Source organism: Actinoallomurus acanthiterrae, assembly GCF_054775715.1.
Map to the genome: position 1 here is coordinate 10,818,111 of NZ_BAAHCO010000001.1, position 115,343 is coordinate 10,933,453.

The following is a 115,343-nucleotide window of genomic DNA, read 5'->3' on the forward strand; positions in this document are numbered from 1 at the left end:
GCCAGCAGCGCGTCCGGGTCACGTGGCAGGGCCGACAAGGAGGTATAGCCGACAGGAGGCAACCCACCGCCCGACGGGCCGATCAGCAGCCTGCCGTCGTGGTAGAAGGCCGACCTCTTGCCGTCGGCCCGGTACCAGGTCCGACGGATCTGTGTCTTCAGCGGCGTCTTGGACGTCTGGACCTTGCCGATCGGCGGGTTCCCGGGAGAGGTGTACCGCGTCTCGGTATAGACCCACTGGTCGGCGCGGGGAGGTTGGTGCGGGCGGGCCTGTGCGTGCTCGGCCGCCTGGGCCAGCACCGTCTGGGCGCTGGCCACCGGGCCGCCGGGCAGACCGGGCACGACGGGGCGGGGGTGGCCGTTCTTGTCCGTGCCGCCGAGGTTCTGGGCCACGGTCACCCCGGCCGCGATCGTGACCGCAAGCGCCCCGACGGCGGCGATCCGCAGGCCCATCCGGGGCAGCCGGAACCTGCGGGCACGCCGGGGCGCCGTTCCGGCCGTACGGGCGGAGGCCCGCTCCAGGAGGGCCGCGCGGGCCGCCGCGTACGCGGCCGCCGACGGGGGCGCCGGGCGGTCCCAGGCGTCGCGCAGGGTGGTCAGGTCGTCCATCGTCATCGGCCCTCTCGGGTGGTCGTCGGGTCGGTCCGGCCCAGGGCCGCGCGGATCCGCTTGCGGGCGCGGTGCAGCCGCGACCGTGCCGTTCCGGCGGGGATGCCGAGGGCCTCCCCCGCCTTCTCCGAGGTCAGGTCGGCCCAGGCGACCAGGAGGAGCACGTCCCGGTCGCCGTCGGCGATCTCGGCCAGTGCCGCCGCCAGCCGCCCCCGGTGGGCCTGCGCGTCGAGCCGGACCACGACGCGGTCCGCGTGGCCCTCGCTGACCTCGTCGACGCCCGTACGGGCCAGCGCGCGGTACTGGCGGACCTCCGCGCGGTGATGCCGGGCGATCAGGTTGGAGGCGATCCCGTACAACCACGGCCGGGCGTCCGCGCGGGACAGGTCGTACTTCGTCCGGTTGTCGAACGCGATCAGGAACGTCTCGGCGGCCACGTCGTCGGCCAGGCTCCCGCCGAGTCGGCGGGCGGCGTACCCGTGGATCAGCGCGTAATAGCGGTCGAAGATCGCCGCGAAGGTCTCCGGCTCACGCAAGGACTGCTCGATGATCGCGGCGTCGGTGGCCTCCTCCGTGGGGAGCGCTCGCATCACCGCGGCCATGCCCAGGTCCTTCGTCTCATCGTCTGCCTTCCACAGGGGGGGATGGTCACCTCTCTTTCACCGATCGCCCGGGTAGTGTTCGGTCACCTCGGCCCGGCCGCTCCGCCGGATCGCCTCCGGGTCTATTGACCTGCCGAGATCCAATACCTACGCTGACGCGAACGTATTTCACGTTCCGGAGGACAGCGTGGCGGCGGACATCGATCAACGGACTCGGCGAGGTCGGCGCGCGGCGTACGCGGCGTTCGGGGTCCAAGGGCTCTCCTTCGCCGCTCTCGTGACCCGTATCCCGGAGATCCAGAAGGCGCACAACCTCAGCGACGGCACCCTCGCGCTGGTGCTCCTGGCCGTGCCCGTGGTCGCCGGGCTGGGCAGCGTGCTCGCCGGCTCGCTCATGCCGCGGCACGGCAGCGGCCCGGTGCTGCGCGCCGCCCAGCCGCTCGTCCTCCTGTCGATCGTCGCGATCGGGATCGCGCCCGGGGACCTCGCGCTGTACGGCGCGACGGCGCTGTTCGGCCTGTTCGTCGGCGCGGTGGACGCGTCGATGAACGCCCAGGCGGTGACCGCCGAGACGCGGTACGGCAAGAGCCTGCTCACCGGGTTCCACGCGGTGTGGAGCGCGGCGGGCATCCTCGCGGGCCTGTGGAGCGCACTCGCCAACAAGGTCGACATGGGGTTGGGGACCGGCTTCGCCATCCCGGCGGCGCTCGGCCTCGTGGTGTCCGTGTCGGCCGGCCGCCGCCTGTACCCGAAGGCGATGGAGGCCACCGGGCCCAGCGACGAACAGCTGAAGGCCGCGGCCAAGAGGGTGCCCTGGAAGCCGATCGTCATCATCGGCGCGGCCGTGACCTGCATGTACATCGCGGACTCGGCGACCTCGAGCTACAGCGCGAAGTACCTCAAGGACGACCTGCACGCCTCCGGCTTCGTCGCCCCGCTCGGCTACGTCGCGTACCAGATCTTCATGATGCTGAGCCGGACCGGCGCGGACCTGCTCGTCCGCGCGCGCGGCGCGGCGAAGGTCGTCGCGGCGGGTGGCCTGGTCGGCGGCGTCGGGCTGGCCACCGCGGCCGCCGCTCCGAACCCCGCCGTCGCCATCGCCGGGTTCGCCGTCGCGGGGCTCGGCCTGTCCGTCGTGGTGCCCACGTCGTTCTCGGCGGCCGGCCGCCTCGATCCGACGGGGCTGGGCATCGCCGTGTCCCGGGTCAACGTCTTCAACTACGCGGGCTTCGTGCTCGGGGCGGTGGTCGCGGGCGCGGCCGCCTCCGACCTGTGGCTCGCGTACGCCATCGGCGCCGCGCTCTGCCTCGTCGTCCTCGTGACGGCCCGGGGGTTCGAGCCGACACCGGTCGCCGGTGCGGCGCCCAACCCGGCGGTCGCCGAACGCCCCGTCGCCTGAGTGCGCGGCACGCCCTGACGGAGGGTCGAGTTCCGGTCGTCAGGACGGCCGCGCGTCCGTCTCGACGACCGCGACCTCGACGCGGTAACGCCCCGTCGCCTGGAGCCGGGGCGGGCGCTACCGGTCGCTCAGCCGGGCACCGGCCCGAGGATCCTGCCGTACCAGGTCGCCGGGTCGGTGTCGCGGACATGGCTGGTCAGGGCCCAACGCTGCCCCTCCGGGTCCGCGACCACCGCCTGACGAACTCCCCAGGGCCGGTCCTCCGGCGGTTCCAGGATCACGCCTCCTCCGGCGACCGCCTGTTCGCACGCCCGGTCGAGGTCGTCGACGAAGACCTGAGTGAGGCTCGACGTGCCGGCGAACTGCCCACCACGACGCCCGAGGAGGATGATCAGGCCGTCGCGTTCCACCTCCACGTGACCCACCCAGCCATCCGGCAGCGACGCCCGGACCACCTCGCGGACCCCGGTGACGGCCGAGAGCCACCGGGCCGCCGCCGGCGGATCGTCGTACAGGACGCAGGGGACGATGATCGGATAGCCGCGTCGCGGGTCGTACATGATCGATTCCTTTCTTCCGGACCGACGCGACGACCGTAGGAGGAGTCCGATGTCCGCGTCTTGAAGGAAATCGACCGCTTACGCGGCCCACCGGCGGACGACGGCCGGGGTCGTGGCCGCGAACCGGGTGAACTCCCGCGTCAGGTGGGCCTGGTCGGCGTACCCGCACACCACCGCGACGTGGGCCGGAGTTAGATCGCCGCGTGCCAACAGTCGCGCCGCGCGCTCGTAGCGCAGTACGCGCGCGGCGTTCTTGGGCGTCGTGCCGATCTGCTGCCGGAAGCGGGCGGCGAGGTACCGGTCGCTGCGCCCGGTCCGGGTGGCCAGGTCCGCGATCCGCACCGCGCCGTGGACGCGGCGCATCGCCTGCCACGCCGACGCGACCTCCGGCGACGGCACCGGGCCCGCCGCGATCCTCTCGGCGAGAAGCGCGTCGAGGAGCGCGAAGCGTGCCCGCCAGGATCGCCGATCCGCCAGGCGCTCCGTCCAGTGCTCGGCGGCCGCGCCGAACAGGTCCGACAAGGCCACGATCCGGTTGCTCAGCTCATGGGCGGGCACGCCGAACAGGGCGAAGGCGCCGAGAGGGTCGAGCCGGACCTGGAGGCCGAACTGACCTCCGTCGTGACCGGTCAGAGTCGGCCGGTCGTGGAACCCGGCGACGAACGAGGTGAACGGGCGCAGGTCGTGGGCGTCCGGTGCCGGCTGCGCGTGGTGCGCTCTTCCGAACCCGAGGATGAGGATCAGCTCGCCGGCGGGTGTCTCCGCCGGCGGACCGGTGTCGGGGTCGTCTCCCGGTAGCCCGTGTAGGCGAGGACGCGGCCACGCAGAGCCGGGGCGGGACGGCCGTCGACCGAGGCGCGGCGTCCGCCGGAGCCTTCCACGGGCTGTGGTCCCACACGCACAAGGCGATCGTAGGCGTAGCCGGAAAACCGCGTTCCCCATCAAGGCGGGGAACGCGGCCGACGGCGGACTCTAGGGCGGGGAAGACGCGTGCGGGCTCATCTCCCGCTGGAGGCGCTGGATGGCCTCCTCACCGGCGCGTTCGGCCTCCTCGGGGGTCTTCAACTGGGTGAGGGCTATCCGCAGTGCGGCCTCGGCCGCGTCGGCCGCCGCGCGGGCGGTGATCGTATGGGTGTGGGCGCGTTCGATGTCACCGAGGCCGATGCAGTCAAAGGCGACCTGGGTGTCGTGGGCGGCGAGTTCGAGCTGGCGGGCGGCTTCGTCAAGACTCATTGTCGTCCTCCTCATCGCAGCACGTCGTACCCGCGGATGAGCGATCGACACAGCCGATTCCTCGGTGCCGTAAGGGACCGGAGGGGGTGCTGCGGCACCCGGTACGACGAGCGTCCCCCTCGCCCCGTTACGGTGTGCGCCGTTCGCCCCGGAATGAGCGCCGCCTTCGGCCCCGGGACGGCACGCACCGCCCTCGCCCCCGGAACGACGAGCGTCGCCCTCGGCCCGGGAACGACGAGCGTCGCTCTCAGCCCGGGAACGACGAGCGTCGCTCTCAGCCCGGGAACGACGAGCGTCGCTCTCAGCCCGGGAACGACGAGCGTCGCTCTCAGCCCGGGAACGACGAGCGTCGCTCTCAGCCCGGGAACGACGAGCGTCGCTCTCAGCCCGGGAACGGCGAGCGCCGTCCTGGCCTCGGGGGCGGTGGCGGTCTCCTCGATCGGGGAGGAGCCCTCACCGGGGGGCAGTCCGCCCGGCGTCTCTCAGGTCGCGGGTTCGGGGCCGCCGGTGCCGGATACGGCGCGTGCGAGGAGGTTCACCGCCTCGGCGAGCCTGCGTTCCGGCACGCGGGCGTAGCCGACGACGATCGCGGGCGGCCTCGCGTGCCCCAGACGCATCGGGGCGACGCCTTCTACGGCGACGCCGAGCGCCGCGGCCCGGGCGACGACCTCGGCCTCGTCGATGCCGGTGGGAAGCTCGAGGTAGGCGTGCAGCCCGGCGGACACGCCGTGCACCCGGACCTCCGGCAGGCGCCGGGTCAGGGCGGAGATGAACGCGTCGCGGCGGTCCCGGTAGCGCCGCCGCATGAGGCGCAGGTGCCGGTCGTACGCGCCGGTCGCGATCATCCGGGCGAGCACGTGCTGGTCCGGCACCGAGGAGCCGAGGTCGTACAGCGCCCGCGCGGCGCGCAGCCGGGTCGCCAGCCACGGCGGCGCGACCGCCCAGCCGAGCCGCAGCGCCGGGGACAGCGCCTTGCTCACCGACCCGGCCAGGACCACGCGCTCGGGAGCGAGTCCCTGCAGGCAGCCGACGGGCTCGCGGTCGTACCGGAACTCCCCGTCGTAGTCGTCCTCGATGATCAGCGCGTCGACGGCCCGCGCCCACTCGACGAGGGCCGCGCGCCGTCTGGGCGACAGCACCACGCCGGTGGGGAACTGGTGCGCCGGGGTGATGAGCAGCGCCCGTGCCCGGGTCCGGGCCAGCGCGGCGACGTCGATGCCCTCCTCGTCGACCGGCACGCCGACCATGCGCACGCCGGTCGCGCGGATCAGCGGGAGTTGCTGATGGGCGAGCGGGTCCTCGACCGCGAGCAGCCGGTGCCCTTCCTCCAGGAGGATCCGCGGGACGGTCGCCAGCGCGTGGGCGACCCCGGCGGTGACCACGACCGTCCCCGGTTCGGCCACGGCGGCGCGGACGCGCGCCAGGTAGCCCGCGAGCTCCGTCCGCAGCACCCGGGTGCCGGCCGGGTCCGGATAGTTCAGTTCGGCGTGGGGAAGCTCGCGCAGCACGTCCCGCGTGACCGTCGCCCACCGTTCCCGTGGGAACGACGCCAGGTCGGGCTTGCCGGGGCGCAGGTCGTACGCGATGCCCGGCGGGTCGGCCGGTCCGGCGTCCGTGCCGGCGGCGAGCCGGAGCACGCGCCGGTGCGCCGCGCTGCCGGACGCCGGCGGAGGTTCGGGGACGGGGGCGCGGGCCACCCGCGTGCCGTCGCCCTGGCGCGAGACGAGGAACCCCTCGGCGACGAGCTGCTCGTACGCGGTGACCACGACGCCCCGGGAGACGTTCAGGTCACCGGCGAGGTCGCGGGTGGACGGCAGGCGGTGGCCGGGGACGAGCGCTCCGCGCCGTACGAGGTCGCGCAGCCGGTCGGCGAGCTGCCCGGCCAGCCGTCCGGCGGAGCGATCGAGCGTCAGATGCAGGTCCACCCCCGCGTCCCTTCTTCACAATGGTCCTCATCGACGGTGTCCGATTGGTCCTCGTTCGCGGACCAATCAGTGCTTAGCGTCTCAGCCCATGGAGCAGACCACCAGTCCACGCGGCGTCGTGCAGGCCGCCGTCGCGATGACCCTCGTCGGCACGCTGACTGCCGTGTCCGCGGCGATCTCCCGGTTTCCCGTGTACGGCGGCCAGGCCGTGCGGTACGCCGTCGCCGCACTCATCCTCCTGGCCGTCGCCCGCCTGCGTGAGCGTGGCCCCGGCCGCCGGCGGGTCCGCCTCCGGTGAGGCGCGGTACGGGACGGCGGCCGGCGGGTCCGCCTCTGGTGAGGCGCGGTACGGGACGGCGCCGCTCCCGCCTCACGCTGCGGGAGTGGGCGCTCGTCGTCGCGCTCGCCGCGACCGGCCTGGCCGGGTTCAACATCTGCATCGTCGAGGGAACGCGGCACACCACACCGGCGATGATCGGCACGGTGGTGGGCGCCGTCCCCGTCCTGCTGGCGGTCGTCGCGCCGCTGGCGGAGCGCCGCCGTCCGACGCCGCGCCTGGTGGCCGCCGCGGTCGTCGTGGCGCTGGGCGCGGCGGCGGCCAACGGGCTCGGGGGCGGCAGCCTCACCGGTCTGCTGCTGGCCCTCGGCGCGCTCGCCGGCGAGATGGCCTTCTCCATGCTGGCCATGCCGCTCCTGCCCCGGCTCGGGCCGGTCCGGGTGTCGGCGTACTCGGCGGCGGTCGCCGCCCCGATGCTGCTCGCCGTCGGCCTGTTCGTGGACGGCACCGCCGTCGTGCGGATGCCGACTCCGGGCGAGGCTGCGGGGTTCGCCTACCTGGCGATCGTCGTCACGGTGGGGGCGTTCGTCCTGTGGTACGACGCGCTGGGCCGGATCGGCGCGGACCGGGCCGGACTGTTCGCCGGCCTCATCCCGGTCAGCGCGGCGGTCACCACGATGGTGCTCGGCCTCGGCACGCCGGGCGGCGCGGAACTCGCCGGATCGCTCCTCGTCGGATGCGGTGTCGCGGCCGGTCTCGGAGGTGGAACGGCGAGCCGCCGAGCGGGCAGGAGGCCGGGGGAGGGCCCCTCGGCGGCGGCGATCACGCCGTCGGCGGATCAGGGACAAGTGCGTGTCGGGGAGGCGCCGTGTTCGTGACGCGGGGGTGCGGGCGGCGAGCGCTCCGCGGGCGCGGTCGCGGGTGGGTGGCGGAGCGCGAGCGGCACGTCGTGGAAACCGAGCGGTGCGGGGCCGCGCCGGGCGGTCCGCCGATGCCGCCGAACGGCCTGACCAGGCTAAACCCATGAATCAGGGGTGCGGGCGCGGCGCGGCGTTCGAACACATGGCCCGCTGTAAAGATCTTCAGCCGCCCCTCGCGAGAGGACCATTTGCTACTTAGCGTGACTGTCATGGAACAGTCCGCAGCCCGTGCCCGTGGCATGGCGCAGGCAGCCCTCGCCATGGTCGCCACCGGAACCATCGCCGCCGTCGCGGCGGTGATCGCTCACTATCCCGTCTACGGCGGCCAGGCCATCCGCTATGCCGTGGCCACCGTCTTCCTCCTCGGTGTCGCCCAGTGGCGGAGGCGCCGCCGGGCAACGCGGTTCCCGTTCGTCGAACCCGATGCCCTCCTCGTCCGGCCGACCGTCCGCGAAGGACTGCTGTTCGCCGTCCTGGCCGCCACCGGGCTGGCGGGATTCAACCTCTGCGTCGTCGACGCGACGCACTACACCAGCCCCGCGACGATCGGCACGGTGATCGGATCCGCCCCGATCATCTTCGCGCTCATCGGGCCCTTGATGGAACGCAGACGCCCGACCGCGCGGCTCGTCACCGCCGCCGTCATCGTCACCGTCGGCGCGGGGCTGACCAGCGGGATGTGCGGGGACCGGCCGCTCGGCCTGCTGCTGGCCGTGGGCGCTCTCTTCGGCCAGGTGCTCTTCTCCCTGCTGGCCATCCCGCTGCTGCCGAAGTTCGGGCCGATCCTCGTGTCGGCGTACTCCTCGGCTGCGGCCGCGATGATCCTGTTCGCCATCGGCCTGGCCTTGGACGGCACCGCCGTCGTACGGCGTCCGAGCGTGAGTGAGGCCCTGAGCATCGGCTACCTGGCGACGTTCGTCACCATCACCGCGTTCATCCTCTGGTACGACGCGATCAACCTGATCGGCGCGGACCTGGCCGGCCTGTTCTCCGGGCTGACCCCCGTGAGCGCCCTGGCCACCACGGTGTTCCTGGGCGTCCGCTCTATCCGGCCGGCGGAGTTCGTCGGGTCCGTTCTCGTGGGCGTGGGGGTGGTCCTCGGCGTGGCGGACATGGGGGCGCGCCGCTCCCGCAGCGCGCGCCCGGCGGCCTGAGCGTGATCAGTGACCGGACCGTACGCCCCTGTTTCGGGCACGCCCGACTCCGGCGCCGCCTCGTCGAGTGGCGGCGCCGTGGTCGTCGCCGCGGATCAGCGGATCGGCCACTCGCGGTTGATGTTCCGCAGCACCAGCAGGAGCAGGCTCACGACGATGCCGGCGACGAACGCCACACCGACGACGGCGAGCACGATGTAGAAGATGCTCGGGTGGTGGAACGTTCCCGCTGGCCCGGCATAGACGTTGAGCAGCATGACTTCCCCCTTTTGCCGTCATACCTCCGCCCGCGCGCCAGGGCAAGGGGCGCTCCGGGCCGAGGCGCGTTCGGCACCGTCGGCACGCCGCTCTAGTCTTGGGGACCACACCCATGACCGCGTCATCAGCGAGGACGTCGATGCCCGAATTCGCCTTCACCGAGCTTCTCCCCCAGGGCCCGGACGAGACCGAGTACCGCCTGCTGACGAGCGACGGGATCAGCGAGTTCGAGGCAGGCGGGCGCAGCTTCCTCCAGGTCGAGCCCGAGGTGCTCCGGCTGCTCACCGAGACCGCGATCCACGACATCTCGCACCTGCTCCGGCCCGCCCACCTGACCCAGCTGCGGAAGATCCTCGACGACCCGGAGTCGTCGCCGAACGACCGGTTCGTGGCCCTCGACCTGCTCAAGAACGCCAACATCGCGGCGGCCGGCGTCCTGCCCATGTGCCAGGACACCGGCACCGCGATCGTCATGGGCAAGCGCGGCCAGCACGTCCTGACCGACGGCGACGACGAACGCCACATCGCGCGCGGCGTGTACGACGCGTACACGCGGCTGAACCTCCGCTACTCCCAGATGGCGCCGCTGACCATGTGGGAGGAGAAGAACACCGGCAGCAACCTGCCCGCCCAGATCGAGCTGTACGCCGCGCCCGGCGACGCGTACAAGTTCCTGTTCATGGCCAAGGGCGGCGGCAGCGCGAACAAGTCCTTCCTGTACCAGGAGACCAAGGCCGTCCTGAACCCGAGCCGGATGCTGACCTTCCTGGAGGAGAAGATCCGGTCGCTGGGCACCGCCGCCTGCCCGCCGTACCACCTCGCGATCGTCGTGGGCGGCACGAGCGCCGAGTACGCCCTCAAGACCGCCAAGTACGCCTCCGCGCACTACCTCGACACGCTGCCGGCCGAGGGGAGCCCCACGGGTCACGGGTTCCGCGACCTGGAGCTGGAGCACCAGGTCTTCGAGCTCACGCAGAAGCTCGGGATCGGCGCGCAGTTCGGCGGGAAGTACTTCTGCCACGACGTCCGCGTCGTGCGGCTTCCGCGCCACGGCGCGTCCTGCCCGGTGGCGATCGCCGTGTCCTGCAGCGCCGACCGGCAGGCCCTCGCGAAGATCACCCGGGACGGCGTCTTTCTGGAGCAGCTCGAGCCCGACCCGGCGCGGTACCTCCCCGAGACCACCCACGACGACCTCGAAGGCGACGTCGTCCGCGTCGACCTGAACCGCCCGATGGACGAGATCCGCGCCGAGCTCGGCCGGTACCCCGTCAAGACGCGGCTCTCCCTGACCGGGCCGCTCGTCGTCGCCCGGGACATCGCCCACGCCAAGATCAAGGAGCGGCTGGACGCCGGCGAGCCGATGCCGCAGTACCTCCGCGACCACGCCGTCTACTACGCCGGCCCGGCCAAGACCCCGGAGGGGTACGCGAGCGGGTCGTTCGGCCCGACGACGGCCGGCCGGATGGACTCCTACGTCGAGCAGTTCCAGGCGGCCGGGGGCTCCTTCGTCATGCTCGCCAAGGGCAACCGCAGCAAGCAGGTGACCGAGGCGTGCAAGAAGCACGGCGGCTTCTACCTCGGGTCGATCGGCGGCCCGGCCGCCCGCCTGGCCCAGGACTGCATCAAGAAGGTCGAGGTGCTGGAGTACGCCGAGCTGGGCATGGAGGCGGTCTGGAAGATCGAGGTCGAGGACTTCCCGGCGTTCATCGTCGTGAACGACAAGGGAGACGACTTCTTCCATGAGGGGACACAGGTCACGCTTTGGCCCACCAAGCGCTCCTGAGCCGCGGAAAAAGATCCAGTCCCAGACTCCACGCATGGTCGAGTGCAGGCAGTCCAGCCGCCTGCACGCGGTCCTAGATATTCCATATCGCGAATATTCCAGTTGCCGTTGACCGTAGGAATCTAGCCTCTTAGCGTCGCCGACAGACGGCTTCCCTGAGGAGGGTTCAGCGATGGCGGCACAGGACCTCAACGACAAGCCCGAGATCATCGCGGGAGACTGCAAGTCGGACGACTGTCCGAAGGTCTACCGACCCACAGACGGCATGGTCCCTGTGCAGGGGTATCGGCGGACCGACATCCGCACTCCTGAGGGAGAGGCGGTCATAGAGATCCCGGTAAGCATTCTCTTGGAGGCTGCCCGTGCTCTTGAAGGCTGACGACTGGGCAAGGTACACCGCCAACTTTCAACGCTCCGCATTCCGTCTGGAGTTGCACCCCGTCTACACCATGACGGATGAGCAAGAAGAGTTCCAGCGGTTTCTATCCGGAGAGAAGCCGCCTGCCGACCTTCATTACCCATGGCTCGATAAGGTCGCAAATGCGACCCAATCCGGTAAGACCATGCAACGTGTCCACGTCGTCAAGCGACCACTCTCGAACTACCTCCGATACGAATTCGAATGGGGATACGCCTTCAACGTCCAAGCCGGAGAAGACATCCGCATTCTCGACACCACAGAAAGGCAGGTCGCCGGCCTGCCAGATAATGACTTTTGGTTTTTCGATGAAGAGATCGTAGTGAAGATGCTTTATCGACACGACGGCACTCAGATAGGCCGCGAGCTAGTCGAGAATCCAGATATCGAGCAGTACAAGCGATACCGAGACATCGCACTTGATGGCGCTGTCCCTTTTAGGGAGTACTGGCACGGCTACCCTCCCGAACGTGAATAGGAGCGCTCAACTGCGCCGGAGGTGACTTGTGGGCTTTCTGTCGTCGCTACTCGCGGGGGTCCGTGAAATCAGGACCCCGCTGTCATCTGGACTCCTATGGCTCGCTGTCATAGTTCTTGTACTTACGCCCCATCGCCATCACTTGATTGCGGATACCCATACAATATCTGTGGCGACAAAGGCTGTCGGCAAATGGTCTACAACTCTAACAACGTCCGCCGCTTTTGGTGGCGCATACCTTCTCGGATCGGTTGCGACTAGTTCAATCTCGCCCTTGCTTCGCCTTTGCGGCCGTAATGTGTACCGCCTGCCTGCGGCAATCACGGGGCTTGCCTACAAATTCGGACGGGCGGCAGGACGTAACCCGCTTGGACCCCGATTTTCCATTCGCATGCTGAACAAGTTCGCCAGATGGGCGCGACCCGTAAGTCAGCCAACGAGAAGCCTGGTATTCGATGCAATCCTGCATTCACTAGGGAGTACTGGGGTGCCAGGCGGAGCGATGCTGATATATCCAATCGAGACAGCCATCGATAAGATTCGCTTTGGCGCTGCGCAGCTATCGAAGGAAGCGCCAACTCAGTATCAAGAATATGACCGCCTTAGATCCGAAGCGGATCTAAGGATTGCAGTGGTGCCTCCTTTGTTGACACTGACCTTCATCGTTCCCTTTCATGAGCGCATGTGGGTAGTTTTGGCTGTATCAGTAGCATGCGCTGCATTGCTCTGCCAAGCGGCAGTACATACGCGAGCCGCAAATGAAATACTTGCGAACTCCATCTACGCCGGTTACGTCACCATCCCTCAGGTCCAATCAATTGTCGAGTATTTGAAAAGCTTGGACCCCCAGCCTCGCAAGGATGGGGAATGGATGGGAGCTATCCTTAATGGATTGGATACCCTCGCCCAGTATGACGAGGCGGAGTTCGCCCTCCAGGACCTTCTAGAATTCAACGAGCATGACTGTACAGTTGCTCTCACCTACCTACGCGCCCACAATCCACCTCTCGCGGGCCAACTTGAACGCAGACTCAAACTAAAGGAGGCGCGAGAGGAGAACGAAGTGCGCCCAGAAACGGATACGCACACGGATATACGACCTAACATAGTTAGCAATAGCGGCTCAGCGCAGGCCGAGGCCGGGGATTCATCGCATACCGAAGAACATGGATAAGGAAGACTTGGGTCGACGAAAAAACGAGCTGGCCCAGATTCTAAGAGAACTACGAAAGCAGGCCGGCCTCACTGGGGACCGGCTGGCCGTTCGCTGCGGTATGAGCCAGTCTAAGATTTCCAAGATAGAGACCGGCAAGGTCATCCCCTCTCTCGCCGATGTTGAGCGCATCATTTCCGCACTAGGCGTGTCCGGGGAGGCGGTAGAACAGATCAAGTCTCTAGCCCGACTGGCGAACACGGAATTTACCGACCTGAGGTCTTCTCTCCGAAAAGGACTTCATCACAAACAAAGCGAACTAGCTTCCATCGAAGCCAACGCCTCGCACATTCGATTTTTCCTGCCGACCATGCTTACCGGCTTGCTTCATACACCGCAGTATGCAAGGGCAAGCCTTGCAACCATCCCAGGCGACCATTCAAAGGCAATAGCCAAAAGACTTGAGAGACAGAGCATCCTCTATAACTCCAGCAAGCGGTTCATCTTTCTCCTCACCGAGCTAGCTCTACGCTGGCCCTTGTGTGAGCCAGCAGTGATGTCCGTTCAACTAGGGCACATTGCTACGCTTGCCGCAATGCCGAATATTACAATCGGCATCATCCCCTTCGGCCGTAGCCGACTACCCGAGGGACCTCTCAACACTTTTACCGTCTATGACCAGTCACTTGCTACGGCAGAGACGTTCAACGGTGCCATCATCATGAGGGACCCTAGAGACGTCTCATATCACCTTGATCTCTTCTCAACGTTTGAGAGATACGCCAAGACAGGAGAGGAAGCTATAGAGATCCTGGAGGCCATCCGGGATGAGTTTATTCTATGACAGGAATCGACTAGATCCACGCTAACGGCCGTCCTATCGTTCAGATATGGCCGTGGACGAGTACGAGACCGCGCGAGAGCACCTAGAGACCCTACGGGTCGTCATCTCCGACCAATCGGATTATTTGCCAAGAATCGGTCTCCCGAGAACGGGGCCGCCCTACCTATTGGTAACTCCGCCGAACTCGTACTACCCCAACCGGCTCGTTATCGCTGGCGCTATTCACGGCGAATGGTTCTACTGGTGGGACTCCGGCCAATGCCTCTGCGGAGTTCGGTACGTATCTCAAGCTGCCCTACGGATTACCGAGAGCCTTAGGGCCATCCATGCCTGAAGGGGTACGTACGTCATTCGACCAAGACTCATACGAGCAGGCTCTCACGGAACTCTATGAGGTTCTTGAGAATCGACCTCGAATGTTGTACGGCATCACTCACATTCCCGCTAGGCAGGTACTTGCAGACAATGCCGCATACATAGCGGCATTCAATCAGCGGGAAACTACACCCTCCGGTAAGGATGTATCTCCAGATGGCAGTGCTAATGATGTCCTCTAATGGAAAGTCCCAGACCCGTACATGGATAGAAGACCCCGCCCCCGACGGGGTCAGTTGGGCATGCTAGGGGTATTACCCCTGGGGTGGAGTATCCGAGACGTTAGACCCCGATTTCGTACATCGTTAAAGGGAGGTGCCCCGGGCGGGGCCTAAAAGCTTGCCATGGGGGCATTACCCCAGAGTTCCCCGATGAGGCCAGATCAAGCTCTCGAAGCCGTCTCACAAACGATGGTTTGCGAGACGAGCGGACAGCAGCCCCGTTGACTTGTGAATCCTGCGTCAGAACCCGTCTCAGAACCTCGTTGGCTTCACTTGTGTTATGAGACGAGTTGTGAGACCGTCCCGTCATGACCTCCTCCACCCCCACACGCCACCGCGTCGGCTATGCCCGGGTCTCAACCACAGACCAGGACGCCCAGCTACAGAGGGACGCTCTCAACGCCGCAGGATGCACGCGCATCTTCGAGGACAAGGCGTCAGGCAAGAGCGCCGACCGTCCGCAACTCAGTGCTGCCCTGGACTACCTCAGAGCAGGTGACACGCTCGTGGTCTGGCAGCTCGACCGGCTTGGTCGCTCACTCATCGACCTGGTGACCATTGTCGATGGGCTGCACCAACGAGGTATCGGCTTCAAGGTGCTCCAAGGCACCTTGGCAAATATCGACACGACCACTGACGACGGAAAGCTCTTCTTCACCATCATCGCCGCCATGGCCGAATATGAGCGAAGCCTTATCCGGAACAGGACAAAAGCGGGGCTCGCTGCGGCGAAAGCCCAAGGGCGGACTGGCGGAAGGCCGACTGTCATCAATGACGACCTACTGACTGTGGCGCGTGCTCGACGGGCCAACGGGGAGAGCGTGAGCAGCATCGCGAAAGCCTTGGGTGTATCCAGGGCGACGCTGTATCGGTATCTGGAACCTCAGAAGCTCTGAGAAGTCCGCAGAGCGCCTTACCGCCCCGGCTTGGAGTCCGTCTCCGGATCGGGGCTTCTTCGTGGCGTAGTGACCCTCTGAGCGCTCGTACACTGTGCTTCCCCTGAGTGGCGAGACTGGAGGTTCCCCCGAAGTGGCCAGTGCAGATGACGTCTTGGCGCTCGCCCGTGCCGTGGCGAAGCCTGGAGGTAGAGCCCTCCTCATCAACCAGGACAACACTGCTGGAGGGTGGGTGCCTCTCGAAGAGGCAGTCTCCACCGGTCTCGCGTTCGCAGTAGAGCCCAAGCCGGGATTGATAGCGCTCGACTTGGATTCACCTGAACTAGTTGAACTAGGTCTCAGGGTCAAGAAATGGGCTGAAGGCCGGCTGAATGCACAGACCGTTTTTGTGGCTTCAGGAAGAGACGGACACAGGCATCTTTGGATTCGCCTTCCAGAAGACATCTCCGAAGAAGACTTCCGAGAAGTTCTCAGAGCTAACTTCGATTTTCCGGGCGAGAGTGTCAGGCATAGGCAGGCGACCAGGCCGCCGCTTGCACCGCACAGGAACGCTCACCCTGTGGCGCTCATAGCGCCTGAGACGGTCTCTGAGGCATTGGAGAAGCTAGGTCCTAACCAGACAATCCCTCAATCGTCTGAGCGCTTGAGAGAGCGTTATAGGCGTCTTCTGAAAGACGGGGATGTTGCAGGCAAGTATCGGATGCCTGATGGCACCGTCGCTAGACATCGACTCATCGCCGGTATTGCCTGCCGTGCAGTGCAGGCACAGATCAAGCGCGATGCCTTTGTAGAAGATCTGCTTAACCCTCGGAATGCTGCGAGCGGCAAGGCGATAGAGCTTCAAGCGGAGAGAGGTCCCGCTTTCGCAGTTAAGTACCTTCAGGACACCTACGACAACGTAGCCAAGTGGATTAAAGAAGAAGACATCAGGCCAGGCTTCGATGAAGAAGCCTTTGCCGAACATATGGCAGGCTACCGAGACATCGCGGAACGGGCTCCGTTCCCTGGTAAGACTGGCAGCGCAGACAGAGATGTTCTATTCGCTGTGATCAGGCTTGGACTACAACACTCTTCCTACTCGCCTATGGCGAGCATCAGGGATCTCCATTTGGACTCCGGGAGATCCCAAGCCACAGTGCGGAACGCACTGAATCGGCTAGTAGACCGAGGCTGGCTCACTAGGGGTGAGCCAGTAGGCAAGACTCATACTTACATCTTCAACCTAGAGATGAGTGACAAAGTTAGTACATACTCAACCTATGGGGGGACAGATAGAGTATGCACTAGGGATGTAACGCATCCCGTGTTCACTTCACAGCGGGCACTTGGGGGAAGGCTGGCCGAGGTCTGGGCAAAGCTGCCCGACTCTTACGTGTCGATAGCAGAAGCCTCAAAACTAACCGGTCTGAACGCCCAGACGGTAAGACGGTCCCTTAAGCGCCTTGTCGCCTTCGGCCTAGCAGAGATCGACGAGGGTTCCGGTCCAAAAGGTGGCGACCGATACCGGTGCGTCGAAGTGGGTCAGGACTACCTCGAACGATTGGCCGACGAACTCGGCATTGCGGAGGACAAGAAACTGAAGCGGGAGCAGGTGAAACGCCAGCGGGGTGCTTACGGAGTCCAGGAGGCAGGCGAGAAGCCTGCCTAATTCCTGATTTCGAAAGTCGGCTGACCGGATATATCATCGAGACTTATCACGATAGCTGGATGCTTCGCGTTACGGATTTCGCCTCCCGCCGGATTGATCTTCTGCCCCAGCGCGTCTTCCACCGAGATACTTTTCAGATGTTCCGGCATGTTGACGTCTACAACGATGATGTCTGATTCCAAGGCGTCACGAACGCCGACAGTGGTCATCATCCTAGGGATGTCAGGTATCTCTATTTTGATATGAGGGTTTTTCGTTCCCCTCTTCGACTTCCAGACGAGCACTCTGACATCATGCTCGATAAGAAATGAACGACGTTCCTCTACCCCCTTCTCAGCCCATACTTCCTTGAACGTCTTACCTGTACCTACGTATTCCGAAGCCGGAAGCTGAGCGATTTGCACCGAAAGCGCCGCCTTCTTCTTGGTAATCATCTCATGCATTCGCAGATAAGATTCGTCTTGGCCCTCACCATCGTACTTTCCGGCCACATAGTCCGCTTCAAGCTTACTAAGTCGCGCAGAAATCCGCGCTAGTTCGGCTTCAAGCTCCCGTTGCGGCGTAGCGGTTCGCTCATAAACCTCGGAGTCACCCGTAGCTATTAGAAGCGCATTCTCGATGGCCTCATCGAGAACTGTCTCATCGCAGGCCGTACGGCACTCCTCCGAGACTCCGGAATAAGCATGCCTACAGGTGTAGACCCGGTAGACGTCCGGCTCGTCTTTATAGGAACGCTTAACCGTGTTCCGCTTGACGTATAGAGATCCACCATCGATCCCACATTTGGCGACACCGGTGAGAAGGTACGGCTCCTTCGGGGTCCGAGTAGCAGGCTTCTTAATTGCCGTCAGCTTCTTAACGACTTGTTGCCATTCGGCGATACTGAGGATTGGCTCGTCGGTAATGAACACAGGCTCCCCATCGTCACCTTCGACGACCTCACCATTGTGAAGGAGGTAGCCAACAGTTCGTGGACTCATCAACGCCTGCTGGATCGCCTTCGATGACCAGAGCGTTCCTCTGGATTCCTTCCCCGACTCGATACGAAGGTGATCACGCCACGTCGGAGTACCCGACGCATTCAGTTCCTTCATTAGTCGATGGACTGGCGTGCCGTCCATGACTCGCTCATACAACTCTCGCAGAAGAGGACCATATTCGGGGTCTTGGATGAGCCCCTTCCCGCCGTCATCCCGATCGGTGAAGCGGAAACCGAACGGCAGCACCCCACCGAACCACGCTCCTTTCTCGCGGAGTTTTCGAGAGGCATCCAGCGCCCTCGCCTGGATGGTATCCAGCTCGCCTTCTGCGAACGCAGCGATGATTTGCGCGAACATCTTGCCCATAGGTGTGGACAAGTCGAGCGATTCCGATGTGGAGACGATTGCCTTGTCGCGCTCGCGACACCAGTCCACAAGTTCAGCGAAGTGACGGGACCGACGGGTCAGCCTGTCGAGCTTCCACACACAGATGACATCGAACTCGTCGGCCCGATGGTTCAGCCACTTCCCCAGCCCAGGCCGCTTGAAGGGGCTTACGCTGCCGGAGACGTCCAGATCCTCAGCCCAGCCGATGATGGTCCCCATGACCGCCGGGCCATGCGTCCAGTGCTCGATGTGGCCTCGCTGGCGCTCTGGGGAGGTGGTGTCATCGTGCTCGACGCTGAGTCTGATGGTGCCGAGGACGCGGGGGTGACTGATCACGCGAGGACTCTACCGCGTTTCCCCTTGCGAGATGAGAAGGACGACTTCTTCGCCGACACGACCGGGCCGCTGCTGACCATCGGGCGGCGCTGACCCGCCCGCGACCGCCGTCCGGCGCGCTCTCCGGGGCGCGCCGGGCGACGAGATCAGATCGACGGTGAGTCGGGCCGGTTCCAGTGCACGGCGCCCTTGCCGTCGCGGTCGATGTCGTACCGGCGGCTACTTGACCTTGACCTTCTTGCCGCCGCCGTTTCCCTTGCCCCTGCCCTTGCCCTTGTCGCCGGTCTGGCCGTTGCCAGTCTGGCCGTTGCCGGTCTGGCCGGGCTTGGCGGCCTTGGTCGTCGGGGTTGTCACGGCCGGGCTCGTCCTCGCCGGCGTGTGCGACGCGGCGGGTTGGCTGGGCGGCGGAGTACGGGCGGCCTCGGGCCCTGGCGGCATACGGCCACCGGGGTGTACGCCCGGGGTGCTTCGGTGCGGTGAGGTAACGGTGCCGTTGCCGGGAGCCGGCCGCTTCTCCTTCTCGTCGGGTCCGGAGCCGACCGTGGCCGTGACGGCCACCGCCACCGCCGCGGCCGCGAACGCGACGGCGGCCAGGGTCGGCACCACCGGCCGCCGCGTATGGCGGATCTGGGTGGGCGCCGTGACATCGCCCCCGAGCCTCGCCAGCAGCTCAGCGGTCCGCGGCCGTTCCGCCGGGTCCTTCGCCAGCGCCTCCGTGACCAGAGGGCGGAGCGGCTCGTGCAGCCCGTCGAGGTCGGGCGGATCGTGGATCGTCCGCCCCGCCACTTCGTCGCCGTCACCCTGGCCGAACGGGTTGCGGCCAGTCCCGGCGTAGGCCACGAGGCAGCCCCAGCCGAAGACGTCGGACGCGCTGGTCGCGGGCCGCCCGGTCAGCCGCTCGGGCGGGATCCAGCCGGGGCTGCCCATCACCACGCCGTCCTTCGTGGGCCCGCCCGACGCGGGGAGGCGTTGCGCGATGCCGAAGTCGATGATGCGCGGCCCCGTCGGGGTCAGCAGCACATTGGCGGGCTTGAGGTCCCGGTGCACCAGGCCGGCCCCGTGGATCGCGGCCAGCGCCCGCGCGACGCCGGTGGCGAGCGCGCGCAGCTGCTCGGGCCGCAGCGGGCCGTCGGTGTCGACGATGTGCGCCAGCGAGGGACCATCGACGTACTCGGTGACCAGGTACGGCGGCCGCTCGGCGGTACCGTCGGCGAGCACCCGTGCCGTCCACCCGGCGGGGACCCGCCGCGCGCAGTTCGCCTCGCTCTGGAAGCGGAGACGCACGTCGGGGTCGTCGGCGTCCTCGGGACGCGCGGTCTTGACCGCGACGAGCCTGCCGTTCTGGTCGCGTCCCAGGTAGACGACACCCATGCCGCCCGAGCCCAGCCTCGCGACCAGGCTGTGTCCCCCGATGGACACAGGGTCGTCGATCTCGAGCGGCAGCACGCCGGAGGCGACGACCGTGGGTCCGCCGAGCCCCGAAGCCGAAAAGGTTTCCATCCCCACGCCTCTTCCGATGGCGTCGACACAAGACCTGCCTGTCAGCTCCGATCTTGCAGCGGTGCCGACCTGAGTGCAAGATCACGGTAAGGATCCGCGTGCCGCGACCGGCGCACGCGGGTATCTTGCGCTTCGTGGCCGAGTCCCAGGATCGCTTGCTCTCCGGCCGTTACCGGCTTCGCGAGGAGATCGGCCGGGGCGGCATGGGCACGGTCTGGTGGGCGTACGACGAGACCGAAGAGCGTGAAGTCGCTGTCAAGGAGGTCCACCTCCCGCCCAGCCTGAGGCCCCGGGAGCGGATCAACCTCATCAAGCGGACGAACCGCGAGGCGATGTCCGCGGGCCGGCTGGACCACCCGAACCTCATCGCCATGTACGACGTGGTGGTCGAGGACGACCGCCCCTGGCTGGTCATGGAGTACGTCCCGGCCCGGTCGCTGGAGGACGTCTTCGTCGACGACGGCCCGATCTCCCCCGTACGCGTCGCGGAGATCGGCCGGCAGCTGCTCGACGCGCTGCGGGCGGCGCACGAGGCCGGCATCGTCCACCGTGACGTCAAGCCCAGCAACGTCCTGCTGGAGACCTCCGGGCGGGTGGTGCTGACCGACTTCGGCATCGCGACGTACGACGGCGCCACCACGCTCACCCAGGCGGGCACGTTCATGGGCTCGCCCGCGTACGTCGCCCCGGAGGTCGCCCGGGGCGAGCGGGCGTCGCCGGCATCCGACCTGTGGTCGCTCGGCGCCACGCTCTACGCCGCCGTCGAAGGACGGCCCCCGTACGACTTCGAGACGGCGATGGCCACCCTCAGCGCCCTCGTCACCTCCGAGCCCGACCCTCCGGTGCGCGCCGGGTCGCTGCGCCCGCTGCTCGAGGGACTCCTGAAGAAGGACGCGGCACGGCGCCTCACCTCCGAACGCGCCGCCGCCCTGCTGGCCGCCTCCACGGCCCCACCGCTGCCGGCCCGGCCGGCCGAGTCCGCGCGGGCGCGCTCGAGCCGGCGGTCCAGTCACGAGTGGTCGAGCCGGGACCTGTCCGGCCCCCGGCGGCCCAGCCGGGCCCAGCCCACGCCTCCCGGCCTCGGCCGATCCGGGCGATCCCGCTCCGTACCACCCGACCTCGACCCGTCCCGGCGACCGGAGCCGACTCCACCCGGCCACGACCCATCGCGCCGGCCCGGGACGCCCCCTCCCGGCCACGACCCGTCACAGCGACCCGAGACGACCCCTCCCAGCCACGACCCATCGCGGCGGTCCGAGACGCCCTCTGCCGACCTCGACCCGTCACAGCGGCCTGAGCCGCCCCCTCCCGGCCTCGACCCGTCGCGACGACCCGAGACGACCCCTCCCAGCGTCGACCCGTCACGGCGATCGGGGCCGACTCCACCAGGTGTCGACCCGTCGCGACGATCCGAAACGCCCCCTCCCGGCCACGGCCCGTCACAACGGTCGGGGCGGACTCCCTTTGGCCCTAGCCGGTCCGGATCCGCCCAGGCCACCCCGCCCGGCTTCGGGCGGTCCGGCCAGAACCTCACGCGACAGGACCGGGCGGCGAGCGAAGGGCCGGAGGGCGGACCGGCGGAACGACCGGCGGCGCGGCAGACGGCCGGATGGCTGCCTCTCCCGCAGCCGGCGGTCTCCGAGGCGCCGGGATCGAAGTCCGCACGGCACCGGCGGCTGCTGGACCGGCCGGGCATGCTCCCCGCCGTGACGGCCGCCGTGCTGGCGCTCGCGGTCGGGGCCGGTGTGTTCGCCGGGCTCAACGGCTGGGGTGCCGGCCGCCGTGGCGCGCCGTCGGACGGCCGTTCGCCCGCCGTCGGCACGTCGGCGCCGAGCACCCCCTCCGTCGTGTCCTCCGCGCCGCCTCCTGCCGCCGCGCGGTCGCAGGGCCTCCTGCCCGCCACGCTGCTGGACGCGTCCGACCGGCCGGTGTCGCGCCGGGTCGCGAAGAAGGGCGGCGACTGGCCGGGCACTTCGGCCATCACGCTCAGCGTTCCCGACCGCGGTCGCCGCATCGGTGTGCTCGTCGTCTGCCGGCCCGGTGCCCGCCGGCTGTCCTTCACGGCCTACGCGCTGGGCGCCCCCGGCCGGACGGTGAGCGGCGACTGCGCCGCGAGCGGGCACCGGATCACGATGCCGGCCACGCTGAGCCTTCCCTCCGGCACCTCTCACGCCCGGATCCGGGTACGCCTGCGCCGCGGGCCGGAAGCCGCCACCGGCCCGATCGAGTGGCTCGTCGGAGCGTACGAGTCCCTGGCACGCTGAGTCCTCCCCGGCGCGCCGCCACGGCCGAGCGCCGTGACCCGTCGGGCGTACGAGCCCGTGGCACGCCGATGCCTCCGCGGCGCCGCCGCCACGGAGCGCCAGGGCGTACGAGAGTCCCTCGCCGGCGCACGACTCCACGGTGCGCCGCCGCGGCAGACCGCCAGGACTCCCCTAGGGGCGTACGGACGCTCGCTCGCTGACGCACCCGGTGCCCCGCCGATCGGTGGAGTGCCGCCGTCTCTAAAGTCGGTAGCGGGGACGAATCGACCGGCTCGGGAGAGGGCGATGAGCGAAGAGCAGGAGTTCCGGATCGAGCACGATTCCATGGGGGAGGTACGGGTGCCCGCGTGGGCGAAGTGGCGGGCCCAGACCCAGCGGGCGGTGGAGAACTTCCCCATCTCGGGGCAGCGGCTGGACCGCGCGCACATCGCCGCGCTCGGCCACGTCAAGGCCGCCGCCGCGAAGGTCAACGCCGAGCTCGAGGTGGTCGACAAGGGGATGGCCGACGCGATCGCGGAGGCCGCTCTGGAGGTCGCGGGCGGTGAGCACGACGCGCACTTCCCGGTCGACGTGTTCCAGACCGGGTCCGGCACCTCGTCGAACATGAACACCAACGAGGTCATCGCCACCCTCGCCCAGGAGCGGCTGGGCCTGCCCGTGCACCCCAACGACCACGTCAACGCCTCGCAGTCGTCCAACGACGTGTTCCCCTCGTCCATCCACATCGCGGCGACCGGCCTGGTCGTACAGAAGCTCATCCCCGCCCTGCGGCACCTCGAGGCGGCGCTGGACCGCAAGGCCGAGGAGTTCGCGTCCGTCGTGAAGGCGGGGCGGACGCACCTGATGGACGCCACCCCGGTCACGCTGGGCCAGGAGTTCGGCGGGTACGCCGCGCAGGTGCGGTACGGCGTCGAGCGGCTGGAGGCCGTGCTGCCGCGACTCGCCGAGCTGCCGCTCGGGGGCACCGCCGTGGGCACCGGCATCAACACCCCGTCGGGCTTCGCCGAGCGCGTCATCGCCGAGCTGGCGCGGGCCACCGGCCTGCCGCTCACCGAGGCCCGGAACCACTTCGAGGCTCAGGGGGCGCGCGACGCCCTCGTGGAGACCAGCGGTGCGGTCAAGACGATCGCGGTCGGCCTGACGAAGATCGCCAATGACCTGCGCTGGATGGGCTCGGGGCCGCGTGCGGGGCTGGGCGAGATCCGGCTGCCCGACCTTCAGCCCGGCTCGTCGATCATGCCGGGCAAGGTGAATCCGGTGATTCCGGAGGCGGTGTGCCAGGTCGCCGCACAGGTGATCGGCAATGACGCCGCCATCGCGTTCGGTGGCGCGGCGGGCAACTTCGAGCTCAACGTGATGCTGCCGATGTTCGCCCGCAATCTTCTGGAGTCGATTCGCCTGCTGGCGAACGTGTCCCGGCTCTTCGCCGACCGGTGCGTCGAGGGCATCGAGGCCGACGCCGACCGGTGCCGCGAGTACGCCGAGTCGTCGCCGTCGATCGTCACGCCGCTCAACCGTTACATCGGCTACGAGGAGGCGGCGGCCGTCGCCAAGCAGGCGCTGCGCGAGCGCAGGACCATCCGCGAGGTCGTCCTCGAGCGCGGGCACGTCGACGCGGGCCGGTTGACGATCGAACAGCTCGACGCCGCTCTCGACGTCCTGGCGATGACCCGTCCCTCCCGTTCCTGACCGCTTTCCGGCCGGCCCTTGGACGGGGCCGGCCGGGAAGGGACGCCTGGATCAGTACCATCCGGCGGACCCTGAGTGGCCCAGTGCCGCGCAGGGGTTTCCGTACCGGCTCTGGATGTAGCCCAGCCCCCACTTGATCTGGGTGGCCGGGCTGGTCTTCCAGTCCGGCCCGGCGGTGCGCATCTTCGCCGCCGGGAGGGCCTGCGGGATGCCGTACGCGCCCGACCACGGGTTGCGGGCCCGCTGGTTCCAGCTGCTCTCGCGCATCCACAGCCGGTCCAGGCACTGGTACTGCCGGTACGACCAGCCGTGTTCGACGAGGAACGGCAGGGCGAGCATCCGGTTGCGCTCCGTGATGGTCAGCCCCGGCAGCCGGGGCTGCACCATCGCGGGCCACGCGTGGGCGGTCACGGCGCCGCGGGCGGGTGGCTCCCCCGCCAGGCCGGTGATGAGGGCGGCGGCACTGCCGAGCGCGGCCACGCCGCTCCGGGAGAGTCCCGTCAGTCTGAGATCCAAGTCGGCTCTTCCGTCAGCCGGGGCGCCGGTCGCGCTCCGTGCAGGCCTTCACTCCGCCGTTCGGCTGCCCGAGGGCGACCGGGCCGTCGGACGGCGGCCCCCTCAGGGGCCGCCGTACGCGAGGTCTCGCGCTTCGGAGTGACGGTGACGGTCCGTCGCCGAACGCGTGCGGTCCGTCACCACGCCATGACACTTTCCGTGCCGCGCGTGGTTCGACACCGCTCCCGGCCGCGTTTGTGCCGTTGTTTTACCGACTTCTTGCCGCTGATCAGGAGTGTTGAGATGCGCCGGCGGCTCGATTCGGACTAGTAGTAGCCGTGGCGGTGCTGGTACGACCAGGCGCCGCACGACGTCTTGTAGCGGCCCTTGATGTACTTCAGACCCCATTTGATCTGGGTCGCCGGGTTCGTCTGCCAGTCCTTGCCGGCGGTGCGCATCTTCTTACCGGGCAGTGCCTGCGGGATGCCGTAGGCGCCCGACCAGGGGTTGTGCGCCCGGTGGTTCCAACTGCTCTCGCGGTCCCACAGCTTGGCGAGGCATTTGAACTGCGTGCCGTACCAGCGGGAGGAGTGGTGAGGCCAGCGCTTCTTCAGGAGCGGCTTGGCGATGCGCTGATTCCGCTGCTTGCGGGTCAGCTTCTTCTGCGCGCTGACGGCGACGACGCGTTCGGCCGCCGTGGTCGGCGACGCGGCCTGGACCGGTGCCTCGGCGGCGAGGCCGACGGTGAGGCACATGCCGAGTGCGAGTGCTCCGGCCTTGACCGCAGAGAGCCCACGTGGGCGCTTGGGGAACAATAAGGGCCTTTCATCGGCCGCCGCGCCGGTCGCGCGACGAGCGGTGTCCGCCTCGGCCGGAGCTGCCTTCGTAGAGCGGGGGTGAAGGCGACCGGGCGACCGGTCGGCGTCCCTGCGGGGCGCCGTGTCCGGCCGTGTGGAACGGCCGGGCATCCGGGGCGGTGCGGCGGTGATCCGCCGCGATTCGGCTCCCACGGGGCGTCTCGCGAGCCGTGGGAAGGCCCGGCGGCCGGTGGCCGCCGGGCCGGAGAAGGGTCTGTCAGTACCAGCCGGTGGACTGGGAGTGGCCCCAGGCCCCGCAGGGGGTGCTGTAGCGGTCCTTGATGTAGCCGAGTCCCCACTTGATCTGGGTGGTGGCGTTGTCCCGCCAGTCGGGCCCGGCGCTGGACATCTTCGAGCCCGGGAGCGCCTGCGGGATGCCGTACGCACCCGAGGGGTTGGCCGCGTGGGTGTTCCAGCCGCTCTCGCGGTTCCACAGGCTGACCAGGCAGCTGAACTGCGAGCTCGGGCTCCAGCCGAAGCTCGACAGCATGTTCCGGGCGATCTTCTGGGCCTCGTTGGCCGGGACGGCGTCTCCGCCGCCACCCCCACCCCCGCCGCCCGAGCCCGGGTCGGTGGTCGGCGTCTTGGTCGGGATCGGCTCGCCCTTCGCCAGCAGCTTCGGCCGGTCCTTCTCGCTGCGGGCGGCGCGCAGGGCGCGCTGCTTCAGCGTCTTGCGGCGCTCGCTCTCGATGTTCTTGCGCTGCGCGTCGGTGAGCGGGGCCGGCTGCTGCGCCTGGGCCTGCACCGAAGTGGACGGGTCGGCGGCCTTCGCGGTGGGCTTGGAACCACCGCCGCCGGTGAGGGCGAACGCGGCGGTGCCACCGCCGACGACGACGGCCGCGGCCGCGGCGATCGCGCCGATCTTGAGGAGCTTGTTGCCCGAGGAGCGGGAGCCTCGGCGCATCGACTCGAAATCGTCGTCTCCGGAGCCGGAGGGGTTCGGAGGCTGCGGGCCGCCGGGAGGGGGAGCGCCGAAGTCGTGGCGGGTGGCCTCGAATTCGTCCTCGTGGGCGGTTTCGGCCATCCCGGAGACGGGCATGGCGGAAGTGGCACCCGAAAGATCAGGCCGCTCGGGCTCCGGCGCGATGGGAGTACCCGCCACCTTCACGTCCTCGGACGAGGGCTGGTTCTGGGGGAAACGAGCGTCGTCCCACGGGCCGTGAGGCTCCGTGCCGTCTTGTCGATCGTCTCGCCCGGGGGACCCGAAACGGTCTCCGTACAAGGCGGTCCTTCCGACGGTCGCACGCGCATGGGCACGCGTACGAGTGCCTTCACCCCGGCGCCGTCGTGGTTCTCACGGCACCCTGGGCGGGCCGCCTTCTCCCGGCATATGGCGTACGGGGGGTCACGCCGGGGACCGGGGGGCGTCCCGCAGGAGTGCTTACGGCGGATAACACTGCTCTAAGACAGGGGGTACTCCGCAACCGGAACGGCGTGACTGATCTCACGACTAATCACGTCACACCAGGCACAATCGGCTGAATTTGCACTCCTAGCAGGGTTTTCCGAAGAGCCACTATCGTTATGTGACGTTGGTCACACCATGACAGTGGTCATTCGGGCGACTCCGGCACGTGACGAAAAGGGGCTCCCCCGATCGAATCGAGGGAGCCCCGTACGTCGTACGCGGATCAGACGCCGACGTCGCCGAGCGTCTCGGTGACGAGAGCGGCGATCGGCGAGCGCTCGGACCGGGTGAGGGTCACGTGCGCGAACAGCGGGTGGCCCTTGAGCTTCTCGACCACCGCGACGACGCCGTCGTGCCGGCCGACCCGCAGGTTGTCCCGCTGGGCGATGTCATGGGTGAGCACCACGCGCGAGCCGGTGCCGATGCGCGAGAGCACCGTGAGCAGCACGCCGCGTTCGAGGGACTGCGCCTCGTCGACGATCACGAAGGAGTCGTGCAGCGAGCGGCCGCGGATGTGGGTCAGCGGGAGCACCTCGAGCATGCCCCGGTCGAGGACCTCCTCGACGACCTCCGGCGTCGTCATCGCGGACAGCGTGTCGTACACCGCCTGCCCCCACGGCGACATCTTCTCGTTCTCCGTGCCGGGGAGGTAGCCGAGCTCCTGCCCACCGACGGCGTACAGCGGCCGGAACACCACGACCTTGCGGTGACTGCGGCGTTCGAGGACGGCCTCCAGGCCCGCGCACAGCGCCAGCGCGGACTTGCCGGTGCCGGCCCGCCCGCCGAGCGAGATGATGCCGATCTCCTCGTCCATCAGCAGGTCCAGTGCTACCCGCTGCTCCGCCGACCGTCCGTGCAGACCGAAGACCTCCCGGTCGCCCCGGACGAGGTGCACCGACTTGTCAGGCATCACCCGCCCGAGCGCGGAGCCGCCCGCCGAGATCAGCCGGAGACCCGTGTGGCACAGCAGATCCCGCGCCTCCTCCAGGTCGAGCCGGCCGTTGTCGTACAGATCCTCCATCTGCTCGGAGCCGATCTCGAGCTCCGCCATGCCGGTGTGGCCGGTCTCGACGACCGCCTCGGCGCGGTACTCCTCCGCCGTGAGGCCGACCGACGCCGCCTTGACCCGCAGCGGCAGGTCCTTGGACACGAGCACGACGTCGTGGCCCTCGTGGGACAGCGACAGCGCCACCGAGAGGATCCGGGTGTCGTTGTCCCCGAGCCGGAATCCGGCCGGCAGGACGGACGGGTCCGAGTGGTTGAGCTCGACTCGGACCGTTCCACCCTGATCACCGACGGGGAGCGGCTCGTCCAGGCGGCCGTGGGCGACCCGCAGGTCGTCCAGCGTGCGCAGGGCGTTCCGCGCGAAGTAGCCGAGCTCCGGGTGGTGGCGCTTGGCCTCGAGTTCGGTGATCACGACGATCGGGAGTACGACCTCGTGCTCGGCGAACCGGGTCAGCGCCCCCGGGTCGGCGAGCAGAACGCTGGTGTCGAGGACGTACGTGCGCCGGGTGGCGGAAGGTGTGGCCACTCGTTCTCCTTCGGGCACCAACCCAGGCGAGTCGCCCGGGAGAGCACCCTTTCCTCGGGGGGACCTGGTACGACGCTAGGCCGATGGAACCGCCCGAGAACAGACGCGCACCGATTCCTAACACGGCCGTAATCGGCCTGTCGGAAACGCGTAACAGACGGTTCAGGAGCCGTAGCGCCGATGCCGCGCGACGTAGGACCGAATCGCCCGCAGGAAGTCGACCTTGCGGAAGTCAGGCCAGAAGGCCTCGCAGAAGTAGAACTCCGAGTGGGCGCTCTGCCAGAGCATGAAGCCGGACAGGCGTTGCTCTCCCGACGTACGGATGACGAGATCCGGGTCGGGCTGGCCGCGGGTGTACAGATGCTCCGCGATGTGCTCCACATCGAGGATCTCGGCCAGTTCCTCGATGCTGGTGCCCCTGCTGGCGTGCTCGTGCAGGAGTGAGCGCACCGCATCAGCGATCTCACGTCTACCTCCATACCCAACCGCGACGTTCACAATCAGACCAGGAGCGTCAGATGTGCTTTCGGCGGCCTGCTTCAGCACACGTGCGGTTTTGTCGGGCAGAAGGTCGAGCGCGCCGACAGGCTGGACGCGCCAGCCCTGGCCGGCCAGGTCCTCCACGGTGTTCTCGATGATCTGCAGCAGGGGCTCGAGCTCCTCCGCCGGGCGGGAGAGGTTGTCCGTCGACAGCAGCCACAGGGTGACCACCTGGACGCCCGTCTCCTGCGACCACTGGACCAGCTCGGAGATCTTGTCGGCGCCCCGCTGGTGGCCCCTGGCGACGTCGGCGAGGCCCATCGACCGCGCCCACCGGCGGTTGCCGTCGAGGATCACGCCGATGTGCCGCGGTGTGGTGTCAGGGCTGAGCCTCGTCTCGAGCCGTCGCTCGTAAAGCTTGTAGACCAGGTCTCGCAAGCCCATATGCCCGCACCTTCTTCATCGACGCCAGGGGGAATCAGCAGTCAATTATCGCCCCGGAGGGCGCATGCCGGGCGCGTACCGGTGAACTCGCGAAGACGTCTCGGTAATCGGCGCCCACCCGGCGCGCCTCGTACACCAGGGTCGCCAGGAAGTCGGCGAGCTCCTCGGAGGTCAGTACGGCCCGTACGCCGTGGCCGTCCGAGCCCCAGGCCTCCACGACCGCCCTGCGGGACCGCCGCCACTCTCCGCCGCGGTCCCCCGGGCCGGACAGCCAGGTGCAGGACGTGCGGAGCGTACAGCGGAGCTCGCCCGCGCCGGCCGTGTCCGTACGCTCCCGGCGGCGGAACGCGAAGAGCTCGGGCTCGCGGGAGACGAGCCGGTCCCGTCCCGGCGTGCCCGCGTCCGCGGAGGCCGGGTCGGGGAAGCGGTCGGCGTCGTCGGGCCAGGAGCCGGCCTCCGGCGAGCCGTCGACGCGCGCGGCGGTCACCCGGCGGGCGAGCGTGGCCAGGAAGTACCCGCAGCGCTCGCCCACCGCGCCGAACGACCGCCCGTCACGCCGGAGCTCGAGTGTCACCTCGTACGGGGTGCCGCCCCGGTCCCGGGACGGGACCATGATCACCTCGAGCCGCGACCCGTCGACGCAGCGTAGTTCTGCCACATGAGTAAGCGTAGATTGCTGTTTTGGAGCAAATCGAGAGCTCGCGGGATACTTGACCGGACGTTCAATCTGACTTCGCGCCATCGGCGGTTGTGAAACGTCCGGTGGCTGCGCTCTGCCGCCGACCGTGAAACTTCTGGTCTCGCGTGCTGTGCCGCCGGTCGTGAAACACCTGGTCGCGCATGCCCTGGCGCCGGTCGTGAAACACCTGGTCGCGCATGCCCTGCTGCCGGTCGTGAAACGTCTGGTCCCGCGTGCTCGGCCGCCGGTCGTGAAACGCCCCGGTGGCGGTGCTCCGCCACCGGGGCCACCCATCCCCGGGATTGGTCAGCCGATCGATTTGACGATCGCCTCGTCCAGACCGGCGAAGGACGAAAGATATTCCCGCCGCTCGGCTTTCAAACGCTCGACCATGGCGTCGTACTGCTCCAGGCGGCCCTGCCGCTCGTACAGCCGCCGGGGCTGGAGGATCTCGAGGTCGTCGACGCCCGGCAGGGACGACGCGATCTCGTACCCGAAGTCGGGGTCGTCCTCCCACTCGATCGTGTCCTCCACGATGGCCTGCACGATCGCCGACGAATGGGGGATCGTCACCTTCTTGGCGCGGTCGTCGCCCTCACCGCCGCCGACGCGTCCGGTGTTGAGCACGAACACCTTCAGCTCGTGGCTGTCGAGCAGCTCGAGCATCCGGTTGCCCATGTCGGCCATGTCGCGGGGGAAGAACGGGTTGGTGCCGGGCACCCGCAGGAACTTGCCCTCCTCGTCCTTGCCGCCGGCGCTCGTGCCCGTCGTCTCGCCGAGCATGAAGTACGCGGCCGCCTGCGCCCGGTCGAGCCGGGCCACGCCCGGGACGATGTTCTCGTTGCGGTTGAGGATCAGCAGGAACTCGGCGGGCTCCACCTGGTCCGCCGGCCACGGGTCGACGTACTTGAACGGCCAGGTCGTCCGCCCGTTCTTGGTGTAGGAGGTGTCGAAGAAGTCGACCTTGCCGTCGGCGTCGACCGAGACGTTCTCAAGATATGCGTCGGGCTTCACCGTGGCGTTGTAGATCGTCGGCTCGAATTTCGGGTCCAGGCCGAATGTCTTGGCGAAACAGCCGTTCTCGGTGGTGTAGACACGACCTTCCGGCATCAAGGCGAGGAAGTCGTCCTGCACCGGTTTGCTGCCGAGCTGGGTGGTGAAAGTCGTCGTCGTCTTGCCCGTGCCGGACAGGCCGACGATGAGGACCGTCTTGTTCGCACCGCCCACCGGGATCACTTTGCATCCGGCATGCAGGGAAAGGCCACCGCGCTCATATACGATGTTGTTCCACATCCGCAGGCCGCCCTTCTTGGACTCCCCGAAGTAGTCCGAATTGAAGACCCGCGTGATGTTCGCATTGAGGTCGACCGCGATGAGCCGGTCGTTGGGGTAGCCCTCCATCGGGAGGTTCGGGGTGTACACGACGGTCGTGTCGGGGTCCCAGGTCGCCGGGTCGTAGTCCTCCCCGGCGGGGTAGTAGAGCTGCTTCTGCATCCCGGCGATGTTGGCGTTCGCGGCATCGATGACCAGCCGCGCCTTCGTGCGGAAGGCGGGGTCGCTGCCGATGTGGCCGTCCACCACGACCACGTCCCGCCCGGCGAGGTGGGCGTCCTGGGCGGCCGCGACGCGGTCGTACTCGTCACGGGTGATCGTCTGCTTGGCGGTGTTGGTGGAGTCCTCGACGATGTAGGTGGACTTCGCGCTCCGGCTGTCCACCCGGGCCTTCACCACCACGTTGCCGAACTCGGTCAACCGGGAGTTGGGCATCTTCTCGGTGAGTTCACGCAGTCGGGCCGCGGTCGGATTCCACTCGACGGACCTGGCCTTGACCTCGTACGCCACGATCGCTCCTTCGCACGGGGACACCCGATGGGTTGTTGGTCGGGATTTCGTGAGTGTACCCACGTACGGCATTTTGAACATCCCCCCGTCATGCACTTGTCAGCGGAAGGAAGGTCGTTTATGGCGAATTGGTATAGACCTTTGGATTAGACCACTGGATTAGACCTTTGGTCTGGACCGAACGGCGTCTCTTGATCGGCCTTCTTGACAATTCCTCGTTGTTTCACGCGCGTTTAGGACTTTCTCGAATGCGGAAGCCGAGGGGCGAGCCTCGGCAGTCTCAGGCAGAGGCGCGCGAACCGTGCCCGAGCCTGGGCACCGCGCCCCGCGCGCGGTCTGGACCCCGCATCCCATGCGCGCTCGGCTCGGGCCTGGACCCCACGCCCCCGTGCGCGCTCGGCTCGGGTCTGGACCCCGCATCCCCATGCCCGCTCGGCTCGGGCCCGGCGTCCGTGCCCCGCGCCCGTTCGGCGTCAGGCCCGAGGTCGGCACCCCCGTCGGCTCCACGTCAGACCTGGGGGCCCGCGGCCCTCGCCCGCTCCACGTGCAACAGCGCGTCACGCAACTCGGCCAGCCACTCGTCGGCGTTCTTCCCGACGAGACGGACGCACCAGGCGAGCGCGTCACTACGGCTGCGCGCCACCCCGGCGTCGACCAGCGTGTCGAGGACCCTGCGCTCGGGCTGGCGGAGGCGGGTCATCACCGGCACGGACAGCGTGGTGAACATGACCTTCTCATCGCCGCACTCGACGCCCCAGGAGACCTTGCGGGCGAAGCGGTGCTCGGCCTCGCGCGCGATGCCGATCCGCTGGTCACGGGTCTCCTCACGGAAGCGCTGGATCTGCCCGGCGACGGCCTCCGCACGCTCGGCGTCGGACGCACCCTCGGCGAGATCCGGCTCGGCGAGCCGGCCGATGACGCTGATCTCCTCCCGGTCGAGCACAACGCTGGGCGGTCCGTCGAACCAATCCTCGGGCAGGCGACCGGAGAACCATCCGCGGAGCTTCTCCTCCGCTGCTTCTGTCGTAGTCATGTAATCATGATTACACGGCACCTGGACTGCGCCAAGAGCTGCGAGAGGTTGACAGCGGACCACTTTTGACAGTTACTCTCTTTTCATAGAGACCATCATTGAGGAGAAGCTGTCATGACCTCCCTCGGATCCCGGCGGTGGTGGGTGCTCGGCGCCCTCGTCGTCATCCTCCTGGCCGTCGGCCTCGACCTGACCGCGCTCAACGTCGCTCTCCCGACCCTCTCCGCCCAGCTGGACGCCGGCACCAGCGCGCTCCAGTGGATCGTCGCGTCGTACACCCTCGTCTCCGCAACCCTCCTCATCCCCGCCGGGCTGATCGGCGACCGGTACGGCCGCAAGAAGACGCTGCTCGCCGGTCTGGTGCTGTTCCTGGCCGGTTCGGTGCTCGCCACGCTCGTCTCGAGCCCCGCCGGCCTGATCACCGCCCGTACGCTCATGGGCGTCGGCTCGGCGGCCATCACGCCGCTGGCGATGTCGGTGCTGCTCGTCGTCTTCCCGCCCGAGGAGCGGCCGAAGGCGCTCGCCGCCTGGACGGGCGCGTCCTTCCTGGGCCTGCCGCTCGGCCCGATCATCGGCGGCTACCTGCTCGACCACTTCTGGTGGGGCTCGATCTTCTTCATCAACATCCCCGTCTCGGCGGTGGCCCTGGTGCTCGGTCTCGTCCTGATCCCCGAGTCCCGGTCCACCACGGCGCCCCGGCCGGACTTCGCCGGCCTCCTGCTGTCGACCGGCGGCCTGGTCGCCGTCGTGTACGGCACCATCCAGGAGGAGGACTACGGCTGGTCGAGCCCTGGTGTGTGGGGCGTGATGACCGCGGGCGCCGTCGCCCTCGTGGCCTTCGTGCTGTGGACCCGGCGCGTCCGCCACCCGCTGGTCGACCTGGGTCTCTTCGCCGACCGGAGCTTCACCGGGGGTCTCGTCCCGGCCACGCTGATGACCTTCGCCATGTTCGGCGTGCTCTTCGTCGCCCCGCAGTACTTCCAGGCCGTCCTCGGGACGGGCCCGCTGGGATCCGGGGTCCGGCTCCTGCCCCTCATCGGCGGTCTGCTGGCGGCCTCCCGGCTGAGCGCGCTGCTCGTCAGGCGGCTCGGCGCCCGCGTCACCATCGCCGCCGGCGGACTGGTGATGGCCACCGCGATGGTCGCCGGCGCCACCACCACCGCCGGATCGGGGTACGGCCTGGCCGCCGCCTGGCTGACCGTCGCGGGCCTCGGCATGGGCCTGATGCTGCCCGCCGCGATGACGGCGGCGATGGGCGCGCTGTCAGCCGAGCAGGCGGGCGTCGGCTCCGCCGTTCTCATGACCGTGCGTCTCGTCGGAGGGGCGTTCGGAGCCGCCGTCCTGGGCAGCCTGCTGTCCTCCGGCTACCGCGGGCACGTGGACGTGGCCGGGCTGCCGCCCGCGGCCGCCGAGGCGGCGCGGGCCGGGGTCGGCGGCGGGCTCGCGGTGGCCGGGCGCCTGCACGACCCGCAGTTGCTCCACTCGGCGCGGGCGGCGTTCACGCACGGCATGGACGTCACCCTCCTAGCGGGGGCCGGGATCATGGTGGCCGCGGCGATCCTCGCCCTCATCCTCCTGCCGCGCCGAGGTGCCACCGCCCCCCTGAGTAACGGACAATCGACGCATGAGTACGTCTCCGCTTGAACGGTCGCTCGAACAACGTCTCGGCCTGCGCGAACGGAAGAAGCTGAAGACCCGGCGCTCCATCCAGGAGCACGCGCTCCGGCTCTTCCGGGAACAGGGGTACGACGCGACGACCGTCGAGCAGATCGCCGAGGCGGCGGAGGTCTCCCCGAGCACGTTCTTCCGGTACTTCCCCACCAAGGAGGACACCGTGCTCACCGACGAGTACGACGCGTTGATCGTCGACGCTATCCGCGCGCAGCCGCCGGAGCTGCCTCCCGTGGAGGCGTTGCGCAACGTCATGGGCGAGATGGTGAGCGACATGGTGACGGCGGACCGGCAGCGGATGTTCGACCGGACGCGGATGATGCTGTCCGTCCCGGCTCTGCGGTCACGGCAGTGGGACCAGACGAAGGTCACCCAGCACGTGATCATCGAGGCGCTCGCCGACCGGGTCGGCCGACCGGCGAGCGACTTCGAGCTTCAGGCGTTCGTCGCGGCCGTCATCGCCGTCTGGGAGACGGCCATACTCGGCTGGGTGGAGGCCGACGGCGAGACCGACATCGTCGAGCTGCTCGACCGCGGGGTCGACTTCCTCATCGCGGGCTGCCCCCTGTGACACGCCGTGCGCCGCTCACGCGGCGTGCGGCAGGTCCCAGGGGTCGCCCCGGCAGGGGTCAGGCCTTGGTGGCGGAGAGCTGGGGGTTGACGCGGATGGCGCCCCAGAAGTTGTTCAGGTAGACGTCCTGGATCTGGATCAGGGTGCCGGTGTGCCGCGCGACGACCATCTTGTTGTTGCCGAGGTAGATCGCGATGTGCGAGACGCCGTTGAAGGTCGGGTCGTTCTTCCACGTCAGCAGATCGCCCGGCTGGGCCTGGCTGTACGGCAGCCGCCAGCCGGTGAACGCCTGGATGTCGGCCGTGCGCGGCATCTTGATGCCGGCCTGGGCGAAGGCGTACTGCACGAGGCCGGAGCAGTCGTAGCCGCCTTCGCTGTCCGACTCGCCGCCCCAGACGTACGGCATGCCGATCTTGGACTCGGCGGCCCGGATGACGGTGCTGACCTGCGTGGCGGTCAGCACGCGACCGGGAGAGCCGGCGCCGCCGCCGGGCACGGTCGGGCCGTCGAACCGCGACTCGAGCGTGGCCATCTTGGTGCCCTTGGGCAGGAGCTTGGCCAGCTGCTTGCGGAGCTTGACGAGGTTCGCGTGCGGGGCGCTGACGAGCAGGGCGTTGCCGGACGGCATGCCGATCGTCTGCGCGGTGTAGTGCGAGACCACCGCGTCGACCTGGTCGATGCCCATCGTGGCGTAGGCGCCGACGCGCACGGACGTCTGGTGGCTCTGGCCGCCGATCTGCGTCTGGGACGCGAGCGGGATGCCGCCGTCCTGGCCCATCGTGAAGGAGATCGCGACGTCGCCGCCCGCGATGTTGTTCCACAGGGCGTCGGACTTGGCGCTCGCCTCGGGTGTGTAGGCGCGGAACGTCGACGGCTCGACGCCCAGAATGCCCACCCGCTTGCCGCCCACCAACGCGCGCGCCGCGTCGACGACCTCCACGGCCTTGACGTCCTTCGCCTGGCGGACCTTCTCGACGGCGTCCGCGGGAAGCGACTGCGGGGAGGCGATCAGGAGGTGCGGGGTGATGGTCTTCTGGAGCCCGGCCACCCGGTAGCTCGTGCTGTCCGCCGCGGCGACATAGCGACCGTCGGCGAGCTGCGTCACGGGCTTCAACGGCCCAGCCAGCACGATCGCGAAATCGGCGGCGACGGTGGTTGCCAGTGAAATGCCCACGACCGTCGGCAGCATGCGGCGGCTCGCCCAGCGCACGGCGCCCTCCCTCGTCCCCAGTGCGTTGTACGACTATGACCTACGACCGCGATGGTCGTCCAGATGCCCACGCGCCTCGTCGGCCACTGTTGTCCGCCCGTTCGGCACGCCGTGCGGGCGCTCGTTCTGAGGTAACACTGCCGTAACGCAAAGATCAAGCCCGCACGGATCAATATTGACAAAGATTCCAATGAGTCCGACTACAGAGCGGGCCGATCACGACATTACGGTCCGGCCGGATGCGATATCGGTGTCCGCCGGCCGCGATCGGTGCTCCGCCATCATGGCCCGGCCGGATGCGGTACCGGTGTCCGCGACCGCGATCAGCGCTCCGCCATCATGGGCCTGCCGGATGCGGTACCGGTGTCCGCCGACCGCGATCAGCGCTTCGCGGCGGCCCGGATCTGCTCCTGCAGGCCGCCGACCTCCGTGACCGGGAGCCGGCACGTGAAGTCGCGGCAGACGTACGCGGCGGGCCTCCCGTCGACCGGTGTCCGGCCCTCCAGCAGCGGCACTCCGGTTCCGGTGGCGACGACCGCGGGCAGCGCGCCGAGCAGCGCCGCCCGGTGCAGTTCGCGCGTGCGCGGATCGTCCGCCGGGCCGGCGATGGCGATCTCCAGCGGCCCGGCGAGCACCGCCTCGGCCACGGCGAGCCCCCACCCGGCGAAGCGGGAGTGTCGCTGGGCGAGCGGCGTCACGGGGCCGAGGGCCGCGAGGGCGGCCTCCCGGTGCCGGGCCGAACCGGTGAGCGCGGCGTACGACAGCAGCGCTCCCGCCGCCGCGAACCGGCCGGAGGGGGTGGCGTTGTCGGTGGGGTCCTGCGGGCGCTTCCACAGGCGCTCGGCGTCGTCGGCGGTGTCGTAGAGACCGCCGTGCCCGTTGGCGAACCGTTCCAGGACGACGTCCAGGAGTTCCCCGGCGAACCGCGCGTGGGCCGCCTCGCCCGTCACGCCGTACAGCGCGATCAGCCCCTCGGCCAAGTCGGCGTAGTCCTCGAGGACGCCCGCGTTGGTCCCGGCCTGGCCCGCGCGCGAGGTGCGCAGCAGTCGCCCGTCCCGCCAGTGCGTCTCCCGCAGCAGCCGTACCGCGTCCTCCGCGGCGGCGACGAGGTCCGGCCGCTCGAAGTACGCGCCGCATTCCGCCAGCGCCGCGATCGCCAGGCCGTTCCAGGCGGCGACCACTTTGTCGTCGCGGCCCGGCGGGACCCGCCGGGTCCGCGCCTCCAGCAGCACGGCCCGGATCCGCGCGTACCGCTCCTCGTCCTCGGAGTCCGCGCGCAGCTGCAGGACGGACATGCCGTTCTCGAACGTGCCGGCGCCGGTCACCTGGAACAGCGCCGCCGCGTACGCCCCGTCGTCCTCGCCGAGGACCCCGGCCAGTTCGCCGGGCGTCCAGACGTAGTACGCGCCCTCCTCGTGGCGGCCCTCGGCGTTCTCGCTGTCCGCGTCGAGGGCGCTGGCGAGCCCGCCCTCCGGCGTGCGCAGGTCCCGGAGCATCCAGTCGCACGTCTCCAGAGCGACGCGGCGGGCGAGCGGGCCGCCGGACAGCCGCCACCAGTGCGCGTACACGCGCGCCAGCAGGGCGTTGTCGTACAGCATCTTCTCGAAGTGCGGCACGGCCCAGTGGGCGTCCACCGAGTAGCGGGCGAACCCTCCGCCGAGCTGGTCGTACATGCCGCCCCGCGCCATCGCCTCGAGCGTGCCCTCGGCCATCGCCAGGCCGTCGCCGCCCCGGGCGGCGTGGCGGAGCAGGAACTCCAGCACCATCGACGGCGGGAACTTCGGCGCCGCACCGAACCCGCCGTTCGCCCCGTCGTACGACCGCGCCAGGTCGCGCACGGCCGCGTCGAGCACCTCCGGCTCCAGGGCGCCCTCACCGCCGATGGCGGCCTGGCCGGCGAGCGCGTCGACGACCTTCCGCCCCTGGGCGATCACGTCGTCGTGCTTGTCCCGCCAGGCCTGGTCGACGGCGCGCAGGAGCTGCTGGAAGTGCGGCCGGGGGAAGTAGGTGCCGCAGTAGAACGGCTCGCCGCCGGGCGTCATGAAGACGGTCATCGGCCAGCCGCCCTGACCCGTCATCGCCTGGGTGGCCTCCATGTAGACCGCGTCGACGTCGGGGCGCTCCTCGCGGTCCACCTTGACGCTGACGAACAGCTCGTTCATCAGCCGCGCGGTCTGCTCGTCCTCGAAGGACTCGTGCGCCATCACGTGACACCAGTGGCATGCGGAGTAGCCGACGCTCAGCAGGATGGGCACGTCCCTGCGCCGTGCCTCCTCGAACGCCTCATCCCCCCACGGAAACCAGTGGACGGGATTGTCCGCGTGCTGCAGCAGGTACGGGCTCGTGGCGTTCTTCAGTCGGTTCATCAATGGTCCCGCCGTCGATGGGTGCGTCCGGTGCGGGCGCGCCCTCCACGGCGCGTCGCCCGTCGCGCGTTCAGTGCCTCGTCCGTCCGCTCTCCGCGCGTCTCGCGCCTCGATGCGTCCCCTGCCCGGAGTGCGGGCCGTGAACCCACCGTATTCGTACGGCGTGGCGGGTTCACGGGCACCGGGTCCGCAGAGGACTTAGTCTGTCGGCATAGTCCCGAACGTCGGAGGGCGCACAGTGGATCCGGTATCGGTGTCGGCGCTCGTCACTCTCCTGTCGAAGATCTTCGATGGGACTACCGGCAAGGTCGGTGAGCAGCTCTGGGACAACCTGAGCTCGGTCGTTCGGCGCGCGTTCGGCCGTCGCAGCACGTCCGTCGAGGCCGCCAAGCGCCTCGGGGAACGCCCCGGCGACGCCGACTCGATCAGGGCCCTGGCCGAGGCCCTGATCGCCGACTCGGCCCGCGACCCGCAGGGCGCGGTCCAGGTCCGCCACTGGGTGGCCCGGGCCGAGCACGCGCTGGCCGGCGACGGGGCCGTCGGCAACACCGTCACCGGCGACGTCGTCCGGACCCGCGACTTCCACGGCGACATCACCTTCTGAGCGGAACGGCGCGGTCCGTAAGAACACGCCCGCCGCGCACCCGGCGAATGGCGGCCGGCCCCCGAGTCGGCCCTGGTCAGCCGATGACGCCTGGACCCGCCCCGTCGTCGAACCATGGATCTGAACGCCAGTTCTCGGTCGTCGGGCCCTGAAGCGATCCGCCGATCACTGGCGTTATGGGCGAGGTCCGCACGTCGGCGAACGTCGGGGACGTCGATCTCGGCGCGTCAGGCGTCGGTCGGTGCGGGGAGACCGGAGGAGCACCCACGGCAGATCCGCCCAGAAGCCGAGCGGGAAGTCCGCCGAAGGGCAGGTCATACGCCAGCGTTCGAGGACGCCGATGGTCGACCTGACGGTAGCGCTCGTTCAGCCGGTCGAAGGCGTCCGTCACCGCGTCGGCGCGGCCGCTGGGGAACAGCTTGAGAAGACCCTTCAGCTGGATCGGCGCAACGATCTCTTCGATCGCCTTCCCCGATTCCTCAGCCGTGGTGGAGAGTGAGCGAGCGAAACCTCCCAGGCCCCGCGCAGTGCCCTCGATCCGCCACAAAGCCGTCTGTGCCGCCGACGCGGCGGTGCCGTGCCATGTCGTGCTCAGCTCGACCGCTACCCGGTAGATCTCCGAACCCAGCGAATCGAGGTGATCGGCCATACCGAGCCACATCATGCCGAGCGAATAGTGCTCGGCCCATGCCGGGGTCCGCTGCAGTACGCGAAGGCGCTCCGCGATCTCCTCGACATGGAGGAATGGGGGCTCGCTGCCGGGCAGCGTGACGGATGATGCGAGAATTCCTCGCATATGCCGGGATGGCAGTATGACACCCGAACCGGGCAGTGAGATGTCCGGAATGGTGCGCTCTGCCGGATCGCCGGACCGAGGCACCCACCTCTCGGTACTCGTCACCTTTTGCCACTCACGCATTTCGTGGCCGCCCCGTCCCGGGGCGAGATGCCGGCTGATTTCGGCGATCGCCGCCTCGATCACTCGCTCGTGACGACGATAGTTCGCGGCGTTCTCCTCAAGGCGGCGCGCCGCGGTTGCGAGGTTCCCCGCCAGCGCCGCATAGATCGCGAAAGTGTGTTCCAGAGACTGCCGGTATGCGATCCAGAGGGCAGACGCCATGTACCACTCGCCGAATGCGCGGTTCCTCACAGCGGGATGGTCGAAGGCGGAAGAAGCGGCGTGGACCGAGGCAAGAGCTCCCGGAGCCGACGACCGAAGGTGGGCGACGAGGCCCGCCAACCCTACGGATCCAGCGATGAGACGGTCGTAGTCCCACGTCGCCTCGCCGCGGCCTCCCAGGCCCGGCCAATCAGGACGATACGGGACATTGACCATCGATGCACCTGCCAATCGCTCCGAGCCCGTACGTCGCCGGCCGAACGTGATCGAGTCGACTTCCCTACCCCAAAAGGCCGCTTCTCACCATTCACATGAATAAACTGCACCACCGTGAGTAACGATAGCGTAGCCGAGACCGAACTGCGCACACGTATGGCTGCACAGGAGGTCATTCACTTTTCGGGCGACATTCCGGTCGAAAAACGGACAATCCGTAATTCGGTACTCCGTGAGCTACTCCTGGGACTCGACAAGGACGAGACCGATCCTCGCGGGATCGAGATCACCGGCGCGCACCTCACCGGCGATCTCGATCTGGTCGATGTGACCCTGCCGGTCGGGCTTCATCTGATCCGCTGCGAACTGACCGGCTCGCTCTGCCTGCAGGGAGCCCAGCTCGCCCGTCTCATCCTCCAAGGCTCTCGCATCCGCGACCTGAGAGCGGACGGTGTTCAGGTCCAGAAAGGGATCAACGCTCAGGAAATCCATTGTCAGGGGGAATTCCGGCTCATCGGCTCGACGATCGAAGGCCAGCTCAACCTGGCCGGAGCCACGATCAGCGGAGACGGTCACTCCGGTCTGCTCGCCGATGGCATGCGGGTCGGCGGGGACGTCCTGCTCCGGCAGGCGAAATCGGGGCGCCCCTTCGTCGCGCGAGGGGACGGCGGCGGAGCGGTGCGTCTGCTGGCCGCCGAGATCGGTGGCAACCTGGACTGCGAGAGGGCCGTGTTCAACTCCGCCCAGGCAGCGGCGTTCGACGGCGAACGCACCCGCATAGGCGGCAACGTCATCCTCCGGTCGATACGGTCCCGGGGCGACGTCATACTCCAAAGAGCCTCGGTGCGCGGCCAGTTGAACTGCAAGAACGCCGAGCTCGACGGCCTCGTCGCCGACGGACTTCAGATCGATGACGACGTCATCCTTTCCGGACTTCGCGCCGAACGCGTCGGGCCGGATGCGACGGTGTCCCTGATCGGCGCCCGGATCGGCGGGCATCTCATCTGCGATGAGGGCGAGGTCGCCGGTCCCGGCCTGTCCCTCGACCTCAGGTTCGTGACGGTGGGCAAGGCGCTCAGCCTGCGACTCGACTTCTTCGCCGCGCGGGATGGCGGCACGGTCGGCTTGGACGGGCTGACCTATCCGGCCATCCCCTATGGGATGGAACCTGACGAGTGGCTGGCCTTCCTCCGCCACCGGACCGAGGGGCATGCGGCCCAGCCGTACCAGCAACTCGCCACTGCCTATCGCGCGGCCGGGCGAGAGGACGACGCACGGATGGTTCTGATCGCGCAGCAGGATCACAGGTCGACCGATCCTCGGCTGGCGCGACGCACCCGGCTGCGGTTGCGCCTACTAAGGCTGGCCCTGGGATACGGCTACCAGTCGTGGCGGGCACTGATCGGACTCCTGCTCAACTTCGTACTCGCGGTGGTCGTCGTGATCGGGGCCGCGCACACGTCGGCGGCCGTCCGTACCCAGGCGACCGAGCACAGCCCGCCGAGGCCGTGCTCCTTCGTCGACCAGATCGGTCTGGGCGTCGACCTGGCCATCCCCCTCGTCAACACGAGCTCCCGGCAGCGCTGCAACCTAACGGCGACGAAACCGAGCGAAGAATGGATCGTCGCCGTCGGCTGGGTGTTCCAAATCGTCGGATGGGCTCTGGCCACCCTCTTCGTCGCCGGGTACACCGGTCTGATCCGCAAAGGCTGAGTATCAGCGATACGAAGGCCGGCGACGTCGCCGGCGAGCCGACGTCGACCACCGGAGTCGAGGCGGCCAGTGTGATCAGCGCCTGACGCGGGTGTAGGCCCCGTACACCGACCGGCTGAACTCCGCGTCGACGATCTCGAAGCCGGCCCGGGCGAGCATCGGCTCGAGCAGCCAGCGGAACGTACTGTTTACGGGCGCTGCCGGGTGCGGTCCCGGAGTTCGGTTTTACGGGCACGCGGAGCCGGGCACGCGGTCCCGGAGTTCGGTCGGTTCTACGGGCGCACGGAGCCGGGCGCGGGATCCCGGAGTTCGATGAACGGATCGGCGAAGTGCGCCGTGCCCAGGGTGCCGGAGCGTTCACGGATCCGCGTCAGCAGCGCGGCACGGGTCGCCGCGGCAAGCTCGGCGTCCTCGTCGTGCGCGTAGCGGATGGACGGGTCGACCAACTGGACCGGGTGCAGGACGACGTCGCCACTGAGCACGAGCGGGCCGACCTCGACCGACTGGTGTCCCGGCGTGTGGCCGGGCGTCGGGACGAGGGTGATCCCCGAGGCCATCTCCACCAGGCCGTCGACGATCTGGAGGGAGTCATCCAACGGGCGTACGACCTGGTCCAGCACCGGCCCGCGGACCCAGTCGAGTTCGTCGCGCTGGAGGATGTAGCGCGCGTTCGGGAAGGCGGGGACGCCGTCCACGACGGCTCCTCCGGCATGGTCGCTGTGCAGGTGGGTCAGCACGACGACGTCGACGTCCTCCGGCCGGAGCCCGGCCGCCTCGACCTCTGCCATCAGCCCGCCGGGCACGGGCGCCCACGTGGCCGCCGGACCGTCGGTCCCGCCGATCCCGGTGTCGACCAGGATCGTCCGGTCCGCGGCGTCGCGCAGCAGGTAACAGTGGAAGTGCAGCACCCAGTCGGCGGCGTCCACCGCTGCCCAGTGCTCGGCCGTCGCTCCGGGGAAGGTCTCGTCGAGCGGTCTGCGCAGGGCGGGGCCCATGGGGCCCACCGCGTCGCACAGCGGGGTCACTTCGACGCCGGCGAACACCTTCGGCGGATGGGGCATCAGCGGGCTCCTGGACGAGACGGACGCGTCACCCACGCACGATAACGAGGAGGCGGAGCACGACCGAAGGCCAGGTGGGTTCCGCGGCGCGGGCAGCAGGCGGCGGGCAGCGGGCAGCGGGCAGCGGGCAGCGGGCAGCGGGCAGCGGGCAGCGGGCAGCGGGCAGCGGGCAGCGGGCAGCGGGGTGATGGTCTCGTGGATGTGGCCTGGGCGGGCGACATTGCGCAATCTCTCAGGTGCGCCGAAGGCGGGCTCCAGGAAGCTCGGCAATCATCGCGCCCCATGCGAACTCTCCATGGCGGAGCGATGCTGGCGTCGGCCGCCACGCTGCTGCTCTGCGCCGCGTGCGGGTCCTCCGGCGGCAAGACGGCTGCGGCCTCGCCCTCCGGGTCGGCCGGGTCCGGCCGGAACGGCTTCGCGGCGTACGCCGCCTGCCTGCGCAGTCACGGGGTGAACATCCAGACCGCCCGTCCCAGCGGCCGGCCGTCCGGTCAGGCGGGGCGGCGTGGTGGCGGGTTCGGCGGCTTCGGCGAGATACCCCAGGCGGCGCGGGACGCGTGCCGGTCGGTCGCCCCGCAGGGGCAGCGTCAGGGGATGCAGCAGATCCAGGCGTTCCGCAGCTGCCTGGGCGATCACGGCGTGACGCTGCCGACCCCGACGCCCGGGGCCGTACGCTCGCCGGACGCGAACCGTACGCCGGGGGCGCGGCGGGGCATGGGCTTCCTCGGTGGGCTCAAGACCGCCGACCCGAAGGTCGCCAAGGCGTTGAAGGTCTGCCGTCCCTTGCTGCCGACCTTCTCCCCTCGGCCGTCGGCGAACTGAGCCGGCGCCACCGGACACCGTTGGAGGGTGTCCGGTGGATCTTGTTCGTGGCGAGCGGCGCTCAGAGGTCCGGCGGACACGACCTGGCCCCCGGCGCACCGGGGGCCGAGCGCGTCCCGTTTCTCAGTGGTTCTGGGTCACCGTGGTGGCGGTCACGCTGCCGTCCTGGCCGGGTGTGCCCTGGACGACGACGGACGCGCCGGTCTTGAGGTCGGTGAGCTTCGCGGTCTTGGTGACGGAGACCTTGGTGGAGCCGGTCGTCTTCACGCGTACGATCCCGTTGGCCGTCTGGACGTAGATGACGTCGCCGTCGACGAGTTTGACCGTGCCGGTCGTGCCCGCTCCGCTCCCTGAGCCGGCTGCGCCCGGGGCGGCACCGGGTGCCGCGCCGCCCTGGCCGAAGCCGCCCTGTCCGAACGCGCCGCGCTGGCCCGTTCCCCCGCCGAAGCCGAGGTAGCCGCCCCCGCCCTGGCCGGAACCACGCGCGAACTGGGCGAACCCCGTGGGCGACTGCTTCGTGCCCCAGTGCTTGTCCGCCTGCACTCCCCCGACGAAACCCGCGACGACCAGGACTCCGGCCGCGAGGAGCACCGTGGCCGAGGGGATCCGGCGGGCCGGCCGCGGCTCGGCGGCCGCGAGTTCCTCGGCCAGGTCCCCGTCGAACGGCGACGTGCGCAGCAGCTCTTCCGGCGGCACGTCATCGAGCGGTGCGTCACTGCCCTTGCGCCGTGTTCCAGGCATGGTTCTTCCTTATTCGCTATTCGTGGCGGAGTGCTTCGATGGGCCGGAGCTTGGCCGCCCGGTTGGCCGGGTAGCTGCCGAAGAACAGGCCGATCGCGACCGATACGCCGAGCGCCAGCGCGATCGAGGACGGCACGATCACCGGCTGGACGCCGACGACCTTGAACTGGCTGCCGATCACGCCCGCGGCGACCCCGAGCAGCCCGCCCAGGAGGCTGAGCACGGTCGCCTCGACGAGGAACTGGCCGAGGATGGCGCCGCGCGGCGCTCCGATGGCCTTGCGGATGCCGATCTCGCGGGTCCGCTCGGTGACGGTCACCAGCATGATGTTGGTGATGCCGATGCCGCCGACCAGCAGGCTGATGGCCGCGACCGCGCCGAGCAGCACGGTGAACGTCCGGCTGCTGCTGCTGATCGCCGACTGCAGGCTCGCCTGGTTCAGGATCTGGAAGTCGGCGGTGTTGGACCCGGTGATGTCGTGCCGCTGGTTCAGGATGTCGGTGACCTCGGACTGCGCGGTGTCCACCGCCTTGGGCGTCTTGGCCTGGACGACGATCTGGTTCAGCGCCCCGTAGCCGGTCAGGCTCTGCTGAACGACCGGCAGCGGCGCGATCGCGACGTCGTCGGCGTCCTGGAAGCCGGACGAGCCCTTGGTCTTCAGGACCCCGACGACGGTGAAGTTCACGCCGCTGACGGTGATCTGTTTGCCCACCGGGTCGACCGTGCCGAACAGGTCCTCGGCCACCGTGTTTCCGATGACCACGACCTTGCGGCCTGATCGGACGTCGTCGTCGGTGAAGTACGTGCCCCGGGCCACCGGGTCGTTGGAGGCCTCGAAGTACGCCGGGTAGGTGCCGACGAACTGCTGGATCGCGTGGGCGGTCCCCTCGTACGTCGAGTTCACCGACGATGAGGTGACCACCGGCGAGACGGTCTTGACCGAAGGGGCGTTCGCCGGGTCGGCCAGGGCGCGGGCGTCCTCGACCGTCAGGGTCTTGGCCTGCGCGCGCGGCCCGGTCTGTTGCGCCCGCCCGGCGGCGCCGCCTCCCCCGCCGAAGAGGCGGGCGAATCCCCCGCCACCGCCGCCGCGGCCGCCCGCCGTGGACGGCATGACGGTCAGGGTGTTCGTACCGAGCCGTTCGATGTTCTTCTGCACCTGCTGGGACGAGCCGTTCCCGACCGCCACCAGCATGATCACGGCGCCGACGCCGATGAGGATGCCGAGGGTGGTCAGGCCGCTGCGCAGCTTGTTCGCGGCCAGCCCGCGCAGGGCGAACCGGAGTACTTCCAGCGTCATCGGACGTCCGCCCCCAGCCCCGCCGGCCCGGGCGGCGGACCCGCCACGGCGGCCGTACGGCGGTCCTCGACGATGCGCCCGTCGACCAGCCGGATCACCCGCTTGGCGCGGCGCGCGACGTCGTCCTCGTGGGTGATCAGCACGATGGTGCGGCCGTCGGCGTTGAGCCGGTCGAGTACGCCGAGCACGTCGGCGGTGGAGCGGGTGTCGAGGTTGCCGGTGGGCTCGTCGGCGAGCAGCAGCGCGGGCGCGGTGACGAGGGCGCGGGCGACGGCGACGCGCTGCTGCTGGCCGCCGGACAGCTCGTTCGGCTCGTGGCCGACACGGTCGGCGAGGCCGACCTGTTCCAGGGCGGCGAGGGCCCGCTGCCTCCGCTCCACGGCCTTCACGCCGCCGTACGCGAGCGGCAGCTCGACGTTGGCCAGGGCGCTCATCCGCGGGATCAGGTTGAACGACTGGAACACGAACCCGATGCGCCGGTTGCGCAGGATCGCCAGCCGCCGGTCGTCGAGCGCGCCGACGTCCAGCCCGTCGAGGAGGTACCGGCCGCCGGTGGGCACGTCGAGGCAGCCCAGGATGTTCATGAGCGTCGACTTGCCCGAGCCGGACGCCCCCATGATCGCGACGTAGTCGCCCTCGTCGACGGTGAGGCGGACGCCGCGCAGCGCGTGCACCGCCGTGTCGCCCGCCCCGTACACCTTGGTCACGTCCTGGACGTCGAGGACGGTCACCCTCGGCCTCCGGCACCGGCGCCGCCTCGGCCGCCGCCGAGTCCGCCGCCTCCGCCGCCCACGCCGGGGAAGCGGCCCGACGGGAATCCGCCGGTGCCCGTCGTCGCGGTGGACGTGATCACGACCTGGTCGCCGTCGCCCAGTCCCGACGTGATCTGGGTGCCCTGGTCTCCCTGGACGCCGGTCTGCACGAGCCGGATCGCCTGCTTACCGCCCTGCAGCACGGTCACCGTGCTGCGGCCCCCGGCGGTCCGGACGGCGGCGGTCGGGACGTACAGCACGTTCTCCGCCCGTGCGGTGGTCACCCGGACGGTGGCGGTGGCACCGATGCGGAGCCCGGTGGGCGGGTGGGTGAGCGAGACCGTCACGCCGTACTGCACGACGTTGTTCGAGGTGGTCGCGGTCTGGTCGATCTGGGTGACCTTGCCCGCCGCCTGGGCGTTCTGGACGGCGTCGAAGGTGACGGCCGCCTGCTGGCCCTTCTTGACCTTGGCGACGTCGGCCTCGGTGAAGTTGCCGGTGACGACGAGCTTGGCGGTGTCGGCGATCGTCATGAACCCGCCGCCCGACCCGCTCGAGGAGCCGGCCGAGCCGCCGGAGCCGCCGGCGCCGGATGAACCGCCGCCCGACCCGCCGCCGGAGCCCGCGGAACCGCCGGAGCCCGACGATCCCGACGTTCCGGCCGATCCGCTGGTCGATCCGCTGGAGGAGCCGCCGACCGTTCCGTTGACCGCGACGATGGTGCCGCTGAACGGCGCGGTGAGCTCGGTCCCGTCGAAGGCGCGCTTGGCGCTGTTGTAGGACGTCTTCGCCTGCATGTAGGACGAGTAGCCGGAGGCCGTCGACGTGTCACCGGCCTCGGCGGCGTCGAGGGCGGCCTGCGCGGCCTCGAGGTTGTCGCGGGCGTTCGCGTCGTCGACGGTGGCGAGCACCTGGCCCTTGTCGACCTTGTCGCCCACCTGGACGTTGATCTTGTCGACGGTGCCGCTCGTGGTGAACGAGAGGTCGCGGGACTTGGCGCTCGCGACCGTGCCGGAGGCCGACACCGAGGCGACGATGGTGCCACGGCTCACCCGGACGATCCGGCCCGGCGACGAAGCGCCCGCGTGATCGTCCAGCGAGAGGTACGCGAACCCGGCACCGCCGATGAGCACCACGGCCAGCGCGCCGTTGATCAGCACGCCACGGCGATGGAGGAGGGATTTCACTCGCCACAGCGTTTCGGAGACTGCTTGGGCGAACCTGATCCGACCCTGAAAGCTTTCTGTGAGCCCGTACGGCCGTGCCGAGGAGCGAGCAGTGGCCTGCCTCGGTCGGAGAGCCCGCTTTCAGCGAACTCTGAGGATGGGTTCGGGTCCCTGTGACCTTCATCCGACAGGATCCGACGCGTGAATCGGCCGACCATGCGCGACCTTCGGAGACCACCGTGGCTCACCGCCGGAGCGGTGGTCATGCTGACGACCGGGGTGGTGGCCGTCGGCGACACCCACGCGAGCGGCACGGCGTACGCCGTGGTGCGCCGCGGGGACGTGACGGCGACGGCGGGCGCCGCGGGAAGCGTACGGAGCGCGGACACCCGCGATCTCGTCTTCGGCACCTCGGGAACGGTGAAAGAGATCGACGTCGCACCGGGCGCCCGGGTACGGGCCGGGCAGGTCCTCGCCCGTCTCGACGACACCGCGGCCCGCGAGCAGGTGGACGTCGCGGACGCCGCGCTCGCGGCGGCGCAGAGCACCTACACCGACGCGCTGAACGGCGTGTGCACGGGTTCCGGCGGCTCCGGCGGCTCCGGAGGTTCCGGGGCGGGGAGCGGGTCCGGGAACACCGCCGCGGCCGGCGGGACCGGGGGCGCGGGCGGAGCGACGGTGCAGACGGCGGGCTACCGGCGTCCTCGCCCGACGCGGACCCCCACCCCGCAGCCCACCAGCACCTCGCCCACCCCCACGCCCACGCCGACTCCGACTCCGACTCCGACCTCGCCGACGCCCACCCCGACCCCGACCCCCACCCACACGCCGCGGCCGACCGGGAGTCCCAAGCCGACCGGCCATCCCCGGCCCACTGGCCATCCCAGGCCGAGCGGTAGCCCCAAGCCGAGCGGTCACCCGAAGCCCGGCGGCCACGGGGCGCACGGCGGCAAGCCCGGCTCGGGCGGTGGCCGTCCCGGCGGCGGTGCGGGCAAGGGAGGCGGCTGCCAGGCGGGCGCGGCCGAACAGGCCTCCGCGAAGGTCACCAAGGCCGAGGTCGACGTACGACAGGCCGAGCGCACACTGTCCGCGACAACGCTCAAGGCCCCTATGCCCGGAACCGTGCTGTCGATCGCCGGAACAGCAGGCTCCCAGGTCGGCGCGAGCGCCGGGGGCTTCATCACGCTGGGCGACCTGACCGACCTTCAGGTGCGGGCCCTGTTCTCGCTCGGCGACGTCGAACGGCTCAAAATCGGCCAGCGGGCGACGATCGGGCTCGGAATGTCGACGAACGGGCAGTACTCCGGCACCGTCACCGGCATCGACCCGGCGGCCACCACCAGCGGCAACCTCGCGCGGGTCGGCGTGAACATCTCCCTCGACGACCCGCGGCCGGCGTGCTGGTCGGCATGAGCGCGACCGTCGACATCGTGACCGCGCAGGCCCAGAGCGCGCTGTACGTTCCCGCCGACGCGATCCAAGCCGAGCCCGGCGGCACGGCCACCGTGCTCGTACGGCACGACGGACGCACCATCACCCGGACCGTGCGTCTCGGGGTGCGGAGCGACCGGTACGTCGCGGTCACCGGCGGCCTGTCCCCCGGCGACCAGGTGGTGATGCCGACCGGCACCGGTCCGGACGGTTTTCCGGACGGGACCTTCCCCGGCGCCTGACGCCTCCGTTCCATCCCGAACCCGTACGGTGCTCCGGCTCGCCGGCTACGGCACCGACGGAATCGATCGCCCGTGACCGACGGACATCACGCCGGGTCCCACCGCGATGTCCAGCGGCCGGAGCCGCCGTGGCGCCCGCGCCATGCCGCCGGGCCGGCCGCGTCGTTCCCGCCCGTGCCGACCCGGGTCGGCCCGGTCCTATCGCCGGGCCGGCTGCGCCGCCCCGCCCACGCTGAGCCCAGGTCGGTCCGGCCCTGTCGCGGGCCGGCCGCGCCGCCCCGCCCACGCTGAGCCCAGGTCGGCCCGGCCCTGTTGCCGGTGCCGGAACATCAGCCTGCGTCGGCGTCCTGATAGGGGCCTGAGGCGCGTCCGATGAATCTCGTTCGTGGCGTGCGTCGATCCCGAGTGTGCTTTGCAAGGCGGAGGAGGGACGCGGCCAGGTCATGGCTGCCGCCGCCTCCCGGGCGGCTGGGGGAAGCGCGGTGGTCGGCCGCCCCCGCGCGTTTTCAGGGAGTGGGGCGAAAACGCGGCGAGGCGCGCCCTCGACGCCGCGCAGCGGGGCAGAGATTCACCGGACATGTCCTGGCGCCCGGCCGCCGATGCTTCGGCTAGCCGAGACGATCTGGCCAAGGCCGTAGGCGGTGTTAAGACGACCTGGCCAGGGCCCGTACGACGATGCCTCGGATGGTCGAGGCGGCCCCCACCGGGGCCGTACGGTGTCGAGGCGACCTGGCCAGGGCCGTACGCGGTGTCGAGGCGACCTCACCGGGACCGTACGGCGTCGACGCCACCTTGCCGGGACACGGTGCCGAGGCGACCTAACCCCGGGGCCCGTGCGGTGAGGTGCCCGGAGAGCCTGGCAGACCGAGAGTTCACAGCGACGTCCGGCCCCGGACGTCTGCCTCGGCCTCGGGGGACCGATGCCCGGCGTACGTGCGGTTCACGACGCCTGCCGCCCCGACGGACGGCTTTCGGGACCGGTGACCATAGCGGCTTTCGGGGCCGGTGCCATAGGAGCGGTCTCCTGGGACGGTCGCCTGACCTCCGGCGGTCAGTGGTCGGCGTCGATGGCGGTTGCTCGTCGAGCCGGTCTTCGGAGGGGCCATGTCGTGGTGGGCGTCGGCCTGGTCGAGGCCGAACGGATCGTGCGCGATCCCGTCGGCAGGGAACCAGCGTTCGGCTGCGTGCGCTGCGCTTGGACGCGCGCGGATGCGGGGGCGGCTGCGGGCGGCCGTGTGCGTACGCGGGCGTACGCGGACAGGCGCGGGCGGCCCGGCGAAGGGGGTCCCTGCGTGGGACGCCCTCCGCCGGGCCGTCTGGGCGGTTCCCCGCCCGGCGCGTCGCTCGGGTCAGCTGCCCGAGTTGGACGCGAGGGTCACGGTGACCGTGTGCTTGCTGCCGTTCCGGACGAAGGTCAGCGAGATCTTGTCGCCGGGTTGGTGTCCGCGGATCGCCGTGGACAGGGTCTGCGCGTCGGTGATGGCCTTGCCGTCGGCCTGGGTGACGACGTCGCCCTGCTGAATGCCGGCCGCTGCCGCCGGCGTTCCCTTCTGCACGCCCGCGATCAGGGCGCCCTGCTCGTCGCCGGCCGCGTCGGACAGCGAGACGCCGAGGTAGGCGTGCGTGGCCTTACCCGACTTGATGAGCTGGTCGGCGACCTGCCGGGCGGTGTCGATCGGGATCGCGAATCCGACGCCGATGTTTCCGTTGCTGCCGCCCGAGGTGGCGATCGCCGTGTTGATGCCGATGACCTGGCCCGAGGCGTTCACCAGCGGACCGCCGGAGTTGCCCGGGTTGATCGCGGCGTCGGTCTGGATCGCGTCACCGATGGTCGCCGACGAGTTGTTCGACTGGCCCTGCCGGCCCCCGAACCCGGGAGGCTGCTGCTGCTGCTGGTTGTCTCCCTCGTTGAGGGTGCGGTGCAGCGCGCTGACGATTCCGGAGGTCACCGACCCCTCCAGGCCCAGCGGGCTGCCGATCGCCACCACCGAATCGCCGACCTGCAACTGGTCGCTGTTTCCGAGCGTCGCGGGCTTGAGCCCGGACACGCCGGCCGCCTTGATCACCGCGAGGTCCGTCGACGGGTCCGTGCCGAGCACGGTGGCCGACGCCTTCTTGCCGTCGTTGAAGTTCACCGAGATCTGGCCGCCCTGGCCGGCGTCGGCCACGACGTGGTTGTTGGTGAGGATCACGCCGTCGGAGCGCAGGATGACCCCGGATCCCTCGCCCTGGCCGGTCTCGGTGGTCACCGTGATGGACACGACGCTCGGCTGCACCGCCTGGGCGATGGCCGCGATGCCGGTGGCGCTCTTGTTGGAGGCCGGCTGGACGGCGGTCGGGCTCGCGAACACGGTGCGGCCGTTGTCGACCAGCGCCGCGACGGCGCCGCCGGCGATTCCCCCGGTGAGCACCAGGGCGAGCGCGACGCCACCGGCCGCCGCCTTCCGCCGCGCCGTCCACCAGCCGGACGGCTTCGCCTCTCCTTGCTGGTGGTACGCGTACTGGCCCCCGTAGGGCGGCACCTCAGCCCCGGAGCCGTACGCGCCCGGAGACGGCTGCTCTCCCGACGCTCCGTACGCCGCAGCCTCCTGCGGTGCCCCGTACGGCTGGTCGGCGCGGCCGTCATGTGCCTCCGGTCCCGGCTGCGGTCCCTGCGGCCCGTACGCCGCGGCCGTCTGCGGCGCGCCGTACGGCTGATCGTCGCGACCGTCGTGTGCCTGCGGGCCCGGTGGGCCGTACGACGGCGGTCCACCCTGCGGCTCGTGCGCCGGCGATGCCGGGTTCCCCGATCCGGGTTGTTCCCCGTACGGTGACTGCTCGGCCGGTGGCCAGGAGCGGACGTCGTCGGGCTGTGCTTCGGATGTGGACGAGGAACCCGTCCGTGACTCCACGGATGGTGTCGTCCCGGCCTGTGATTCCTCGGGACGCTCGCCCGCGGGCCGGTCGTGGGTTTCCATTGCTTCGTCCCCCAAAGTCCGTACTTTGTCTGACCCTTTGAGGATGGCCGCCGGGGCTTGAGCGCTCCTGAGACGACCCTGAAAGTTCTCCCAATAAGGCCCTGATAAGAGCCGAAGACGGCCGGGCCCGGGAGGCACGGCCGGGCTCGGCACCGCCCCGCGTCGTCGCAGGCGGCGAGGGCCTCGCATCGTCGGCGGCCCGTATAGCCGGCGGCCTCACGTAAATAGGCGGTCGTGTGGGCCGTGCCCGTCGGGCAACCGGCGTCCGCGTACAGCTTGCCCGCCGGACGGAAGCGCTCGGCGGCTCGAGCCAGGTGGCGGCGTGCGCACCGGCCATCGGACACGGCATCGTGCCGCGGGTCGGCAGCCTCGCGTGGCCGGCGGCGTCGTCCGATGGCCGATCCGGCTCTGGGCGCCCGCCGATCTCGCCTCCGCCCCGAAGGAGGCGCGGCGGCGGCCACGGCCGCGCCGTGCTCCGCGCCGGTGGTGAGCGCGGCCTGAGCCGCCGCGCGGGGTCCGCGAGCCGGGTCGGCGGCTTGTCTATGCCGGTGGCGGCGTCCGATCCGGCTCCGGGAACCCGCCGCTCTCGTCTCCGGGCCGAAGGGGCGCGCGGCGGTGGCCTCGGCCGGGGTACGGAGGCCCGCCTGTTACATGCGGGCTGCTGTTACATGCGGGCCGCCTGTTACGTGCGGGCCGCCTGTTACATGCGGGCTGCTGTTACATGCGGGCCGCCTGTTACGTGCGGGCCGCCTCGGCCGGATCCGCGTCGATCGCGTCCGGGTCCAGCGGGAGGGTGACCAGGAAGGTGGCGCCGTTGCCAGGGGCCGTCTCCACCTCCACGACGCCGCCGTGGGCGTGGACCAGTCCGGCGACGATCGCCAACCCCAGGCCGGTGCCGCCCCGGCCCCGCGCGGGATCCGCGCGATAGAACCGCTCGAACACGCGCTCCGCCTCCTCGGGCGGCATGCCCGGTCCCTGGTCGGAGACCTCGAGCGCGGCTGCGGGAGCGTCGCCGAGCCGACCGGAGCGTACGGTCACCTCGATCGGCGTGCCGGCGGGGGTGTGCTGCAGCGCGTTGCTCAGGAGGTTGCGGATGACCTGCCGCAGACGTAGCTCATCGCCGGCGACGATGAACGCCGAACCGCTGCGCACCGAGAGCGTGATCTTACGGTCGCGGTCCAGCACTCGCGCGTCGTGGACGGCGTCGGCGGCCAGCGCGAGCAGGTCGACGGGACGCGTCTCGAGGGGGCGCTGCTGGTCCAGGCGGGCCAGGAGCAGCAGGTCGTCGACGAGTGCGCCCATCCGGACCGCCTCGTCCTCGACCCGGCCGATGAGCTTGTCCAGTTCGGCGCGGTCGACGTCGTCGCGCTGACGGTAGTACTCCGCGAATCCCCTGATCACGCTGAGCGGCGTGCGCAGTTCGTGGCTGGCGTCGGCGACGAAGCGGCGCATCCGCTCCTCGGACTCGCGGGCGGTGGCCTCGGACCGCGCCTGCGCGTGGAAGGCCGACTCGATCTGGGCGAGCATGCCGTTGAGGGCGTCCCCCAGGCGGCCGACCTCCGTACGTGGGTCGGCGTCGGGCACGCGGCGTGACAGGTCGCCCGTTGCGATGGCGGCGGCCGTGTGCTCGATCCGTTCGAGAGACCGCAGGCTGGCGCGCACGATGGCGATCCCGAGCCCGGCGACGAGGACGAGGACGACGCTGCCGACGATCAGTTCGACGCCGACGAGCCTGCCCATGGTGTGCCCGACATCGGTCAGGTCGGTGCCGACGACGATGTAGCCGTTCGTGGCCGGCACGACGTACACCCGCCAGCGGGTGTCTCCGCGGACCGCGCCGACGGTCACCGGCCGCTGAGCGTGCTGATCCAGCCAGGCCGGGTCGTCCGGGACGGCGGGGTCCGGCGGAGCGGGCCCCAAGAACGGAGGAGGGCTCTTCTCGCGGATCTGTCCCTGGGCGTCGCGCACCTGCACGACGGATCGGCCGATCGGGCCGGGTAGGTGCTTGCCGGAAACGGCCGCCGCGACCGCACGGCCTGCCGTCTGGTGAAGCTGATCGTCAGCCTTACGCACCAGGTAGTAGCGCATCGCCGAGACGCTGACCACGCCCACCGCGATCAGTGCCAGGACGACCAGCGCCAGCATGGTCGCGATGAGCTTGATCCGCAGGGGGGTCCGGGCGGACAGGCTCCGTACCCAGTCGGTCATCAGCGTTCCGGCGGCAGGCGCAGCACGTAACCGACGCCGCGCAGCGTATGGATGAGACGCGGGCCGAGCTTGTCGAGCTTGCGGCGCAGCACCGAGACGTAGGACTCGACGATGCCCGTGTCGCCACGGAAGTCGTAGTCCCAGACGTGATCGAGGATCTGCGCCTTCGACAGCACGCGATTGGCGTTGGTCATGAAGTAGCGCAGCAGCTTGAACTCGGTGGGCGACAGCTGGATGGGCTTGCCCGCCCGCCACACCTCGTGACTCTCCTCGTCCAGCTCGAGGTCGGCGAAGCTCAGCCGGGGCGGAGGCTCGGCCGGGCCGCCCTGGGCACGGCGCAGCACGGCGCGGATGCGCGCGATGACCTCCTCGAGGCTGAACGGCTTGGTGACGTAGTCGTCCCCGCCCAGCGTCAGGCCGCGGATCTTGTCCTGTGTGGCGTCCCGCGCGGTCAGGAACAGAACGGGAATGTGCGCCCCGCCGCCGCGCAACCGCCGGATGACGTCGAAGCCGTCCATGTCGGGCAGCATGACGTCCAGCACGATCAGGTCCGGGCGGCGCTGCAGGGCGACCTGGACGGCCTCGGTGCCGCCGGTCGCCGTCGCCACCTCGAATCCCGCGTACCGCAGACTGCCGGACAGCAGCTCGAGGATGTTGGGTTCGTCTTCGACCACCAGGAGACGCGCTTCACTCACCCCTCCATAGTGACCTGCGGAGTTGAGGACTACCTGAAGGCGCCCTGAGAGCCTCCTCGGGAGACGCCCCGGGACCCCTGGGCCCCTGCGGGGAATGAAGTAGGTAGATGTACGTTACACATAACACCGTTTCAGGAGGGTACCGAGAGACCTCGACCAGAGGTACGACGGCGGAGGGGGTCCCTGCATTGGTGACGAAAGTTCCCCGGGCGTATTCGGCACCGCCCCCGCTTCCGGCCGCCTCCCTCCGGTCCCGTAGCCGTTGGTGGCGCGAGGTGCTCCTGCTCCTCGCCGTGTACCTGATGTACGACGGAGTGCGCATGCTGGTGGCCGCCGGCCACGGGCAGGCGCTCGCCGACGCGCATCACGTGCTGGGCATCGAACAGGCGCTGCGCGTCGCCCACGAGCGCACCGTCAACCACGCCGTGTCCGCCTGGCCGGTCCTGGGCGTCACGATGTCGTACGCCTACGCGACCCTGCACTACGTCGTCACACCGATCGTGCTCGTCTGGCTCTGGAAGAAACGCCCCTGGCAGTACGCGCGGGCCCGTACGACCCTCGTCGTGGCCACCCTGCTGGGGCTCGTGGGGTTCTCACTGTTTCCGACGGCCCCGCCGCGGATGCTGCCCGGCTTCGTCGACACGCTCGCGAAGTACCAGGACTGGGGCTGGTGGTCCGGCGACGCCAGCGCGCCGAAGGGCCTGGGCGGGCTGACGAACGAGTTCGCCGCGATGCCCTCGCTCCACGTGGGCTGGGCGGCCTGGTGCGGCTGGCAGATCGCCCGCAACACCGTCCGCCGGTGGCTCCAGGTCGTCGCGGTCGCCTACCCGGTCTTCATGGTCGCCGTCGTGATCGGAACGGCCAACCACTACGTCGCCGACGCCGTCGCCGGGCTGGCCGTGATCGTCATCGGAGCCGGGATCGCCACCTGGCTGGATCGGCTTCGCGACCGCGCGTCGTCGACCGCGATCCCGGGGTATCCGCCTCGCCCGGACCCGGCCACCCGGCCCCTCACCTGACGCGACCGCTCGGGAGCGCGGGCCTCGCGCCATCCGCACAGGCAGGTCACCGCTCGTCACGCTGGCCACCTCGCGGTGCCGATTCACCGCGCTGTTCGCCGCGCGGCACCGGTGCCATCGCCATGCCGGTCGCCCTGCCGCGCCGATCGTCACGCGGCACTGCTCGCCTCATGGCATCGATCGCTTCGCGATACCGGTTCGCCGGACCGGTCGCCTCGCGATGCCGGTCGCCCCGCGGCACCGATCGTCACGCGGAGCCGGTCCCTTCGCGGCACCGGTTCAGCGCGCCAGCCGCCTCGCGCTGCCGGTTCAGCGCGCCGGCCGCCTCGCGCTGCCGGTTCAGCGCGCCAGCCGCCTCGCACTGCCGGTTCAGCGCGCCGGCCGCCGTACGACGCCGGGTCGTCGCGACGGTCGCTTCGCCGTGGCGGGGAGGTGCGCCGCGTGCGGCGAGAGGTCAAGCGTCGCGCTCGTTCTCCTTGGAGTCGGCGCCCTTCTTGGACCGGGCGCTCTCCTTCTGCCGGCGCTCCCAGTCGGCCTGCCGGAGCTCTTCCTCGCTCGGGGCCTCGATCTTCCGGATGTGCTTGTTCATCGAACGGATCAGGATGAAAAGCGTGAAGCCCAGCGCCGCGACGATGATGAAGGCCACCACGCCAGGGGTGACCTGGTCTTCGTTGACGGCGAGAACCATCATGGCAGACACACCTTTTCCCGGACGCCGGCGAACAGGTCGTCCTCCGGCAGCTCCGTATCGACCAAGGAACGCGCCAAATGGTAGTCCTCGGTCGGCCATGCCTCGCGCTTGATGTCCGTCGGGCATGCGAAGAAGGGGCCGTTCGGGTCGATCTGGGTGGCGTGCGCCAGCAGCGCCTGATCGCGCACCTCGAAGTAGTCGGCGCACGGCACCCGCGTGGTGATCTCCCACTGGAGCGGGCGGTCCTGCCAGCGCTTGAGCATCTCGGCGTACGGCGACTCGAGGCCCGCCTTGATCATCGCCTCGTGCTCGGCCTCGAACCGCTTCTGGTGGAAGGTCATGTGGTAGTAGAGCTTCAGCGGCTGCCATGGCTCACCGGCGCCGGGATAGCGGTCCGGGTCGCCGGCCGCTTCGAAGGCCTCCACCGAGACCTTGTGGCACATGATGTGGTCGGGGTGCGGATAGCCGCCGTTGTCGTCATAGGTCAGCACGACGTGCGGCCGGAACTCCCGCATGGCCCGGACCAGCGGCTCGCTCGCCACCTCGAGCGGCTGCAGGGCGAAGCAGCCCTCCGGCAGCGGCGGCAGCGGGTCGCCCTCGGGCAGTCCCGAGTCGACGAAGCCCAGCCACTGCTGCTCGACGCCCAGGATCTCGCGTGCCTTGGCCATCTCCTCCATGCGCACCGCGGCGAGGTCGGCCTTGATCTCCGGCCTCTCCATCGCCGGGTTGAGGATGTCGCCGCGCTCACCCCCGGTGCAGGTGACCACCAGCACCTGGACCCCCTCGGCGGCGTAGCGCGCCATGGTGGCGGCGCCCTTGCTGGACTCGTCGTCCGGATGAGCATGGACGGCCATCAGGCGCAGCGGCTCCGAACCGGTCGATACCTCGGACAACGTAGGCTCCCCGTCAGCGTAAGGTCGTAATCGTCGCGTGCGCGGCCACCGGATCACCGGAGGCCGCTCCCGCCGAGCAGGATTCTTCCGGAGAACACCGGACCCCCGCACGGAGATTCCCGCGCGCGGACGACGGTAACGACCGCCACCGACATTCGAGGGAGGGACGCGGTGTTCGCTCTCGGCCCCAGCGCCGAGGCGGCCACGCCGCGACGCCGATGAGCACGAGCAGTACCGCCCGTAAGGGCAACATGGTGGCCTACGGGGTCATCGGCGTGTTCGTGGCGGTCTGCGCCGTGGGCTGGGCGATCATCGTGGGATACTCCGAGGGCAAGCCCGGGGTGACCCCGGAGGTGATCTCCTTCCAGCTGGCCGATCGATCGGCGCGTGTGCACTACCAGGTCAGCAAGCCGAAGGGGGAGAACGTGCGCTGCGCGATCGTCGCGTACGGCACCGACCACGGCGAGCTCGGCCGGGCCGAGATCACCATCCCGCCGGGGACCGGCAATGTCGAGCGGCACCAGGAGCTGCCGACGTCCGCACGCGCCACATCCGTGACCGTCACGGACTGCCGAACAGGTTAAAAAGGGTTCCCCGCCGGGGAACAAACATGAACGTCATAACGGCATAAAGCTCTCGTCCCTCGGCTACTTCACGTTCAAATGCCGGTAGCCTAGAGAGTTCAACGGCCGCACTTCATGTCGATGAGGAGTACCCGTGACCGAGACCCGCAATGAGAACGTCACCTGGCTCACCCAGGAGGCGTACGACCGGCTCAAGGCTGAGCTGGACTACCTCACGGGCGAGGGCCGGATCGCGATAGCGCAGAAGATCGAGGCCGCTCGCGACGAAGGAGATCTGCGGGAGAACGGCGGATACCACGCGGCCAAGGAGGAGCAGGGCAAGCAGGAGGGCCGCGTCCTCCAGCTCCAGCAGATCCTGCAGAACGCCCGCGTGGGCGAGGCCCCCCGCACCGAAGGCGTGGTCGGACCCGGCATGACCGTGACCGTGCAGTTCGTCGGCGATGACGAGGAGGTCACGTTCCTGCTGGCCTCTCGTGAGGAGAGCGGCGCCCCGATCGACGTCTACTCCCCCAAGTCCCCGCTCGGCGCCGCGATCAACGGCAAGAAGGTCGGCGAGAAGGCCAAGTACACGCTGCCGAACGGCCGCGGCATGCAGGTCGAGATCATCGACGCCACGCCGTACGTCGGCGGCTGATCCCACCTCTGATCACCGGCTCGGGTCGTCCGGCGCCGGCCGGATCCTGGCCTTGGGCCGGCGCGTCCAGCATGGGCGAAGAAGGTCCACGCTGAAGACGGCCGGATGGTCGTACCCGTCATCGCTCGCCCGCGCGTAAGCCGCGTGCGGGCGATGACGCTCGCCAGGGCCGGACTCCGATCTTATGCCGGACCCTCGCCTCAGGACCGGACGCTCACCGCAGGTGTGACGCCGGTCTCAGGGCCGACCGCTCGTCTTGTGCCCGGGCCTCCGACTCAAGCCCGACGCCGGTCTTAAGGACCGGACGCTCGTCTTGCGCCCGATCCTCCCTCCGCCTCAGGCCGGCGCCGGTCTCGAGGCCGGATGCCGTCTGATGCCCGACCCTCCGTCTCAAGCCGGCCGTCGGCCTCAGGCCCGACGCCCGTCCGCCGGACCCTCCCTTCAGGCCCTGCGCCGTGTCTCAGGGCTGGACGCTCGTCTTGTGCCCGATCCTCCGCTTCAAGCCGGCCGTCGGCCCCAGGCCCGACGCCCGTCCGCCGGACCCTCCCTTCAGGCCCAGCGCCGTGTCTCAGGACCGGGCGGCCGCTCGTACCAGGGGCAGTGTTCGCTGGGGAACGGGCGTGGCCAGGGCGATGACGGTCGACGTCCGCTGGACGCCCTCCACGTCGACGATCTGGTCGATGACGCGCTGGAGATCCTGGTTGCTCCGCCCGACGATGCGGCACAGCATGTCGCCCCCGCCGGTGATCGTGTGCACCTCGATCACCTCGGGGATCGCCGCCAGCCGGTCGGCGACGGGGTCGTGGCCACCGGCCTGCCGGATCTCCAGGGTGACGAACGCGGCGACCTGGTAGCCCAAAGCCGCGGGGTTCACCTCCGGCCCGAACCCGCGGATGACCCCGCGCTCCTGGAGCCGGTCCAGCCTCGCCTGCACGGTGCCGCGTGCCACGCCGAGCCGGCGCGAGCACTCCAGCACACCGATGCGCGGCTCCTCCGTGAGCAGCCCGATCAGCCGGGCGTCCAGGCCATCGATCATGTCGCCCTCCCGGCCACCTGGGCAGGGTGTACAGATATGCCTCTGCCTCCCTGCTGGCACTGTACAGGTTGCGCAGTGAAATCGACGCCCCTTGCGCACTATGTAGCCGACGATCGACATTGTGGGGGAACGTCGCTCACTACCGCGCAGGGAGTAACCATGACCGACGTAGCCGGGCAGAAGGACCTGACGCCGGAGCAGCACACCGACGACCGCCGGGCGCCGCGGGCGCGCCGGGAGGACCCGTTCCCCGTCAAGGGCATGGACGCCGTCGTGTTCGCCGTGGGCAACGCCAGGCAGGCCGCGCACTACTACTCGACCGCGTTCGGGATGCGGTGCGTCGCGTACAAGGGGCCGGAGACCGGCAGCCGGGACGAGGCCGCGTACGTGCTGGAGTCCGGGGGTGCGCGGTTCGTCGTCAAGGGCGCCGTCCGCGCCGGCACCGACCTGGGCCGGCACGTCGCGGAGCACGGCGACGGCGCGATCGACCTGGCCATCGAGGTGCCGGACGCCGAGGCGGCCTACCGGCACGCGATCGCGCAGGGCGCGCGGAGCGTCGAGGCCCCGCACGTCCTCGAGGACGACCACGGCAAGGTCGTGATCGCGGCCATCGCCGCGTACGGCGAGACACGGCACTCGCTCGTCCAGCGGACCGACTACTCCGGGCCGTACCTGCCGGGATACGTCGCCATCGACCCGATCGTCGCGCCGCTCGCCAAGCGGTACTTCCAGGCGATCGACCACTGCGTCGGCAATGTCGAGCTCGGCAAGATGGACGAGTGGGTGGAGTTCTACCGGCGCGTCATGGGCTTCACCAACATGAAGGAGTTCGTCGGCGACGACATCGCCACCGAGTACTCCGCGCTGATGTCGAAGGTCGTGGCCGACGGCACCAGAAAGGTGAAGTTCCCGCTGAACGAGCCGGCGATCGCCAAGAAGAAGTCGCAGATCGACGAGTACCTGGAGTTCTACGGCGGTCCCGGCATGCAGCACATCGCGCTGGCGACGGGCGACATCCTGCACGCGGTCGACGCGATGCGCGCGGCGGGCGTGGAGTTCCTGAACACGCCCGACTCCTACTACGAGGACTCGGAGCTGCGTGAGCGCATCGGCGAGGTCCGCGCGCCGATCGAGGAGCTGCAGAAGCGCGGGATCCTGGTGGACCGGGACGAGGACGGCTACCTGTTGCAGATCTTCACCAAGCCGGTGCAGGACCGGCCGACGGTCTTCTTCGAACTGATCGAACGGCACGGTTCACTCGGATTCGGCAAGGGCAACTTCAAGGCGCTTTTCGAGGCGATCGAGCGCGAGCAGGAACGCCGCGGAAATCTCTAGTCGGCGGGTCGGCGAGCAAAGCGGAGATCGATAGCAACCGGCCGGTAAAAAATCACCCAAGCAGGCGCCGCCCGATACGGTTAAGCCCCTTAGCGGGCCGGATCGGGTAAAGCGCCGAGTTGCCCATATCGCCGTTTTGCCTGCAGGCTGGGTCGGTGAGCCATGCGTCCCGGATCGTTGCCAGCACGCTGGCCCTCAGCGTCCTCACCGCCTGCTCGGACAGTGGCGGCTCCGCCCGGTCACCCGTGTCCCGGGCGGCCTCCGCGGTCGCGGGCGCCGGGGCCGCGAGCGTCGGAGACCCCTACACCCCTGGTGACGGCAACGGCGGCTACGACGTACGGAACTATGACCTGGACCTGCGCATCAGGCCACGCGCCACGCCCGAGCTGGCCGCGACCGCGACCGTCACCGCGGTCGCGACGGACCGGCTGACCCGCTTCGACCTGGATCTCAGCGGGCTCACCGTCTCGAAGGTGACGGTCGGCGGCGCGGCCGCCTCGTACACCCGGAACGGCAGCGAGCTCGTCGTCACCCCTCGTACGCCGATCGCCCGGGGCGGGAACTTCACCGTCCAGGTGGAGTACTCCGGGAACCCGCGCGCGATCAACGATCCGGTGCTCGGCAGGTACGGCTGGCTCCCCACGTCCGACGGGGTCTTCACCGGCGACGAGCCGAGCGGGGCGCACACGTGGTTCCCCGGCAACGACCATCCCGCGGACAAGGCGACGTTCGGCTTCCGCGTCACGGTTCCGCGCGGGCTGACCGCGATCGCCAACGGCCGGCCGACCGGCACGCACACCGCCGGTGACTCGACGACCTACTCCTGGCGTGAGGACTCCCCCATGGCGACCTACCTGGCCATGGTCGACGTGGGACGGTTCAAGGTCCGTACCGGCCGTACGCCCGGCGGTATCCCGGTCTACGCGGCCGTCGATCCCGCGATCACGACCACGACCGTGGACAAGCTGTACGACACGACCGCGCGCGTCACCGACGCGTGGGCGAAGGTGTTCGGTCCGTACCCGTTCGGCTCCACCGGAGGCGTCGTCGACGACGTCCAGGTGGGCTTCGCGCTGGAGACCCAGACCAAGCCGGAGTACGGCGGGCCGATGGGCGGCGACCCCACCACCATCGCCCACGAGCTGTCGCACCAGTGGTTCGGCGACAGCGTCACCCTCACCCACTGGAGCGATATCTGGCTCAACGAGGGCTTCGCGACGTACGCCGAGTGGATGTGGGGCGAGCGGAGCGGTACCGGTCCGTCGGTGCAGACCCAGTTCGACCAGCGCTACCGGCAGGCCGACAGCCCGGACCTGTGGTCCGTGCCTCCCGCCGCGCCCGGCCGCGCGCGGTTGTTCGGGCGTTCGGTGTACGAGCGCGGCGCGTTGACCCTGCACGCCCTCCGGCAGAAGGTCGGGGACGCGACGTTCTTCGCGATCCTGCGGGCCTGGACGAGTCAGCACCGGCACGGGAACGCCACGACGCCGCAGTTCATCGCCCTCGCCGAACGGATGTCCGGCAAGGATCTCGGCCGGTTCTTCCAGGTGTGGCTGTACGGGAAGACCCGCCCGACCACGTGGTGATCCATGGTGCGGCCTTGTGGTGCGTGGTGACAGAGAGCATGCTGTGTCCCGCGTTGCCCCTCGGGCGTTGTGCTCAGAAGACAACTGGAGAGTTGAATGGCAAGGCTTACCCCACGAGCTCTGTCGATCGCCGCCGTCGTGGCGACGGCCGGTCTGCTCGCCCCCCTTTCCGCCGCCGAGGCTCAGAGCGGCTTCACGCCCGGCGCACCCGGAGCCGGGGACCCGTACTTCCCCGACATGGGGAACGGCGGCTACAACGCCCGCCACTACAGCCTCTCGCTCGCGTACGACTCCGGCACCAAGGCGATCAACGCGCACGCGAAGATCTTCGCGACCGCCACGCAGAACCTGTCCCGGTTCGACCTGGACTTCCTTGGGCCACTCAAGATCGGCAAGCTGAAGGTCGACGGGCAGGCGGCCGCGTACAAGCGCACCGGCGCGCAGGAGCTCGTGATCACGCCCGGGCACGGTCTGCGTAAGGGACGGGCGTTCACCGTCGACGTCGACTACTCCGGCGTTCCGCAGATGATCAACGACAAGGCGCTCGGCGTCTCGGGCTGGATCGCCACGCACGACGGCGCGGTGGCCCTGTCGCAGCCGTTCGGCTCGGCGACCTGGTACCCCGTCAACGACAGCACCGGTGACAAGGCGACCTACGACTTCACCATCACGGTGCCGAAGGGCCTGAAGGCGCTCGCGAACGGCGAGCCCGCCGGCACCCGCACGCACGGGTCGTCCACCACCTACCGCTGGGTCGACCGGCAGCCGACCGCCAGCGAGCTCGTCATGGTGGCGATCGGTCACTTCGACGTCAAGGACACGCGCACGCCGAGCGGTCTGCGCAACATCACCGCCGTCGACCCGGCCGCGGTGAAGGCGGCGGCCCGTGCCACCGCGTCGGAGGGCACCGACGACCGCCGCCGCTCGGTCTTCGTGGCCTCCCCTTCCGGCGACTTCAACACCGCGACCGCCGACGTCATCGAGTGGGAGCAGAAGGTCTTCGGCCGTTACCCGTTCGGCTCCGTCGGCGGCATCGACGTGCTCGCCCCGAACGTCGGCTACTCCCTGGAGACCCAGGGCCGTCCGGTCTACGCGCGGCGTACCGCCGGTGCGCTGCCGAGCGCGGACCTGCTCGCGCACGAGCTGGGGCACCAGTGGTTCGGCGACTCCGTCACGCCGGCGCAGTGGAAGCACATCTGGCTGAACGAGGGGTTCGCGACGTACGCCGAGTGGCTGTACAGCGAGCAGCACGGCGGCCAGACCGCGCAGCAGCTGTTCGACGCGGCGTACGCCTCCGCGAAGACCGACTGGAGCGGCAAGGTCGCCGACCCGGGTCGTGACCACATCTTCGACGACCTCGTGTACACGCGCGCCGCGATGACGATCCACCAGATCCGCAAGGCGGTCGGCGACGAGACGTTCTTCAAGCTGATCAAGGCGTGGCCGGCGGCGCACCGCTACGGCAACGACACGACGGCCGAGTTCATCGCCTTCACCGAGCACTTCACGCACAAGGACCTGGACAAGCTGTTCAAGGCGTGGGTCTACTCCGAGGGCAAGCCCGCCCTCTGAGCGGGACCACGGCAGCAGAACGACCGCGACCCGGCGGCCTCACCCGAGGCCGCCGGGTCGTTCGCTTCGGTCGAGTCCCTAGCGGCTGGCGGCCTTCTTGTACTGGCGGACGCCGAGGAACAGGAAGACCAGGGTGATGCCGACGATCCAGGCGACCGACTGCAGGACCGGCGTGGCGATGGCCCGCCCGTGGCCGTAGAACATGGCCCGCAGCGCGTCGTTCATCGTGGTCACGGGGCTGTAGCGGACGGCGCCCTGGAGCCAGCCGGGCAGGCTGTCCATGCCGACGAACCCGTTGCTCAGGAAGGTCAGCGGGAAGATCCAGATCATGCCCGGCCATGTTGGCCGCCTCGACCGACTTCACGCCGAGGCCGATCACCGTCCCGATCGAGGAGAACGCGAACGCGAAGGCGATCAGCAGCAGGATGCCGCCGAGCGCCGGCGCCACGCCGTTCTGGAACCGGAACCCGACGGCGTATCCGGCCGCGACCATGATGAGCAGCGTGAGGGTGTTGCGCGCCGACTCCGCGACCAGCCGGCCGACCAGCACGGCCGACCGGGCCATCGGCAGCGACCGGAACCGGTCGATCAGCCCCTTGTGCAGGTCGTCGGCGAGGCCGACGGAGGTGCCCGCGGTGGCGAACGCCATGGTCTGCACGAAGATCGCGGGCATCATGTAGTTCTTGTAGTCCATGCCCGGGATCTTGATCGCGTTGGCGAAGACCACCGTGAACAGCAGGATGAAGATGATCGGCTGCATGATCGAGAAGAACAGCAGCTCGGGGATCCGCGTCGTGTGCTTCAGGTGACGGCGGGTGATGACCGCCGCGTCGGCGACGGCGTACGGGACGCTCATGGGATCACTTCTCCTCGTCGGCGACGTGACCGGTCAGGGACAGGAAGACCTCGTCGAGGGTGGGACGGCGAAGCGCCAGGTCCTGCGCCTCGACCCCGGCGTTGTCCAGCTCGCGGACGACCTCGGCGAGCGCGCGGGTGCCGCCCGTGACCTGAACGGTCACGAGGTGGCTGTCCTCGTCGACGACCGGCTCGTCGGTGGCGACCCCGCGCAGCGCGGTGGCGGCCTTGGCCAGCTCGGAGCGGTCGGCGACGGTCAGCTCGACGCGCTCGCCCCCGACCTGGGCCTTGAGCTCGTCCGCGGTGCCCGTGGCGATCACCTTGCCCTGATCGATGATCGCGATGTCGTCGGCCAGCGCGTCGGCCTCTTCGAGGTACTGCGTGGTCAGCAGCAGCGTCGAGCCCTCGCGGACCAGCTCCCGGATGACGTCCCACATGCCGAGGCGGCTGCGCGGGTCGAGGCCGGTGGTGGGCTCGTCGAGGAAGATGACCTGCGGGCGCGCGACGAGGCTCGCGGCGAGGTCGAGGCGCCGGCGCATCCCGCCGGAGTAGGTCTTGGTGACCCGATCGGCCGCGTCGCTCAGGGAGAACCGGTCGAGCAGCTCCCCGGCACGGTCCCGGGCCGCCTTGCCGCCCAGGTGGTAGAGCCGGCCGACCATCTCGAGGTTCTCCCGGCCGGTGAGGTGCTCGTCGACCGCGGCGTACTGCCCGGACAGCCCGATGATCTTACGGACGGCGCCGGGCTCCCGGGCGACGTCGTGACCGGCGATCGAGGCGCGCCCCGCGTCCGGTCGCAGCAGCGTGGTGAGGATCCGGACGGCCGTGGTCTTGCCCGCGCCGTTGGGGCCGAGCAGACCGAGAACGGTGCCGGCCGGCACCCGCAGGTCCACGCCGTCCAGCGCGGTGACTTTTTTGTAGTGTTTGGCCAGGCCTTCGGCAACGATGATGTCGGACACGTGGTCCCCCGCAGAGAACGGAAGTGGGATCTCCGCCGGTGATATCAGGTGGATACGACACTCCGGCGCAGGCGATCGCGCCCCGACCGTACGCGGCGCCCGAATCGGGCACAACCGATTAGCCGCCCGGTGAAACCCGAAGCCGGGATGTGGCCCGAACGGGGCCGGCGTGGGTCAGGTGAAGCTGAGCGTGTACCCCTCGGCGCGCAGGCGGCCGAGCACCTCGTCGCAGTGGTCCGGGCCGCGGGTCTCCAGGTGCAGCAGCACCTCGGCCTCGTCGACGTTCAGCCGGGCGGCGGTCCGCTGGTGGACGACGTCGAGGACGTTGACCTCCAGCTCGGCCAGCTCGCCGAGCAGCGTCACGAGTGCGCCCGGCCGGTCGCGGAGCCGTACGCGGAACATCAGGTAGCGGCCGGCCACGGCCAGGCCGTGCCGGAGCACCTTCGACAGCAGCAGCGGGTCGATGTTGCCGCCGGACAGGACGGTCACCACGGGCGGCTCGAACATGTGCGGCTGGTCCAGGAGAGCGGCGACGCCGACCGCGCCGGCGGGCTCGACGACCTGCTTGGAGCGTTCTAGGCAGTTCAGCAGGGCCTGGGACAGCGTCTCCTCGGAAATGGTGACGACGGAGTCGACGAGCTTGGAGACCAGCTCGAACGTCAGGTCGCCCGGCCGGCCGACCGCGATGCCGTCGGCCATGGTCCCGGCCGGCTCCACCGCCACGGGACGGCCCGCGGCCAGCGAGGGCGGGAACGCCGCCGCGTGCTCCGCCTGCGCGCCGATCACCCGGACGTCGGGCCGGAGCTCCTTGACGGCCGCCGCGATCCCCGCGATCAGGCCGCCGCCGCCCACCGGCACGACGATGGTGCGGACCTCCGGGCACTGCTCGAGGATCTCCAGGCCGACCGTGCCCTGCCCCGCGACCACGTCGGCGTGGTCGAACGGGTGGATGAACACGGCGCCGTTGTCGCGCGCGTAGGCCTTCGCGGCGGCCAGGCAGGCGTCCACACCCGGTCCACCGAAGATCACCTCAGCGCCGTACGCCCGGGTCGCGGCGACCTTGGGCAGCGGCGCGCCCTCGGGCATGAAGACGACGCTGCGGGCGCCGAGCAGGGTGGCGGCCAGCGCCACGCCCTGCGCGTGGTTGCCCGCGCTGGCCGCGACCACGCCGCGCGCCCGCTCCTCGTCGGTGAGGCGGGAGATGCGGACGTACGCCCCGCGGGCCTTGAACGATCCCGAGCGCTGGAGGTTCTCGCATTTGAGCAGGACGGGGCCGCCGACCTTGGCCGACAGCGACCGGGATCCCAGGATCGGCGTGGTCACGGTGACCTCGCGCAGCAGCTCGCGAGCCGCGCGAACGTCATCCGCGCTGACGGTACCGGTCATGGCAAGAGTCTTTCACGGTCATGGCGGGGCACGGCCCGCACGTGCGCGGTCAGTCCGCGGTCCAGTAGCGGTCGGCGGCGAGAATGAAGGCAGCGGCCCCGACGAGACCCGCCGTCTGCCCCAGCGCGGCGGGCACGACGCGCACCTGCCGGGCGAACTCCATCCGGGCGTGCGCCCGCAGCGTCTCCTCGAGCGGCCGGAACAATAGCGGCCCCGCCTGGGACAGGCCCCCGCCGATCGCCACGACCTCCAGGTCGCACAGGTGCGTCGCGGAGGCGATCGCCACGCCGAGCGCCCACCCGGCGCGGTTCATCGCCCGGACGGCGATGGGGTGGCCTCGGGCGGCGTCGTCGGCGAGCTCCTTGCCGGTCTCGCCCGGCCAGCCCTGCTCCCGCGCCCAGGCCGCGAGCCCGGGGCCTCGGGCGATGGCCTCCAGGCAGCCGCGCCCGCCGCACTCGCAGGCCGGCCCCTCGTGATCGACGATCACGTGGCCGATGTGCCCGGCGTTGCCGCTGACGCCGTCGACCAGGCGGCCGCCGAGGATCAGCCCGCCGCCCACACCGGTCGAGACGACCATGCCGAGCATGCCGTCGCGGCCACGGCCCGCGCCGCGCCAGTGCTCTCCCACCGCCACCGCGACCGCGTCGTTGTGGAGGCGCACCGGCAGGCCCGGGAAGCGCTCCTGAAGCCGCTCGCGCAGCGGGAACCCCCGCCACGCGGGGATGTTGAGCGGGGACACCTTCCCGCTCGGCCAGCTCATCGGCCCGCCGCACCCCACCCCGACGCCGGCGAGCCGCTCGACCGGGAACTTGTCGATCAGGGTCAGCACCGTCCGCCAGAGGCCGTCGGCGTCGGCGTGCGGCGACTGCGGGGTCGCGATCCGCTCGTAGGCGGCGATCCGGCCGCCCGGCTCGACCAGGGCGGCGGCCATCTTCGTGCCGCCGACGTCGATGGCGAGAACGGAGCCGGTCACGCGGGGTCCTCCTTGCTGCCGGGCCCGAAGGCCAGGATCGACGCGGTGAAACTGTGCACGTGGTTGCGTCCCGCGACCGGGCCGATCTCGCCGGCGGCGAAGAACCCGCCGACGCCCGGCCCGCCCAGCAGATCACGCAGCGCTCGTACGTCGTGATCCGAGGTCGGGAACATCCCGCGGCCCCGCCCGGTGCAGGCGAACAGCAGCGCGCCCTCGATGGGGGCCAGGTCGAGGCCGCCCAGGAGATGGGTGAGGTCCTCATCCGCCGCGCCGGCGTCGCGTACGTGGAAGCGGACCGTACGGCCGATCTCGATGACGTCGCCGGTGGCGAGCGCGCCGACCTCCGGATCCGCGCCGATCACCCCGCGGACGAGGAAGTCGCCGCGTTCGTGCTCGTCGGCGTACTCGTCCATGGCCACGCCGATCAGCAGCCCAGCCTCGATCAGCTCCCGGTCGGCGTCCGGCAGGTCGGTGACGATCTCCTCCAGCTTGGCCAGCGCGGACGTGCCGGCCAGCTCGTACAGGATGTTCTCCTCGGCCTTGGTGACCACCATGGTCGGGCCGACGGGCCGCGCGCCCTGGCTCACCACGGTCGAGGTCATCACGGACCCGCCGAGCAGCACTCCGACGGCCCCGGAGTCGACGATCTCCCCGTCCGCGAAGAGCCGCGTGGTGCCCCGACCGCCCTGCCCGGTCGCCAGACCGCCGACGAGCGGCAGCCCGGGGAGCACCTCGCTGGATCGCTCGACGAACGCGTCCACGGGGAAGCTGTACGGGTCGGCCAGCAGCACGGCCACCACGTCGTCGTCTCGGGTCTGCGGCATGCCGACGACCGCCAGGCGCGGCATCGACTCCGTCTCCGCAGCGGGAAACTTCAGCGTCTCCAGCCGGAACGGCTCGACGCGGGCCTCCGGAAGCCGGGCCGCCCAGGCGCTGACCGCGCTCGCCCCCTCGACCCCCTGGCTTCCGCCGATCACTCCGGGGGCGCCGCAGCCGATGACGTTGGGAGTGCCCGCGACCTCCATCGCCCGCCGCGCCGCGGGCTCGACGGCGTCCGGATCCGGCGCGGACACGAAGACGAAGACCAGGTCCGGAGGACCGTCGAGCGGCGCGACCGCCTGGGTCACCGCGGACTCCGCGGCCGCGACCAGATCCGGCCCGACCTCCAGCCCGTCACCGAAGCGTGCCATCGGCCCCCTCCCCTCCACCGCGAGTGCGGATGATTACGGTCTACCACAGGCAACAGACGACGCCACGCGACCGGGATCGGCCGGTAAAGGCGGATGTTCGGTCACCTGGGAGCGCCCCTCTCCGGCTGACGACGCGCCCCGTGGTCGGATGCGGCGGCGAAGATCCCGGCATAGGGTCGAACCCAAGCGACTCTTGAACGGAGCGAGCGTAGTGGGCGGCCGGCGACGGCGCGGCCCGCGAAGTGAGCGAGGAGGGTCGCCCCTTGAACACCAGCGAGCCGGACACGGCGAGCGGAACGGGCGGCCGGGCAGCGTCTCCGGCACGACAGTGCCGCCCGCGAAGCGAGTCAGGACGGTGAGCGATCCTTGAACCACGAGCGAGCCCGACGGAGCGAGCGGAGTGGGCGGCCGAGCGGTGTCTCTTGGCGCGCCTATGGCACGACGAAGGCCACCCGCGAAGCGAGCGAGGAGGGTCGAGCGACCATTGAGCACGAGCGAGCCCGACGCGGCGAGCGGGAGCGGACGGCCGGAAGCGTCTCCTGGCGCGCCTCCGGCACGACGGACGCGGCCCGCGAAGCGAACGAGGAGGGCCGGTCCTTGAACATCAGCGAGCCAGACGTAGCGGGCGGAGTGGCCGGCCGGGGAGGTTCGACCGCGTGCCGCGGCACGCGGCGCGCCGGCCGTCCAGCGAGTGAGGAGCGGTGCCGACAGTGAATACGCGACCAACGACACTCCGCGAGCTTCGGGCCGGTGGCCACGTCCACCGGCCCGTCAAGATCGAGATCCAGCAGAACCTCGTCGCCCGCCTGCGCTCGGGCGAGCCGAGGTTCCCGGGCATCGTCGGGTTCGACGACACGGTCCTGCCGCACCTTGAGCGCGCTCTGCTCGCGGGACACGACCTGGTCCTCCTCGGCGAGCGCGGGCAGGGCAAGTCGCGGCTGATCCGTACGCTCGGCGGGCTGCTGGACGAGTGGACACCGGTGGTGGACGGTTGCGAGATCAACGACCATCCGTACGCACCGGTGTGCGTGCGCTGCCGCCGGTTGCTCGCCGAGCTGGGCGATGATCTCCCGGTCGCCTGGAAGCACCGGGACGAACGGTACGGAGAGAAGCTCGCCACCCCGGACACGAGCGTCGGCGACCTGATCGGCGACATCGACCCGATCAAGGTGGCGGAGGGCCGCACCCTCGGGGACCCGGAGACGGTGCACTACGGGCTGGTGCCTCGGACGAATCGCGGGATCTTCTGCGTCAACGAGTTGCCCGACCTCGCCGAGCGCATCCAGGTCTCGCTGCTGAACGTCCTGGAGGAGCGGGACGTGCAGATCCGCGGCTACAACCTGCGGCTGCCGCTGGACGTCCTGCTGGTGGCCAGCGCCAACCCGGAGGACTACACCAACCGGGGCCGGATCATCACCCCGCTGAAGGACCGCTTCGGGGCGGAGATCCGTACGCACTACCCCCTGGACGTGGACGACGAGCTGGTGCTGATCGGCCAGGAGGCCCAGGTCTCCGCGGCGGTGCCCGTCCACCTGATGGAGGTCATCGCGCGGTTCACCCGGCTGGTCCGGGAGTCCCCTGCGGTCGACACCCGGTCCGGGGTGTCCGCGCGGTTCGCGATCGCCGCGACCGAGACGGTGGCGGCGTCCGCGATGCGCCGGTCGGCCATCGCGGGCGAGGAGCAGCCGGTGGCCCGCGTGTGCGACCTGCCGTCGATCGTGCCGACCCTCCTCGGCAAGGTGGAGTTCGAGGTCAGCGAGGAGGGCCGTGAGGACGAGGTGCTCGCGCACCTGCTGCGCCGGGCGACGGCGGAGACCTGGCGGCGCACGCTCGGTCCGGTCGACCTCAGCGGTCTGCTGGACCGGTTCGACCGGGGAGCGACGGTCGACTCCGGTGAGCTGGTGCCCGCCGCCGAGCTGCTGCACCGGATCGGCCCGGTGTCCGGCCTGGCGCGGATCCTGCACAGCCTCGGCATGGAGGGCGAATCGCCCGGGCACGCGGCGGCGGCGCTGGAGTTCGCGCTGGAAGGGCTCTACCTGATGCGCCGGCTGTCCAAGGACACCGCCGACGGAGCCTCGACGTACCGGATATGACCGTAGGAGGTCGCCATGGCCGGATATCGCTATGGCTCGTACCACGAGGGGCCGGACCCGCTCGCGCCCCCGTACGACGTGCGCGCCGCCCTCGACGCCATGGGCGACTCGATGCTGGAGGGCACGAGCCCCGCTGACGCGCTGCGCGACCTGCTCCGCCGGGGGCTGCCCGGCGAGCAGCGGCGGCGCGGCCTGGACGACCTGCTGCGGCAGGTCCGGGCCCGCCGGCAGGAGCTGCGCGGACGCGGCCGGCTGGACGGCACGCTCGAGGAGGCACGGTCCCTGCTCGACCGGGCGATCGGCCAGGAGCGCGCGGAGTTGTTCCCCGACCCGAGCGACGAGGCGCGGCTGCGGGAGGCCGAGCTGGACGCCCTCCCGGCCGACACCGCGCAGGCGGTCCGCCGCCTCGCGTCGTACGAGTGGCGGTCGCCGGACGCCCGGCAGACGTTCGAGGAGCTAAAAGACCTGCTGCGCCGTGACGTGCTGGACGCGCAGTTCCGCGGCATGAAGCAGGCCCTGAGCGACCCGGACCCGGCGGCGATGCAGCGGATCAAGGACATGATGGCCGCGCTCAACGGCATGCTCGAGAAGGACGCCCGGGGTGAGCACACCCAGGAGGACTTCGAGGCCTTCATGCGGGAGTACGGCGACTTCTTCCCGGATGATCCGCAGAACCTCGAGCAGCTCGTCGACTCACTGGCGCGGCGGGCCGCGGCCACCGAACGGCTGCTCGCCTCGCTCACCCCCGAGCAGCGCGCGGAGCTCGCCGCGCTCATGGCGCAGACGCTCGAGGACGCCGGGCTCGCCATGGAGATGGAACGCCTGTCCTCGTCGCTGCGGCAGCGCCGGCCCGACCTCGACTGGTCCGGGTCCGAGCGCATGACCGGCGACGACCCGATGTCCATGGGCGACGCGACGACCGCGCTGCAGGAGCTCGCGGACCTGGCCGAGCTGGAAGGCGCGCTGCGGCAGGACTACCCCGGCGCGCGGATGGACGACATCGACGAGGAGGCGGTGCGCCGCGCCCTGGGACGGCAGGCGGTCGACGACCTCGCCGAGCTGCGCCGCATCGAGGCCGAGCTCGAACGCCAGGGCTACCTCAAGCGCCGGGGCGGGGCCCTCGACCTGACGCCGAAGGCGGTCCGCCGCCTCGGGGAGACCGCGCTGCGGCGGGTGTTCGCCCAGTTGGACACCGCCCGGCGCGGCGACCACGACCAGTCCGACGCGGGACAGGCCGGCGAGCTGACCGGCGGAAGCCGTCCCTGGCAGCACGGCGACGAACAGCCGATCGACGTCGTACGCACCGTGTCGAACGCGCTGCGGCGCGGCGAGCGCCGGCCCGGCGGTGTGGGTGTGCGGCTGACCGTGGACGACTTCGAGGTACTCGAGACCGAGCGCCGTACGGCGGCGGCGGTTTGCCTTCTGGTGGACCTGTCGTACTCCATGGCGCTGCGCGGCACCTGGGGATCGGCGAAGCAGACCGCGCTCGCCCTGCACACGCTGGTGTCCAGCAAGTACCCGCAGGACGCGATCCAGGTCATCGGGTTCTCCAACTACGCGCGGGTGCTCCCGCCCACCGAGCTGGCCGGCCTGGACTGGGACATGGTGCAGGGCACCAACCTGCACCACGCCCTGCTGATCGCAGGACGTCACCTGGAGAAACACCCGGAGCACGAGCCGATCGTGCTGATCATCACGGACGGCGAGCCGACCGCGCACCTGCTGCGGGACGGCCGCTCGTCGTTCGACTGGCCGCCGTCGCGGGAGACGCTGGAGCTCACGCTCGCCGAGGTGGACAAGATGACCCGGCGGCGCGCGACACTGAACATCTTCATGCTCGCCGACGACGAACGCCTCGTGTCCTTCGTCCAGGAGGTGGCGCGGCGCAATGGCGGCCGGGTCTTCGCTCCCACGCCCGACCGGCTCGGCGAGTACGTCGTCCGCGACTACCTCCGCGTCCGCCGCGGCCGGAGCGGCTGAGCCCCCCGCGCGGCGGGTACAGGGCGGGACCTGTCCGGCCGCGCGGGCGAGGCGCCGTTCGGAGTGACAGGGCTGTTCACGACGATGTGCCGGCGGCCTGTCATCGCGCGGGCTGGCGGCCGGGGGTCGTACTGCGGCGTGCGAACTGCCGTGTGCCGGCGGCCTGGCATCGCGCGGGCTGGCGGCCGCGGGTCGCACTGCGGGCGGCGGAGCGCCGTCCCCAGCCGGAGGGACACGTCCGCGTAGCCCGGGAGCGACACGGTCGCGCGGCGGGGTGTCCTCTCGAGCGGAAGCGGCCAGGGCCGTCCTCCTGAGGAGAGTGACGCCGAGCGTGTGGCCGAGGCGTGCTCTTGAGGAGAGTGATGCGGCCGTCCGGTCACCTCAGCAGGTCGGCGACCGCCGTGACGCCCGCTCTGATCGCGCGTTCGCCGACGTCGCCGAAGCCGAGGATCAGCTGCACCGGCGTGCCCTCGTGCCCGGAACGGCATGGGCTCATGCCGTACAGGCCGACCGAGCGTTCCCGGGCGGCGGCGATCACGGCGTGTTCGTCGAGCGATCCGTCAAGGTGCGCCACCGCGTGGAAACCGGCGGCGAGCCCGGTCACCCGGACGCTGGGAGCGTGTTCGGCGAGCGCCTCGACCAGCGCCGTCCGGCGCGCCGCGTAGACGCCGCGCATCCGGCGCAGATGCCGGTCGAACCGGCCCGACTCGATCATTCTCGCGAGAGCGTGCTGGTCGAGCGAGGGGGAACCCCGGTCGTCCAGGTTCTTGTCCTCGGCGATCTGCCGGGCGAGGGCGGGTGGGCAGAGGATCCAGCCGATCCGCAGCGCCGGTGCCAGCGATTTGCTGACGGTACCGATGGCGATCACCCGGTCGGCGGCGAGTCCCTGCAGCGCGCCGACCGGCTCCCGGTCGTAGCGGAACTCCGCGTCATAGTCGTCCTCGATGACGACCGCGTCGCGGCGCGCCGCCCACTCGATCAGGGCCAGCCTCCTCTCGGGTGCCAGGACGACCCCGGTCGGCCACTGGTGTGCGGGCGTGACGACGACGGCGCGGGCGTCCGTCACGGCGAGCGCGGCGACGTCGATCCCGTGCTCGTCGACCGGCACGGGTATCGCCGACAGGCCCGCCCGGGCCGCGGCCGAGCTCACCGTCCCCGGCGAGCCCGGGTCCTCGTACGCGACGGTGCGGACGCCCGTACGGGCCAGCGCCCGCAGGGCGACGTTGAGTCCCTGCGCGTAGCCCGAACAGATAACGATGCTCTCCGGACCCGCCGACGCGGCCCGCACCCGCCGCACGTAACCCGCCAGGACGTCACGGAGTACCGCGCTGCCGCGGGGGTCGCCGTAGTCGAGCGCGGGCCTCGGCAGCGTCCGTACGGCCTCCCGCATCGCCCATGACCAGTCGGCACGCGGGAAGCCGCCCAGGTCGGGCCTGCCCCACCGGAAGTCCGCGAGCAGGCGCGGACGCGGATCCGGTGGCGGGGCCGGCGCCGGTACGACGCGCGCGCCCGCCGCGACCCGGGTGGCGGAGCCGGCGCGCGCCACCAGATAGCCCTCGGCCTGGAGCTGGTTGTAGCACTCCTGCACCAGCCCTCGGGAGAGTCCGAGATCGCGGGCGAGCGCTCGGGACGACGGCAGCCGTTCGCCGACCCGCAGCCGTCCGGATCGGATCGCGTCACGGATCTGGCGTTCCAGCTGGCAGCGCAGGGGGTCTCGGCCGTCCCGGTCGATGGCGAGCAGGAGATCGGGCGACGAACTGGACCACTCAAGCGGCATGAAAGTGGAACTTACCGGCGATCCGCCTTCCTCATACCGTCACGCTCATGAGCACCTCGATGATCCCCCGGACCGCGCCCGCGACGGCGAGACCACCTCTCCTGAGCAGGGCGCTGGCCCTGCGTTTCGTCACCGTGATCGGCGCCTCGGCGAGCTTCTTCCTGCTGCTGTCGGTCGTTCCCCTCTACGCGACCGCGTCCTCGGGCGCGGGCGCCGCCGGCCTGGCGACGAGCGCGCTCATGCTGGCCACCGTCGTTGGCGAGTTGGCGGCCCCACGGCTCGTCGCCCGATACGGCCACCGCGGCGTGCTGGCGGGCGGGCTGGCCCTTCTCGGCGCGCCCGCGCTCGTCCTGACCGCCTCGGGGAGTCTGGCGTGGATCGTCGTGATCTGCCTCGTACGCGGCCTGGGATTCGCGCTCACGATCGTCGCGGGCGCCGCGCTGACGGTGTCGTTGATCCCCGCGGAGCGGAGGGGTGAGGGTCTCGCCCTCGCCGGCATCGTGTCCGGCGTCCCGTCGCTCGTGGCCCTGCCCCTGGGGGTGTGGCTCGCCCGGCACGTCGGGTACGCCCCGGTCTGCGGCGCCGCCGCCGTCGTGGCGCTGGCACCGCTCGTCGTCGTTCCGGGACTGCCCAGGCGCGAAGCCCGGTCCGAACGGCCGATCGGGGTCGTGGCCGGCCTCTCGTTCGGCCGCCCTCGTCCGGCCGACGCTCGTCTTCGCGGCCACCGCACTCGGCGCCGGGATCATCGTGACGTTCGTGCCGCTCGCCGTCCCGTCGCGGCTCACGGGCCTGGTCGCCGTCGCGTTGTTCGTCCAGCCGGCGGCGTCCACGGTGGCGCGCTGGTTCGCGGGCCGGTACGGCGACCGGCACGGAACCGCGCGACTGGTCATCCCCGGCCTGCTGACGTCGGCCGCCGGAATGCTCGTCACGGCGGAGACCCGAAACCCTGTCACCGTTGTCGCGGGCGTGGCGCTGTTCGGCATCGGCTTCGGGATCACGCAGAACGCCACCCTGACGCTGATGTACGCGCGCGTGACGTCGTCCGGCTACGGCGCCGTCAGCGCGCTGTGGAACTTCGCCTACGACGCGGGCATGGGCGTCGGCGCCGCGGGGTTCGGGGTGCTCGCCGGGCGGACCGGGTACGCCTGGGCGTTCGTCCTCACCGGCGCTCTGATGGCGGTCGCGCTCGTCCCGGCCTGGCGTGACCGGCTCGCCGACAGGGCCGCTCGGTGAGACGTGGCGGCGAGCGGTGTCCGGCCGGTCTCGGCGGTTTCGGGGCCGGGATCGCGGCGGAGATAGAGTGAGTCTTACTGGGAGTATCGGCTTGTTCGGGCTAGGGTCGGCACCATGTCGAGCGCTGATCGCTTGCTACTGACGCTGCACATCGGCTTCGCGATCTTCACTCTGGGGCCGTTGACCGCGGCGACCATGGCGACGCCCCGCTACATCCGCCGGGGCGAGCCGGGCATCGTGCGCTACCTCAACCGTGTCACCCGCATCTACGGCCTGGCCACTCTGGGCATCTTCCTGTTCGGCGCGCTCCTGGCGCACGGGCAGTTCAGCAAGGTGTGGCTGTCCGCGTCGATGACGTTGTTCATCGTCGCGCTGGTGCTGCTGGTGATCGTCGAGCGCGACCAGCGCAAGGCCGTTCACAAGCTCGAAGTCGCCGACGCCGAGCGGCACCCGGCCCCGACGCCCGCGGAGGCCGCTCCGGCCGAGGCCGCGGAGACCGTCACCGCGGCCGGTGACGGCCCGGCGGCGGAAGCCGAGACGGGCCCGGGCGCCGAAACGCCGGGGCCCGTGCCCGCACGTGCTCCGCTCGGTGAGATCGCCAAGGTGGAGACCGGCCGGGTCGCCACGATCTCCGGCGTCATCGCCCTGATCTGGATCGTGGTCCTCGTCCTGATGGTCTGGAACGCCTAAGACGTGCCCTAGACCTCGAGTGCCTGCTCCAGGTCGGCGAGCAGGTCGTCGACGTCCTCGATGCCGACCGACAGGCGTACGAGGTCGCCCGGCACCTCCAGCGGCGACCCGGCGGCCGAGGCGTGGGTCATCCGGCCCGGGTGCTCGATCAGCGACTCGACGCCGCCGAGGGACTCGCCGAGGGTGAAGATCCTGGCACGCTCGCAGACCCGTACGGCAGCCTCTTCGCCGTCGGCATGCCGGAACGACACCATGCCGCCGAACGCCCGCATCTGCTTGGCCGCCACCTCGTGGCCCGGGTCCTCGGGCAGGCCCGGGTAGTGCACGGCGCTGACCCGGGGGTGCCGGCTGAGGAACTCGGCGATCCGCGAGGCGTTGGCGCAGTGCCGGTCCATGCGGACGCCCAGCGTCTTCACGCCGCGCAGGGTGAGCCACGCGTCGAACGGCCCGGCGACCGCCCCCATGGCGTTCTGGTGGAAGGCCAGCTCCTGGGCGAGCTCGACGTCGGCCGCGACCAGCGCGCCGCCGACCACGTCGGAGTGGCCGCCGATGTACTTCGTCGTGGAGTGAACGACGACGTCGGCGCCCAAGGCGAGCGGCCGCTGGAGGTAGGGCGACGCGAAGGTGTTGTCCACGATGAGGCGAGCGCCGCTCTCACGCGCCACGTGCGCCAGGGCGGCGATGTCGGCCACGCCCAGCAGCGGGTTCGTGGGGGTCTCCACCCAGATGAGCTTCGTCTCGGGGCGGACGGCGGCGCGTACGGCCTGGACGTCCGTCAGCGGCACCGGATCGTACGACACCCCCCACCGGGTGAGGACCTTCGAGATCAGCCGATAGGTGCCGCCGTAGGCGTCATCGGGGATCAGGACGTGGTCGCCCGGCTTGCAGATGGTGCGGAGCAGGGTGTCCTCGGCGGCCATCCCCGAGGCGAACGCCAGGCCCCGTACGCCGCCCTCGAGCGCGGCGAGGCACTCCTCCAGCGCCGTACGGGTCGGGTTGGCCGATCGGCTGTACTCGTATCCACCGCGCAGGCCGCCGACGCCGTCCTGCTTGTAGGTGGACACCTGATATATCGGCGGAACGACCGCCCCTGTCGCGGGATCGGCCTCTTGACCTGCGTGAATGGCGAGCGTCTCGAAGCCGGCCCCGTGGTTGAAACCGTCCATGCACGCGAGGTTAGTGCCTCGGGAGGGGCACAAGTGCACCGCGTCGTCCCTACCCAGGGATGAACCCTCTCCGCCATAGGGACTAGACCGGAAATCAACTGCCAAGGGGAGGTAAGGACGGCTTTGGCTGCCTACAGTCGGACGGTACTCAAGAACAATCTACGAAGGGGAGCCACCCGTGTTCGGATGGCTGGGGCGTGGTGTCGTACGGCACCCATGGTGGACGATCGTCGCGTGGCTCGTCGCGGCGGCCGCCCTGGTGGTGTTCGCCCCCAAAATGACCACCAAGTCCGACCAGCAGGCGTTCCTGCCGGGCAAGTACGAGTCGGTAGCGGCGTCGAAGCTGGCGGAGAAGGCCTTCCCGACCGGTGACCAGAAGTTCAGCCGCGAGATGGTCGTCGTCAAGCGGAGCGACGGGGGCGCGCTGACGACCGCCGACCAGCAGAAGATCGGCGAGGTCGTCAAGACCCTTCAGGCGAAGGCGATCCCGCAGGTCCAGCAGGTCGTCACCAGCCCGCAGATGCTGTCGCAGAACCACAAGGTTCAGCTCATCGTCGCGGGACTGCCCAACGGGTTCGACAGCAAGACGCAGACGAAGAACCAGGACGCCGTCAAGCAGATCCGCAGCGTGACCGCCGACCAGCTGAAGGGCAGCGGGCTGACGTACGGCGTGACGGGCAACTTCGCGTCCAGCCTGGACAACCAGAAGTCCCAGCAGCAGACGATGGCGCTGATCGGACTCGCGACGATCGTTCTCATCATCACGCTGATCGTGATCATCTTCCGGAGCCCGATCGCGGCGCTGCTACCGATCATCGTGATCGTCCTGGTGTCGCAGGTGGCGAACGCGGTCACCGCCTTCATCGGGAAGGCGTTCGACCTGAGCTTCGACGAGAGCTTCAACACGATCATCCTCGTCGTGCTGTACGGCATCGGCACCGACTACATCCTGTTCCTGCTCTTCCGGTACCGGGAACGCCTGCGGGCCGGTGAGGACAAGAAGACCGCGATGATCACGAGCGTCGAGCGGGTGGGCGAGGCCATCGCCTCCGCCGCGGGCGCCGTCATCGCCGCGTTCATCGTCCTGGTGCTCGCCTCGTTCAAGGCGTTCGGCGCACTCGGTCCCCAGCTCGCGATCGCCGTCGGCGTCATGTTCATCACGTCGCTGACGCTCGTCCCCGCGGTCGTGTCGCTGATGGGCCGCGTCGTGTTCTGGCCGTCGAAGTCGTGGAAGAAGGAGCCGAAGGCCGGACTGTGGGTGCGCGTCGGCAACGGCGTCGGGCGCCGCCCGGTCGTCGCCGCGGTCGCCTCCGGCCTCGTCCTCGCGGCCCTCGCCGCGGGCGCCCTCGCTTTCAAGGCCGACTACGACTTCCAGGCCGCGGCCCCGCAGAACACCGAGTCGGCCAAGGCGCTCAAGGACTTCCGGGCCAGCCTGCCGTCCGGTCTGACCGCTCCCACCGAGGTGTACGTCCAAGGCAACGGCCCGCTCGACAAGAGCGCGGTCCAAAAGTTCGACCAGACGCTGCAGGGCGCCAAGGGCATCGGCCAGGTGTCGCCTCCGCAGTTCAACACGGACCAGTCCGTCGCCAAGATCACCGTCATCCTCAAGCTGAACCCCAACTCGAACGAGGCGATCAGCCTGGTCAAGGGTCCGTTCCGGGACCTCGCCCACCAGAACGCGCCGCCGGGGACCAAGGTGCTCGTCGGTGGGACCACGGCCGCGTTCGCGGACATCAACGAGATCAACAACCGTGACCTGTCGGTCATCCTCCCGGTGGCGGTGCTGCTGATCGGCCTGATCCTCGCGCTGCTGCTGCGCGCGCTGGTCGCTCCGATCTACCTGGTGATCGCGGTGCTGCTCGGCTTCGCGGCCACGCTCGGCGCGACCGTCGGGCTGTTCCAGGGGATCGAGGGCAAGGACGGGCTGATGTTCCAGCTCCCGATCATCCTGTACCTCTTCGTCCTCGCGATCGGCACGGACTACAACATCCTGATGATCGCGCGACTGCGCGAGGAGGCACGCGAGGGGCACGACCCACGGCGCGCCGCCGCGCTCGGCATCCAGCATGCCGGACCGACCGTCGCGGCGGCCGGTGTGATCCTGGCCGGTACGTTCGGGGTGCTGACCCTGTCACCCGACTCGATGTCGGCGGAGATCGGATTCGGTGTCGCCATCGGCATCCTCCTGTCCGCCTTCGTCATGTCGGCGTTCTTCGTGCCGTCCATCACGGCGCTGATGGGGCACAAGGCCTGGTGGCCGGGGCACGGTGACGCCGTTCGCCGGCCGGACCGCCCGCGATGGAGTCGTACGACATGGCCGATCGTCGGAGCTGACCCAGTGGGTTCGCGCCCGTACGTGGCCATTGACAGCTGGTCGTAGCGTTTCATCGCAGTTGGAACGGTGAAGCCCCGGTGACGCAGTCGCGTCGCCGGGGCTTCTTCCGTTCTGGCGATTCCGTTGGTCAGGGGCCGTTGGTCAGGGGCCGTTGGTCAGGGGCCGTTGGTCAGGGGCTGCGTCGGGTGTTGCGGATCGACGGTGAGGTGTGGAGGCGGGGGGCAGGTGCCGCTTCGGGGCGGAACGCCGACCGGAGACGGGTCGTGGGCCGGAGATGGGACGTCGGTCGGAGGTAGGACCTTGGCTGAAGGCGGGACCTCGACCGGAGATGGGACGTCGGCAGCAGGCGGATTGTCGGCCGCCTTGAGCGCGGTCAGGAACCACTGAGCGGCCCGTACCGGGTCGGTCTTGGCGGGCCGGCCGTTGATCAGGGCTAGCAGTGTCCGGTAACGCGACACCCGGGCATTCGCGCCGATACGGAGACGCTCGGCGAGCCATGACCGGAAGTCCGCGTCGTCGCGGCTTCGATGAGCGTCGGCGAAGACGGCGACCAGCTCCTCGACGATGGGCCTGGCCTCCGCAGCCGTCGGCGAGATGCCGGTCGCGAGCGCCTTGCCCGCGAGCGCGACGGTGGCCTTCTCGGCCCGCTGCCAGCTCGCCGGATCGCCCCCGTCGGCGCCGGAGGCACGATCGGCCGCGTGTCTCTCGAAGGCCAGCCGAACGTCCGCGCGGAACCCTTCGTCACCGACCAACCGGGCCAGCTCGACCCAGGCCTCGATCTGTTCCGGCGCGGCGGCCTCCGGCAGATCGGGCAGCATCGATCGCAGATGAGCCGCGAAGCCCGGTTCCATGTCGAGCCCTCGGGTCGCCTCCTCGATGAGATCCGTCACCATCCGGCGACGCCGGTCGACGGACAGTCTGGCCAGCCGGTTCGCGCGTGCCATGTCGGCGGCGTCCGCACCGTTCGTGACGACGTGACGCAGCACGGCCTGGCGCACGCGCAGCGCCTGTACCTGCACTTCCAAGGCGGCGATCTGCCGATCGGCGACCTCGGGCAGTGTCTCCGCACCGGCGAGCACACGAGCGACCGTGGCCAGATCGACACCGAGGTCGCGGAGAGTCCGGACGAGCTCCAGCCGTGTCAGCGCCTCCTGATCATAGATCCGGTAACCGCCGGCCGTCCGGCCGCTGGGCGGAACCAGCCCCGCGTCGGAGTAGTAGCGAACCGTCGGCACCGACAGACCACTGAGCCGGGCCACGTGACCAATGGTGAAGTAGCCGTCCTCGTTCACACCGTCCAGCCTCACGCATTCCCCGCGGATCCGAAGCGTCCGAGCGTCGGCCTACGACGTCCGGCGTGCTTCCGGAGCCAGCCGGTCCAGAACCAGGCGGACGACCCGATCGGCATCCTCCAAGTGCACATCATGGCCGGTGTCGACGTCCACCACGGACAGCAGCGGCGTTACGGCCTCCGCTGCGGACAGTTCCTTGGCGAAACCCCGCTGATACGCCGGGAACACCGCGGCGACGTCGGATGGCAGCAGCTCGACCATGCCTCGCCCGGCCGATGCGACCACCACCAGCGGGCAGCGCGCCGCCCGGTAGGTAGCGAAAAGATCAAGGTTGCCCAGCTCGGCCACCAGTCGTGCCAGTGCGGGGTCACCGGCCTGGCGTACGGAGCTCTCGAGGAAGTCGCGCATGGTCGTCTCCGCGGCTCGCGCTGTCTCAGCGTCGAGCCCGTCGAACGGGCCGATCGGATTGGTGTGGCCGTCGAGATTCACCGCGAGAGGGCACTCCGGGTGTCGCGTCGCCCAAAGGGCCGCGACCAGCCCGCCCAAAGAATGTCCCACCACGGCCGGCCGATCCAGCCCTCGGTCCTCGACGACCGCGGCCAGATCCCTAAGCCCGGCTGCCCAGGACCACAGCCCCGGTCCGGAACGTCCGTGCCCCCGCAGGTCCGCCGTCACCACCCGCAGTCCGGCCTCTACCAGCGGAGGCACGACCAGCCGCCAGTCCTCCATGCTGCGGCCGCCCCCGTGCAACAGCACGACCGCATCGCCGGATCCGCCATGATCTCGAACAGCGAGCTCGACGTTCTCTGACATCACCCTGTGTTCCGAAGACGATGCGACTGCTTCGGGCATCACGCCTCCTGGTTCTCTGTACTGATCGATGCGCTTCTCTGTGCCGGCCAATCCGCAAATCCGGATCAGCGTTCGAGGTCTGCGTCGGCATCTGTGATCGGCGCCGCGTCCGGGCGTCCTCGGCGCGAGGTCCCTTAGCGGGTTCTGTTCGTCAGCTGACTCTGTTCGTCAGCCGGCTCTGTTCCTCAGCGGGCTCTGCGATCGACTATGAGGGCTCAAGTCGCTTGAGACTCAACCCACGACAGTCAGACCGAGTTCGTCGGTCGCGCCGCTTCAGAATCGGCGTCGGTTGTCCACAGGGCGATGCGACGTGCTGTCATCGGCGCCTCTACGGGCGATAGGAAGGTGGGGTGGATTCCGGCGAGGCGGGCTCGGGTGGGGCGGCATCGGCGGCTCAGGCTCTGGAATCGATCCAGGCGGGGCTGGCGATGCTGGCCGCCTGTGACATCGACGCCTCCACGGCGGCGGACATAGGCGAGGAGAGCGCGCTGATCGTCCGCGCGATCGGATGTCTGCAGCTCGAGGCGGCACGCAGACTCGGCAGGTTCGACGCGTTGGGCGGTCCGGGGGCCGATGGCTGCCCGTCCCTCACCGGGTGGCTGGGACGGCGATGCCGACTGCGTCCATGGGAGGCCAGACAGCTCGCCACCCTCGCGGCTCGCCGTTCCCTGCTGGCCGACACGCTCGCCGCCTTCGACGACGGTGAAATCGAATTCGGGGATGTCGCGACGATCGCAGAAGGGATCGATCGAGCCGCTGACACGATGACCGACTCCTGGACTCCCGAACGCGTGGCGGAGGCCGCCCAGCCGGCGCTTCTTGAGTTCGCCTCTGCGGGGACGCCGGGGCAGCTGCGCAAGGCCGCCACCCGGATCGCGGTGACGCTCGACGGCGAGACCGCCGAGCGACGCCGCCGTCAGATCGACCGGCAGGCGTTCCTCAACATCGGGCAGGGCATCGACGGCATCGGACTCCTCAGCGCCGAGATGGGCGCCGAGGACCTCGCCATCGTGGAGAAGGCGATCGATGCGTTCGCGCCCGCGCCGAACGCCGAGCTACCGCGCTGGCAGAACCTCCCCGGCCATCGGCGGCTGCGCGGGCTGGTCACCGCCTGCCAGGTCGCGTTGAAAGCGGCCGGGCGCCACGGTTACCGGGAGCGCGGCGGCGCCCCGGTGCGGGTCCACGTGATCGCCAGCACAGGCACCGTTGATCCCGAAGTGCCGGCCGCTCAGGCTCCAGCGGGCCGCACCGAGTTCGGCACCGTCCTGACCGCCGCACAGATCCGGGAGATGATCCAGCGCCACGACGCCGGGATCCATCAGATCTTCATCGGGCCTGACGGTTCGGTCGCCGACCGGTTCACCGCCGACGGGCAGCCACTCAACTGGGGCCGGACCCGTCGGCTTTTCTCCAGCGACCAACGCGACATCTACCTCGCCCTGCACGACACGTGTGCTGCGGAGGGCTGCGATCGGCCACCGGCTTGGGCTGACATCGACCACAAACAGCCCTGGGCGCAAGGCGGCCGCACCGACCTCGACAATGGTCAGCCGCTCTGCCGCTGGCACAACCTTCACAAGCAGAACCACGAGGACCGCGCGGGTCCCATCCGCCAGAAGCCGCCGGGCCCACCTGACGGCAAACCACCGGACGGCGAACCACCGGACGGCGAACCACCAGACGGCGAACCACCAGACGGCGAACCGCCACGCGACGAGCCACCGCGCGACGAGCCATCGGACGGCTAGCAACCGGGCTCGGACGACCAGAGGTTCTCAAGGTCGGCGCCGAGGGCTGCACAGGCACCGCTCGTTCAGAGTCAGCCTCTCACCATGTGCAAATGTTCCCCGTGAGGCAATAGGCCTCCTCACGGGGAACGACTACTCAGCGCGGGAACTCACCACGTGGGTGCGGGAACAGCCAGGTAGCACGTGGTACAGCCAGATAGCGCGTGGAACAGCCACGCAGCGGCGCTCAGCCGCTTGCGAGGAAACCGAGAAGGTCCTGCCGGGTGATGAGACCGGCCGGTTTGCCGTCGACGAGCACGACGGCGGCACCGGCGTTCTCCAGGACGCTCACGGCCTTGCTCACGGTTTCTCCTGACCCCACCATCGGCAGCGGCGGCGCCATGTGGTCTCCCAGCGGGTCCTCCAGAGCCGCCTTGCCGCTCACCAGCGCCGCGAGAAGGTCACGCTCCCCCACGGAGCCGACGACCTCGGCTGCCATGACGGGCGGCTCCTCCTTCATCACAGGCAGCTGGGAGACGTCGTACTCGCGGAGGATCGACACTGCGGTGCCCACGGACTCATGCGGGTGAACATGCACGAACTCCGGCAGCCCGGAGCCCTTCCGCGCGAGCACATCGGCGATTCGCGGCTCCTCGGTCTCGGAGGTGAGGAAACCGTAGTCGGCCATCCAGTCGTCATTGAAGATCTTCGACAGGTAGCCTCGTCCGCCATCGGGCAGCAGGACGACGACCACGTCGTCCGGACCGGCCTCGGCCGCGACTCGGAGCGCGGCCACGACCGCCAACCCGCAGGAACCACCGACCAGTAGCCCCTCTTCGCGCGCCAGCCGCCGGGTCATGGTGAACGAATCCTTGTCGCTCACGGCGATGACCCGGTCACAGATGTCGCGGTCGTACGTCTCCGGCCAGATGTCCTCGCCGACGCCCTCGACGAGGTACGGACGGCCGGTGCCGCCGGAGTAGACCGACCCTTCCGGGTCCGCACCGATGACCTGGACGCGCCCGCCCGAGACCTCCTTGAGGTATCGACCGGTTCCGGTGATGGTGCCGCCCGTGCCGATCCCGGCGATGAAGTGCGTGACACGCCCTTCGGTCTGCGCCCAGATCTCCGGGCCCGTCGTCTCGTAATGCGAGCGCGGGTTGTTCGTGTTGGCGTACTGGTCGGGCTTCCAGGCCCCCGGAATCTCCGCGGCAAGGCGGTCGGAGACCGAGTAATAGGAGTCCGGATGGTCAGGAGACACCGCGGTAGGGCACACCACGACTTCCGCGCCGTACGCGCGAAGCACGGCGATCTTGTCGTTCGCCACCTTGTCGGGGCAGACGAACACGCACCGATACCCCTTCTCCTGGGCCACGATGGCGAGTCCGACGCCCGTGTTGCCGGAGGTGGGTTCGACGATCGTGCCGCCCGGTTTGAGGGCGCCGGACTCTTCGGCGGCCTCGACCATGCGAACGGCGATGCGGTCCTTGACCGACCCGCCCGGATTGAAATATTCGACCTTGGCCAGGACCTGCGCCGTGGCTTCGGTCGTGACGTTGCGGAGGCGTACCAAGGGGGTGTCCCCGATGAGCTCCGTCAGCGAGTTGTGCACTTGCACCAGCGACGTCCCTGTCGTCGGCAATAGTTCTGCTCAGAAGGTACCTCACCTACCATCATCACGGTCCGTACTGCAGTCGTCGCGATTTGTTGTTACCGTCGGTCCACGCGTGGACGACCCCTCCGGGAGACGAGCATGGCGCCAAGCGGGCGACGGCGTGACGGGTGTTCCGGACCGCCCCCTCGCGCCTACCGGCGCCACGCTGGACGCTCACGGCGCGGCATCGCGGTCGCCTCCCTCCAGCTCGCCACACTGTCGGCCGCTCTCGGGTGCTCGGTGTCCGGTCAGGCTGATCCCACCTCCGCCGCCGCTGGATGGCAGGACGCATCCGCCGGTGTCGTGAGTCGGCCGGCGGTCGGCGGAGGCGTCACGGCGGTCACCTCACTCGACGGCGCAGGGCGGCTGTGGACGATCGTCTTCGACCTCGCCACCGGACGGCGCCTGTGGTCTCGGCCGGCCACGACGTCGGGCCGCCCGGCCGACCTGGGCGTCGTGCCGCCGACCGTGGCCGGGCCGCCGGACCGCGCCGTCGTGGGAAGCGTCGAGCCACGATCTTCCGGGGCCGCTGTGGTCGGCCGGGATGTCCGTACCGGAGGTCAACGGTGGGCGCGTCCTGTCGGGACGACGTTCGGGCCTACGCGGTGCGGTGACTCGCTTTGCCTGTCGGAGTTCACCGCAGGGAAGAACGCACGGTTCGCGGTACTCGACCCCGTCACCGGCGAGACGTCGTGGACCATGCCGGGCGTCGCCGAGGTCGAATGGGCCGATCGCCGACGCGTAGTGGTGTTCCGGATCGCCGCACATCCGGTAATAGAGGCTCACGACCTGGCGAGCGGCCGGTCGCTGTGGTCGTTCCCTGTCGAGCCGGCTCTCGGCGGCACGGTCGACCTGTCCGGCGGCTGGTCCTTCGGCACCCTCGACGACGACCTGATCGGCTACCTCGCTCCCTTCCGGGCACGCCAGGAGGCACCGCTGTCGGCGTTCGGATTCTTTTCGCTCCGCATGGAGGACGGCGCGCTGCAGTGGGTCCACCGCCGGTCGCTCCGGCTGTACCCGAGCGCCAATCCCGCCGTGGCGCTGCTGACCCGTGACGTCGACCCCAACGACCGCTATGGCGGTTTCACCCAGTTCAACCCACACACCGGCCGCGCCGTGGCCGCAATCCCGGCACCGCCGAACTCCGGCCCCGACCGGTGGCCCGCTTTCCCCGCCGACCTGTCAGCGCTGGGCCTGCTCCGACCAGGCCATCCCGGTCAGACGTACGACCTTCGGACCGGAGGGCTGATCGCCGGGCACGTCCGGGCGTGGTCGTTCTGCACGACGACACCGTCACCCCTGAAGATCAACGGAAGCACGGGGTTCTTTCCGATCCCCGCCGTATGTCCGTACGACATGATGACCGGTCGAAGGCTCGCGTCCACCGAACCGCCGCCTGGCTGGTACACCGGCGCCGTCGATGGTTGGCGAGTGTGGCGAGACGAACGCGGCGGTCTGCACGGTCGGCATGACGCCGAGGGCACCGTCCCGGGAATGCTCGGCTAGCCACGGGTGCAGCTGACGCGTCAGCCGCAGCGCAGGCCACGGGCAGGCCACGGGACAGGCCGCGACACAGGCCTCAGCGCAGGCCACGGCGCGCCGGATGCGACTCCCATCCGCCCGGCCACTCGACGGTCCTTGCGCAAGGGTGTCCGCAGATGCCCGGATGAATGAACGGCGGTTCGTGCGACAGCCAGACGCCCGCGGCATTGCCGAGTTGATGACCCTTCGATTGGCTACCCATCAGTAGGTTCGAGCGCCGATAGGCAGTAGCCTGCGAACGGGGCACAGGGCCATCGGTGCCCGGGTCGGCCAAGGAGGAGGAGTTCCATCATGCCTGAGGCTGTCATCGTCGCGACCGCTCGTTCCCCGATCGGGCGAGCGTTCAAGGGGTCGCTGAAGGACCTGCGTCCCGACGACCTCACCGCCCGCATCGTGCGGGCGGCGTTGGACAAGGTTCCGCAGCTGGATCCGAATGACATCGATGATCTTCTGCTGGGCTGCGGACTGCCCGGCGGCGAGCAGGGCTACAACATGGCTCGCGTGGTCGCCATCCTCCTCGGATACGACAACGTGCCGGGCGCCACGATCACCCGCTACTGCTCATCTTCCCTGCAGACCACCCGGATGGCCTTCCACGCCATCAAGTCCGGCGAGGCCGATGTGATCGTGTCGGCCGGGGTGGAGATGGTCAGCCGGTTCGCCAAGGGCAGTAGCGACGGTCTTCCCGACACCCAGAACCCTCTGTTCTCCGAGGCCCAGGCCCGTACCGCCAAACGGGCCGAAGGCAACGCGGAGACCTGGCGCGACCCGCGGGAGGACAGCACGCTTCCGGACGTCTATATCGCGATGGGCCAGACGGCGGAGAACGTCGCCCAGCGGCGTGGCGTCGGCCGCGCCGAGCAGGACGAGTTCGGCGTACGCTCGCAGAATCGCGCCGAAGAGGCGATCAAGAACGGCTTCTTCGAACGCGAGATCACGCCGGTCGAACTTCCGGACGGGACCGTCGTCGCCAAGGATGACGGCCCGCGCGCCGGTACGACGCTGGAGAAGGTCTCGCAGCTCCAGCCGGTCTTCCGCCCGGACGGCACCGTCACCGCGGGTAACTGCTGCCCGCTCAATGACGGTGCGGCCGCGGTCATCGTGATGAGCGACACCAAGGCCGCCGAACTCGGCATCACCCCGCTTGCCCGCATCGTCTCCTCTGGCGTGTCGGCGCTGTCGCCGGAGATCATGGGACTCGGGCCGGTGGAGGCGTCTCGGCGTGCTCTGAAGAACGGCGGCCTGACCATCGACGACATCGATCTCGTCGAGATCAACGAGGCGTTCGCCGCACAGGTGATCCCGTCGTACCAGGACCTGGGTGTCGACATCGACAACCTGAACGTCAACGGCGGCGCGATCGCCGTCGGCCACCCGTTCGGCATGACCGGGGCGCGGATCACCGGCACGCTCCTCAACGGTCTCCAGTGGCACGACAAGACCTTCGGCCTGGAGACGATGTGCGTCGGCGGGGGCCAGGGAATGGCGATGGTCTTCGAGCGTCTCAGCTGAGCCCGGGAGCTACGGCGCAGGACCGGGCGCTCGTCCCGCTGGGCGGCCAGTTCACGAGAAACCCCCCGGCGGGACACCGTCGCCGGGAGGTTTCGTTAGCAGTTCGTAACTTATCAGGGACGCTATGCAATCAAGGATCTACGTCCCGTGACAGAAAGGTCTCCCTCGGGGGGTTGTGTGATTGGGATCGCTGTTGCAGAGTCTTCACAAGCAGCACGCCCAGCCAGGAGGTGCCTATGTCCTTGAACCACTCACCGGAGACGCACAAGAATCTCATCGCACGCATCCCGAAAGTCACAGGACGTGACCTCCCCGAGTGGTTCGAAGCCATCGATAACGGCCCCGCCTTCCTACGATGCGACGAGCGGGTCAACTGGCTTGCCGACGAACACGGGCTAACGCACGGGTACGCAGCCGCCCTCGTGCACGAACACGAGCTGCACCGCCGCGCCATCCGGTTCTGAGCAGGGTGGACCGGCACAGGGCGCTCGACTTCATCGCGAAGCACCATCGAGCGGTGATGGTGACGTCGCACGCCGATGGACGCCCGCAGACCTCACCTGTTCTCTGCGCGGTCGATGACGCGGGTCGGGTCGTCGTCAGTACCCGAGAGACCGCGGTGAAGACGCGCAACGTGATGTGCGAGTCTCGCGTGACCTTCTGCGTCTTCACCGATGCCTTCTTCGGCGAGTGGATGCAGGTCGACGGCGAAGCCGAGATCGTCCGTCTGCCCGAGGCCATGGAGCCTCTGATCGACTACTACCGGAAGATCTCCGGCGAGCATCCCGACTGGGATGACTATCGCGCCGCGATGGAACGAGATCGCCGGGTCGTCATCCGGGCGACGATCACCCGTGCCGGCCCCGACCTTCACGGTTGACATGACGCTGACGCCCCCGCACGAGCGCGGGGGCGTCAGCGTATTTGCTCCATCCGGCCGACGACTCGGCCCGGACACCGGGCGTCCGGGCAACGGCGTACCGAGCCGGCTCGGCGTACGGCGCCGATGCCCCGTGCCCGAGTGACACGGCTCCGCCGCCGTACGTCAGTCGCGACTGTAGAAGTACGACAGGAACCGGAGCAGTTCCAGATAGATCCAGACCAGGCTCAGGGTGAGTCCGAACGCAGCGAGCCACGAAGCCTTCTCCGGGGCGCCGGAGCGGACGCCGTCCTCGATGGAGCTGAAGTCCAGCAACAGGTAGAGACAGCCGACGAGGATCGCTGCGACGCTGAAGATGATGCCGAGCGGACCGTTCTCCCTGATCCCGATGCCACCGACGTGGAAGATCGATACCAGCAGGTTGAGCACCATCAGGCCCACGAGGGCGAGACCGGCCGCGATCACGAAACGCACGAACTTCGGTGTGACGCGAACGATCCGTAGGGCGTACACCGTGAGCATTGCGCCGAAGGCCAGCGCGGTCCCGACCACGGCCTGGAGGACGACCCCGTTGTAGACGGAGTTGTAGGCGTGGCTGATCACGCCCACCGCCACACCGTACGAGGCCGCGAAGCCCAGAACGAGGACCGGATTGACCTTGCGGCCGAACGTCAGGATCGCCCAGAAGATCAGACCGACGACCACGGCCGCGACCGCGACGGCGTTCGCGATGCGCTCCGGTACGAAGACCCATGCGAGTGCGCCGGCCGCGACGAGTGTGCCGAGCGTCAAGAACGAACGCACGACGACGACGTCGATGGTCATGGTCCGGGGCGGCGCATACGCGGGCGCGTTGTACATCGCCTCGAGCTGGTAAGCGCTCGGCGCTGCTCCCGATGCCTGCTGCCCGAACGCGCCACGCCGGGAGAAGACCGGATTTCTACTCTCCATGCAATACCCTCCCGACTCGTTGTCGATCACGTTAACGACCGGTCGTGGTCACCGTGTTCCCGCCACCACGGCGGGTCACCCACCACTCTGCATGTGAAACAGCTGAGTGGTCCGACGTACTCCGACGAGCATTCCCCCCGGACAGGGTCGATGACCCTCACAGAGCATCCGCGCAACGTCGGCCGGACCGAGCGCCGGCCAACGGCGACCGGCGACCGGCGACCGGCCGGCGACCGACAACCTTCTCCGCGAGCGGACACCCACGGCAGCGCTCACGTCATAAGAGCCGGAGGCCGCCGGTTTATACCATGGATCACCGGGATCGGCACGGCCGGTATCGGTCGTGAATCGGCAGACCGATACCGGCGGTGCCGGCAGGCAGATAAGCCTCCCCAGGCACCTTGGACCAAACATGTCGACTCTGCCGTCGACAACTGTCAAGGCAACAGTGCCCCCGGTCGGAGTCGAACCGACACAACCGACTCTTTTAGGGAGTCTGCCTCTGCCTGTTGGGCTACGGGGGCGGCGTAATCATACCGGGCATGCGCCAATAAGGGACCACCCAGTAAATGCGAAAAATAACGCTAATTAGTGCCGCGCCCTAAATGCAGACCGAATACCGCTCAGTCTTTCCGTGCCGCGAGCTGGAACTCTTCGCGTGGCCGCTGGATAGCACCGAGTGACACGACCTCACGCTTGAAGAAGACGGCGAGGGTCCAGTCGGCGGTCACCCGCGTCTTGCGGTTGAAGGTCGGCACCCGGGACAGGTGGTACGTACGGTGCATGAACCATGCGAGGAGACCACGCATCTTGATCCCGTAGATCTGGGCGACGCCCTTGTGCAGGCCGAGGCTCGCGACGGATCCGGCATATGCGTGTTTGTAGGGCTGCAGTTGCTTGCCCCGCAGCGACGCGACAACGTTGTCTCCCAGAGTCTTGGCCTGCCGAACCGCGTGCTGGGCGTTCGGCGCGGTGAACGCGCCGGGTTTCGTCAGGTCGGGGACGGCCGCAGTGTCGCCTGCGGTGAACGCGTCGGACACGCCTTCGACCGTCAATTCGGCGGTCGCTTTGACCCGACCCTTCTCATCGACCGGAAGGTCGGTCTGCTTGACAACGGGATTGGGCTTCACGCCGGCCGTCCAAACGAGGGTGCCGGCATCGAATTCCTCTCCATCGCTGAGCACGATGTGATGGCCTTCGGCGGACTTGAGGAGGGTCTCGAGCTTGACCGCGATACTGCGCTGACGCAGCGCCTCGACGGTCCACCGGCCCATGTCCGCACCGACCTCCGGCAGAATGTGGTCACTCGCCTCGACGAGGGTCCACCGCATGTCGGAGGGCTCGATGTTCGGGTAGTACTCGCAGGCGTCGCGGGCCATGTCCTCGAGCTCGCCCAGTGCCTCGACGCCCGCGAAGCCGCCGCCCACGAAAACGAAGGTCAAGGCCCGCTGCCGTGTCTGCGGGTTGGCGGTGGAAGCCGCGATGTCGAGCTGGGCGAGGACATGGTTGCGCAGGAAGATCGCCTCACCCACCGTCTTGAAGCCGATGCCGCATTCGGCGAGGCCGGGAATCGGCAGCGTTCGGGAGATCGATCCCGGGCAGAAGACGAGGGTGTCGTAGGACAGCACGCGCGTCTCCGGTGACCGATCCGCCTGGCCGCCGCCCACCCCCTCCGCGGAGGCACTGCCCACGATCTCGACCCACGCCCGGCGGCTCGCGTGCTCGATGCGGGTGACGCGGCCGTTGAGGATCGTCGCTCGCGGGAGCACACGTCGCAGCGGGACCACGACGTGCCGTGGCTCGAGGTTGCCCGCCGCCGCCTCCGGCAGGAACGGCTGGTAGGTCATGTACGACTGCGGATCGACGACTGTGATCTCGAACTCACCGCGTTTGAGCTCCCGGCGCATCTTCTGGTGCAGTCGGAGGGCGGTGTACATGCCGACGTAGCCGCCACCGACGATGAGCACGTGCTTGGCCATACCGGTTTCGGTACCCATGGGATCCTCCCGAAACTGCGCCGTACTTTGTGAAAGTTTTCACAACCTACGCTTTTACCGTACTCCTGGACGATCCACGATGGGAGAGCCGGCCTTGTGAATCACATCACGCACGAACCACTGGCCCTGATGCCGCGTCAAAGAGGGAGAAAGAAGCTGGACCGAGTGACCGGCGGGGCCACGGGGGCTGTCCAGTGGAAGCGGGGGCTCCACTGGACATCGCTCCGCCCGTCACTCGCCCGGCCTGCCCGCTCGACCCGGACCCCCGGAGCGGACGCGAGACCCGTCCTCCCGCTCAACGCGTACGTCCTGAGTCCGTACGGGCGCACCGCGCTCTCGCAGCCCCAGCCGGGAAGACTCAGCCGGACCGGTCCCCCGCAGACCCCGCGTACTCCCGGGCCCTGAGGAACACGGCGTCGAGCATTTCCTCGGTCACCCGCCCGGTGAAGGTGTTCTGCTGGCTCGGGTGATAACAGCCCAGGAGGAGGGTCGATCCCCCACCTGGCGCCGTCAGCGGAACCTCGACTCCGTGACCGAACGCGGGCCGGGGTCTGGGCACCGCGTACCCGGCCTCGGTCAACGCCGGCCACAGCGCCTGCCAGCCGTACCCGCCCAATACGACGATCGTCCGGACGGTCTCGGCCACGAGCCGTAGTTCCCGCGCCAGCCAGGGGAAGCAGGCGGCGCGTTCGGCCGGCGTCGGCTTGTTGGCGGGCGGCGCGCAGCGTACCGAGGCGACGACACGGGCACCGAGCAGCCGCTGGCCGTCGCCGGCATGGGTGCTGGTGGGGATCGCCGCCAACCCGGTCCGATGCAGCGACGCGAAGAGCCAGTCACCGCTGCGGTCGCCGGTGAAGATCCGTCCCGTGCGGTTGCCCCCATGGGCGGCGGGTGCGAGACCGACGATGAGGACGCCCGGCTCGGGGTCGCCCCAGCCGGGCACCGGCCGTCCCCAGTACTCCTCGTCCGCGTACGCCCGGCGGCGTTCGACCGCGACCTGTTCGCGCCACTCGACGAGACGGGGGCAGGCGCGGCACACCGACTGCCGGGCCACGAGTTCGGCGAGCGTGGGCGCGGCGGCCGCGAGGGCACGGACGTCCTCGGAGGTTCGCGCGACGGGCGTCTCAGGGGTGGCCGGATCCTCGGGATGCCCGGACCCCGGGGGAACAAAGGGGGCGTTCATCCCGTCAGACGTACCCTCCGGCATCCCATCAGACATGTCCTCCGGCATCCCGTCGGACATACCGTCCGGAACCCCATCAGACATCCCGTCCGACATCCCGTCAGACCAGCGACCAGGCGATGCCGTCGAGGATGTCCCGCTCGCTCACAACGAGGTCGGCGAAGGCATACTCGCGCATGATGCGGTCGAGGATGAGCGCTCCGGCACCGATGACGTCCACCCGTCCAGGGTGCATCACGCCGATCCGGCTGCGCTCGTCGCGTGTCGAGCGGAGCAGGGTCCGGGTCACGTCGTGCACCTGCCGCGCCCGGATGCGAGACAGGTGGATGCGCTCCGAGTCGTACTCGGGCAGGCCGAGTGCGATGCCCGCCACCGTGGTCACCGACCCGGCCAGGCCGACGAGGGTGCGCGCCTCGGTGACGGGAACGGCGGGGAGGTCACCGGGGGCTCGGTCGGTGCCGGGTTCGCGCGGGGGTGTGGCTTCGGTGCCGACGCGGGCGCTCACCGCCGGATCGGCGGCGGCCGGGCCGCGTCCGGGGAGCCCGTTCGGACTCGCCGGCTCCGGCTCCGCCTCGCCGTAGCGCACGCTGGCGAGGGCGGCGTCGATGTCCGCGACGGCCGCGGCGACCTGTTCGGGTGAGGGCGGATCGGAGCGAAGGTGCCGCTCCGTGAGCCGCACGCAGCCGATGTCGACCGAGCGCGCGGCCTCCACCTCGGTGGTGCCGAAGACAAACTCGGTGGAGCCGCCGCCGATGTCGACGACGAGGTACGGGCGCATGGGCCGGAGCGACGACAGGTCCTTGGTCGCGCCGATGAACGAGAGGCGGGCCTCTTCGTCGCCGGAGATCACCTCGGGTTCCACTCCGAAGATGTCGACGACGCCCCGGACGAAGTCCTCGCGGTTGGTCGCGTCACGGGTGGCGCTCGTGGCGACGACCCTCGTTTTGATCGGAGTGCCGGCGACGTCGTGCGCGGCGATCAGTTTCGCGTAACCGCGCATGGCGGCGAAGGTGCGGTCGAGCGCTTCGGGAGCCAGCCGGCCGGTCTCGTCGACGCCCTGCCCGAGACGGACGATCTCCATTCGCCGTTCGAGGTCGGTCAGCCGACCGTCCGCGATGTCGGCGATGAGCAGACGAACCGAGTTCGTACCGCAGTCGACCGCCGCGACGCGTGTCGCTGTGCTCACGATCCGTTCGCCTCCCGGCGCACTTCGTCGGCGCGGCGGCGCCGCGCTCCGTCACCTCCGGCCGAGCCGCCCAGGCTCGGCTCCCCCACGGCGTCCGTTTCGGCCGCCGCCCCCGGCGCAACCCAGATCATGACAGTCCTTGACTCTCTTCGTCACCCGTTTCCGAAGACAGTTCACCTTCGGGACCGCTGAGACCAGGCCCCGCGCACGGACCGGTACGCCACCACTCGGGCAGTGCCGCCAGCGCCTCCCCGCCGAACGGATTCGCCCCGGGTACGGCGAGTTCGTGGGCGACGAGGGCGTGCAGGCACTTGATCCGGGTCGGCATGCCCCCCGCGCTCTGCGTTCCTTCGGGGAGAGGCTCGACGCCCTCTTCCTCGGCGGCGACATCGCGACGGTCGAGATAGTCGCGATGCGCGGCCTCGTACGCCGTGGCCAGTTCCGGATCGGTGGCCAGCCGGGACGTCATCTCGCGCATCAGCCCACTGGCCTCGAGCGTGCCGATCGCCGAGGCCGCCTTGGGGCAGGTCAGGTAGAACAGCGTCGGAAAGGGCGTGCCATCGGACAGCCGCGGCGCGGTCTCGACGACGTCGGGCAGCCCGCAGGGGCAGCGATGGGCGACCGCCCGCAGCCCCCGCGGCTCACGACCCAGTTGTGCGGTCACCGCCGCCACGTCGCGTTCATCGATCACCGGTACGTCCTCCGGAGTCACCCGACAGGTCCCGCCTGCCGGCCCACGCCCGCACCGCCGGAACCTGCATCCACCGAATCCTGCCCTGTCGAATGTGCACCCTCTCCAACCGATCATGGCCGGAACCCGCGCCGGCCAAGCGAACCGAGCCGACCACCCGGACGAAACCGACGAAGTCGACAGCCACTCGAACCGCACGACGGTGGAACCGACCCAGCACCGCCGCAGGCGCTGCGCCGAGTCCGAATGCCGACTGAAAGGGTACGCGGTCAGCGATGGCGATCGGCCGCGTCCACCGACCGCCACAGGGTGACGTACCAGGGCGGGGTGGGCGCCCGCCGCTTGTGACCGGCGTCCTGGCCGCCGCTCTGGCCCCCGCCCAGCACCACGTAGCACTTCGCCCCCGGGTCGCACATGTGCAGCCGCCGGCGGGCCTCCCGTTTGATGTACGACTCGTCGCCGAGCCGCTGCTTCTGCTGGGAGAGTTGTTCGACCTGAGCCTGCGCCACGCGCTGCTGCACGCGCAGCTGGGCGATCTCCCGGCGCTGGGCGATGTACTCCCGGACGGGGTAGGCGAGGCTCAGGGCGATGGCGCATGCGACGACCGCCAGGATCGCGGCGCGACTCGTCAGATGAGTCCGCCGCGCGTCCCTGGCGTTCCGCTCAGGCGGTCGCCGCTTCGCCTCGGCCATCGGAGCGGGCTCTCACTCCCAGTTGAACCGGGGGAAGGCCGCCGCGCCGGCGTACCGCGCGGCGTCGTCGAGGAGCTCCTCGATGCGCAGCAGCTGGTTGTACTTGGCGACCCGGTCGCTCCGCGCCGGGGCGCCGGTCTTGATCTGGCCACAGCCGGCGGCCACCGCCAGGTCGGCGATCGTGGTGTCCTCGGTCTCGCCCGAACGGTGGCTCATCATCGTGCGGAAGCCGTTCATGTGGGCGAGGGTCACCGCGTCGAGGGTCTCGGTCAGCGTGCCGATCTGGTTGACCTTGACGAGGAGCGCGTTGGCCGATCCGGCGTCGATGCCGCGCTGCAGGCGCTCGGGGTTGGTCACGAACAGGTCGTCGCCGACGACCTGAACGCGGGACCCCACGGCGTCGGTGAGGGCCTTCCAGCCGCTCCAGTCCTCCTCGGACAGGGGGTCCTCGATGGAGACGAGCGGGTACGCGTCGAGCAGCTCACCGTAGTAGGCGGCCATCTCCTCGGCGGACCGCTTGCCGCCCTCGAAGGCGTACGCGCCGTCGGAGTGGAACTCCGTCGCGGCGACGTCGAGGGCGAGCGCGATGTCGGTGCCGGGCCGGAAGCCGGCCCGCTGGACGGCCTCGAGGATCAGGTCGAGGGCGTCGCGGTTGCTCGGCAGCTCGGGGGCGAAGCCGCCCTCGTCGCCGAGCCCGGTCGCGAGGCCGCGGCCCTTGAGCACGGACTTCAGGGCGTGGTACGTCTCCGCGCCCCAGCGAAGCGCCTCGCTGAACGTCGACGCGCCGATCGGCGCGACCATGAACTCCTGGATGTCGACGTTGGTGTCGGCGTGGGCGCCACCGTTGAGGATGTTCATCATCGGCACCGGCAGCAGGTGGGCGTTGGGCCCGCCGACGTAGCGGAACAGCGGAAGGTTCGCCGCGTTCGCCGCCGCCTTGGCCACCGCCAGGCTGACGCCGAGGATGGCGTTGGCGCCGAGGCGGGACTTGTCCGGGGTGCCGTCGATGTCGATGAGTCGCTGGTCGATCAGGCGCTGGTCGTCCGCGTCGTAGCCCAGCAGCTCGGGGGCGATCTCGTCGCGCACGCCGAGCACGGCCTTCTCGACGCCCTTGCCGTTGTAGCGCTCGCCGCCGTCGCGGAGCTCGACCGCCTCGAACTGGCCGGTCGAGGCGCCGCTGGGCACTGCGGCGCGTGCTTCGCTGCCGTCGTCGAGCAGCACTTCCACCTCGACCGTGGGGTTACCACGCGAGTCGAGGATCTCCCGAGCCTGTACGACCTCGATCGACGACACTTGAGCTCCTTGTGATCACTGCCAAACGTTTCAGCCCTGAGCCTAGCCAACCCGGGTAGGGCGGTCGTGCAACGCCACCCCCGTTGTGCCTTTCCCGTCCGGTGGCGACCTCCGATGGCCGGATCGAGCCACGGGAAACGCCGCCCGTACTGACGAGCGCCCAGCTGGCACCCCTTCGCCCCGTAGCCGGACGGTTACTCCGATATCGCGGCTACTTGACGCTTACTTCATGCACCTTGTCTACTTAAGCGACCAAACAGACCTGTTCGATAGATAAAATAGGGAGTCACGATGAAACCGCGGTTCGCGGCCTTCGCCCTCGCCCTCCTCGCCGGCACCGGGCTGCTCACCGCGTGCGGCGGCGGCGACAAGGCCTCTGGTGCCTCCTCCGGCGACGACACCACCGTCAAGCTCGGCTTCTTCCCGAACATCACCCACGCCACGGCGCTCGTCGGCGTGCAGAAGGGGATCTTCACCAAGTACCTCGGCAAGGCGCCGAAAACGTTGACGTTCAACGCCGGTCCGGCCGCCACCGAGGCGATCTTCTCCGGGGCGGTGGACGCGACGTACGTCGGCCCGAACCCCGCCATCAACGCCTTCGTGAAATCGCACGGCCAGGCCATAAAGATCATTTCGGGTGCGGCCAGTGGCGGCGCCGCCCTGATCGTCAAGCCGTCCATCAAGTCCGCCGCCGATCTGCGCGGTAAGAAGATCGCCACTCCGCAGCTCGGCAACACCCAGGACGTCGCCCTGCGCTACTGGCTCAAGCAGCAGGGCCTCAAGACGGACAAGGCCGGCGGTGGCGACGTCCACGTCGTCCCCCAGGACAACTCCCAGACCCTGCAGGCGTTCGCGCAGGGCCAGATCGACGGGGCGTGGGTGCCGGAGCCGTACGCCTCCCGGCTGGTTCTGGAGGACAAGGGCAAGAAGCTGGTCGACGAGGCCTCGCTCTGGCCGGGCGGCAAGTTCGTGATCACCAACCTGGTCGTGCGCACCGAGTTCATGAAGAAGCACCCCGACCTGGTGAAGAAGCTGCTCGAGGCGCAGGTCGAGGCGACCGACTACATCAACTCCGACAAGGCCGGCGCGGAGCAGGCCGCGAACGCCGAACTGGCCTCCCTGACCGGCAAGCCGCTCAAGCAGGCCGCCCTGGACGCCACTTTCAAGAACGTCACCTTCACCAATGACCCGATCGCGTCGTCGCTGAACGCGAGCGCCCAGCACGCCGAGGCGGTCGGCCTGCTGGACCACGTCGACCTCAAGGGCATCTACGACCTCGGTCCGCTCAACGAGGTCCTGAAGTCCAAGGGCAAGCCGGCGGTGAGCGAGTCCTGACAGGACGCTCACGCGAGGGAGAAGACATGGCTGTGACGACAGAGGATCCGCGGCGCACGACCGCGCCTTCGGTGCGGATCGAGGGCGTCTCCAAGGCGTACGGCACCGGCGGCGGCGCGCTCCTGGCCCTGGACCAAGTGTCGCTGTCGGTCGCGCCCGAGGAGTTCGTCTGCATTCTGGGAGCGTCCGGATGCGGCAAGAGCACGCTGCTGTCGCTGGTCGCCGGGCTGGACCGGCCGACGCTGGGCACGATCGACGTCGGCGGAGCGCGGGTGGGCCTGATGTTCCAGGAGCCCGCGCTGTTCCCATGGCTGACCGTCGCCGGCAACGTCGAGCTGGCCCTGCGCACCCGCGGAGTGCCGAAGGCCGAACGCCGGCGGCGGGCGGCCGAGCTGCTGGCGGCCGTGCATCTCGACGGCTTCGGCAGGAAGCGGCCGCACGAGCTGTCCGGCGGGATGCGCCAGCGCGTGGCCATCGCCCGGGCCCTCGCCCAGGACAGCGACGTGCTGCTGATGGACGAGCCGTTCGGCGCGCTCGACGCGATGACCCGTGACCTGCTCCACGACGAGCTGGAACGCATCTGGTCCGAGCGTTCCCTGACCGTGCTGTTCGTCACGCACAACGTGCGGGAGGCCGTACGGCTCGGCGACCGCGTCGTCCTGCTGTCCAGCCGTCCCGGCCGCGTGGTCGAGGAGTTCCCCGTGCCGCTAGATCGCCCCCGGCGCATCGACTCCGGCGAGGTCGCGGCCCTCGCGGGACGGATCACCGATCGGCTGCGCGAGGAGGTCGGCCGTCATGGATCATGACATCCGGAAGAGCGGTTCACCGGCCGGAACCGACGTGCTCGACCGTCAGATCGCGGGGCTGGACGCCCTGGAGATGGCGGCGCGCTCCCGTCCCGGCCTCCTGCGGCGGCTGTGGGCCTCGGTGTGGCCGGTCCTCGCCGCGGTGGCCATCGCGATCGGCGTCTGGGAACTCGTCGTCCTCAGCGGCTGGAAGCCGACGTACGTCCTGCCCGGGCCGGCGCAGGTCTTCCCCCAGCTGGGCAAGGATCTGAGCGAGTCGTCGTTCTGGGCGGGGCTGGGCCTGACCATGCGCCGGGCCGTGGTCGGGTTCGCGCTCGCGATCCTCGTCGGGGCGGTGATCGGCGCCGTGGTGTCGCGCGTGCGGTTCCTGCGGGTGGCGTTCGGATCGCTGATCACCGGGCTGCAGACGATGCCGTCGATCGCCTGGTTCCCGCTCGCCATCCTGCTGTTCCAGCTCAGCGAGAGCGCGATCATGTTCGTGATCGTGCTCGGCGCGGCGCCGTCGATCGCCAACGGCCTGATCGCGGGCGTCGACTACACGCCGCCGATCCTGCTGCGGGCGGGGAAGATCCTGGGACTGCGCGGCTTCGCGCTGTACCGGCATCTGATCCTGCCCGCGTCGCTTCCGGCGTTCGTGACCGGGCTCAAGCAGGGCTGGGCGTTCGCGTGGCGCAGCCTGATGGCGGGCGAGCTGCTGGTGATCATCGGGCATCACACGTCGCTCGGCGTCCGCCTGGAGTACGCCCGCGAGAACATCGACGCACCCGACATGATCGCGATAATGATCGTGATCCTGGTGATCGGCATCGTGATCGACCGGCTGTTCTCCGCCGCCGACCGCACCCTGCGCGCCCGGCGCGGCCTCGACCCGTCCTGAACCGGCCAAGAACCGAGTATTCACCGATCGCCCATTCCGTAGCAGCCGAATCCATGACATCGTCCACGCCGTAACCTCAAGTTTGATCAAGAGGAGGCACGCCCGTGCGGGTTCGTGTCCTTGGCGTGGCCGCGATGATGCTGCTGGTGGGGGCCGGAACGGCCGCCGCCGATGACGCACATCCGTCGCTGCGATTCGCCGTATCGTTCCCCTCATCCCTCCGGCAGGCCGCCGCGGACGGCCGCGTGTACGTCGTGGTCTCCCGCAAGGACACGTCCGAGCCGCGCGAACAGATCGACATCACCGGCGGCGTGCCCTTCTGGGGCCGGGACGTCGACGGCCTGCGGCCCGGACGCACCGCGTACGTCGACGGCCAGGCGTACGGCTATCCCCTGGAGCGGCTGCGCGATCTGCCGTCGGGGCGGTACACGGTGCAGGCGTTCTTCAACGTGTACACGACGTTCCACCGCGCCGACGGCTCGACCGTGAAGCTCCACATGCCATGCGGCGACGGACAGGATCTGTTCAACTCGCCCGGCAACATGTACGGAACGCCGCAGACGATCGACGTCGCGCCGAGGCGCTCCGGGACGATCCGGCTGGACCTGGACCACCTGATCACGCCCGCCGAGCCGGTGCCGGCCGGCGGCACCTGCCAGCAGGGCAACCCGGCGGACACGCCCCACGTCAAGCACATCAAGATCCTCAGCCCGTCCCTGTCGAAGTTCTGGGGACAGCCGATGTACGTCGGCGCGAACGTGCTCCTGCCCGCCGACTACGACACCTCCGGGAACACGCGGTACCCCGTCGAGTACCACTTCGCGCACTTCACGACGAACGCGCCGCACGGGTTCCGCGAGGACCAGGGCAACGCCTTCTCCAAGTGGTGGATGTCGGGGAGCGCACCCCGGTTCATCAGCGTCGAGGTCCGCGAGGAGAACCCCTTCTACGACTCCTCGTACGTGGTGAACTCCGCGAACCTCGGCCCGTACGGCGACGCCACGACCAAGGAGCTGATCCCGGCGATCGACGCCGGGTTCCGCACGATCGCGGCGCCCTGGGCGCGGATCACGGCGGGCGGCTCGACGGGCGGCTGGGAGGCCCTCGCGAGCCAGGTGTTCTATCCGGACGTGTACGGCGGGACGTTCGCGGGCTACCCGGACCCGGTCGACTTCCACCGTCACCAGATCGTCAACGTCTACGGCGACGCGAACGCCTACGACACGATCCGCGACTGGGACCGTACGCCCCGCCCGGACAGCCGGAACGTCGCCGGCGACACCAACTACGTGATGGCCCAGGAGAACCTCTGGGAGCTGGCGCGCGGCGACCGTGACCGGTCCGGGGGCGCCTGGGCGATCTGGGAGGCGGTGTACGGCCCGCAGGGCGCGGACGGCTATCCGGCACTCGCCTGGGACAAGCGGACGGGCGCGATCGATCCCGCCGTCGCCGCGCGGTGGAAGCCGATGGATCTGAGCGCCAAGCTCGCCGCCGAGTGGCCGACGCTCGGCCCGAAGCTCCAGGGCAAGGTCTACGTCTACGTCGGCGACACCGACACCTACTTCCTCAACGACGCCGTGCAGCTGCTGCAGCAGACCCTCGACGCGCGAACGTCGCCCACCGCGGACGCGACGTTCGTGTACGGCCGCGCCAAGCAGCACGGCTGGTCGCCGTACACCGCGCAGGACTGGTTCACGGTCTACGCCGACTACATCGCCCGTCATGCCCCGGCCGGCGCCGACGTCCGCGCCTGGCGCGGCCCGGCGGCCAAGGCCCGGCTGAACCCCTCCGGCGGCGTCATCATGCCCCCGGAGAAGTCGGTCGGTCTCCCCCGCTGACCGCTCTTCCCTGCTGAACGACGACGGTCCCGCGCCGGAGGACTCCGGCGCGGGACCGTGCATTCTCAGCCCGCCAGTACGGCGTCAGACCGCCGGCGCGGGGCCGGGCCCCGCCTCGATGTCGTCGAGGGTCTCGGCGAGCCGCTCGGGTGCCTTCTTGATCGAGCTGAGCGGAGTGGCGATGTCCTCCAGGGACGCCCCCTCGCATTTCACGCCGAAGATCGCGGCGACGACTCCGGCGATGCCCATGACGCCCGCCGCGATGAGATAGGCGATGAACAGCTTGCCCCGGTCCGGGTGGTCCTGGTCGCCGATCAGAGAACCGAAGATCGTCGGACCGAGCGCCCCGAAGACCTGGGCGATCGCGAAGAACAGCGCGATCGCCTGGGAACGCAGCTCCATCGGGAAGATCTCGCTCACGGTGAGGTAGCCGGAGCTGGCCGCCGCCGAGGCGATGAAGAAGATCACCGTCCACAGCGCCGTCTGCGTGAACGCCGTCAGGGAGCCGATCTTGAACAGGTAGCCGCTGACCGCGAGGAGCGCGCCGGACACGAGGTACGTCCCGGCGATCATCTGCTTGCGGCCGATCGTGTCGAACAGCCGACCGATCAGCAGCGGGCCCAGGAGATTCCCGGCCGCGAAGGCGAAGAAGTACTTCGCCACGTCGTGGTCGGACACCCCGTAGAAGTGCTTGAGCACGAGGCCGTACGTGAAGAAGATCGCGTTGTAGAGGAACGACTGGCTGATCATCAGCGTGGCGCCGAGGACCGACCGCGAGGGGTACTGCCGGAACAGGATCCGCGCGACCTGGAGGAACGACACCGACTCCTGCGGGCGCACCTCGATGTACTTGTCGGGGTCGACCGGCTCGAGGGTCTTGCCGGAGGCCTCGACCTCGCGTTCGATCTGCGCGACGGTCCTCTCCGCCTCTTCCGCCTGCCCGTGGGCGAGTTGCCAGCGGGGGCTCTCCGGGAGCGTGCGCCGCAGCCCCCAGATCGCCAGGCCGAGGATCGGGCCGATGAAGAAGCCGACCCGCCAACCCCAGTTGTCGGGGAGGATGTCCTTGTTGAGAAGGATGTACTCGCTCAGCGACGCGATGATCGCGCCGAACCAGTAAGTGCCGCTGACCGCCAGATCGACCCGGCCGCGGAAGCGCGCCGGGATCAGTTCGTCGATCGCGGAGTGGATCGCCGCATACTCGCCGCCGATGCCCATTCCGGCGATGAAGCGCAACGCCAGGAAGCTCGCGTAGTTGAACGAGAACGCGGTCAGTCCGTTGGCGACGAGGTAGAGCCCGAGAGTGGCGATGAACAGCTTGCGCCGTCCGAGCTTGTCGGAGAGCCGGCCGAACACCAGCGCGCCGACCACCTCACCGATCAGGTAGATGGTCGCCGAGAACCCCACCTCTTGCGAGGTCAGGTGCAGGGTTCCAGCGTGTTGCAGGACTGGTCCGACGATGCTGGCGATTTGGATTTCCAGCCCGTCGAGCACCCAGGCCACCCCGAGGGCGGCGATCATCCGGGTGTGAAAGCGTGACCAGGGCAGCCTATCGATCCGCGCGGGTACGAGGCTTCGCACGGTGGGCTGCAGCGGGGGAGCGCCCACGTCGTCTCCTTTGTGGTTGCATACCGTCAGGATGCGATCACGGTAGAAAGCCGTCACGACGCAGTGAAGGGATTGCGGACAGATCTGAGGTTCCGGGAGCGGTTCAGCGCTTCCCACCCGCTAAGCGCTAATAGTCACCGCATATGCATATTGCGGTGACTCGCGACATATACCCGATATGTACGGACGGGTGGACACCCGCCGCCGCGAACCACGGCTCAACGACCGCACGGATCAGAGGCGGATCACAGACCGTCGGAGATCCGGCCCACCGGAGGCAGCCCGGGAGGCGTCGGCTCGCCGGGCGGGAGGCTGGGCCCGCCCGGCGGCGGCACGATGATGGGGGGCTTGGGCCCCTTCTTCGCGCCCTTGCTGACGTAGATGGTGACCGTCTCGCCGGGCTCGACCGACGCGCCCGCACCGGGCGAGGTACGCGCGACGGTGCCCTTGGGGTACGTGTCGGAGTCGACGCGCGGCCCGAAGCTCACGTCGAAGCCCGCCGCGGTCAGCCGGGAGGCGGCGTCCGACGGGCTGAGGCCGAGCACGTCCGGGACGTGGACGCGGTCCTCACCGGAGCCCTCGCTGTAGTAGTCGCCCGGCGGGCTGTGGAAGTCGTGCTCGGGCACGTCCTCCAGCGCGCCGAGCATCGTCTGCCGCCAGATGGGCGCGGGGATGTCCGCGCCGAACACCTCGCCGTAGCAGCGCCCGCCCAGGCAGACGTCCCGCAGGGGATGCCGGTAGCCGCCGCGCGGGTCGCCGACCCAGACCGCGCTCGCCAGGTCGGGCGTGTACCCGGCGAACCAGGCCGACGAGAACCCGTCGACGGTGCCGGTCTTGCCCGCGGCGGGACGGCCGATGCCCATGCCGGCCGCCGTGCCCTTGGTGAGCACGCCCTGCAGCACGTGGTTGACCGCGTCGGCGACGCCCTTGTCGATCGCCTGGTGGCAGCCGGCGCTCGGAACCTTCAGCTCGTGGCCGGCCGTGTCGGTGATCTTCGACAGGACGATCGGCTTGCAGTACTCACCGCGCGCCGCGAACGCCGCGTACGCCGCCGCCAGGCGCACCGGCGAGACCGTGTTGAAGCCCAGCGTGAACGAGGGGTACTGCTGCAGCGCGGAACCGTCGGCGCGCCGCATGCCGAGCTTCTCGGCCATCTTGACCGTGTCGCAGAGGCCGACCTGCTTCTCCAGCTTCAGGAAGAACGTGTTGACCGAGTGCCAGGTGCCGGTGACGAGGCTGAACGTCCGGCCGCCCTCGCCGTCGCCGGCGTTGCCCAGCGACTGGTCGGAGTTCACCGATCGTCCGTCGCAGTCGCGGAACCCGGTCGGGGTGAAGTGGTCGGGGGCCATGAGGCGGTGACCGAACGCCATGCCTTGGTCCAGGGCGGCCGCCAGCGTGAAGATCTTGAAGGTGGATCCGGCCTGCATGCCGATGCTGGTGCCGTGGTCGGAGTCGGCGGCGAAGTTGACCCAGGTCTTGCCCCGCTGCTCGCCGGGCCCAAGTTTCCGGTCGACGGCCATGGCCTTGATCTGGCCGGTGCCCGGCTCGACGAGCGCCTCGGCGGCCGCCTTGTGGCTGGAGTTCTTCGGCGGTACGTAGTGGTCGACCGCGCGCTGCGCGGCCCGCTGCATCCGGGGGTCCAGGGTCGTCCGGATGGTCAGCCCGCCCTGCTGGAGCAGTCGCTGCCGCTGCTTGGCGGTGGCGCCGAAGGCCGGATCGTCGAGGATCTCACGTTCGACGTAGTCACAGAAGAACGGCGCGGAGCTCTCCACGCAGCCGTTCGGGGTCGACGTGACGTGCAGGTTCAGGGGCGCCCGCTGGGCGGCCGACACGGTGGCGGCCGGCAGCCAGCCGAGCTCGCGCATGCGGTCCAGCACGGTGTTGCGCCGCTGGGTGGCCAGGCTCGGGTTGACCGTCGGGTCGTAGGCGTACGGGTAGCGGACGATGCCGGCGAGGAGCGCGGCGTCGGGGAGGGAGAGCTCGGTGGCGGGCTTGCCGAAGTAGTGCCGGGAGGCGGCCTCGATGCCGTACGCGCCGCCGCCGAAGTAGGCGATGTTGAGGTATCGCTCGAGGATCTGGTCCTTGGTGAGCTGCTTCTCGATCGCCACGGCGTAGCGGAGCTCGCGGAGTTTCCGGGCGGGCGTCTCCGCCCGAGCCTGCTGGCGTTCCGCGTCGTTGTCGGCGGTCTCGATGAGAAGGTTCTTGATGTACTGCTGGGTGATGCCCGACCCGCCCTGCGTCACCTGCCCGGCCGCGAGGTTGCTGGCGAGGGCGCGCACCGTGCCCTTGAAATCGAGTCCGCCGTGTTCGTAGAAGCGGCTGTCCTCGATGGCGAGGATCGCCCTGCGCATGACGGGCGCCACCTTGGTCAGGGGCACGTCCATGCGGTTCTCGTAGTAGAACGTCGCGAGTTTCGACCCGTCGGCGGCCAGGATCACCGAGCGCTGCGCGACCGGCGGGGTGCGCAGATCGCCGGGGATGCCCTCGAACCAGTTCGCGCCGTCACGCGCGCCGATGCAGCCGACCCCGACGGTGGAGAAGGCGATCAGCGCCACCAGCACCCCGGCGATGACACCGCCGCCCGCGAGACGCCCGATGATTCCCATGGCGTCTCGCTGCGGGCTACCCCCAGATGGCACGGGGTCAGCGTACGACGAACCGGCCCCAGACGGATCTCACTGCCCTAACAAAACACCACTGAATGCCCCCATATGAGGCGAATGCCACACATATCACGCTCAGTCCGGGAGCCACGGCCAGAAGAACGGCAGGCCCTTGATGATGGGGCGCGACCTACGGCCGTCCGGTTCGCGCGGCTCCGTCCCATCCTGATCCTCGGCCGCGTCCTTGTCCTTCTTGTCTTTGTCCTTGTCCTTGTCCTTGTCCTCCTCGCCGTTCCCCTTCCGGAAGTAGTCCCCGGGCGGGCCGTGGAAGCCGTGCTCCGGGACTCCGCGCAGCGCGGCCTCCATCGTCTCCCGCCAGATCGGCGCGGGCACGTCCGCGCCGAACACCTCCCCGTAGCAGGCCTCCCCCAGGCACACGTCGCGCAGCGGATGCTTGTATCCGCCCCGCGGGTCGCCGACCCACACGGCGCTGGCCATGTCAGGGGTGTAACCGGCGAACCAGGCGGCCGAGAAGTTGTCGACCGTCCCCGTCTTGCCTGCCGCCGGCCGCCCGATGTCGTTGCCCTTGGCGGTGCCCTTGGTCAGCACCCCCTGGAGCACGTGGCTGACCGCGTCGGCGACGCCCTTGTCGATGGCCTGGTGACATTTGGCGGGGGGCACCGGCAGCGGTCCGGTCGGCCCGTCGATCCGGGTGATCGCGATCGGGCGGCAGTAGCGGCCGCGCGCCGCGAACGCCGCGTACGCGGCCGCGAGCCGCAGCGGCGAGACGGTGTTGAACCCGAGCGTGAACGACGGGTACTGCTCCAGCTTCTCCCCGGTGGCCCGGCGCATGCCCAGGCGATTGGCCATCTTGTACGTCGCGCACAGCCCGACCTCGCGCTCCAGCGTGAGGAAGAAGGTGTTCACCGAATGCCAGGTGCCGGTCACGAGCGTGAACTTCTTCCCGCCCTCCCCGTCGGCCGCGTTGCCGAGGGAGACGCGGGGGTCGCCGACCCGGTTCCCGGCGCAGTTCCGGAAGCCCGTGGGGACGAACGACTTCGGCGCGTCGAGCTCGTCCCCGAACGCCATGCCCTTGTCCAGCGCCGCCGCCAGGGTGAACACCTTGAACGTCGACCCCGCCTGCATGCCCAGGCTGGATCCGTGGTCGGCGTCGGCGGCGAGGTTCACCCACAGGGTGCCCCGCTTGGTGCTGTCGCCCATCTTCCGGTCGACGGCCATGGCGGTGATCTCGCCCGTCCCCGGCCGGACGAGAACCTCGGCGGCCGCCTTACCCGACTTGTTGTTGGGCGGTACGTAGTGGTTCAGGGCACGTTGGGCGGCTTTCTGCATACCGGGTTCGAGCGTCGTATGGATCCGCAGACCGCCCCGCTGCAACAGGAACCGGCGTTCCTGTGCCGTCTTGCCGAACGCCCGGTTGGCCAGGATCTCCCGCTGGACGTAGTCGCAGAAGAACGGCGCCGAGCTCTCCACGCACCCGTTCGGCGTGCCGGTGATCCGCAGCCCGAGCGGCAGGGCCTTCGTCTCCGTGACCTGCTGCGGCGTGATCACCTTCAGTTGCGCCATGCGATCGAGGACGGTGTCGCGGCGTTCCCGGCCGCGCATCGGGTGCAGGTTCGGGTTGTACGTCTGCGGCGCCCGTACGATCCCCGCGAGCGTCGCCGCCTGGACGAGGGTCAGGTCGGCGGCGTGCACCCGGAAGTAGTGCCGGGCGGCCTCCTCCACGCCGTACGCGCCGTCGCCGAAATAGGCGATGTTGAGATACCGCTCGAGGATCTGGTCCTTGGTGAGGTGATTCTCCAGGGCGACGGCGAGCCGCAGCTCGCGCAGTTTGCGGACCGCGGTGGGCTCGAGCGCCTCCCGGCGGGCCGTGGCGGTGGTCGCCGTCTCGGCGAGGGCGTTCTTGACGTACTGCTGGCTGAGCGTGGAACCGCCCTGGATGACGGTGCCCGCGCTGAGGTTGGCGACCAGCGCCCGGACGATACCCTTCGCGTCGAGCGCCCCGTGGTGGTAGAAGCGGCTGTCCTCGATGGCGATGATCGCCTGGCGCATGATCGGGGCGACCTTGTCGAGCGGCACCTCGACGCGGTTCTCGTAGTAGAACGTCGCGAGCTTCGACCCGTCGGCGGCCAGGATGACCGACCGCTGCGGAAGCACCGGGGAGATCAGCGCGTGGGGCAGCGTCTCAAAGGTGTGCCTGGCCTTCTTCACGCCCAGACCGGCGGGCAGCGCGACCTGCAGCACGATGACGGCCGACAGCACGCCCGTGACGACCCCGGCGATCAGCAGATCCGAGATCCGCGCCGATCGCCCCCGTGAATCCTCCCCCACAATTCGCGGTCATCCCCATACACACGGTCACCGGAAACCTGTAAGGCGAATCACGACAGCTTACGGACCGCCCGTATGGAGGCTATTCGGCGTCTTCTCGCCGCTGGACGCGGTCGTGGAAGCGCCGGGCGGCGGCGCGCAGCTCGGCCTCGGGGTCGCGGCCCTCCTCGCGGAGGCGCCGGACGAGCGCGAACAGGTCCGCGCCGACCTCGTCGTCGGTGAACAGCTCCTCCGGCATCCCCGCCTTGGCGGCACGCCGCTGCAGCTGGGCGGCGAGCGAGAGCGCGGGCTGCGCCATCGGAACGCCCTGGAAGATCGACGCGCCCTCGCCCCGCTCGGCCGACTTGATCTTGTCCCAGTTGGCGTTGACCTCATCGGCGTCCGCGACCGTGACGTCGCCGAACACGTGGGGATGCCGGCGGACGAGCTTCTCGACGATGCCCTCGGCCACGTCGTCCACGGTGAAGTCCGGTGACACCTCCGCGTGGAACGCCACCTGCATCAGGACGTCGCCGAGCTCCTCGCGCAGCGCCTCCAGGTCACCGCCCTCGATCGTGTCGACGACCTCGTACGCCTCCTCCAGCAGGTACGGCGCGAGGGAGGCGTGCGTCTGCTTGCGGTCCCAGGGGCACTCGCGCCGCAGCGTCTCCATGACGGCGACGAGGTCGAGGAACCGCGCGCCGGGCAGGTCGTACGCGCCCTGGACGACCTCGACCTGCGGCGGCTCGTCCAGCCCGACGAGGATCGAGCCGACCGAACGCATCAGCGTCTCGTCGCCCTCGGGGTCGGCCAGCCACACGACCGTCCCGGACGACGCCTCGCGGACGAGGGCGGCGGCGTCCGGCTCGGTGACCTCGACCTCCACGCCGGCCTGCCGGACGTACGGCAGCTGCGGGTGCTCGGCCGTGCCGGTGAGCACCCGGTCGGCCGAGCGCAGGGCCTCCCAGGCCGGCCAGGTCAGCTGCCCCGGCGCGACCCGCGGCGAGGCCGCGAGGAAGATCAGGCCTGGCACGAGTTCCCGCCGGTCGCGCTGGGCGTGCCGGAATCCGGCTTGGACAGGGTGGGGCAGACCGGGCCGAGCGACATGCGCTGGAAGTCGAAGGAGCCGTAGCGCGGGTTCACGTCGAGCTTGAGGCGGCGCCCCGCCCGCTGGTAGCTGCCGGCGACCTGCTGCAGCGCCTGCTGCTGCGACTGCTGGTCGGTCGCGGTCGTCACGCCGTACCGCTGCATGACCGCCTGGCGGAGCAGGACCGACTTGGCGTAGTCGCGGCTGTACGTGATCGGGAGGCCCTGGGCGACGACGTTGGCGTCGAGCGTCGCCATGCCGCCGTTGCGCGCGATGAGCGCGTCGACCTGGCCGCCGCTGACGCTCACGCCGCCGCTACGGGCGACCTCCTCCCAGACCCTCATGTCGACGAGCTGGTAGAGGGCGCTGCGCTGCGGCGACGACGGGTCGAAGGGCACCTGCTGCCCCTGCGCCTGGGCCTGCTGGGCGATCTGCTGCGCGGCCGGGTACTTCGGCAGTTCCTTGGACCACTCGTCGACCGTCTTGTTGAGCTTCGCGACCGTGATGCGGTCGTTGCCGACGATGGCCGCCGCGCCGGTCTTGAGGGGGCCGCAGGCGGTCAGCGCGGCACCGGCGAGCACCGCGCTCAGAGTGATGGTGAACGGCTTTCGGAACACAGAGCGTCCTTCTCATTCGTCGTCCGCGGCCCGGAGGCCGCGGGTACGTCCGGCACCGGGGATCTCTTCGCCCCGGCTCGTCATCTGGCCACGGGATCCGCGAGGAACAGCGCCTCCACCAGGTCGGTACACCATTTCAGCAGCTCCTGATCGCGCAGCGGGCGCCCGCCCAGCGGAGCGGTCTTGGGCACCGGCACCAGCAGCGTATTGGTCGCCGTCTTCAGGATGCTCTTCGGGTACAGGCGCTGCAGCCGTACGGTCCGCGAATCGGGCAGGCTGACCGGCGAGAACCGGATGTGGTTGCCCTGGAGGGTGACGTCCGTCAGGCCGCCCCGGCGGGCGAGGGCGCGGAAGCGCGCGACCTCCAGGAGGTTCAGCACCGGCACGGGCGGGGCTCCGAAACGGTCCGCCAGCTCGTCGCGGACGGCGGCGATCTCGTCGTCGTTCTGGATCGCCGCGATCCGGCGGTACGCCTCGAGCCGCAGCCGCTCGCCGGGGACGTACTCGTGCGGGATGTGCGCGTCGACCGGCAGCTCGACCTTGACCTCGGGCGTCTCGGGGACGCCCTCCTCGCGCAGCTCGCGCACGGCCTCGCCGACCATGCGGACGTACAGGTCGAAGCCGACCCCGGCGATGTGCCCGGACTGCTCGGCGCCGAGGACGTTGCCGGCCCCGCGGATCTCCAGGTCCTTCATTGCCACGAACATGCCCGCGCCCATCTCGGTGTGCTGGGCGATCGTCGCGAGCCGCTCGTGGGCGGTCTCGGTCAGCGGCACCTCGGGCGGGTAGAGGAAGTAGGCGTACGCGCGTTCGCGGCCCCGGCCGACGCGCCCGCGCAGCTGGTGCAGCTGCGACAGGCCGTACATGTCGGCACGGTCCACGATCAGGGTGTTGGCGTTCGGGATGTCCAGGCCGCTCTCCACGATCGTGGTGGCGACGAGGACGTCGTACTCCTTCTCCCAGAAGTCGACCATGATCTTCTCGAGCTGGTGCTCGTTCATCTGGCCGTGCGCGACGCCGACCCGGGCCTCCGGGACCAGCTCGGCGAGGTGCTTGGCGACCTTGTCGATCGAGCGCACCCGGTTGTGCACGAAGAAGACCTGGCCCTCGCGGAGCAGCTCCCGCCGGATGGCCGCGGCGATCTGCTTGTCGTCGTACGGCCCGACGAACGTCAGGACGGGGTGCCGCTCCTCCGGCGGCGTGAGGATCGTCGACATCTCCCGGATGCCGGTGAGCCCCATCTCCAGGGTGCGCGGGATCGGCGTGGCCGACATGGCCAGCACGTCGACCTGGGTGCGCATCTCCTTCATGCGCTCCTTGTGCTCGACGCCGAACCGCTGCTCCTCGTCGATGATGATCAGGCCGAGGTCCTTGAACCGGGTCTCCGGCGACAGCAGCCGGTGGGTGCCGATGACGAGGTCGACGGCACCGTCGGCGACGCCGCGCAGCGTCTCGGCGACCTCCTTGTCGGTCTGGAACCGGCTGACCGGCTTGATCACGACCGGGAAGGCGGCGAATCGCTCGGTGAACGTCGACAGGTGCTGCTGGACCAGCAGCGTCGTCGGGACCAGCACGGCGACCTGCTTGCCGTCCTGCGCCGCCTTGAACGCCGCCCGCACGGCGATCTCGGTCTTGCCGTAGCCGACGTCGCCGCAGATGAGGCGGTCCATCGGGACCGGCTTCTCCATGTCGCCCTTGACCTCGTCGATGGCGGCCAGCTGGTCGGGCGTCTCGATGTACGGGAAGGCGTCCTCCAGCTCGCGCTGCCACGGGGTGTCCACCTGGAACGGATGCCCCGGCGACGCCTGCCGCGCGGAGTAGAGCCGGATCAGCTCGCCGGCGATCTGGCGGACGGCCTTGCGCGCCCGGCCCTTCTGCTTCTGCCATTCGGCGCCGCCGAGCCGGTGCAGGCTGGGCGCCTCGCCGCCGACGTAGCGGGTGACCTCGTCGAGCTGGTCGGTGGGCACGAACAGGCGGTCGCCCTTGGCGTACTCGATGATGAGGTACTCGCGGGTGGCGCCCTGCACGGTCCGGCTGGCCATCTCGACGTACCGGCCGACGCCGTGCTGCTCGTGCACGATGTAGTCGCCGGGGGTGAGCTGCAGCGGGTCGACGCCGCCGCGCCGCCGCGACGGCATCCGCCGCATGTCCTTGGTCGAGGACTTCTGCCCGGACAGGTCGGTCTCGGTGAGCACGGCGAGCTTCACGTCGTCCCAGACGAAGCCGTGCTCGAGAAGGCCGCAGGAGACGTTGACGATCGCGGGATCCGGCGCCCCGTCCAGATCGACGATCTTCGCGCCGAGGCCCTCCTCGCGGACGACCTCGGCCAGCCGCTCGGCCGGACCGTGGCCCTCGGTGACCAGGACGACCCGCCACTCCTCGTGAATCCAGCCCTTGACGTCGGCCATCACCCGCTGGGTGTCGCCCCGGTAGGACTCCGCCGCGCGGGCCCCGATCCGCAGCGCACCGCCGCCGTCCTCGTCCGCGGTGTCGTCGGCGGCGATCTCGGTGAGCTCGCCCGTGGCCGCGGAGTACTCGCGCCGGGTCGGGCCGGTGCCCGCCGACTCCGCGCTCGCGAACGGGGTGATCGTCCACCAGGCGAGGCCGAGCTCGGCCGTGTGGCCGCGGACCTCGTCGAGGGTCTTGTACGCGGCCGCGCCCAGGTCGATCGGCGCCTCCCCGCCCGCCGCCGCGTTGACCCAGGAGGCCTCCAGGAACTCCTGGCTCGTGCTGACCAGCTCCGCGGCGCGGGTGCGGATGCGCTCGGGGTCGCAGACGACGACGGAGGAACCTGCTGGCAGCACATCGAGGAGCAGCTCCATGTGGTCGGCGAGGACCGGCGCGAACGCCTCCATGCCCTCGACGGCCGCGCCGTCAGCGATCTGCTCGAGGATCTCGGCGAGCGCCGGGTGCAGGCGGCCGAGGTCACGGGCGCGCTCGCGGACGGACGCGGTGAGCGGCAGCTCCCGGCACGGCGGCGCCCACAGCCCGTCCTGCGCGACCTCCAGCGAACGCTGGTCGGCCGCCTTGAAGTAGCGGATCTCCTCGACCTGGTCGCCCCAGAACTCCACCCGCAGCGGATGCTCCTCGGTGGGCGGGAACACGTCGAGGATGCCGCCGCGGACGGCGATCTCGCCGCGCTTCTCCACCAGGTCGACGCGGTGGTACCCGCCGTCGACGAGACGGCGCACGGCGTCGTCCAGCTCGACGTCGTCACCGGCCCGCAGGCGCACCGGCTCCAGGTCGCCGAGCCCGGACACGAGGGGCTGCAGAACCGCCCGGACGGGCGCGACG

At 69.8% G+C, this 115,343-nt stretch carries 97 protein-coding genes, 1 tRNA gene and 3 pseudogenes (2 of these 101 cut by a window edge); 43 read left to right on the forward strand and 58 right to left on the reverse strand.

The window, feature by feature from the left end:
- Together ACYVF7_RS51025 and ACYVF7_RS51030 are read right to left on the reverse strand one after the other, a co-directional pair.
- Positions 1 to 614, reverse strand: partial view of a CU044_5270 family protein gene (locus ACYVF7_RS51025; protein WP_460354203.1) — the 5' portion only. It extends 418 nt beyond the left edge of the window; the window shows 614 of its 1,032 coding nt (coding positions 1-614); it begins with the start codon at positions 612 to 614; its stop codon lies off the left edge, out of view.
- The gene (locus ACYVF7_RS51030) at positions 611 to 1,210 is read right to left on the reverse strand and encodes an RNA polymerase sigma factor (RefSeq protein ID WP_460354206.1); all 600 of its coding nucleotides are present in this window, start codon (positions 1,208 to 1,210) and stop codon (positions 611 to 613) included. Before ACYVF7_RS51030 ends, ACYVF7_RS51025 begins: the two co-directional genes overlap by 4 nt.
- A 187-nt stretch (positions 1,211 to 1,397) precedes the next feature.
- Here ACYVF7_RS51030 and ACYVF7_RS51035 point away from each other — a divergent pair, with 187 nt between their 5' ends.
- Positions 1,398 to 2,609 carry an MFS transporter gene (locus ACYVF7_RS51035; RefSeq protein ID WP_460354208.1) on the forward strand — a complete coding sequence of 404 codons (1,212 nt, stop codon included), beginning with the start codon at positions 1,398 to 1,400 and terminating at the stop codon, positions 2,607 to 2,609.
- Between the two features lie 128 nt (positions 2,610 to 2,737).
- Here the strand turns inward: ACYVF7_RS51035 and ACYVF7_RS51040 are convergent, their stop codons facing one another.
- Together ACYVF7_RS51040 and ACYVF7_RS51045 are read right to left on the reverse strand one after the other, a co-directional pair.
- The gene (locus tag ACYVF7_RS51040) at positions 2,738 to 3,169 is read right to left on the reverse strand and encodes a VOC family protein (RefSeq protein WP_460354209.1); all 432 of its coding nucleotides are present in this window, start codon (positions 3,167 to 3,169) and stop codon (positions 2,738 to 2,740) included.
- A 78-nt stretch (positions 3,170 to 3,247) separates the two neighbouring features.
- Positions 3,248 to 3,727: a helix-turn-helix transcriptional regulator gene (locus ACYVF7_RS51045; protein WP_460354212.1), complete on the reverse strand. Its 480-nt coding sequence runs from the start codon at positions 3,725 to 3,727 to the stop codon at positions 3,248 to 3,250.
- On the opposite strand from ACYVF7_RS51045, the gene ACYVF7_RS51050 reads away from it, so the two are divergent.
- Positions 3,716 to 3,967: a hypothetical protein gene (locus ACYVF7_RS51050; protein ID WP_460354214.1), complete on the forward strand. Its 252-nt coding sequence runs from the start codon at positions 3,716 to 3,718 to the stop codon at positions 3,965 to 3,967. The genes ACYVF7_RS51045 and ACYVF7_RS51050 overlap by 12 nt on opposite strands.
- Before the next feature lie 174 nt (positions 3,968 to 4,141).
- On the opposite strand, the gene ACYVF7_RS51055 is transcribed toward ACYVF7_RS51050, so the two are convergent.
- Complete coding sequence (locus ACYVF7_RS51055; protein ID WP_460354216.1) at positions 4,142 to 4,402, reverse strand: hypothetical protein; 261 nt, start codon at positions 4,400 to 4,402, stop codon at positions 4,142 to 4,144.
- Between the two features lie 482 nt (positions 4,403 to 4,884).
- Positions 4,885 to 6,327 (reverse strand): MocR-like pyridoxine biosynthesis transcription factor PdxR, encoded by a 1,443-nt coding sequence (gene pdxR, locus ACYVF7_RS51060; RefSeq protein ID WP_460354219.1) that lies wholly within the window; start codon positions 6,325 to 6,327, stop codon positions 4,885 to 4,887.
- An 88-nt stretch (positions 6,328 to 6,415) separates the two neighbouring features.
- Here pdxR (ACYVF7_RS51060) and ACYVF7_RS51065 point away from each other — a divergent pair, with 88 nt between their 5' ends.
- The 3 genes from ACYVF7_RS51065 to ACYVF7_RS51075 all read left to right on the forward strand — a co-directional run bounded on the left by ACYVF7_RS51065 (position 6,416) and on the right by ACYVF7_RS51075 (position 8,678).
- Positions 6,416 to 6,625, forward strand: a complete 210-nt coding sequence (locus ACYVF7_RS51065; protein WP_460354221.1) for a hypothetical protein — start codon at positions 6,416 to 6,418, stop codon at positions 6,623 to 6,625.
- A gap of 38 nt (positions 6,626 to 6,663) precedes the next feature.
- The gene (locus ACYVF7_RS51070) at positions 6,664 to 7,482 is read left to right on the forward strand and encodes an EamA family transporter (RefSeq protein ID WP_460354224.1); all 819 of its coding nucleotides are present in this window, start codon (positions 6,664 to 6,666) and stop codon (positions 7,480 to 7,482) included.
- A 251-nt stretch (positions 7,483 to 7,733) separates the two neighbouring features.
- A complete protein-coding gene (locus ACYVF7_RS51075) occupies positions 7,734 to 8,678 on the forward strand; it encodes a DMT family transporter (RefSeq protein WP_460354227.1) in 945 nt (314 codons plus the stop codon).
- Positions 8,679 to 8,773: 95 nt separating this feature from the next.
- Here ACYVF7_RS51075 and ACYVF7_RS51080 read toward each other — a convergent pair whose 3' ends face one another.
- Positions 8,774 to 8,935, reverse strand: coding sequence for a hypothetical protein (locus ACYVF7_RS51080; protein WP_460354230.1), 162 nt, complete (start codon positions 8,933 to 8,935; stop codon positions 8,774 to 8,776).
- A 140-nt stretch (positions 8,936 to 9,075) separates the two neighbouring features.
- On the opposite strand from ACYVF7_RS51080, the gene ACYVF7_RS51085 reads away from it, so the two are divergent.
- The 7 genes from ACYVF7_RS51085 to ACYVF7_RS51115 all read left to right on the forward strand — a co-directional run bounded on the left by ACYVF7_RS51085 (position 9,076) and on the right by ACYVF7_RS51115 (position 16,752).
- Positions 9,076 to 10,719, forward strand: a complete 1,644-nt coding sequence (locus tag ACYVF7_RS51085) for a fumarate hydratase (RefSeq protein ID WP_460354233.1) — start codon at positions 9,076 to 9,078, stop codon at positions 10,717 to 10,719.
- A gap of 172 nt (positions 10,720 to 10,891) precedes the next feature.
- Positions 10,892 to 11,098, forward strand: a complete 207-nt coding sequence (locus ACYVF7_RS51090) for a hypothetical protein (RefSeq protein ID WP_460354234.1) — start codon at positions 10,892 to 10,894, stop codon at positions 11,096 to 11,098.
- On the forward strand, positions 11,082 to 11,615 hold the full coding sequence (locus ACYVF7_RS51095) for a DUF6879 family protein (protein ID WP_460354236.1): 534 nt from the start codon (positions 11,082 to 11,084) through the stop codon (positions 11,613 to 11,615). Before ACYVF7_RS51090 ends, ACYVF7_RS51095 begins: the two co-directional genes overlap by 17 nt.
- Positions 11,616 to 12,117: 502 nt before the next feature.
- Entirely contained in the window at positions 12,118 to 12,789 is a 672-nt protein-coding gene (locus tag ACYVF7_RS51100; protein WP_460354239.1) for a hypothetical protein, read from the forward strand.
- The gene (locus ACYVF7_RS51105; protein ID WP_460354241.1) at positions 12,782 to 13,612 is read left to right on the forward strand and encodes a helix-turn-helix domain-containing protein; all 831 of its coding nucleotides are present in this window, start codon (positions 12,782 to 12,784) and stop codon (positions 13,610 to 13,612) included. Before ACYVF7_RS51100 ends, ACYVF7_RS51105 begins: the two co-directional genes overlap by 8 nt.
- Positions 13,613 to 14,516: 904 nt before the next feature.
- Positions 14,517 to 15,104 (forward strand): recombinase family protein, encoded by a 588-nt coding sequence (locus ACYVF7_RS51110; RefSeq protein ID WP_460354243.1) that lies wholly within the window; start codon positions 14,517 to 14,519, stop codon positions 15,102 to 15,104.
- Positions 15,105 to 15,237: 133 nt separating this feature from the next.
- Positions 15,238 to 16,752 carry a hypothetical protein gene (locus ACYVF7_RS51115; RefSeq protein WP_460354246.1) on the forward strand — a complete coding sequence of 505 codons (1,515 nt, stop codon included), beginning with the start codon at positions 15,238 to 15,240 and terminating at the stop codon, positions 16,750 to 16,752.
- On the opposite strand, the gene ACYVF7_RS51120 is transcribed toward ACYVF7_RS51115, so the two are convergent.
- Entirely contained in the window at positions 16,749 to 18,455 is a 1,707-nt protein-coding gene (locus ACYVF7_RS51120) for a recombinase family protein (RefSeq protein WP_460354249.1), read from the reverse strand. The genes ACYVF7_RS51115 and ACYVF7_RS51120 overlap by 4 nt on opposite strands.
- Positions 18,456 to 18,674: 219 nt before the next feature.
- A complete protein-coding gene (locus tag ACYVF7_RS51125) occupies positions 18,675 to 19,955 on the reverse strand; it encodes a serine/threonine-protein kinase (RefSeq protein ID WP_460354252.1) in 1,281 nt (426 codons plus the stop codon).
- Between the two features lie 134 nt (positions 19,956 to 20,089).
- On the opposite strand from ACYVF7_RS51125, the gene ACYVF7_RS51130 reads away from it, so the two are divergent.
- Positions 20,090 to 22,219, forward strand: a complete 2,130-nt coding sequence (locus tag ACYVF7_RS51130) for a serine/threonine-protein kinase (RefSeq protein ID WP_460354254.1) — start codon at positions 20,090 to 20,092, stop codon at positions 22,217 to 22,219.
- Positions 22,220 to 22,504: 285 nt separating this feature from the next.
- The gene (locus ACYVF7_RS51135; protein WP_460354257.1) at positions 22,505 to 23,908 is read left to right on the forward strand and encodes a class II fumarate hydratase; all 1,404 of its coding nucleotides are present in this window, start codon (positions 22,505 to 22,507) and stop codon (positions 23,906 to 23,908) included.
- Between the two features lie 51 nt (positions 23,909 to 23,959).
- Here the strand turns inward: ACYVF7_RS51135 and ACYVF7_RS51140 are convergent, their stop codons facing one another.
- The 8 genes from ACYVF7_RS51140 to ACYVF7_RS51175 form a co-directional block, all read right to left on the reverse strand.
- Entirely contained in the window at positions 23,960 to 24,424 is a 465-nt protein-coding gene (locus tag ACYVF7_RS51140; RefSeq protein ID WP_460354260.1) for an aggregation-promoting factor C-terminal-like domain-containing protein, read from the reverse strand.
- 305 nt (positions 24,425 to 24,729) lie between these two features.
- Complete coding sequence (locus ACYVF7_RS51145; RefSeq protein WP_460354262.1) at positions 24,730 to 25,218, reverse strand: aggregation-promoting factor C-terminal-like domain-containing protein; 489 nt, start codon at positions 25,216 to 25,218, stop codon at positions 24,730 to 24,732.
- A 259-nt stretch (positions 25,219 to 25,477) separates the two neighbouring features.
- Positions 25,478 to 26,362, reverse strand: coding sequence for an aggregation-promoting factor C-terminal-like domain-containing protein (locus ACYVF7_RS51150; protein ID WP_460354264.1), 885 nt, complete (start codon positions 26,360 to 26,362; stop codon positions 25,478 to 25,480).
- Positions 26,363 to 26,891: 529 nt separating this feature from the next.
- A complete protein-coding gene (locus tag ACYVF7_RS51155) occupies positions 26,892 to 28,199 on the reverse strand; it encodes a PhoH family protein (RefSeq protein WP_460354266.1) in 1,308 nt (435 codons plus the stop codon).
- 162 nt (positions 28,200 to 28,361) lie between these two features.
- A complete protein-coding gene (locus tag ACYVF7_RS51160; RefSeq protein ID WP_460354268.1) occupies positions 28,362 to 29,123 on the reverse strand; it encodes an isoprenyl transferase in 762 nt (253 codons plus the stop codon).
- Between the two features lie 34 nt (positions 29,124 to 29,157).
- Positions 29,158 to 29,781: a hypothetical protein gene (locus tag ACYVF7_RS51165; RefSeq protein WP_460354270.1), complete on the reverse strand. Its 624-nt coding sequence runs from the start codon at positions 29,779 to 29,781 to the stop codon at positions 29,158 to 29,160.
- Positions 29,782 to 30,108: 327 nt separating this feature from the next.
- Positions 30,109 to 31,644: a phosphoenolpyruvate carboxykinase gene (locus ACYVF7_RS51170; RefSeq protein WP_460354273.1), complete on the reverse strand. Its 1,536-nt coding sequence runs from the start codon at positions 31,642 to 31,644 to the stop codon at positions 30,109 to 30,111.
- A 508-nt stretch (positions 31,645 to 32,152) separates the two neighbouring features.
- On the reverse strand, positions 32,153 to 32,677 hold the full coding sequence (locus tag ACYVF7_RS51175) for a hypothetical protein (protein WP_460354275.1): 525 nt from the start codon (positions 32,675 to 32,677) through the stop codon (positions 32,153 to 32,155).
- A 114-nt stretch (positions 32,678 to 32,791) separates the two neighbouring features.
- On the opposite strand from ACYVF7_RS51175, the gene ACYVF7_RS51180 reads away from it, so the two are divergent.
- Positions 32,792 to 34,321 (forward strand): DHA2 family efflux MFS transporter permease subunit, encoded by a 1,530-nt coding sequence (locus ACYVF7_RS51180; RefSeq protein ID WP_460354276.1) that lies wholly within the window; start codon positions 32,792 to 32,794, stop codon positions 34,319 to 34,321.
- Positions 34,302 to 34,919: an acyl-CoA-like ligand-binding transcription factor gene (locus ACYVF7_RS51185; protein WP_460354278.1), complete on the forward strand. Its 618-nt coding sequence runs from the start codon at positions 34,302 to 34,304 to the stop codon at positions 34,917 to 34,919. Before ACYVF7_RS51180 ends, ACYVF7_RS51185 begins: the two co-directional genes overlap by 20 nt.
- Before the next feature lie 58 nt (positions 34,920 to 34,977).
- On the opposite strand, the gene ACYVF7_RS51190 is transcribed toward ACYVF7_RS51185, so the two are convergent.
- Both ACYVF7_RS51190 and ACYVF7_RS51195 read right to left on the reverse strand, forming a co-directional pair.
- On the reverse strand, positions 34,978 to 36,129 hold the full coding sequence (locus ACYVF7_RS51190; protein ID WP_460354280.1) for a C40 family peptidase: 1,152 nt from the start codon (positions 36,127 to 36,129) through the stop codon (positions 34,978 to 34,980).
- 380 nt (positions 36,130 to 36,509) lie between these two features.
- Complete coding sequence (locus tag ACYVF7_RS51195) at positions 36,510 to 38,495, reverse strand: thioredoxin domain-containing protein (RefSeq protein WP_460354283.1); 1,986 nt, start codon at positions 38,493 to 38,495, stop codon at positions 36,510 to 36,512.
- A 238-nt stretch (positions 38,496 to 38,733) separates the two neighbouring features.
- Between ACYVF7_RS51195 and ACYVF7_RS51200 the strand changes: the two genes are divergently transcribed.
- Positions 38,734 to 39,099 carry a hypothetical protein gene (locus ACYVF7_RS51200; RefSeq protein ID WP_460354285.1) on the forward strand — a complete coding sequence of 122 codons (366 nt, stop codon included), beginning with the start codon at positions 38,734 to 38,736 and terminating at the stop codon, positions 39,097 to 39,099.
- A 76-nt stretch (positions 39,100 to 39,175) separates the two neighbouring features.
- On the opposite strand, the gene ACYVF7_RS51205 is transcribed toward ACYVF7_RS51200, so the two are convergent.
- Together ACYVF7_RS51205 and ACYVF7_RS51210 are read right to left on the reverse strand one after the other, a co-directional pair.
- Positions 39,176 to 40,435 (reverse strand): hypothetical protein, encoded by a 1,260-nt coding sequence (locus tag ACYVF7_RS51205; protein WP_460354287.1) that lies wholly within the window; start codon positions 40,433 to 40,435, stop codon positions 39,176 to 39,178.
- Between the two features lie 237 nt (positions 40,436 to 40,672).
- Positions 40,673 to 41,434, reverse strand: a complete 762-nt coding sequence (locus tag ACYVF7_RS51210) for a hypothetical protein (protein ID WP_460354289.1) — start codon at positions 41,432 to 41,434, stop codon at positions 40,673 to 40,675.
- Here ACYVF7_RS51210 and ACYVF7_RS51215 point away from each other — a divergent pair.
- Entirely contained in the window at positions 41,402 to 42,148 is a 747-nt protein-coding gene (locus ACYVF7_RS51215) for a hypothetical protein (RefSeq protein ID WP_460354292.1), read from the forward strand. The two genes, ACYVF7_RS51210 and ACYVF7_RS51215, sit on opposite strands and share 33 nt — an antisense overlap.
- A 272-nt stretch (positions 42,149 to 42,420) precedes the next feature.
- Here ACYVF7_RS51215 and ACYVF7_RS51220 read toward each other — a convergent pair whose 3' ends face one another.
- Entirely contained in the window at positions 42,421 to 43,209 is a 789-nt protein-coding gene (locus ACYVF7_RS51220; protein WP_460354294.1) for an MBL fold metallo-hydrolase, read from the reverse strand.
- 282 nt (positions 43,210 to 43,491) lie between these two features.
- Here ACYVF7_RS51220 and ACYVF7_RS51225 point away from each other — a divergent pair, with 282 nt between their 5' ends.
- Entirely contained in the window at positions 43,492 to 44,031 is a 540-nt protein-coding gene (locus ACYVF7_RS51225; RefSeq protein ID WP_460354297.1) for a hypothetical protein, read from the forward strand.
- A gap of 123 nt (positions 44,032 to 44,154) precedes the next feature.
- Here the strand turns inward: ACYVF7_RS51225 and ACYVF7_RS51230 are convergent, their stop codons facing one another.
- Genes ACYVF7_RS51230 through ACYVF7_RS51245 form a run of 4 tightly spaced genes read right to left on the reverse strand, consistent with a single transcriptional unit; the run spans position 44,155 to position 48,008 of the window.
- Positions 44,155 to 44,772, reverse strand: coding sequence for a hypothetical protein (locus tag ACYVF7_RS51230; protein WP_460354300.1), 618 nt, complete (start codon positions 44,770 to 44,772; stop codon positions 44,155 to 44,157).
- Positions 44,773 to 44,788: 16 nt separating this feature from the next.
- Positions 44,789 to 46,069 carry an ABC transporter permease gene (locus ACYVF7_RS51235; protein ID WP_460354303.1) on the reverse strand — a complete coding sequence of 427 codons (1,281 nt, stop codon included), beginning with the start codon at positions 46,067 to 46,069 and terminating at the stop codon, positions 44,789 to 44,791.
- The gene (locus ACYVF7_RS51240; RefSeq protein WP_460354305.1) at positions 46,066 to 46,800 is read right to left on the reverse strand and encodes an ABC transporter ATP-binding protein; all 735 of its coding nucleotides are present in this window, start codon (positions 46,798 to 46,800) and stop codon (positions 46,066 to 46,068) included. The genes ACYVF7_RS51235 and ACYVF7_RS51240 overlap by 4 nt, the downstream gene beginning before the upstream one ends.
- Complete coding sequence (locus tag ACYVF7_RS51245; RefSeq protein ID WP_460354307.1) at positions 46,797 to 48,008, reverse strand: efflux RND transporter periplasmic adaptor subunit; 1,212 nt, start codon at positions 48,006 to 48,008, stop codon at positions 46,797 to 46,799. Before ACYVF7_RS51245 ends, ACYVF7_RS51240 begins: the two co-directional genes overlap by 4 nt.
- 180 nt (positions 48,009 to 48,188) lie before the next feature.
- Here ACYVF7_RS51245 and ACYVF7_RS51250 point away from each other — a divergent pair, with 180 nt between their 5' ends.
- The 3 genes from ACYVF7_RS51250 to ACYVF7_RS51260 all read left to right on the forward strand — a co-directional run bounded on the left by ACYVF7_RS51250 (position 48,189) and on the right by ACYVF7_RS51260 (position 50,482).
- A complete protein-coding gene (locus tag ACYVF7_RS51250) occupies positions 48,189 to 49,400 on the forward strand; it encodes an HlyD family efflux transporter periplasmic adaptor subunit (protein WP_460354309.1) in 1,212 nt (403 codons plus the stop codon).
- The gene (locus ACYVF7_RS51255) at positions 49,397 to 49,660 is read left to right on the forward strand and encodes a hypothetical protein (RefSeq protein ID WP_460354311.1); all 264 of its coding nucleotides are present in this window, start codon (positions 49,397 to 49,399) and stop codon (positions 49,658 to 49,660) included. Before ACYVF7_RS51250 ends, ACYVF7_RS51255 begins: the two co-directional genes overlap by 4 nt.
- Positions 49,661 to 50,344: 684 nt before the next feature.
- A complete protein-coding gene (locus ACYVF7_RS51260) occupies positions 50,345 to 50,482 on the forward strand; it encodes a hypothetical protein (protein ID WP_460354313.1) in 138 nt (45 codons plus the stop codon).
- Between the two features lie 527 nt (positions 50,483 to 51,009).
- Here the strand turns inward: ACYVF7_RS51260 and ACYVF7_RS51265 are convergent.
- The 3 genes from ACYVF7_RS51265 to ACYVF7_RS51275 form a co-directional block, all read right to left on the reverse strand.
- Complete coding sequence (locus tag ACYVF7_RS51265) at positions 51,010 to 52,551, reverse strand: S1C family serine protease (protein WP_460354316.1); 1,542 nt, start codon at positions 52,549 to 52,551, stop codon at positions 51,010 to 51,012.
- A gap of 801 nt (positions 52,552 to 53,352) precedes the next feature.
- The gene (locus ACYVF7_RS51270; protein ID WP_460354319.1) at positions 53,353 to 54,825 is read right to left on the reverse strand and encodes a sensor histidine kinase; all 1,473 of its coding nucleotides are present in this window, start codon (positions 54,823 to 54,825) and stop codon (positions 53,353 to 53,355) included.
- Positions 54,825 to 55,520, reverse strand: a complete 696-nt coding sequence (locus ACYVF7_RS51275) for a response regulator transcription factor (RefSeq protein WP_345434396.1) — start codon at positions 55,518 to 55,520, stop codon at positions 54,825 to 54,827. The genes ACYVF7_RS51270 and ACYVF7_RS51275 overlap by 1 nt, the downstream gene beginning before the upstream one ends.
- A gap of 275 nt (positions 55,521 to 55,795) precedes the next feature.
- Between ACYVF7_RS51275 and ACYVF7_RS51280 the strand changes: the two genes are divergently transcribed.
- The gene (locus ACYVF7_RS51280; RefSeq protein ID WP_460354321.1) at positions 55,796 to 56,539 is read left to right on the forward strand and encodes a phosphatase PAP2 family protein; all 744 of its coding nucleotides are present in this window, start codon (positions 55,796 to 55,798) and stop codon (positions 56,537 to 56,539) included.
- A gap of 454 nt (positions 56,540 to 56,993) precedes the next feature.
- On the opposite strand, the gene ACYVF7_RS51285 is transcribed toward ACYVF7_RS51280, so the two are convergent.
- On the reverse strand, positions 56,994 to 57,230 hold the full coding sequence (locus ACYVF7_RS51285) for a hypothetical protein (RefSeq protein ID WP_460354323.1): 237 nt from the start codon (positions 57,228 to 57,230) through the stop codon (positions 56,994 to 56,996).
- Positions 57,227 to 58,084, reverse strand: coding sequence for a mycothiol conjugate amidase Mca (gene mca / locus ACYVF7_RS51290; RefSeq protein ID WP_460358553.1), 858 nt, complete (start codon positions 58,082 to 58,084; stop codon positions 57,227 to 57,229). The genes ACYVF7_RS51285 and mca overlap by 4 nt, the downstream gene beginning before the upstream one ends.
- A 257-nt stretch (positions 58,085 to 58,341) precedes the next feature.
- On the opposite strand from mca, the gene ACYVF7_RS51295 reads away from it, so the two are divergent.
- Positions 58,342 to 58,707 (forward strand): DUF4307 domain-containing protein, encoded by a 366-nt coding sequence (locus ACYVF7_RS51295; RefSeq protein ID WP_460354326.1) that lies wholly within the window; start codon positions 58,342 to 58,344, stop codon positions 58,705 to 58,707.
- A gap of 133 nt (positions 58,708 to 58,840) precedes the next feature.
- Positions 58,841 to 59,341: a transcription elongation factor GreA gene (gene greA, locus ACYVF7_RS51300; RefSeq protein WP_460354329.1), complete on the forward strand. Its 501-nt coding sequence runs from the start codon at positions 58,841 to 58,843 to the stop codon at positions 59,339 to 59,341.
- 568 nt (positions 59,342 to 59,909) lie between these two features.
- On the opposite strand, the gene ACYVF7_RS51305 is transcribed toward greA, so the two are convergent.
- Positions 59,910 to 60,377 (reverse strand): Lrp/AsnC family transcriptional regulator, encoded by a 468-nt coding sequence (locus ACYVF7_RS51305; protein ID WP_460354332.1) that lies wholly within the window; start codon positions 60,375 to 60,377, stop codon positions 59,910 to 59,912.
- A 159-nt stretch (positions 60,378 to 60,536) separates the two neighbouring features.
- Between ACYVF7_RS51305 and hppD the strand changes: the two genes are divergently transcribed.
- From hppD to ACYVF7_RS51320, 3 genes are all read left to right on the forward strand, one after another.
- The gene (gene hppD, locus ACYVF7_RS51310) at positions 60,537 to 61,712 is read left to right on the forward strand and encodes a 4-hydroxyphenylpyruvate dioxygenase (protein WP_460354333.1); all 1,176 of its coding nucleotides are present in this window, start codon (positions 60,537 to 60,539) and stop codon (positions 61,710 to 61,712) included.
- Between the two features lie 155 nt (positions 61,713 to 61,867).
- Complete coding sequence (locus ACYVF7_RS51315; protein ID WP_460354335.1) at positions 61,868 to 63,295, forward strand: M1 family metallopeptidase; 1,428 nt, start codon at positions 61,868 to 61,870, stop codon at positions 63,293 to 63,295.
- A 96-nt stretch (positions 63,296 to 63,391) separates the two neighbouring features.
- Positions 63,392 to 64,867 carry a M1 family metallopeptidase gene (locus ACYVF7_RS51320; RefSeq protein ID WP_460354337.1) on the forward strand — a complete coding sequence of 492 codons (1,476 nt, stop codon included), beginning with the start codon at positions 63,392 to 63,394 and terminating at the stop codon, positions 64,865 to 64,867.
- 78 nt (positions 64,868 to 64,945) lie between these two features.
- On the opposite strand, the gene ACYVF7_RS51325 is transcribed toward ACYVF7_RS51320, so the two are convergent.
- From ACYVF7_RS51325 to ACYVF7_RS51350, 6 genes and pseudogenes are all read right to left on the reverse strand, one after another.
- A complete protein-coding gene (locus ACYVF7_RS51325) occupies positions 64,946 to 65,197 on the reverse strand; it encodes an ABC transporter permease (protein ID WP_460358661.1) in 252 nt (83 codons plus the stop codon).
- Between the two features lie 67 nt (positions 65,198 to 65,264).
- A pseudogene (locus ACYVF7_RS51330) lies at positions 65,265 to 65,723 on the reverse strand (ABC transporter permease); the annotation flags it as partial.
- 4 nt (positions 65,724 to 65,727) lie between these two features.
- Entirely contained in the window at positions 65,728 to 66,678 is a 951-nt protein-coding gene (locus tag ACYVF7_RS51335; protein WP_460354339.1) for an ATP-binding cassette domain-containing protein, read from the reverse strand.
- A 174-nt stretch (positions 66,679 to 66,852) separates the two neighbouring features.
- A complete protein-coding gene (gene ilvA, locus ACYVF7_RS51340) occupies positions 66,853 to 68,064 on the reverse strand; it encodes a threonine ammonia-lyase (protein WP_460354340.1) in 1,212 nt (403 codons plus the stop codon).
- Positions 68,065 to 68,113: 49 nt separating this feature from the next.
- Positions 68,114 to 69,037, reverse strand: coding sequence for an ROK family protein (locus ACYVF7_RS51345; protein ID WP_460354342.1), 924 nt, complete (start codon positions 69,035 to 69,037; stop codon positions 68,114 to 68,116).
- Complete coding sequence (locus ACYVF7_RS51350; protein WP_460354345.1) at positions 69,034 to 70,227, reverse strand: FIST signal transduction protein; 1,194 nt, start codon at positions 70,225 to 70,227, stop codon at positions 69,034 to 69,036. The genes ACYVF7_RS51345 and ACYVF7_RS51350 overlap by 4 nt, the downstream gene beginning before the upstream one ends.
- A 701-nt stretch (positions 70,228 to 70,928) precedes the next feature.
- On the opposite strand from ACYVF7_RS51350, the gene ACYVF7_RS51355 reads away from it, so the two are divergent.
- Together ACYVF7_RS51355 and ACYVF7_RS51360 are read left to right on the forward strand one after the other, a co-directional pair.
- A complete protein-coding gene (locus ACYVF7_RS51355) occupies positions 70,929 to 72,320 on the forward strand; it encodes a sigma 54-interacting transcriptional regulator (RefSeq protein ID WP_460354347.1) in 1,392 nt (463 codons plus the stop codon).
- A gap of 15 nt (positions 72,321 to 72,335) precedes the next feature.
- Positions 72,336 to 74,300: a VWA domain-containing protein gene (locus tag ACYVF7_RS51360; protein WP_460354349.1), complete on the forward strand. Its 1,965-nt coding sequence runs from the start codon at positions 72,336 to 72,338 to the stop codon at positions 74,298 to 74,300.
- A gap of 376 nt (positions 74,301 to 74,676) precedes the next feature.
- Here the strand turns inward: ACYVF7_RS51360 and pdxR (ACYVF7_RS51365) are convergent, their stop codons facing one another.
- Complete coding sequence (gene pdxR / locus ACYVF7_RS51365; protein ID WP_460354350.1) at positions 74,677 to 76,077, reverse strand: MocR-like pyridoxine biosynthesis transcription factor PdxR; 1,401 nt, start codon at positions 76,075 to 76,077, stop codon at positions 74,677 to 74,679.
- Between the two features lie 59 nt (positions 76,078 to 76,136).
- Between pdxR (ACYVF7_RS51365) and ACYVF7_RS51370 the strand changes: the two are divergent.
- From ACYVF7_RS51370 to ACYVF7_RS51380, 3 genes and pseudogenes are all read left to right on the forward strand, one after another.
- Positions 76,137 to 76,739 (forward strand): annotated as a pseudogene (locus ACYVF7_RS51370) (MFS transporter); the annotation flags it as partial.
- A 58-nt stretch (positions 76,740 to 76,797) separates the two neighbouring features.
- Positions 76,798 to 77,310, forward strand: a pseudogene (locus ACYVF7_RS51375) (MFS transporter); the annotation flags it as partial.
- Positions 77,311 to 77,424: 114 nt separating this feature from the next.
- Complete coding sequence (locus ACYVF7_RS51380; RefSeq protein ID WP_460354351.1) at positions 77,425 to 78,000, forward strand: hypothetical protein; 576 nt, start codon at positions 77,425 to 77,427, stop codon at positions 77,998 to 78,000.
- Between the two features lie 8 nt (positions 78,001 to 78,008).
- Here ACYVF7_RS51380 and ACYVF7_RS51385 read toward each other — a convergent pair whose 3' ends face one another.
- Complete coding sequence (locus tag ACYVF7_RS51385; RefSeq protein WP_460354352.1) at positions 78,009 to 79,166, reverse strand: cystathionine gamma-synthase; 1,158 nt, start codon at positions 79,164 to 79,166, stop codon at positions 78,009 to 78,011.
- Positions 79,167 to 79,344: 178 nt separating this feature from the next.
- On the opposite strand from ACYVF7_RS51385, the gene ACYVF7_RS51390 reads away from it, so the two are divergent.
- Positions 79,345 to 81,546, forward strand: a complete 2,202-nt coding sequence (locus ACYVF7_RS51390) for an MMPL family transporter (RefSeq protein WP_460354353.1) — start codon at positions 79,345 to 79,347, stop codon at positions 81,544 to 81,546.
- Positions 81,547 to 81,656: 110 nt separating this feature from the next.
- On the opposite strand, the gene ACYVF7_RS51395 is transcribed toward ACYVF7_RS51390, so the two are convergent.
- Both ACYVF7_RS51395 and ACYVF7_RS51400 read right to left on the reverse strand, forming a co-directional pair.
- Positions 81,657 to 82,808, reverse strand: a complete 1,152-nt coding sequence (locus ACYVF7_RS51395) for a MerR family transcriptional regulator (protein ID WP_460354354.1) — start codon at positions 82,806 to 82,808, stop codon at positions 81,657 to 81,659.
- Positions 82,809 to 82,844: 36 nt separating this feature from the next.
- Complete coding sequence (locus ACYVF7_RS51400) at positions 82,845 to 83,696, reverse strand: alpha/beta fold hydrolase (RefSeq protein ID WP_460354355.1); 852 nt, start codon at positions 83,694 to 83,696, stop codon at positions 82,845 to 82,847.
- Positions 83,697 to 83,995: 299 nt separating this feature from the next.
- On the opposite strand from ACYVF7_RS51400, the gene ACYVF7_RS51405 reads away from it, so the two are divergent.
- A complete protein-coding gene (locus ACYVF7_RS51405) occupies positions 83,996 to 85,393 on the forward strand; it encodes an HNH endonuclease signature motif containing protein (protein ID WP_460354356.1) in 1,398 nt (465 codons plus the stop codon).
- Between the two features lie 226 nt (positions 85,394 to 85,619).
- Here the strand turns inward: ACYVF7_RS51405 and ACYVF7_RS51410 are convergent, their stop codons facing one another.
- Positions 85,620 to 86,990: a cystathionine beta-synthase gene (locus ACYVF7_RS51410; protein WP_460354358.1), complete on the reverse strand. Its 1,371-nt coding sequence runs from the start codon at positions 86,988 to 86,990 to the stop codon at positions 85,620 to 85,622.
- A 222-nt stretch (positions 86,991 to 87,212) separates the two neighbouring features.
- On the opposite strand from ACYVF7_RS51410, the gene ACYVF7_RS51415 reads away from it, so the two are divergent.
- From ACYVF7_RS51415 to ACYVF7_RS51430, 4 genes are all read left to right on the forward strand, one after another.
- The gene (locus ACYVF7_RS51415) at positions 87,213 to 88,532 is read left to right on the forward strand and encodes an outer membrane protein assembly factor BamB family protein (RefSeq protein WP_460358555.1); all 1,320 of its coding nucleotides are present in this window, start codon (positions 87,213 to 87,215) and stop codon (positions 88,530 to 88,532) included.
- Between the two features lie 327 nt (positions 88,533 to 88,859).
- A complete protein-coding gene (locus tag ACYVF7_RS51420) occupies positions 88,860 to 90,080 on the forward strand; it encodes an acetyl-CoA C-acetyltransferase (RefSeq protein WP_460354359.1) in 1,221 nt (406 codons plus the stop codon).
- Between the two features lie 236 nt (positions 90,081 to 90,316).
- Positions 90,317 to 90,544 (forward strand): DUF4287 domain-containing protein, encoded by a 228-nt coding sequence (locus ACYVF7_RS51425; RefSeq protein WP_460354360.1) that lies wholly within the window; start codon positions 90,317 to 90,319, stop codon positions 90,542 to 90,544.
- A gap of 5 nt (positions 90,545 to 90,549) precedes the next feature.
- Positions 90,550 to 90,960 carry a PPOX class F420-dependent oxidoreductase gene (locus ACYVF7_RS51430; RefSeq protein ID WP_460354361.1) on the forward strand — a complete coding sequence of 137 codons (411 nt, stop codon included), beginning with the start codon at positions 90,550 to 90,552 and terminating at the stop codon, positions 90,958 to 90,960.
- Between the two features lie 165 nt (positions 90,961 to 91,125).
- Here the strand turns inward: ACYVF7_RS51430 and ACYVF7_RS51435 are convergent, their stop codons facing one another.
- From ACYVF7_RS51435 to eno, 9 genes are all read right to left on the reverse strand, one after another.
- Positions 91,126 to 91,911, reverse strand: a complete 786-nt coding sequence (locus tag ACYVF7_RS51435) for a Bax inhibitor-1/YccA family protein (protein ID WP_460354364.1) — start codon at positions 91,909 to 91,911, stop codon at positions 91,126 to 91,128.
- Between the two features lie 449 nt (positions 91,912 to 92,360).
- Positions 92,361 to 92,435, reverse strand: a tRNA-Leu gene (locus ACYVF7_RS51440).
- A 99-nt stretch (positions 92,436 to 92,534) separates the two neighbouring features.
- Positions 92,535 to 93,908, reverse strand: coding sequence for an NAD(P)/FAD-dependent oxidoreductase (locus tag ACYVF7_RS51445; protein ID WP_460354366.1), 1,374 nt, complete (start codon positions 93,906 to 93,908; stop codon positions 92,535 to 92,537).
- A 358-nt stretch (positions 93,909 to 94,266) separates the two neighbouring features.
- Complete coding sequence (locus ACYVF7_RS51450; protein ID WP_460354368.1) at positions 94,267 to 95,091, reverse strand: uracil-DNA glycosylase; 825 nt, start codon at positions 95,089 to 95,091, stop codon at positions 94,267 to 94,269.
- Between the two features lie 100 nt (positions 95,092 to 95,191).
- Entirely contained in the window at positions 95,192 to 96,277 is a 1,086-nt protein-coding gene (locus ACYVF7_RS51455; protein WP_460354369.1) for a Ppx/GppA phosphatase family protein, read from the reverse strand.
- The gene (locus ACYVF7_RS51460; RefSeq protein ID WP_460354370.1) at positions 96,274 to 96,408 is read right to left on the reverse strand and encodes a hypothetical protein; all 135 of its coding nucleotides are present in this window, start codon (positions 96,406 to 96,408) and stop codon (positions 96,274 to 96,276) included. Before ACYVF7_RS51460 ends, ACYVF7_RS51455 begins: the two co-directional genes overlap by 4 nt.
- Positions 96,405 to 96,968, reverse strand: coding sequence for a DUF501 domain-containing protein (locus tag ACYVF7_RS51465; RefSeq protein ID WP_460354373.1), 564 nt, complete (start codon positions 96,966 to 96,968; stop codon positions 96,405 to 96,407). Before ACYVF7_RS51465 ends, ACYVF7_RS51460 begins: the two co-directional genes overlap by 4 nt.
- A gap of 269 nt (positions 96,969 to 97,237) precedes the next feature.
- Complete coding sequence (locus ACYVF7_RS51470) at positions 97,238 to 97,660, reverse strand: FtsB family cell division protein (RefSeq protein ID WP_460354375.1); 423 nt, start codon at positions 97,658 to 97,660, stop codon at positions 97,238 to 97,240.
- A gap of 12 nt (positions 97,661 to 97,672) precedes the next feature.
- Positions 97,673 to 98,953 carry a phosphopyruvate hydratase gene (eno, locus tag ACYVF7_RS51475; protein ID WP_460354376.1) on the reverse strand — a complete coding sequence of 427 codons (1,281 nt, stop codon included), beginning with the start codon at positions 98,951 to 98,953 and terminating at the stop codon, positions 97,673 to 97,675.
- Positions 98,954 to 99,244: 291 nt separating this feature from the next.
- Between eno and ACYVF7_RS51480 the strand changes: the two genes are divergently transcribed.
- The 4 genes from ACYVF7_RS51480 to ACYVF7_RS51495 all read left to right on the forward strand — a co-directional run bounded on the left by ACYVF7_RS51480 (position 99,245) and on the right by ACYVF7_RS51495 (position 103,809).
- Positions 99,245 to 100,288 (forward strand): ABC transporter substrate-binding protein, encoded by a 1,044-nt coding sequence (locus ACYVF7_RS51480; RefSeq protein ID WP_460354378.1) that lies wholly within the window; start codon positions 99,245 to 99,247, stop codon positions 100,286 to 100,288.
- Between the two features lie 26 nt (positions 100,289 to 100,314).
- The gene (locus ACYVF7_RS51485) at positions 100,315 to 101,094 is read left to right on the forward strand and encodes an ABC transporter ATP-binding protein (RefSeq protein ID WP_460354380.1); all 780 of its coding nucleotides are present in this window, start codon (positions 100,315 to 100,317) and stop codon (positions 101,092 to 101,094) included.
- Entirely contained in the window at positions 101,084 to 101,971 is an 888-nt protein-coding gene (locus tag ACYVF7_RS51490) for an ABC transporter permease (RefSeq protein WP_460354382.1), read from the forward strand. Before ACYVF7_RS51485 ends, ACYVF7_RS51490 begins: the two co-directional genes overlap by 11 nt.
- 104 nt (positions 101,972 to 102,075) lie before the next feature.
- The gene (locus ACYVF7_RS51495) at positions 102,076 to 103,809 is read left to right on the forward strand and encodes an alpha/beta hydrolase-fold protein (RefSeq protein ID WP_460354384.1); all 1,734 of its coding nucleotides are present in this window, start codon (positions 102,076 to 102,078) and stop codon (positions 103,807 to 103,809) included.
- An 84-nt stretch (positions 103,810 to 103,893) separates the two neighbouring features.
- Here the strand turns inward: ACYVF7_RS51495 and ACYVF7_RS51500 are convergent, their stop codons facing one another.
- The 6 genes from ACYVF7_RS51500 to mfd all read right to left on the reverse strand — a co-directional run.
- Positions 103,894 to 105,414 carry an MFS transporter gene (locus ACYVF7_RS51500; protein WP_460354386.1) on the reverse strand — a complete coding sequence of 507 codons (1,521 nt, stop codon included), beginning with the start codon at positions 105,412 to 105,414 and terminating at the stop codon, positions 103,894 to 103,896.
- Between the two features lie 245 nt (positions 105,415 to 105,659).
- Positions 105,660 to 108,020 carry a penicillin-binding protein gene (locus tag ACYVF7_RS51505; RefSeq protein ID WP_460354388.1) on the reverse strand — a complete coding sequence of 787 codons (2,361 nt, stop codon included), beginning with the start codon at positions 108,018 to 108,020 and terminating at the stop codon, positions 105,660 to 105,662.
- A gap of 132 nt (positions 108,021 to 108,152) precedes the next feature.
- Positions 108,153 to 110,366: a transglycosylase domain-containing protein gene (locus tag ACYVF7_RS51510; protein ID WP_460354389.1), complete on the reverse strand. Its 2,214-nt coding sequence runs from the start codon at positions 110,364 to 110,366 to the stop codon at positions 108,153 to 108,155.
- Between the two features lie 82 nt (positions 110,367 to 110,448).
- Positions 110,449 to 111,378 (reverse strand): nucleoside triphosphate pyrophosphohydrolase, encoded by a 930-nt coding sequence (locus tag ACYVF7_RS51515; protein ID WP_460354392.1) that lies wholly within the window; start codon positions 111,376 to 111,378, stop codon positions 110,449 to 110,451.
- A complete protein-coding gene (locus tag ACYVF7_RS51520) occupies positions 111,366 to 112,049 on the reverse strand; it encodes a hypothetical protein (protein ID WP_460354395.1) in 684 nt (227 codons plus the stop codon). Before ACYVF7_RS51520 ends, ACYVF7_RS51515 begins: the two co-directional genes overlap by 13 nt.
- An 80-nt stretch (positions 112,050 to 112,129) precedes the next feature.
- Positions 112,130 to 115,343 carry the 3' portion of a transcription-repair coupling factor gene (mfd, locus tag ACYVF7_RS51525; RefSeq protein WP_460354398.1) on the reverse strand. The gene runs 371 nt beyond the window's last position, so the window shows 3,214 of its 3,585 coding nt (coding positions 372-3,585); its start codon lies off the right edge, out of view; the stop codon is at positions 112,130 to 112,132.

Bases quoted from the DNA above. Each gene is read 5' to 3' on its own strand.
- ACYVF7_RS51030 (WP_460354206.1), bottom strand. From the start codon at position 1,210: ATGGCCGCGGTGATGCGAGCGCTCCCCACGGAGGAGGCCACCGACGCC.
- ACYVF7_RS51040 (WP_460354209.1), bottom strand. From the start codon at position 3,169: ATGTACGACCCGCGACGCGGCTATCCGATCATCGTCCCCTGCGTCCTG.
- ACYVF7_RS51050 (WP_460354214.1), top strand. From the start codon at position 3,716: ATGGGCGGGCACGCCGAACAGGGCGAAGGCGCCGAGAGGGTCGAGCCG.
- ACYVF7_RS51055 (WP_460354216.1), bottom strand. From the start codon at position 4,402: ATGAGTCTTGACGAAGCCGCCCGCCAGCTCGAACTCGCCGCCCACGAC.
- ACYVF7_RS51065 (WP_460354221.1), top strand. From the start codon at position 6,416: ATGGAGCAGACCACCAGTCCACGCGGCGTCGTGCAGGCCGCCGTCGCG.
- ACYVF7_RS51075 (WP_460354227.1), top strand. From the start codon at position 7,734: ATGGAACAGTCCGCAGCCCGTGCCCGTGGCATGGCGCAGGCAGCCCTC.
- ACYVF7_RS51080 (WP_460354230.1), bottom strand. From the start codon at position 8,935: ATGCTGCTCAACGTCTATGCCGGGCCAGCGGGAACGTTCCACCACCCG.
- ACYVF7_RS51085 (WP_460354233.1), top strand. From the start codon at position 9,076: ATGCCCGAATTCGCCTTCACCGAGCTTCTCCCCCAGGGCCCGGACGAG.
- ACYVF7_RS51090 (WP_460354234.1), top strand. From the start codon at position 10,892: ATGGCGGCACAGGACCTCAACGACAAGCCCGAGATCATCGCGGGAGAC.
- ACYVF7_RS51100 (WP_460354239.1), top strand. From the start codon at position 12,118: ATGCTGATATATCCAATCGAGACAGCCATCGATAAGATTCGCTTTGGC.
- ACYVF7_RS51105 (WP_460354241.1), top strand. From the start codon at position 12,782: ATGGATAAGGAAGACTTGGGTCGACGAAAAAACGAGCTGGCCCAGATT.
- ACYVF7_RS51110 (WP_460354243.1), top strand. From the start codon at position 14,517: ATGACCTCCTCCACCCCCACACGCCACCGCGTCGGCTATGCCCGGGTC.
- ACYVF7_RS51125 (WP_460354252.1), bottom strand. From the start codon at position 19,955: ATGGAAACCTTTTCGGCTTCGGGGCTCGGCGGACCCACGGTCGTCGCC.
- ACYVF7_RS51135 (WP_460354257.1), top strand. From the start codon at position 22,505: ATGAGCGAAGAGCAGGAGTTCCGGATCGAGCACGATTCCATGGGGGAG.
- ACYVF7_RS51160 (WP_460354268.1), bottom strand. From the start codon at position 29,123: ATGGGCTTGCGAGACCTGGTCTACAAGCTTTACGAGCGACGGCTCGAG.
- ACYVF7_RS51175 (WP_460354275.1), bottom strand. From the start codon at position 32,677: ATGACTACGACAGAAGCAGCGGAGGAGAAGCTCCGCGGATGGTTCTCC.
- ACYVF7_RS51180 (WP_460354276.1), top strand. From the start codon at position 32,792: ATGACCTCCCTCGGATCCCGGCGGTGGTGGGTGCTCGGCGCCCTCGTC.
- ACYVF7_RS51185 (WP_460354278.1), top strand. From the start codon at position 34,302: ATGAGTACGTCTCCGCTTGAACGGTCGCTCGAACAACGTCTCGGCCTG.
- ACYVF7_RS51195 (WP_460354283.1), bottom strand. From the start codon at position 38,495: ATGAACCGACTGAAGAACGCCACGAGCCCGTACCTGCTGCAGCACGCG.
- ACYVF7_RS51205 (WP_460354287.1), bottom strand. From the start codon at position 40,435: ATGGTCAATGTCCCGTATCGTCCTGATTGGCCGGGCCTGGGAGGCCGC.
- ACYVF7_RS51210 (WP_460354289.1), bottom strand. From the start codon at position 41,434: ATGCCCGCCGATCCGGGCGCCGATCAGGGACACCGTCGCATCCGGCCC.
- ACYVF7_RS51220 (WP_460354294.1), bottom strand. From the start codon at position 43,209: ATGCCCCATCCGCCGAAGGTGTTCGCCGGCGTCGAAGTGACCCCGCTG.
- ACYVF7_RS51225 (WP_460354297.1), top strand. From the start codon at position 43,492: ATGCGAACTCTCCATGGCGGAGCGATGCTGGCGTCGGCCGCCACGCTG.
- ACYVF7_RS51230 (WP_460354300.1), bottom strand. From the start codon at position 44,772: ATGCCTGGAACACGGCGCAAGGGCAGTGACGCACCGCTCGATGACGTG.
- ACYVF7_RS51235 (WP_460354303.1), bottom strand. From the start codon at position 46,069: ATGACGCTGGAAGTACTCCGGTTCGCCCTGCGCGGGCTGGCCGCGAAC.
- ACYVF7_RS51255 (WP_460354311.1), top strand. From the start codon at position 49,397: ATGAGCGCGACCGTCGACATCGTGACCGCGCAGGCCCAGAGCGCGCTG.
- ACYVF7_RS51260 (WP_460354313.1), top strand. From the start codon at position 50,345: ATGGTCGAGGCGGCCCCCACCGGGGCCGTACGGTGTCGAGGCGACCTG.
- ACYVF7_RS51270 (WP_460354319.1), bottom strand. From the start codon at position 54,825: ATGACCGACTGGGTACGGAGCCTGTCCGCCCGGACCCCCCTGCGGATC.
- ACYVF7_RS51285 (WP_460354323.1), bottom strand. From the start codon at position 57,230: ATGATGGTTCTCGCCGTCAACGAAGACCAGGTCACCCCTGGCGTGGTG.
- mca (WP_460358553.1), bottom strand. From the start codon at position 58,084: ATGGCCGTCCATGCTCATCCGGACGACGAGTCCAGCAAGGGCGCCGCC.
- ACYVF7_RS51295 (WP_460354326.1), top strand. From the start codon at position 58,342: ATGAGCACGAGCAGTACCGCCCGTAAGGGCAACATGGTGGCCTACGGG.
- ACYVF7_RS51305 (WP_460354332.1), bottom strand. From the start codon at position 60,377: ATGATCGATGGCCTGGACGCCCGGCTGATCGGGCTGCTCACGGAGGAG.
- hppD (WP_460354333.1), top strand. From the start codon at position 60,537: ATGACCGACGTAGCCGGGCAGAAGGACCTGACGCCGGAGCAGCACACC.
- ACYVF7_RS51320 (WP_460354337.1), top strand. From the start codon at position 63,392: ATGGCAAGGCTTACCCCACGAGCTCTGTCGATCGCCGCCGTCGTGGCG.
- ACYVF7_RS51325 (WP_460358661.1), bottom strand. From the start codon at position 65,197: ATGATCTGGATCTTCCCGCTGACCTTCCTGAGCAACGGGTTCGTCGGC.
- ilvA (WP_460354340.1), bottom strand. From the start codon at position 68,064: ATGACCGGTACCGTCAGCGCGGATGACGTTCGCGCGGCTCGCGAGCTG.
- ACYVF7_RS51350 (WP_460354345.1), bottom strand. From the start codon at position 70,227: ATGGCACGCTTCGGTGACGGGCTGGAGGTCGGGCCGGATCTGGTCGCG.
- ACYVF7_RS51360 (WP_460354349.1), top strand. From the start codon at position 72,336: ATGGCCGGATATCGCTATGGCTCGTACCACGAGGGGCCGGACCCGCTC.
- pdxR (WP_460354350.1), bottom strand. From the start codon at position 76,077: ATGCCGCTTGAGTGGTCCAGTTCGTCGCCCGATCTCCTGCTCGCCATC.
- ACYVF7_RS51380 (WP_460354351.1), top strand. From the start codon at position 77,425: ATGTCGAGCGCTGATCGCTTGCTACTGACGCTGCACATCGGCTTCGCG.
- ACYVF7_RS51385 (WP_460354352.1), bottom strand. From the start codon at position 79,166: ATGGACGGTTTCAACCACGGGGCCGGCTTCGAGACGCTCGCCATTCAC.
- ACYVF7_RS51420 (WP_460354359.1), top strand. From the start codon at position 88,860: ATGCCTGAGGCTGTCATCGTCGCGACCGCTCGTTCCCCGATCGGGCGA.
- ACYVF7_RS51425 (WP_460354360.1), top strand. From the start codon at position 90,317: ATGTCCTTGAACCACTCACCGGAGACGCACAAGAATCTCATCGCACGC.
- ACYVF7_RS51435 (WP_460354364.1), bottom strand. From the start codon at position 91,911: ATGGAGAGTAGAAATCCGGTCTTCTCCCGGCGTGGCGCGTTCGGGCAG.
- ACYVF7_RS51445 (WP_460354366.1), bottom strand. From the start codon at position 93,908: ATGGGTACCGAAACCGGTATGGCCAAGCACGTGCTCATCGTCGGTGGC.
- ACYVF7_RS51450 (WP_460354368.1), bottom strand. From the start codon at position 95,091: ATGAACGCCCCCTTTGTTCCCCCGGGGTCCGGGCATCCCGAGGATCCG.
- ACYVF7_RS51460 (WP_460354370.1), bottom strand. From the start codon at position 96,408: ATGATCTGGGTTGCGCCGGGGGCGGCGGCCGAAACGGACGCCGTGGGG.
- ACYVF7_RS51470 (WP_460354375.1), bottom strand. From the start codon at position 97,660: ATGGCCGAGGCGAAGCGGCGACCGCCTGAGCGGAACGCCAGGGACGCG.
- ACYVF7_RS51480 (WP_460354378.1), top strand. From the start codon at position 99,245: ATGAAACCGCGGTTCGCGGCCTTCGCCCTCGCCCTCCTCGCCGGCACC.
- ACYVF7_RS51485 (WP_460354380.1), top strand. From the start codon at position 100,315: ATGGCTGTGACGACAGAGGATCCGCGGCGCACGACCGCGCCTTCGGTG.
- ACYVF7_RS51490 (WP_460354382.1), top strand. From the start codon at position 101,084: ATGGATCATGACATCCGGAAGAGCGGTTCACCGGCCGGAACCGACGTG.
- ACYVF7_RS51505 (WP_460354388.1), bottom strand. From the start codon at position 108,020: ATGGGAATCATCGGGCGTCTCGCGGGCGGCGGTGTCATCGCCGGGGTG.